Source organism: Azospirillum sp. VT-I1 (assembly GCF_055698305.1).
The window spans coordinates 2,593,643-2,706,634 of the sequence record NZ_CP168800.1 but is presented as its reverse complement, the minus strand read 5'-3'; the positions used below and the strand labels follow the sequence as shown (position 1 = coordinate 2,706,634).

The following is a 112,992-nucleotide window of genomic DNA, read 5'->3' as shown; positions in this document are numbered from 1 at the left end:
TCACCCATGCCCGTGACCGCGCCAGCCCCGGCCTGCTGGTGGGCGGGCCTATCGTCAGCCGGGTGAGGCCCGGCACCCGCGTCATCCCGCTGAGCCGGCGCTGGGCTGACGAGAACGGACGCTTCCGCGGGGTGCTGGTGGCGCTGGTCGACCCGACGCGGCTGGCGGCGACGCTGGAATCCCAGCGCATCGACCGCAAGGGCAGCGTGATCCTGGCGCTGGAGGACGGCACGGTCCTGCTGGAACGGCCGCAGGACCGCATCGGCGTGACCCGGCTGGCCGACTGGCCGGCGGTGCAGCGCGCCCTGGCGGCCCGGGACGAGGCGACCATCCGCGACGGCGCGCCGATGCTGGCCGCCACGGCGGGGACCGGCACCTCCGGCGGTGCGGTCGACAGCCTGGTCAGCGTGCGGCGGGTTCAGGGCTATCCGTTCGTCATCGTGGCAACCATGCCGGTGCGCGCGGTCCTGGCCGACTGGCAGCGCGACACCGCGGCCTGGACCGCCATCGGCACGGTGATGACCATCGCCATCGCCCTGCTGACCGCCTTCGTCGTCCGCCAGCATGCCCGCCGGGAGGAGGATCAGGCCCGGCTCGCCCGCGCCTCCCGCCGGATCCGCGGCATCCTCGATTCCATGCTGGACGCGGTGGTGACCTTCGACACCGCCGGGCGCATCGTCACCTTCAACCGTGCCGCCGAGGTGATGTTCGGCGTGCCGGAGCGCGAGATGATCGGCCAGCCGATCGAGGCGCTGATCCCCGATGCCCGCGGCGGCGCCAACGACCGCGACCTGACCGCGCTGCGCCGCGACGGCCGCGCCTTTCCGGTCGGCTTCACCGTCAGCGACCTGCGTCTGGGCGCCGCCCCCTGCGCCCCGGCGCCCCACCCGGCCGCCGCCGGCATCCAGCGCCCGGCCTCAGGTTCGGCTCTTGGTTCGGGGGAGCCGCGGATCTTCGTCGGCGTCATCCGCGACATGACCCGCCGCAAGCAGCAGGAGGCGGAGATGATCGCCTCCAAGACCCAGGCCGAGCTGGCGAACCGGGCCAAGAGCGAGTTCCTGGCCAACATGAGCCACGAGCTGCGCACCCCGCTGAACGCCATCATCGGCTTCGCCGAGGTGCTGGACAGCGAGTTCTTCGGCACCGTCAACGAACGGCAGAAATCCTGCATCGCCGACATCCACGACAGCGGCAAACACCTGCTGGACATCGTCAATGCCGTACTGGACATGTCGAAGCTGGAATCGGGCCAGTTCGACCTGTGCGAAGAGCCGGTCGAGGTGGACGAGGCGGTGGCGCACTGCCTGATGATGGTGCGCGACCGCGCGGCGTCCGGCGGCGTGACCCTGAACAACCTCGTGACGGGGGCGGTCGCCACGGTCTGGGTCGATCAGCGCGCCTTCAAGCAGGTGGTCCTGAACCTGCTGTCCAACGCCGTGAAGTTCACGCCCCCCGGCGGCAGCGTGACCATCACCGCCGGACTGGACCAGGAGGGGAATGGCGATGGCGGGTTCCGGCTGTCGGTGGCCGATACCGGCATCGGCATCCCGCCCGATTTCATGGCCGACCTGTTCCAGCCCTTCCGTCAGGCCGACAACGCGGCCAACCGCCGCTACGAGGGGACCGGGCTGGGCCTGTCGATCTCGAAGAACTTCATCGACCTGCATGGCGGCACGCTGACCTGCGACAGCACGCCCGGCGCCGGCACCACCATGACGATCCGGCTGCCGGCCACCCGCGTCGCGGACCATCCGTCCAAGCTGAGCGGCCACACCGTCGGAGCGGCCTGACCGCCGGGGCGACCGGCGGCGGTAGAGACCCGAAGGGCGTCAGCGCAGGCGGGTGGCGGCGAAGCGGCGGGGCGGGTCGACGAAATCGTCCTGGGCGGCGATCAGCTGCAATTCGCGGGTGCCCAGGCGCTTGGTCGTCTCGAAGATGGCGAAGATGGCTGCCGCCGCCTTCTCCAGCGCGTCGGCGGGATCGAAGGCCGTCAGATAATGGGCGAGGAACAGCGCCGCCACCGCGTCGCCCGACCCGTTGGGCAGCGGATCGAAGGTCAGGCGCGGCGTCGCCACCAGCCAGGCGCCGTCGGTACCGTCCACCAGCATCTCGATGCTGTCGGGATCGGCGTCGCTGCGGGTCAGGCTGGTGACCAGGACCAGCCGCGGCCCGCGGGCGCGTAGCGCCGCGGTGGCGGCCAGCGCATCGTCCAGCGAAGCCACCTTGCGGTCGGTGAGGTACTCCAGCTCGAACTGGTTGGGCGTCATCAGGTCGGCGGCGGGGACCGCATGGTCGCGGATGAACTCCGGCAGGCCGGGTCGCACGAAGAAGCCGCGGCCGACGTCGCCCATCACCGGGTCGCAGCAATAGACCGCCTTGGGATTGGCCGCCTTCACCCGCGCCGCGGTCTCCACGATCACCTGCCCCAGCTCCACCGCGCCCATATAGCCGGACAGCACCGCATCCTGCGCCGGCAGCACGCCGCGGGCGGCGATGCCGTCGACGATGTCGGCGATATGCTCCGCCGTAAAGACCTGCCCGGTCCAGGCGCCGTAGCCGGTGTGGTTGGAGAACTGGACGGTGTTCACCGCCGTGGCGTCGATCCCCAGCCGCTGCAGCGGAAACACCGCGGCCCGGTTGCCGACATAGCCATAGGCGACGTGCGATTGGATGGTGAGGACGCTTTTCATGCGGGCAAGCGTAAGCGACGGTCCGCCGGTCGTAAAGGTCTGTTCGGCTTGCATACTTGGATACTCTTTCTTCGGGGATGCGTATGGCGGAACAATTGCTCTTCAAAGAAGTTCTATTGGCCGAAAATTGCTTGAATCAAGCGGGTGCAATGTCGTTTTATCGTCATTCCGGATTGTAACAAGAACAGAATCGCGCTATACGCGTACTAGACAATCAAGACACCCTAGGCATCACGATGATGAGATCCCGCTTTCTTAATGCTATAGTTCTGATCGGACTCTTCGCTTCACCAGCGCTGGCGCAGATGCCGGCCATCACGAACGCCGCTATGTCAACCGATGTTGATCCGACGAAAGCGAGCGCAGCACTCATCCAGACCGAACTGAATGATGTTACAAATGAAATTCAGAGACAGAATAGTGCTCTCGATAAATGGAGGATGTTTTCAGAAGATCTTAAAGAAAGACTGAAGAGGATAGATGCAGAGAAAGAAAGCGTTAACAAGCGGCTAAACGAGATATCATCAAAAAGGCCCTCTCAAAACCCAAAAGAACTTAGCGAAGAAGAGAAATCTTATTTTTCTTCGGAGGTTTCTGGAATTATCAATAGCACCTTATCAAGCTCACTCCGCTATTTTGGGATATTCGACCAAATTCCTCAGGCAACGATTGTCGATTTTGCAATAAACAAGGAAAAGGACAGAATTGAAGAAAACATTATAAATATTAGGAAATCGGTTAAAGCAAATAAGAACTACGATGAATGCGCAGCAAATGATTTTCTCATACGGCCCTATGCAATCAGCTCAAGGGGAACAAAAATTGAACAAGATTCTGATATTAATCTGGATAGTAGATACAGCTCCTGCTTAATATCTCTCGAATCCATCATCAAGGAAGGGTTAGTTGACAGCTTTTATAAGAAGAAGATTGAGATCGTGTCAGCCGCCATCTCTGCCGTTGATACAAAAATCAAAGAAATGGAGTCATCCCTAAAGTCTCTTTCCGCAAAACGCATCTCACTTATTAATGCTCTGCAAAAGAGTACTGCGCTAAGCGATCAACTTCTCACATGGGCAGCACCAGGACTCGGACTTATTGTCATAATTCTTCTGATTGCCCCCAGATGCTACAGCGCCGATGTTCAGAAGACTGTATTTAACACTGATGTTATCATTCAGCTCTTAACGGTCTTCCTGCTGACAACAGTCATTCTTATCCTGGGAATTGCTGGAAAGATCCCTGAAAACGCCTTAGGAACACTCTTGGGCGGCATCTCGGGATATGTCCTCGGCAGAACCACAAACCGTACAGGCAATACCGGTCCCTAAGTTCTTGGCGGAGATGCCGTATACAGACCAAAGAGAGTCTCCGCTAGAATAAGGGACTCTTACACATTGGAATCGAACCATGACCGTCCGCCCCCGCCGCAGCGTGCTCTACATGCCGGGCTCGAACGCCCGCGCCCTGGAGAAGGGCCGCAGCCTGCCCGCCGACGGGCTGATCCTCGACCTGGAGGATGCGGTCGCCCCCGACGCCAAGGCCGCGGCGCGCGACACCATCGCCCAGGCGCTTGCCGCCGGCGGCTATGGCGGGCGGGAGTTGATCGTCCGCGTCAACGGGCTGAACACCCCCTGGGGCTATGACGACCTGCGCATGGCGGCGGCCAGCGGCGCCGATGCCGTGCTGCTGCCGAAGGTGGAGAGCGCCGACGCGGTGCGGCAGGCGGAAGCGGTGCTGCGCGCCGCCGGAGCGCCGGCCAGCCAGACCATCTGGTGCATGATGGAGACGCCGCTCGGCATCCTGAACGTGAAGGAGATCGCGGGCGCCTCCCCCACCGTCGGCGCGCTGGTGCTCGGCACGTCGGACCTCGCCAAGGACCTGCATGCCGCCCACACGGCGCAGCGGCTGCCGATGATCACCAGCCTGGGACTCTGCCTGCTGGCGGCGCACGCCTATGGGCTGGCGGTGCTGGACGGGGTTCATCTGGACCTGAACGACGACGAGGGCTTCGCCGCCTCCTGCCGGCAGGGGCGCGAACTGGGCTTCGATGGCAAGACGCTGATACATCCCAAGACGATCGACGCCTGCAACGCCGCCTTCGCCCCCGATGCCGACGAGATCGCCCAGGCCCACCGCATCATCGCCGCCCATGCGGAGGCCGCAGCCGCCGGCAAGGGGGTGGTGCTGGTCGACGGCAAGCTGGTGGAGAACCTGCATGTCGAAAACGCCCGGCGGCTGGTGGCGTTGGCGGAGGCGATCGGGAGGATGGCGTGAGTGGAGCTGACTGATTTTGCCCCCTTCCCATCCCTACCGCGCAAGGGGGAGGGTTAGGGAGGGGGCGCCCAGCGCAACCACTCCCCAAATCGCTGGCCATACCGACAGTACCGGTTGCAGAAATTGTCTGCTATTTGGAACCAACTCCCCAGCTGTGCGGTTGTCGAATCAGCAAGGCACAGTCGGAGGTTGGTTATGGCCTCGAAAGAGAGCAATCGTACGTCGGGCCGCGGCTTCGCGTCGATGGACCCTGATCGGCAACGCCAAATTGCCAGCAAGGGTGGCGAAAGCGTGCCGGCCGACAAGCGCAGCTTTTCGAAGAACCCGGAACTCGCCGCGGAAGCCGGGCGCAAGGGTGGGCGCAGCGTGCCCGCCTCCTCGCGCAGCTTCTCCAAGAACCCCTCGCTGGCGGCGGAAGCCGGCCGCAAGGGCGGACAGGCGAGCCATGGCGGACGGTCGGCCGACCGCCCTGCCGGGGGCGATTGAAACGCTGCGATCCGTGCAGACGAAAAAGCCCCCGTCCTTGCGGACGGGGGCTTTTTCTTGAACGCAGTCCGGAAGACCGATCAGGAGGCGAGCTTGTCCAGCTCGCGCAGGATCGAGTCGCCCATGACGGTGGTGGAGCAGCGCGCCATGCCCGGGGCCATGATGTCGGCCGTGCGCATGCCGCCGCCCAGCACGTTCTGGATGGCCCGCTCGATCAGCTTGGCGTCCTCGTCCAGGTTGAACGAGTAGCGCAGGCACATCGCGAAGGACAGCAGGGTCGCGCAGGGGTTGGCCAGATCGCGGCCGGCGATGTCCGGGGCGGAACCGTGCACCGGCTCGTACAGGGCCTTGCGGTTGCCGGCGGCATCCGGGGCGCCCAGCGAAGCCGAGGGCAGCATGCCGAGCGAGCCGGTCATCATCGCCGCCTCGTCCGACAGGATGTCGCCGAACAGGTTGTCGGTGACGATCACGTCGAACTGCTTCGGGTTCTTCAGCAGCTGCATGGCGCCATTGTCGGCGTACATGTGGCTCAGCTCGACGTCCTGGAACTCTTCCCCGTGCAGCTTGGTCACTTCCTGGCGCCACAGCAGGCCGGATTCCATGACGTTCGCCTTTTCCATCGAGCAGAGCTTGTTGCCGCGCTTGCGGGCCAGCTCGAACGCGACGCGGGCGACGCGGCGGATCTCCGACGTGGTGTAGACCTGGGTGTTGACGCCGCGGCGCTCGCCGTTGCCGATGTCGGTGATGCCGCGCGGCTCACCGAAATAGACGCCGCCGGTCAGCTCGCGGACGATCAGGATGTCCAGGCCGCGGATGACGTCGGCCTTCAGGGTCGAGGCGTCGACCAGCGCGTCGAACACGACGGCCGGGCGCAGGTTGGCGAACAGGCCCAGTTCCTTGCGCAGGGTCAGCAGGCCGGCTTCCGGACGCTTGGTGTAGTCGCTGGGATTGTCCCATTTCGGGCCGCCGACGGCGCCCAGCATCACCGCGTCCACCGCCAGCGCCTCGGCCAGCGTGGCGTCGGACAGCGGAACGCCGTGGGCGTCGATGGCGGCACCGCCGACCAGCCCTTCGGACACGTCGAAGGTGATCTTGCGCTTGCGGTCCATCCAGTCGATGACCCGGCGGACCTGGCGCATCACCTCCGGACCGATGCCGTCGCCGGGGAGGAACAGAAGCTTCTTATTGGCGGCCATGGCAGGCGCACTCCCAAATGTCAGACGTCAAGAAGACAGAAATGGTTGATCGGGGGAGGACGGGGGCGGTCAGCCCCACATCCACGGCTGGCCGGCGCGCTGCTTGCCCTCGTACCCGTCGATATGGGCCGACTGCTGCAGCGTCAGGCCGATGTCGTCCAGGCCGTTCAGCAGGCAGTGCTTGCGGAAGGGGTCCAGCTCGAAGGAGATGGTGCCGCCGTCCGGGCCGGTGATGGTCTGCTTCTCAAGGTCGACCGTGATGACGGCGTTCGACCCGCGCGACGCGTCGTCGAGCAGCAGGTCCACCTGCTCCTTCGGCAACTTGATCGGCAGGATGCCGTTCTTGAAACAGTTGTTGTAGAAGATGTCGGCGAAGCTGGGGGCGATGATGCAGCGGATGCCGAAATCGGCCAGCGCCCACGGCGCATGCTCGCGCGAGGAGCCGCAGCCGAAATTGTCGCCCGCCACCAGGATGCTGGCCTTGCGGTAGGCCGGCTTGTTCAGGACGAAGTCCGGGATCTCCTGCCCGTCCGGGGTGTAACGCATCTCGTCGAACAGATGCTTGCCCAGCCCCGTCCGCTTGATGGTCTTCAGGAACTGCTTCGGGATGATCATGTCGGTATCGACGTTGATCATCGGCAGCGGCGCCGCAACGCCGGTGAGAACCGTGAACTTTTCCATCGCCAGAAATCCTGTCGCGCAAGAAGGCGCAAGCGTGCGCATGCAGAGCGTGGTGAATAGCAGACCGAACAAGCCATTGCCAGAGGAAGCTTGCCCTTTTCCCGGCACGCAATGAGCGAACAGGCATGCGCGAATGCACCGCCGCGCATCTTTGTTGCGTGCAAGGCCGCGGATCGTCCCGGTCAGGCCCGTCCGCGGGTGCCGAAACGCAGCGCCGGAACCGGCGTCCCCCTTGCGGACGGCGTGGCAGCCCCCTACCACAGTAGCGCTCAACAGCCAGGCCGCCCCGATCCGATGCCGACCCTCCACGACGACCGCCGCGCCCGCCTGACCGGCCGCGCCTTCCTGTTGCTGGCCCCGGTCGCCTGCGGGCTGCTGACGCTGGCCTTCGGCATGGATGCCAACTGGGACCTGCGGAACTACCACTGGTACAACGCCTATGCGCTGCTGACCGGGCGGATCGGGCGCGACCTGCTGCCGGCGCAGATGCCGACCTTCTACAGCCCCTTCCTGGACGTGCCCTTCTACTGGCTGGCGACGCACCTACCGGCGCGGGCGGCCGGCTTCCTGTGGGGGACGCTGCAGGGCGTCAACCTGTCGCTGCTGTTTCTGCTGGCATCGTCCTGCCTGCGGAACGGTCCGGCCATGCAACGAACCCTGATCGCCATGGTCCTGGCGGTGATGGGCGGGCTGGGCGGCGGAACGCTGGGGCTGATCGGCACCACCTTCCAGGACAATGTGGTCAGCCTGGGCGTGCTGGGCGCTGCGGCGGTCGTCGCCGGCAGCCTGCCCGGCATCCTTGACGGCCGGCCGCTGCCGAGCTTCGCCCGCGTGGCGGCGGCCGGACTGCTGGCCGGGGCCGCGATGGGGCTGAAGAACCCGACGGTCATCTATGCGGTCGGGCTGTGCCTGGGCTTCCTGGCCCTGCCCGCCCGGCCCTGGCGCCGGCTGTGGCTGGCCTTCTTCTTCGGCATCGGCGTGCTGGCCGGGCTGGCGCTGGGTGGCGGCGTGTGGATGGCCCACCTGTGGCACGATTACGGGAACCCCGTCTTCCCGCACATGAACCACGTCTTCAAGTCGCCCTTCGCCGCCATCTCCGACTACGTCAATGTCAGCTTCTTCCCGCCCGGCCCGTGGCAGCGGCTGTTGTTCCCCTTCGTCTTCACCTTTTCCCCCTGACGGTGGGCGAGGTGCCGTTTTTCGACCTGCGGGTGCTGGCGCTGTTCGTCCTGGTGCCGGTGGGAGCCGCCGGCGCGCTGATCGGCCGGTCGATGGGGAAGCGGAACGACTGGCTGACCGAAAGGCCGGCGACGCGATTCCTGCTGACGGCGCTGACCGTCACCTACGCGCTGTGGGTGGCGATGTTCTGCATCTACCGCTATCTGGTGCCGCTGGAGATGCTGGCGCCGCTGGCCTTGGTGATGGCGGTCGGCCTGCTGCCGCTGGCCCGGCGCCTGCGCGTCGGACTGGCGGTGGCCCTGCTTGCGCTGGTGCAGCTGACGGTGCAGCCCGCCGACTGGGGGCGCGTCGCTTGGGCGGACAAGTGGGTTACGGCGGAGGTGCCGCCCATCGAGGATGCTGACGACACCATGGTGCTGATGGCGGGATACTGGGCCATCTCGCACGTCATCCCGTCCTTCCCGCCGCGCGTCACCTTCGTGCGCATCCAGTCCAACTTCCTGCAGCCGGATTCGGTCGGCAACGGCCATCTGGCCATCCTGAAGGACAAGGTGGCCTCGCATCGCGGGCCCTTCCTGATGCTGAGCACGATCCCCGACACGGCCGGAGCGGCGAAGGCCGCGGCCCTGCTCGGCCTGCGGCTGGACCCGCAGCGCTGCCGGCCGATTCCCAACAATCTGGGCGAGACCCTGAACCTCTGCGCCGTGGACAGAAGTGCGGGGAAATCGGAGACAGTGGAATAATCGCCGGGTTTGTGCTGTTTATCGCCCGTAACCGCCCCGTCTGCCCTTTCGAGCCAAAAAGCCAGCGCCATGACCGTATCGACCATCGACCGCGCCGATTCCACCGCCGTCACCGCCGGCCCCATCGCCGCGGGAGCGCCGCGGTCCGATGCGGACGCCGCCCCGGCGCCGACCATCGCGGTGCTGATCCCCTGCTACAACGAGGAGGCGGCGATCGGCAAGGTGGTGCAGGACTTCCGCGCGGCCCTGCCGGAGGCGACGGTCTATGTCTACGACAACAATTCCAAGGACCGGACGGTGGAGGTCGCGCGCGCGGCGGGCGCGGTGGTCCGGCACGAGCCGCTGCAGGGCAAGGGCAACGTCATGCGCCGCATGTTCGCCGACATCGAGGCGGACGTGTATGTGCTGGTCGACGGCGACGACACCTATCACGCCGCCAGCGCCCCGCAGCTGGTCAAGCGCCTGTGGGAAGAGCAGCTGGACATGGTCAACGGCGCTCGGGTGACGGAGATCGTCGCCGCCTACCGTCCCGGCCACCGCTTCGGCAACCTCGTGCTGACCGGCATGGTCGCCAACATCTTCGGCAGCCGCATCGGCGACATGCTGTCGGGATACCGGGTGTTCTCCCGCCGCTTCGTCAAGTCCTTCCCCGCGCTGGCCAGCGGTTTCGAAACCGAAACGGAGCTGACCGTCCATGCGCTGGAGCTGCGCATGCCGATCGCCGAGGTGAAGACCCCCTACAAGGACCGGCCGCCCGGGTCGCACAGCAAGCTGAACACCATCCGCGACGGCATCCGCATCCTGCGCACCATCATCATCCTGGTGAAGGAGGAGCGGCCGCTGCCCTTCTTCTCCGCCCTGTTCGGCCTGCTGGCCCTGCTGTCGGTGATTCTGGGCGTGCCGGTGATCGCCACCTATTTCCAGACCGGTCTGGTGCCCCGCTTCCCCACCGCGGTGCTCGCCACCGGGCTGATGCTGATGGCCTTCCTCAGCCTGACCTGCGGCCTGATCCTGGACACCGTCACCCATGGCCGCCGCGAGGCCAAGCGCATGCATTACCTGTCGCTGCGCGCGCCGGGCAACCACCCGCCGCTGGCCGGCGACCGCGGGGACGGCCGCCGGTGACCGGGCCGGTCGCCGCTCTGCTGGACAGCCGGCTCGGCCGGCTGGGGGTGCAGTTCGCCAAGTTCGGCGTGGTCGGCGTCATCGGGCTGCTGGTGGACACCGCCGTGCTCTATGGCGGGCTGGCGCTGGGGCTGGAGTTCTTCGCCGCCCGCATTCCGTCCTTCTTCGCCGCGGCGACGGCGACCTGGGCGCTGAACCGCGCCTTCACCTTCCGCGGCGCGGCGGACGAGCCGCTGCACCGCCAGTGGGCCAAGTTCATCGCCGCCAACGCCATCGGCGGCGTGGTGAATTACGGCGTGTCGGTGGGGCTGGAGTCGAGCGTGCAGACGGTCGCCGAGCACCCGTTCCTGGCGGTGGCCGCCGGTTCGATCGCCGGCATGTTCTTCAACTTCGCGGCGTCGAAGCATCTGGTGTTCAAGGGAGCGTAAGCGCCGCGAATCTGCCTTGCGCGGCGCCTTATGGACTTATCCCCGCGGCTCGCCATATAACGGCGGCCATGACCCGCGAATTCCTGAAGATGCACGGCCTCGGCAACGACTTCGTCGTGATCGACGCCCGTTCCGAACCCTACCGCCCCCCGGGCGCGGAGGTGCGCGCCATCGCCGACCGCAAGACCGGCGTGGGCTGCGACCAGTTCATCATCCTGGAACGGACCGAGGCGCCGGGCGCCGACGCCTTCATGCGCATCCACAACGCCGACGGCAGCGAGGCCGCGGCCTGCGGCAATGCGTCGCGCTGCGTCGGATGGCTGCTGATGGAGGAGAGCGGGCGCGACCGCGCCAGCTTCCAGACCGCCGCCGGGCTGCTTCACGCCTACCGCGCCGACAACGGCCGCATCACCGTGGACATGGGTCCGCCCCGCCTGGACTGGAGCGCCATCCCGCTGGCCGCCCCCACCGACACGCTGCGGGTCGACTCGGTGGAGCATGGCGGCTTCGCGGCCCCGGTCGCGGTCAACATGGGCAACCCGCACGCCGTCTTCTTCGTCGACGATGCCGAGGCGGTGCCGCTGGCCGAGGTCGGCCCGGTGTTCGAGAACCACCCGACCTTCCCCGAGCGCTCCAACATCGAGTTCGCGCAGGTCCTGTCGCCCACCGCCATCCGCATGCGGGTGTGGGAGCGCGGCGCCGGCATCACCCAGGCCTGCGGCACCGGCGCCTGCGCCACGCTGGTCGCGGCGGCCCGCCGCGGCCTGACCGGGCGCAAGGCCGACATCCTGCTGGACGGCGGCACCCTGACCATCGAATGGACCGAGGACGACCGCGTCCTGATGACCGGCCCGGTGGCGCTGGCCTTCAGCGGCCGGCTGTCGGCTGAACTGGTTTCCGTTGGACGAGGCGATGCCTGAGATTAGCCGGTTCTTCGGCATCATCATCGCGATGTATTACAACGATCACGCGCCGCCGCATTTCCACGTACGGTATGGCAATCAGAAAGCCGTGATTGACATTTCGACGCTTGGGATCATGGAAGGCGAGCTTTCGCCCCGCGCGTTGGGACTTGTGACGGAATGGGCCGCCCTGCATAGGAACGAGTTGAAGAACGATTGGGAACTGGCGCGCAGGCATGCGCCATTGAATCAGATTGCTCCGCTGGAATGAACCGATGCTGAAGGATATTGTCGCCGCCACGCCGCTCGACGGCTACCGCCTGCACCTCCGGTTCGAGGATGGTGCGGAGGGGCATGTCGACGTGTCCGCCCTGGTTCCTTTCACCGGAGTATTTGCCGTGCTGCGCGAACCCGAAACCTTCGCAGCGGTTCGCGTCGATCCGGAGCTTGGGACGGTGGTCTGGCCGAACGGAGCCGATCTCGATCCAGCCGTTCTCTATTCTTCGATCACCGGCGCCCCCTTGCCCGGTATGGGAGGGGCTCAGCATGCCCGATGATGTCGCCCTGAAGACCGACGGCCCCGAGATCGTCACCTTCGGTTGCCGCCTGAACACCTACGAGTCCGAGGTGATGCGCAACCATGTGCGCAGCGCAGGGCTGGACGACGTGGTGATCGTCAACACCTGCGCCGTGACATCGGAAGCCGAACGGCAGGCGCGCCAGACCATCCGCAAGCTGCGCCGCGAGCGACCGGACGCGCGCATCGTCGTCACCGGCTGTGCCGCCCAGATCGACCCGCAGCGCTTCGCGGCGATGCCGGAGGTCGATCAGGTGCTGGGCAACCAGGAAAAGCTGCAGCCGGAAAGCTGGGGCCTGCCGCCGGCCGAGAAGGTGCTGGTCAACGACATCATGTCGGTGAAGGAGACCGCCGGTCACCTGATCGGCGGGTTCGAGGACCGCGCCCGCGCCTTCGTCCAGGTTCAGCAGGGCTGCGACCACCGCTGCACCTTCTGCATCATCCCCTATGGCCGCGGTCCCTCGCGCTCCGTCCCCATCGGCGGCATCGTCGAACAGGTCCAGGCGCTGGTGAAGGCCGGCTACAACGAGGTGGTGCTGTCGGGCGTCGACATCACCAGCTATGGCCCCGACCTGCCCGGTTCGCCGTCGCTGGGACAGATGGTGCGTCGGCTGCTGGCCCTGGTGCCTGAGCTGCCGCGGCTGCGCCTGTCCTCCATCGACTGCATCGAGATGGACGACGACCTCTGGCGCCTGATCGAGAACGAGCCGCGCCTGATGCCGCACCTGCACCTGTCGCTGCAGGCCGGCGACGACATGGTGCTGAAGCGGATGAAGCGCCGCCACGGCCGCGCCGACTCCATCGCGTTTTGCGAGCGGGTGCGCTCGGTCCGGCCCGACGTGGTGTTCGGCGCCGACTTCATCGCCGGTTTCCCGACGGAGACCGAGGAGATGTTCCAGAACACCATGCGGCTGGTGGAGGAGTGCGGCCTGACCTGGCTGCATGTCTTCCCCTACAGCCCACGCCCCGGCACGCCGGCCGCCCGCATGCCGCAGGTCGACGGCGCCGTCCGCAAGGAGCGCGCCGCCCGCCTGCGCGCCGTCGGCGAGGCGGCGGAGGCCCGCACGCTGGCCAGCCTCGTCGGCCGCACCGCGACGGTGCTGGTGGAGAAGGACGACCTGGGCCGCACCGAGCATTTCGCCGCGATCCGCCTGGGCCAGCCCTTCGCGCCCGGCTCGCTGGTGCCCGCCGCCATCACCGGCCTCAAGGACGGCGTGCTGACCGGCACCCCGCTCTGACCCCTCTCATAGTGGACACTCCATGATTTTCCGCTGGTTCGGCCGCAAGAAGCCCGAAGAGACCGCGCCCAAGGACGAGGCGGCGAAGGACCAATCGGTCACCCAGGAGTCCGCCACCCCCGCGCCGGAACCGGAGCCGGAGAAAACGCCGGAGCCGCCCGCCGCTCCGCTGCCTCCCAAGCCGGAGGCCGAGCCGGTGCCGGAGCTGCCGCCCGCGCCACCGAGCGTCGAGCCGCCGCCGGCACCCGTCGCGCCGTCTCCGGTTGCGCCCGCCCCCATTACGCCGGCCCCGGCCGCACCGCCCGCCGCTCCGGTCGAGCCGCCGCCCGCCCCTGCCCCGGTGATCCCTGCCCCGGCTCCGGAGCCGGAACCGGTTCCGGAGCTGCCGCCGGCGCCCGCGCCCGCCCCGACTCCCGTTGTTGCTGCCGAAGAGGCGCCGCCGACCAAGAAGGGCTGGTTCGCCAAGCTGAAGGAAGGGCTGTCGAAGTCCTCGTCCAAGCTGACCGACGGCATCACCAGCATCTTCACCAAGCGCAAGCTGGACGACGATGCCCTGGAGGAGCTGGAGGAGCTGCTGATCACCGCCGACCTGGGCCCGGCCACCGCGGCGAAGGTGACGGCGGAGCTGGCGCGCACCCGCTTCGGCAAGGAGGTCTCGCCGGAGGAGGTCAAGGCGACGCTGGCCGCCGAGGTGTCGAAGATCGTCACCCCAGTCGCCAAGCCGCTGGTCCTGGACCCGGCGCTGAAGCCGCATGTCATCCTGGTCGTCGGCGTCAACGGCACCGGCAAGACCACCACCATCGGCAAGCTCGCCCGCCAGTTCAAGGCGGAGGGCAAGAGCGTGATGCTGGCCGCCGGCGACACCTTCCGCGCCGCCGCGGTCAGCCAGCTGAAGATCTGGGGCGAGCGCACCGGCTGCCCGGTCGTCGCCCGCGACACCGGGGCGGACGCCGCCGGGCTTGCCTATGACGCGCTGGAGCGGGCGAAGGCCGAGGGGGTCGACGTCCTGCTGATCGACACCGCCGGCCGCCTGCAGAACAAGACCGGCCTGATGGAGGAGCTGCGCAAGATCGTCCGCGTCATCAAGAAGCTGGACGAGACGGCCCCGCACACCACCCTGCTGACGCTGGACGCCACCACCGGCCAGAACGCGCACAGCCAGGTGGAGATCTTCCGCGACATGGTCAATGTCAACGGACTGATCCTGACGAAGCTGGACGGCTCCGCCCGCGGCGGCGTGCTGGTCTCGCTGGCCGAGAAGTTCAAGATCCCGGTCCACGCCATCGGCGTCGGCGAGGGCGTCTACGACCTGCGCCCCTTCGATGCGGATGCCTTCGCCAAGTCGCTGATGGGGCTGAGCACCGACTGACGGCTGGGGGCGTTTGGCAACCTCCGAAGGGATAAGTGCTGGGGATCGGCCGAAATTCGGCCTTCCCAGCCGGTCGTTCGTACCCCATCTTTGACGGCATGACTGACAAAGCCCCGCTCCAGCCCGGGTCGGCCGGGCGCTTCACCGATGCCAAAGCCGCACTGGCCTGCGTGCGCGACATTTACGAGCGCAACACCGCCTACCTGCGCGACCGCTTCGCCGCCTATACACAGGGCGAGGAGGAAGGCGGGCGGAACCGGGCCTGTTACCCCTATGTCCGGCTGACCGCCGTGTCGGGGGCCGCGGTCGATACCCGGCTGTCCTACGGCTTCGTCGAGGGGGTCGGCGTCCATTCCACCACGGTGACGCGGCCCGACCTGTTCGAACGCTATCTGCTGGAACAGTTCACGCTTCTGCTGCGCAACCACCATGTCCCGCTGGAGGTCGGCGTCAGCGAGGAGGCGATCCCGATCCATTTCGCCTTTCCCAACGGCATGTATGTGGAAGGCGATTTGCCGCCGGACCGGCTGACCAAGCTGCCGGACCTGTTCGACCTGCCCGATCTGGCGCGGATGGATGACACCATCGTCAACGGCACCTGCGACACCGGGCCGGACGCGGTGAAGCCGCTGGCCCTGTTCACCGCGCCGCGGGTGGATTTCTCGCTGCACCGGCTGCGCCACTACACCGCAACCGCGCCGGAGCATTTCCAGAACTTCGTCCTGTTCACCAACTACCAGTTCTATGTGGACGAGTTCATCCGGCTGTCGCGCGAGATCATGGAGCCGACCGGCGATGCCGATCTGGCGGCCTACCGCAGCCAGTATGACAGCTTCGTCGAGCCGGGCGACATCGTCACCACCAACCAGAATCTTGGCGGGGCCGCCGACGTTCCTTCGGCCAGGCTGCTGCGCATGCCGCAGATGCCGGCCTATCACCTGAAGCGGCCGGACGGCAACGGCATCACGCTGGTCAACATCGGCGTCGGCCCGTCGAACGCCAAAACGATCACCGACCATATCGCGGTGCTGCGCCCGCATGCGTGGCTGATGCTGGGCCATTGCGCCGGGCTGCGCCATACGCAACGGTTGGGCGATTATGTGCTGGCCCACGGCTATGTCCGCGAGGACCATGTGCTGGACGCCGACCTGCCGCTGTGGGTGCCGGTGCCGGCGCTGGCTGAGGTTCAGCGCGCGCTGGAGACGGCAGTGGAGCGGGTGACCGGGCTGTCGGGCTTCGACCTGAAGAGCATCATGCGCACCGGGACGGTGGCGACCATCGACAACCGCAACTGGGAACTGCGCGACCACCGCGAACCGCTGATGCGCTTCAGCCAGAGCCGCGCCATCGCCCTGGACATGGAAAGCGCGACGATCGCCGCCAACGGCTTCCGCTTCCGCGTGCCGTACGGGACGTTGTTGTGCGTGTCGGACAAGCCGATGCACGGGCAGCTGAAACTGCCGGGCATGGCCGACCGCTTCTACCGCGAGCGGGTCGACCAGCATCTGAAGATCGGCGTGCTGGCGATGGAACTGCTGCGCGAGCACGGAATGGAGACGCTGCACTCCCGCAAGCTGCGCAGCTTGGCGGAAGTGGCGTTCCAGTAGGAAGTGTCGGGGGCAGGTGCGTGACACCCGCCCCCGCTTCAGTCTCAGGCGGCCACCAACTCTTCGATCACCTTGGCGGCGCCGGCCAGAGCCTTCTCCTTGGCTTCCGGCCCCATGCTGACGCCCTCGGCGCGGACGAAGCTGACGTCGGTGATGCCGAAGAAGCCGAACACCGAACGCAGATAGGCTTCCTGATGGTCCAGACCGGCCAGCGCCGGGTTGGTCGAATAGACGCCGCCGCGGCCCGAGGCCACGATCACGCGCTTGCCGCCGGCCAGACCCTCGGGGCCCTTCTCGGTGTAGCGGAAGGTGCGGCCGGCCTGGGCGAGGCGGTCGATCCAGGCCTTCAGCTGGGTCGGAACGGAGAAGTTGTACATCGGCGCACCGACGACCACGACATCGGCGGCCAGGAACTCGTCGAGCAGGGCGTTGGTCAGGGCCAGTTCCTCGCGCTGACGCTCGCTCAACCCATCCTGCACGCCGAGCTTGAGGACTGGCAGCAGTTCGGCATCCAGATGAGCCGGCGGATTGGCGGCGACGTCACGGGTGACGACAGTGGCCGCCGGATCGGCCTTCACCAGAGCCTCGACGATGGAGGCGGTCAGCTGGCGGGTGACGGAAAAGGTGCCGAGCGGGCTGGAATCGACATGCAGGATCTTGGTCATGACGGAAGGAGCCTCTTGGTTGTTGCGGCCGTCTTCTCCGGCCGGGTTCTGACGCCCAAGATGCCCCTAAGTTTTCCAGCGGTTAAGCCGGGTTCTGCGCGATAGATCGTCTCTGGTAAAGCAACAATCGGCCGACTCCGACCGGTTCAGCGCGTCACCAGCGCCCCGTTGCGGAAAACCGCCATCTGGCCCGGCTGCATCACCGTCCAGGCTTCGTTTCTGGTCAGCGGCCGGGTGGCGATGACGGTGACCACGTCGTTGGGCGTCGTCTCCTTGGAGAAATCGACGCTCATGTCGGCATCGAGCAGGGTGGCGGCGCCGAACGGCGCCTTGCGGGTCAGCCAGGCGAGGTTGGTGGCGCAATGGCACCACAGATACCGCCCGTCGCTGAGCAGCATGTTGAAGACGCCGAGCGTGCCCAGATCGGCGGCCAGATGGCGGATCAGCTTCATCAGCCCGGCGGTGGTCTTCGGCGGCTCCGGATACTGCATGCGGATCTGGTCGAGCAGCCAGCAGAAGGCATGTTCGCTGTCGGTGGTGCCGACCGGCTCGTAGAAGGTCAGGATGCGGTCCTTGATGCCCTTCAGCTGGCCATTGTGGGCGAAGGTCCACACCCGGCCCCACAGTTCGCGGGTGAAGGGATGGGTGTTCTCCAGCGACACCCGGCCGCGGTTGGCGCGGCGGATGTGGGAGATCACCGTGCAGGACTTGATCGAGTACTGACTGACCAGCCGGGCGATTTCCGATTCGCTGCTGGGTGCCGGATCGTGGAAGGCGCGGCAGCCCTTGCCTTCGTAGAAGGCGATGCCCCAGCCGTCGCGGTGCGGCCCGGTCTGTCCGCCGCGGCGCATCAGGCCGGCGAAGCTGAAACAGATGTCCGTGGGCACGTTGGCGCTCATGCCCAGGAGTTCGCACATGGTGTCCTCGTCTGCCGCTTGTCGTCGCCTCGGGGGCGACAAGCTACGACAGGCGGTGCGCGAGGTCACGCGTTGACATGGCGCACGACCCTATGCACGTCAGGGTTTGGGGCTCATGGCTTCGGGCAGGGCGGCATGTCCGGCCGCAGGCACCCCTCCATCTTCCCCTCGGGCGCCGCATCGCCCAGCCCGATCCAGGCATCCACCCGCTCGGTCTCGAACCCGCAGTCGCGGCGGTCGCCGACCTGCATCAGCGGGCGGCGGATCAGCAGCGGCCCTTCGACCATCGCGGCCAGCGCCGCGGCCTCGTCCATCGCCTCCGGCACCACCTCCCCGCTCTTCACGGCGGGTGCTGCGCGGTTGAACCAGTCCGCCACCGGACGGTCGCCGAAGAAGGGGCGCAGCGTTTCCGGCGTCCAGGGCTCGCCCAGCAGGTCGCGGGCGAACACGCGGTGGCCGGCCCGCTCCAGCAGGGCCTTCTGCCGGGCGTTGCCGCCGCAGCCGGGCTTTTCGAAGAAAATCACGTCGGCCATCGGTCATGTCTCCCGGAACAGCGGCGCGCGGGCCAGCAGCGCGTCGGTTTGCTGACAAATCTCGTCGTAGACCTTGCGGTCCAGCTTGCGCAGCCAGCGCGGCGGGATCGACTCCACGCCATAGGTGGCGCCGGCCAGCATGCCGGCGATGGCGCCGGTGGTGTCGGCGTCGCCACCCTGGTTCACCGTCTCCACCACGCAGGATTCGACCGAATCGGTCTGGAAGTAATAATGGAAGACGGTCTGCACCGTATCGACGACGAAGGCGGTCGACAGGCCGCGGTAGGGTTCGAACTTGAACTGGCGGTGTTTGGCGATCAGGGCGTTCGCCTCTTCCCGCGCGGCGAGGATGCCGCCGCCCAGCACCAGCCGCCGCACCATCCGGCCCAGCGCGATCACCGCGGAATCCGACAGCTGGTTGCAGTGGGTGATGTGGGACTGCTCCACCGACCAGCGTTCGAATGCCGCTTCGTCGCCCAAGGTCGCCAACGCCACCGGCAGGTTGCGCATCGCAGCACCGTTGCCGGCATGGTATTCCGACTCCGGCTCCTCCAGCGTGCCGTGCATGATGAAGCGGCGGATGCCGCGGCGCGTCGTGTCGCCGACATCGACCGGCACCGACTTCAGCCAGACCGCGAACTCCTCCGCGGCGCGGCGGGCTTCCCACTCCGGCCCCGACAGGATGGCGCGGCCGAGATGCAGCGACATCTCCGTGTCGTCGGTGACCTGCCCGGCCGTCAGCTTCAGCCAGCCGCCGCCCTTGATGTGCTTGTGGACGCCATATTGGTGGGCGATCTCGCCCTTTGTCAGGAACTCCACCGTCGCCCCCAGCGCGTCGCCGCAGGCGAGGCCGAGATAGGCGCCGAGCGCCCTGGAACGGATTTCAGGCGTCAGAATCGTCGGATCGGTCATGCCATCGGGCACAGAGGCCGCCCTTTCCTGGTGCGCCCCGCGAAACGGCCGACAGGCCGCCGCCGGGCGTGAGGTTGTCAGAGAAGCGACACACCCACCCGGTAATCCCCGCCGATCACCAGATATTCCCCTTCGCCCTGGAAAGGGTAGCGCGGCAGGATGTCGCGGAAGAAGACGACCTTGGGCAACGGCACCCAGGCGTCGAGGATGTAGTCGCCGAACTGGCCGGCGATGTCGCGGTCGATGGAAAAGGAACACAGGTTGTTCAGCCGCAGCACCGCCGTCCGCTTGTCCGGCCGGGCGAGGATGTGGTGTTCCTCGAAATCGTTGACGCCGCGGTACAGCCGGATGTGCGAGGCCCAGTTGGGCATCGGCGCATCCGGCCAGCCGCGGCGGATGGTCCATTGGCAGAACTCGTAAAGCAGGTCGAGCTGCAGGTGGATGTTGTTGTTGTGGAAGCGGGTCGACTGCTTCTGCTCGCCATAGGCGGCCCAGGCGTCGGAGGCGAAGCGGCGGATCGGCTCGCCATGGAAGGTCGGCAGCAGGCCGAAGCGGCTCTCCACCCATCCCTTCAGCACCGCCCCTTCCGCCCGGTTGCTGTCGAACATCCAGCCCTTCAGCAGGCGCAGGTAGCTGGCGCGGAAGCGCCGCTTGCCGTCCGGCCCCTCCGCCCCGGAAAAATCCGGGTTCACCCCGAACCGCTCGGCCATATGGCGCTGGAAGATGTCCGACGCGGTCAGCGCGTCGGGGCATTCGTCCAGCGCCTCGAACAGCGCCGCATGCTCGCTGCGGGTCGCGCCGATGCGCAGGCGCCGCGGCTCGTCGTTATAGGCCTCGCCGCACAGCGTGGCGGCCGGGATGTTGACGAGGTTGGTGCGGTGGGCGCGCAACGCCAGCGGCGAATCGGGAGGGGAACCGGCGTCCGCCGCCTGACCGTTCCCACCGCGCATCACGACCCCGTCCGCCACGCCGATCCGCTCCACGCCAATTCCATTACTTTCTATATGGATATTGTATAAGTGCGCGCGTGCCAAGCCCGGACCACCACAACCGGCGGGGCGCCATCGCCGCATGTCGCAACATTGTCCGTTTGAAGCCGGACGGTCCGTCCCCATACTCAGTACAGCGACGCTTACGATCCGGCGGCACCCGCATGGCCTTCTGGCCGACCAAGTACGACGACAGCCGGCGCCGGCGCACCCCGCCGGTGCCAGCAAAGACGCTTGTCCGGACTCCCCCACCCTCCCCCAGCCCGCGCCGGCTGTTCCCGCAACGCCCGACGGCCGGCCGCCGCGCGGCATCGACGAGGCGCGGACGGCGCTGCGCCTCGCCCAGCTTCTGCGCGGCACCATCACCCCCCTGCGCGGCGACGCGGTGCTGGACCTGTTGGAGCCCCACCGGCCGCGGCTGGTGCCCAAGCCGGTCAACCCGCTGCCGGGACTGGCCGGCCAGCCGCCGGGGCGGATGCTGGAGGCCCTGCTGCGGCCGATCGGGCAGATCGTCACCGACGTGCTGCTGCCGGGGGTGCGCGACCATCTGATCGACCGGCTGGTGACCGGCCGCACCGCCCATGAGGAAAGCCTGCCCAGCGCCATCGACCTTGCCGAGGCGATGCGGGCGCTGGTCGGCCGCATGCGCGGCGGCGGCAAGGGCCATCTCCAGGCGGTGATCGCCGCCATCGAGGCCGACGCCCGCGCCACCGCCGACACGCTGACCAAGGACCGCCGCCCCATCGACGTCGGCGGCATCGACCGGCTGGCCCGCGCCCTGCTGCGCTTCGAGGTGCGGCGCATGGTGCTGGAGGCGCTGGGCGGCGGCAGTGCGCTGCAGGACGTGGTCTATCAGTCGCGCCGGCTGGCCCGCTATTCCCTGCACCGCGCCACCGAGGCGATCGAAGGCTTCGTCGCCGACCGCGGGCTGAAGGCGCTGCACGCCAGCCTCGCCACGCTGGCCCAGGCCGACGGGCTGATCGTCATCGCGCTGCGCAACCTGGACGACCAGGAGGAGACCAAGGAGGAGTCCGGCCCCTTCGTCGAGCCAGCCGACCGCAAGGCGATGAACGACTGGCTGTCGGCGGCATGGCGGCTTTCCGACACATTGTTCGATCTTGTCGGCAAGGCCGCGGCCGGCGGCGAGCTGGACGACCTGCTGTTCGCGGCCCTGCTGCGCCAGTTGCGCAGCCTGCACCATTTCTGCGCCGACCTGACCCACGCCGGCCGCCCCGCCGCCGTGGACACGCTGAAGCAGCGCCTGGTCGAGCGCTGCGACGCGCTGGCCCGCCAGACCGGCGAAGGGCTGGTCGAGGCGCTGCTGGCCAAGCCAGCCGATCCGGCGCTGGCCCGCCGCCTGATGGCGCGCGGCCGGCTGTTGGCGCAGCTGCTCTACGACATGGACCGCGACGAGGCGGTGGAGGAACTGGCGCTGCGCATCGTCGTGGCGGCGGAGGCGCTCGGCGAGGGGCGATAGGGTTCGGCAGAGGGGTTGCCCCCTCCTAAATCACCACCCCCACAAAAGACCCGACAAAATGTCGGGCTTTGTCGTGTGTGTCGGGACCCCGACAAAGAGACGGCACGCGCCGCCACACCGATTAGTCATTTAATATCAATAACTTAATTATTTTCTTCGCTCTGGCACGGGTCGTGCAATCCATGAAATCCGAAGCGGCCACGAACCGGCCGCGCCGGATCGAAGCACAGTCCCACGACCCAAGCACAGGAGCGACCCACATGGCCAAAGCGCCTCTGCGTCAGATCGCCTTTTACGGCAAGGGCGGTATCGGCAAGTCCACCACCTCTCAGAACACGCTGGCCGCGCTGGTCGAGATGGATCAGAAGATCCTGATCGTCGGCTGCGATCCGAAGGCGGACTCGACCCGCCTGATCCTGCACGCTAAGGCCCAGGACACCGTTCTCCACCTCGCCGCCGAAGCCGGTTCGGTCGAGGACCTGGAACTCGAGGACGTGGTCAAGATCGGCTACAAGGGCATCAAGTGCGTCGAGTCCGGCGGTCCGGAGCCGGGCGTCGGCTGCGCCGGCCGCGGCGTCATCACCTCGATCAACTTCCTGGAAGAGAACGGCGCCTACGACGACGTGGACTATGTGTCCTACGACGTGCTGGGCGACGTGGTCTGCGGCGGCTTCGCCATGCCGATCCGCGAGAACAAGGCCCAGGAAATCTACATCGTCATGTCGGGCGAGATGATGGCGCTCTACGCCGCCAACAACATCGCCAAGGGCATCCTGAAATACGCCCACAGCGGCGGCGTGCGCCTGGGCGGCCTGATCTGCAACGAGCGTCAGACCGACAAGGAGCTTGATCTGGCCGAAGCCCTGGCCAAGCGCCTGGGTTCCAAGCTGATCCACTTCGTGCCGCGCGACAACATCGTGCAGCATGCCGAGCTGCGCCGCATGACCGTCATCGAGTACGCGCCGGAGAGCAAGCAGGCGGAAGAGTACCGCCAGCTCGCCAGCAAGGTGCACAACAACTCCGGCCAGGGCTGCATCCCGACCCCCATCACCATGGAAGAGCTGGAAGAGATGCTGATGGACTTCGGCATCATGAAGACCGAGGAGCAGCAGCTCGCCGAGCTGGCTGCCAAGGAAGCGGCGAAGGCCGGCGCCTGATCCCGGGCGTAGCGACGGTTGCCTACCGGCCCCCCTGCGCCATCCGCGCAGGGGGGACCGCCTGAACACTGGCCCTTTTCCCCAGCCCCGCACGACGTCGACCCAACGACTGCCCACCGGTTCCGGCCGGGCGACGTCGGCGTGGGAGGGAGGGGCTCGGTCACGCGCTGAAGTGGCGCGGCATATTCAAGCAGGAGGCCGGCTATGAGCCTGTCCGAGAACACCACGGTCGACGTCAAGAACCTCGTCAACGAAGTCCTCGAAGCCTATCCCGAAAAGTCCCGCAAGCGCCGCGCCAAGCACCTGAACGTGCTGGAGGCCGAGGCCAAGGACTGCGGCGTCAAGTCGAACGTCAAGTCCATCCCCGGCGTCATGACGATCCGCGGCTGCGCCTATGCCGGCTCCAAGGGCGTGGTGTGGGGTCCGATCAAGGACATGATCCACATCTCCCACGGTCCGGTCGGCTGCGGCTACTACTCCTGGTCCGGCCGCCGCAACTACTACATCGGCGACACCGGCGTGGACAGCTGGGGCACGATGCACTTCACCTCCGACTTCCAGGAGAAGGACATCGTCTTCGGCGGCGACAAGAAGCTGCACAAGGTCATCGAGGAAATCAACGAGCTGTTCCCGCTGGTGAACGGCATCTCGATCCAGTCGGAATGCCCGATCGGCCTGATCGGCGACGACATCGAGGCGGTCGCCCGCGCCAAGTCGGCGGAAATCGGCAAGCCGGTCATCCCCGTGCGCTGCGAAGGCTTCCGCGGCGTGTCCCAGTCGCTGGGCCACCACATCGCCAACGACGCCATCCGCGACTGGGTGTTCGAGAAGACGGAGCCCAAGGCCGACTTCGTTTCCACCCCTTATGACGTCACCATCATCGGCGACTACAACATCGGCGGCGACGCCTGGTCTTCCCGCATCCTGCTGGAGGAGATCGGCCTGCGCGTGATCGCCCAATGGTCGGGCGACGGCACCATGGCCGAGCTGGAGAACACGCCGAAGGCCAAGGTCAACCTGATCCACTGCTACCGCTCGATGAACTACATCGCGCGCCACATGGAAGAGAAGTACAATATTCCTTGGATGGAATACAACTTCTTCGGCCCGAGCCAGATCGCCGAGTCCCTGCGCAAGATCGCCGCTCTCTTCGACGACAAGATCAAGGAGAACGCCGAGAAGGTCATCGCCCGCTACCAGCCGATGGTCGATGCGGTCATCGCCAAGTACAAGCCGCGGCTGGATGGCAAGAAGGTCATGATCTACGTCGGCGGCCTGCGTCCCCGCCACGTCGTCGATGCCTACCATGACCTGGGCATGGAGATCATCGGCACCGGTTACGAGTTCGCCCACAACGACGACTATCAGCGCACGCCCCACTACGTGAAGGAAGGCACGCTGATCTACGACGACGTCACCGCGTTCGAGCTGGAGAAGTTCGTCGAGGCGATGCGTCCCGACCTCGTCGCGTCGGGCATCAAGGAAAAGTACGTGTTCCAGAAGATGGGCCTGCCGTTCCGCCAGATGCACAGCTGGGATTACTCCGGCCCGTACCACGGCTATGACGGCTTCGCGATCTTCGCCCGCGACATGGACCTGGCCATCAACAACCCCGTCTGGGGCGTGATGAAGGCCCCGTTCTGACCATCGGCCTCTGGAACAGGAGAATTTGAGAATGACCGACAAGCTTTCGCAGAGCGCCGACAAGGTCCTCGACCACTACACCCTCTTCCGGCAGCCCGAATACGCGGCGATGTTCGAGAAGAAGAAGACCGAGTTCGAATACGGCCATTCGGACGAGGAAGTCGCCCGCGTGTCCGAATGGACCAAGTCCGAGGAATACAAGGCGAAGAACTTCGCCCGTGAAGCGGTCGTCATCAACCCGACCAAGGCCTGCCAGCCGATCGGCGCGATGTTCGCCGCCCAGGGCTTCGAAGGCACCCTGCCCTTCGTCCATGGCTCCCAGGGCTGCGTCGCCTATTACCGCACCCATCTGACCCGCCACTTCAAGGAGCCGAACAGCGCGGTCTCCTCCTCGATGACGGAAGACGCGGCGGTGTTCGGCGGCCTGAACAACATGATCGACGGCCTGGCGAACGCCTATGCGCTCTACAAGCCGAAGATGATCGCGGTGATGACCACCTGCATGGCCGAAGTCATCGGCGACGACCTGCAGGGCTTCATCGCCAACGCGAAGAACAAGGAAAGCGTCCCGGCCGACTTCCCGGTGCCGTTCGCCCACACCCCGGCCTTCGTCGGCAGCCACATCGTCGGCTACGACAACATGATCAAGGGGATCCTGTCCAACTTCTGGGGCACGTCGGAGAATTTCGACACGCCCAAGACTGAGCAGATCAACCTGATCCCGGGCTTCGACGGCTTCGCCGTCGGCAACAACCGCGAACTGAAGCGCATCGCCGGCGAGTTCGGCCTGAAGCTGCAGATCCTGTCCGACGTGTCCGACAATTTCGACACGCCGATGGATGGCGAGTACCGCATGTATGACGGCGGCACCACCATCGAGGAGACCAAGGAGGCCCTGCACGCCAAGGCCACCATCTCCATGCAGGAGTACAACACCACCCAGACCCTGCAGTTCTGCAAGGAAAAGGGCCAGGACGTCGCCAAGTTCAACTACCCGATGGGCGTCACCGCCACCGACGAGCTGCTGCTGAAGCTGGCGGAACTGTCGGGCAAGCCGGTCCCGGCCAGCCTGAAGCTGGAACGCGGCCGTCTGGTCGACGCCATCGCCGACAGCCACACCCACCTGCACGGCAAGCGCTTCGCCATCTACGGCGACCCGGACTTCTGCCTGGGCATGACCAAGTTCCTGCTGGAGCTGGGTGCGGAGCCGGTGCACATCCTGTCCACCTCCGGCTCCAAGAAGTGGGAGAAGCAGGTCCAGAAGGTGCTGGACGGCTCGCCCTTCGGCGCCTCGGGTGCGGCCTACGGCGGCAAGGACCTGTGGCACCTGCGCTCGCTGATCTTCACCGACAAGGTGGACTACATCATCGGCAACAGCTACGGCAAGTATCTGGAGCGCGACACCAAGGTTCCGCTGATCCGCCTGACCTACCCGATCTTCGACCGTCACCACCATCACCGCTATCCGACCTGGGGCTACCAGGGCGCGCTGAACGTGCTGGTGCGGATCCTCGACCGGATCTTCGAGGACATCGACGCCAACACCAACATCGTCGGCCAGACCGACTACTCGTTCGACCTGATCCGCTGACCGGCGCACTCCAGGCATCGGATCACGCATCGGTTCCAGTCTAACCGTCGGGCCGGGATCTCCATCCCCCCGCCCCGACGGCAACCTCCCAAGCCCGGAGAGCGTCGGCGACGGCGCGCTCCGGGTTTCTTTGTTTGGCATGAAGGCCGGCGGCCACGGGGGACGCAACGACCGCGCAAGTTGCCGGCGCAGATGTTTCTCCGCGTGGCTGGATTGCTTTATTTTTCACTATCCGCAAACTTGCAGCGTCGAGAACGGTGGAAACATTATTGCCGCCAAAATATTTAGACAGAAAAACATCATGCTCGGAGCGTAAGTTGCTGAAGGGCCCTTTTGTCCTGTTTGGTTTCGAGCCAAAACCTCACACCTTAGGACTAGCACTTATTGACTACACCCCATCGTCTGAGCTTCGATGATGCAGGATTGGAAAGCGATCCGGCGCATCACGCGGCACAGGAGGCGGAAATGTTCGGCTTCATTCAGACGATCTATGGAAAAGGCTCCGATACCCATGCGCTGTTGTCCGCCCTCGACCGCTCCCTTGCGACCATCGAGTTTTCCCTGGACGGAAAGATTCTGAACGCCAACCCCAATTTTCTGGCGGTGATGGGCTATTCCCTGCCTGAGATCGTCGGGCGGCATCACAGCATGTTCGTCGATCCGGCCGAACATGCCAGTCCCGCCTACCGGGAGTTCTGGGATCGGCTGAGGCGCGGTGAGTTCCAGCGGGCACAGTATCGGCGGATCGCCAAGAACGGCCGGGAGGTCTGGATCGAGGCGACCTACAATCCCATCCTCGACGCCGCCGGCCGCGCCACCAAGATCATCAAGATCGCCACCGACGTCACCGAACGACAGTCTCTCAACGCCGACATGCGCGGCAAGATCGATGCGATTTCACGCTCGCAGGCCGTGATCGAATTCAACCCGGACGGCACCGTCATCACCGCCAACGAGAATTTTCTCAAGGTGCTGGGCTACAGTCTCGACGAGATCCGCGGGCGTCATCACAGCATGTTCGTCGATCCGCAGGAGCGCGAGACTTCCGCCTATCGCGAGTTCTGGGCCAGGCTGAACAAGGGACAGTTCGAAGCCGCCCAATACCGGCGCATCGGCAAAGGCGGCCGCATCGTCTGGATCCAGGCATCCTACAACCCGGTTTTCGACGACATGGGCCGCCTGCGCAAGATCGTGAAATTCGCAACCGACATCACCGATCAGGTCGATCTGCTGGGCCGTCTGAAATCCCTGATCGATACCAATTTCACCGAAATCGAACGGGCGATGAGCGGCGCCCACAGGCAGGCCGACAACGCCGCCGCCGCATCGACGGAAACGCGGGCGACGGTGCAGACCATCGCCGCAGGGGCGGAGGAACTGGCCGCCTCCGCCCATGAGATCGCCGACAGCATGTCGCGGTCGCAGCAGGCGGCCGAGGTGGCCGTGAATGAGGCCGACAACGCCGACCGCGCGGCGACCCGCCTGTCGGAGGTGGCAAAGGCGATGGGCGGAATCGTCGAACTGATCCGCTCCATCGCCGGACAGATCAACATGCTGGCCTTGAACGCAACCATCGAGGCGGCGCGGGCCGGCGAGGCAGGGCGGGGTTTTGCCGTGGTCGCCAACGAGGTCAAGAATCTCGCCAACCAGTCGGCGAACGCGACCTCCCAGATCTCTCGTGAGATCGACGGAATGCAGTCCGTCTCCCGCGACGTGGTGTCGTCGCTGTCGGCGATCCGCAAGGCCATGACCAATCTGCGTGAATTCGTCGTCATGTCCGCCGGCGCGGTGGAGGAACAGACGACGGTCACCGCCAGCATCTCGGTCAACATGCAGGGAGCATCGACCTCGGTCGCCGTGGTGGACCAGAACATCAACGCAATCTCCACCGCCTTCGCACAGGTTGGATCGGCCATCGCCGAAACGAAGGAGGCGGCGCAGGTGCTCGCCCGCTGACCAGAGCGGATCGGCGGAAAGGGATCGGACAGGACGGACCAGACTCACGCGGAATGCCGACCCGAACTTTCATTTGACCGGGCCGGACATCGCAAAAAGTTCACCCTTTGAATGCTAGGGATATCCCCAGATTGGCGGCGCTCAGCCCGCCAATGTATTTGGATATGTCGACGCCATCGCCCGGCAATCGCCGATCCTTGGGGGTTCCATGACCGATACCATCCTGCCGGCAGGCTCTTCCCGGCCATCCAGGAAGTTCATCCACCGAATCCTGATCGCCGCCACGCTTCTCATCACGCTGTCGGTCGGCGCACTCGGCCTTCTGGTCTATCGGCTGTCGTCGCAGGCCCTGCAGGCGGAGATCGACGCCAGGATCGAAACGGCCGGCACCGCCGCCGTGGACGGCATCCAGAAATGGCTGACGGGACGAATGATGCTTGTCCGTCTGGTGGCCGAGGACATCACGTCCGCCGGACCGGACGGGATCTTGCCGATCATCGCGCGCAAGACCCTGCGCGACACCTTCTCGGAGGTTTATTTCGGCGCGGAGGCGGATGGCCGCTTCACCACCTTCAACCCGTCTGAACTGCCGCCCGGCTACGACCCACGCAAGCGCCCCTGGTACAAATCCGCGGTCGCGACGCGCGACCTCACCCTGTCGGAGCCCTATCAGGACGCCACCACGAAGAAGCTGGTGATCAGCGCGGTGATGCCCGTCACCGGCGGCGGGACGCTGCGCGGCGTCGCCGGGGCCGATCTGCCGCTGGACGTGCTGCAGGAGTTCCTGCGCTCCTTCGCGATGGACGGCAAAGGCTTCGTCTTCCTGGCCGACGGCGACGGCAAGATCCTGGTCCACCCGGACGAGGCGATGGTCATGAAGCCCTTCGGCCGCAAGCCGGTCGAGGGAAGCGAAATCGAGACCGACGACGGCCGGCTGGTGCGGTTCTACAGCATCAAAGGGCTGCCCGGCCTGACCTGGTATGTCGCGGTGTCGATGGAGCGCGCCAAGGTGCAGGCTCCGATGGAGCTTCTGGCCAAGCTGCTGGCCTCGACCGTGCTGGGCGCCATCGTCTTCGTGGTGCCGCTGCTGGGGCTGCTGATCGCCCGCATCGTCGCCCGCCCGATCACGCAGATGACCGACGCGATGTCGCGCCTGAGCACCGGCGACCTGTCGGCCGCCATCCCGGCGCTCGACCGCAAGGACGAGATCGGGGCGATGGCGCAGTCGCTGGAGGTGTTCAAGGAGAATCTCGCCCGCAACCGCGCCATGGAAGAGGAGATGCGCCAGACCCGCGAGCAGGCGGAACGGGACAAGCGCAACGCCATGGGCCGGATGGCCGACAATTTCGAGAACACGGTCAAGGCCATCGTCGGACAGGTCATCGGCTCCGCCAGCCGGATGAAGGGCAGCTCGCAGGAGCTGTCGAGCATGGCCGAGGACAGCCGCAGGCGCGCCGCAGCCGTCGCCGCCGCATCGGAGGAGGCCTCGACCAACGTGCAGACCGTGGCCGCCTCCGCGGAAGAGATGACCGCCTCCATCGGCGAGATCTCGCGTCAGGTGACTCAGTCGAGCGAGGTGGCCCGCCAGGCGGTGGAACGGGCGGACGAGGCGTCGCAGAATGTCCAGCTCATGGCCGATCAGGCCCGCAGCATCGGCACGGTGGTCCAGTTGATCCAGGAGATCGCCAGCCAGACCAATCTGCTGGCACTGAACGCGACCATCGAAGCGGCCCGCGCCGGCGAGGCCGGCAAGGGGTTCGCGGTCGTTGCCAGCGAGGTGAAGGGCCTCGCCACCCAGACCGCCAAGGCGACGGAGGAAATCTCCAGCCAGATCGCGGCGATGCAGGCGGCAACCGACGACACCGTGGACGCCATCCAGAAGATCACCAGCATCATTGCCCAGGTGAACGAGGTGTCGACCACCATCGCCGCCGCGGTGGAGGAGCAGAACGCCGCGACCCGCGAGATCGCCCGCAGCGTCCAGCAGGCCGCCTCCGGCACGCAGGAGATCTCCCGCAACATCGGCGGCGTCCAGCAGATCGCCGACGGAACCGGCAACGCCGCCCAGCAGGTGCTCGACGCCGCCGGCACCCTGTTCGGCGACGCCGAGAAGCTGTCGGCGGAAGTCGACCGCTTCATCCACGAGGTGCGCGCCGGCTGAGCCGGACTGGCCGCTTACCCCCGTCAGCCGTCCCGAAGGGCGAAGCCGACCACCCGCTCCAACGCGCGATCGGCCGCCGCCTGCCAATTCTCCCCGCCCAGTTCGACCGAAGCCGGCGGCAATCCGACCGACGGGGCGGCGGCTCCGTCACGGACCGGACGGGCGCGCAGCAGCAGGCGGGGGTGTGCGGTGCCGCTCCAGTCCCGGCGCCCCTCCAGGACCAGCAGCAGGATCGGGCCATTGACCATCGGCGGCTTTTCTCCGGTCGGTTCGGCGTCGGGCGTTGCCGTGCGCAGGCCAAGGCGCACCACCGACCGGCCCCGGCCAGACACCGTCCGGATGACGAGATCGGCTGCGGCATCGCACAGAATTGCCGCTTCCGGCGGGGCCGGACGCTGATCGGGGTCGAGATATCGGCAGGCCACGCCGATCTCGCGCCCCGGCTCCTGCGCCAGCCGGATCACCGCGCCATCCTGTGCCGCCGCGACCGGAACGGCCGCCAGCGCCATCAGCGTCCCGGCCATCATGCCCTGCCGGCGGCGGCGCCATCCGATCCGTTCCATCGTCACATCCCTTTTTCGCGAGCGTCCTGATACGGGCGGTCCCGCCCTCCCCCTGCGCGGGATGTGCGACACCCGACAAGCCCGCGCCACACACCCCCGATTGTCAGCTATCGGACAGGACCGAAAAACCCGACAATCCCTTTCCATCAAAGACTTACCCTCTGGCATGCCCCCTGCAATCCATTCTGGCCGAGCCATTTCCGGTGCCAGGATGGGAGAAGCGGGCATGCTCCAGGACAAGATCCAGGACGTCTTCAACGAACCGGGCTGCGCGACCAACCAGGCCAAGTCGGCCAAGGAGAAGAAGAAGGGCTGCACCAAGTCGCTGAAGCCGGGGGCCGCGGCGGGCGGCTGCGCCTATGACGGCGCGATGATCGTGCTGCAGCCGATCGCCGACGCCGCCCATCTGGTCCATGGCCCGATCGCCTGCCTGGGCAACAGCTGGGACAATCGCGGCTCGCAATCCTCCGGCCCGCAGCTCTACCGCACCGGCTTCACCACCGACCTGTCGGAACTGGACGTCATCGGCGGCGGCGAGAAGAAGCTTTATCGCGCCATCAAGGAGATCGTTCAGCAATACGACCCGCCGGCCGTCTTCGTCTATCAGACCTGCGTGCCCGCCATGACCGGCGACGACATCGCCGCCGTCTGCAAATTCGCCACGCAGAAGCTGGGCAAGCCGGTGATCCCGGTGGAGGCGCCGGGCTTCGTCGGATCGAAGAATCTCGGCAACAAGCTGGCCGGCGAGGCCCTGCTGGAGCATGTCATCGGCACGGTGGAGCCGGACTACACCACCCCCACCGACGTCTGCATCATCGGTGAGTACAACCTTGCCGGCGAGCTGTGGCTGGTCAAGCCGCTGCTGGACGAGATCGGCATCCGCCTGCTGTCCTGCATCTCCGGCGACGGCCGCTACAACGAGGTCGCCCAGGCCCACCGCGCCCGCGTCACCATGATGGTGTGCAGCCAGGCGCTGGTGAATGTCGGCCGCAAGATGCAGGAACGCTACGGCATCCCCTATTTCGAGGGCTCCTTCTACGGCGTGTCGGACATGTCGGACACGCTGCGCACCATGGCGCGCATGCTGGTGGAGCGCGGCGCCGACAAGGGCCTGATCGACCGCGCGGAGGGCGTCATCGCGCGGGAGGAAAGCCGGGTCTGGCGCCGGCTGGAACCCTACAAGCCGCGCTTCGAGGGCAAGCGCGTCCTCCTCTTCACCGGCGGGGTCAAGAGCTGGTCGATGGTCAGCGCGCTGGAAGGCGCCGGCCTGACCATCCTCGGCACCTCCACCAAGAAGTCGACCAAGGAGGACAAGGAACGCATCAAGAAGATGAAGGGCGAGGAGTTCCACCAGTGGGACGACCTGAAGCCGCGCGACATCTACAAGATGCTGGCCGACAACCAGGCCGACATCATGATGTCCGGCGGCCGGTCGCAGTTCATCTCCTTGAAGGCCAAGGTTCCCTGGCTCGACATCAACCAGGAGCGCCACCACGCCTATGCCGGCTATGACGGCATCGTCAATCTCTGCGAGGAGATCGACAAGACGCTGTCCAACCCGATCTGGGGCCAAGTCCGCCAGCCGGCGCCGTGGGAATCCGGCCCGTCCTCCACCCTTCCGGCTTCCTCGATGGCTGCGGAGTAAGGCCGATGTCGCACATCCAGCGCTTCCCCTCCGCCGCCAAGGCCGCCTCCACCAACCCGCTGAAGATGAGCCAGCCGCTGGGCGCGGCGCTGGCCTATCTCGGCGTCGACCGCTGCCTGCCGCTGTTCCACGGGTCGCAGGGCTGCACCGCCTTCGGGCTAGTCCTGCTGGTCCGCCATTTCCGCGAGGCGATCCCGCTGCAGACCACGGCGATGGATCAGGTCTCCACCATCCTCGGCGGCTACGACAATCTTGAACTGGCGATCCGCACCATCGTCGAGCGCAACAAGCCCGCCATGATCGGCGTCGCCACCACCGGCGTCACCGAGACCAAGGGCGAGGACATGGGCGGGCAGTACACGCTGTTTCGCCAGCGCAACCCCGACATGGCCGACACCGCGCTGGTCTTCGCCAACACCCCCGACTTCGCCGGCGGCTTCGAGGACGGCTTCGCCGCCGCCGTCACCGCCATCGTCGACCGGCTGGTCGAGCCCTCGCCGGTGCGCATCCCGACCCAGGTCAACGTGCTGGCCGGCAGCCACCTGTCACCCGGCGATGTCGAGGAGTTGCGCGACGTCATCGAGGGTTTCGGCCTGTCGCCGATCTTCCTGCCCGACCTGTCGCTGTCGATGGTGGGCCGCCAGCCGACCGACTTCACCGCCACCTCGCTGGGCGGCGTGACGGTGGAGCAGATCCGCGCCATGGGCGCCTCGGCCGCCACCATCGTGGTCGGCGAGCATATGCGGGTGGCCGGCAACGCGCTGGAGCTGAAGACCGACGTTCCCAGCCATTTCTTCAGCCGCCTGACCGGGCTGGAGGCGTCGGACAAGCTGGTCCGGCTGCTGATGGAGCTGTCGGGCAAGCCGGCGCCGGCCCGGCTGCGGCGCCAGCGCGAAGCCCTGGTCGACGCCATGCTGGACGGGCATTTCTTCTTCAGCCGCAAGCGCATCGCCGTCGCGCTGGAACCCGACCTGCTCTACGCCGTCACCGGCTTCCTCGCCGACATGGGGGCGGAGGTGGTGGCCGCAGTGTCGCCGACGCAAAGCCCGGTGCTGGAACGGCTGAAGGCCGCCACCATCATGGTCGGCGACCATTCCGACGTGGAGACGCTGGCCCGCGACGCCGACCTGATCGTCTCCAACTCGCACGGGCGGCAGGGAGCGGCGCGGATCAGCGTGCCGCTGCACCGCATGGGCCTGCCGATGTTCGACCGGCTGGGCGCGGGCCTGCGCGTCCAGGTCGGCTATCGCGGCACGCGCGAGCTGCTGTGCGGGATCGGCAACCTGTTCCTCGCCCGCGAGATGGACCACGAGAACCACGAATCGGGCGAATCGCACGGCTGCGGAGGCGGATCATGCGGATGCAACGCCGTCTGAGCGTGGTGCAGGACCCACGCCCGACCAAAGGAGGATCGATGAAGGTCGCTTTCTGCACCCAGGACATGCAGCACGTCGATGCGCATTTCGGCTGGGCCAAGAACATCGCTGTCTATCGGGTCGACCGCCAGGGCCATGCCTTTCTGGAGACCTTCCAGTTCGGCGGCTCGATGTTCGAGGACGGCAACGAGGACAAGTTGGTGCCCAAGCTGGATGCGCTGTCCGACGTCGCCATCGTCTACCTGTCGGCCATCGGCGCATCGGCCGCCGCCCGCGTGGTGGCGAAGAAGATCCATCCGGTGAAGGTCGAGGCCAGCGAAACCATCCCCGCCCTGCTCGACAAGCTGGTCCAGACGCTGAACGGCAATCCGCCGCCCTGGCTGCGCAAGGCGATGGGCGAGACGCCCGAATTCCATTTCGACGAGGAGGAGGCTTGAACATGGCCGAATTGGCTGAACTGTCGGTCGCCGACCAGTTCGTGAAGACGCTGGTCCTGCTGTTCCGTGCCGAGGACAGCTATGGCGCCTGGGAAGGCAAGCCGGACGAGGCTCTGCTCGCCCCCTTCATCCTGGACAAGGAGGCGCGGGCCGCCATCCCGATCATCGGCGATCCCGATCCGGACACGCTGTGGCGGCTGGAGCTGTTCTACAAGGCGGTCGGGCTAATGGTGGAAAAGCAGACCGGCATGATGGCCTCGCCGATGATGAAGATGAGCCATGAGGGCTTCGGCCGCATGATCCTGACCACCGGCCGGCTGGTGGTGGTGTCGAAGACGCTGCGCGACGTCCACCGCTTCGGCTTCCCCAGCATCGAGAAGATGGCCGCCGACGGCGCGAAGCTGGTCGAGGACGCGGTGGCGCTGATCCGGGAATACCCCGAGGTCGCAAACCTCTGAAGCCTTGGGATGGAGACCATGAGCGACATCGACGCCCTGAAGGACGAGATCAAGAAGCTGAACGCCCGCGCCACCCAGAAGAAGATGGATTTGCACGACCTGTCGGAAGAGCTTCCGCAGAACTGGCAGAGCATCCTGACGGTGGCGCAGGAAACCTATGACGCCTTCAAGACCCTGACGGAGAAGCGGGCGGCGCTGAAGGCGCTGGAGAAGGCGTAATCCCTGTCAATTTCCAAGAAGCTTAGGCGCAGCCTTTCCCGAGAGGAGCATTCCCATGGCTGAGTTCCTGACCGGCACCACCCGGGGTGGTCAGAGCTGGACCCCGAAATTCGTCGAGTCCATCGACCAGAAGCAGTGCATCGGCTGCGGCCGCTGCTTCAAGGTCTGCGGGCGCGGCGTTTTGAACATGATCGGCCTGACCGAGGACGGCGACATCGTCGACGCCTTCGACGACGAGGCCGAGAAGAAGGTGATGACGGTCGAGACCGCGGCCAACTGCATCGGCTGCGAAAGCTGCTCGAAGGTGTGTTCGAAGAGCTGCATAACGCATGTGCCGGTGGCGGCGTGAGGGGTAGGAGTTAGACCCCCACCTAGCCTCCCCGCTGGGCGGGGAGGGACTGCCGCCACTCCCCCGAACACGCGCTTACCCCCTCCCCCGCCCAGCGGGGGAGGGTTGGGGTGGGGGTCTAACCTCCCCACCCACTCCCCTCAGTACGCATACTCCTTGAACACCGGATCGACGCTGCCGCCCCAGGGGCCGTTGAACTTCTCCAGAAGCTCGTCGGCGGGGCTGCGGCCGGTCTCGGCGATGACCTGCAGGGTGTCGAGGAAGTGGGTCTCGTCGTCGCCCCAATTGTCGTTGCGGGCGCGCCGCGCCAGACCGTCGCGGGCGATCGCCACCACCTCCAGCGCCACCTCGCGCACGCTGCGGTCGCGGAAGCCGGTGCGCAGGCCCGACCGCGGCACCTCGGCGCGCAGATGCGCGCGTTCCTCCGCCGTCCAGTCCTTCACCAGATCCCAGGCCGCATCCAGCGCCACCTGGTCGTAGAGCAGCCCGACCCACAGCGCCGGCAGGGCGCACAGGCTGCGCCACGGGCCGCCGTCGGCGCCGCGCATCTCCAGATACTTCTTCAGCCGCACTTCCGGGAAGGCGGTGGTGGTGTGGTCGGCCCAGTCGGTGATCAGCGGCACCTCGCCCGGCAGGGCCGGCAGCTTGCCGTCCATGAAGTCGCGGAAGGACTGGCCGGCCGCGTCGATGTAAACGCCGTCGCGGTAGACGAAGTACATCGGCGTTTCGAGCAGATAATCGACATAGCGTTCGAAGCCGAAGCCGTCCTCGAACACGAAGGGTATGTCGCCGGTGCGATCCGGATCGGTGTCGGTCCAGATGTGGCTGCGGAAGCTCTGGAAGCCGTTCGGCTTGCCTTCGGTGAAGGGCGACATGGCGAACAGCGCGGTCGCGATCGGCTGCAGGGCCAGCGACACGCGGAACTTCTTCACCATGTCGGCTTCGGACGCGAAGTCCAGGTTCACCTGCACGGTGCAGGTCCGCGTCATCATGTCGAGGCCGAGCGAGCCGACCTTCGGCATGTAGTCGCGCATGATCTTGTAGCGGCCCTTCGGCATCCAGGGGATGTCGGCGCGCGTCCATTTCGGCTGGAAGCCCAGCCCCATCATGGCGATGCCGAGTTCCGCCCCGACCTCCTTCACCTGGCGCAGGTGGCGGTGCACCTCGGCGCAGGTCTGGTGCAGGGTCTCCAGCGGCGCGCCCGACAGCTCGACCTGCCCGCCCGGCTCCAGCGTGATGTTGGCCTTGTCCTGGACCAGCGCGATGATGTTGCCCTTCTCCTCCACCGGCTGCCAGCCGAAGCGGGTCAGGCGCGTCAGCAGCTCGCGGATGCCGTCCGGCCCGTCATAGGGCAGCGGCCGCAGGTCGGAGGTGCGGTAGGCGAATTTCTCGTGCTCAGTCCCGATGCGCCAGTCCGGCGCCGGCTTGCAGCCGGACTCGAGATAGGCCGCCAGTTGGCGGCGGTCGGTGATGGGTTCGCCGCGCGTGGTCGGGGGTGCGGACATGAAGTCTCTCGCGGGAAGTGGACGGAGGAACGGCCGGATAGCGGCCGGTTAAGGGGTCGGCGCGCGGAAAGGCGGACGTCGGTCGCTTCCCCGGCAGTCCAGTCCCCGGCCAAGGACTGCCAGCAGGCCAGCGCCGCCACCACCGCCGTATCGGCCCGCAGGATGCGCGGACCCAATCCCACCGGAACAACAAAGGGGAGTTTGACGAGTTCGTCAAGTTCCGACTGGTCGAAGCCGCCTTCCGGCCCGACCAGCAAGGCCGCAGGACCGGGCGGCGCATCGCGCAGCACGTCGGCAATGGGACGGGCGGAGCCGGCCTCCGCGCACAGATAGAGCCGGCGGTCGGCCGGCCAGCCGGCCAACGCGCGGTCCAGCGGCAGTGCTTCGCCCATTTCCGGCACGCTGAGCCGCTCGCACTGCTCGGCCGCCTCCACCGCGTTGGCGCGCAGGCGGTCGATGTTGACGCGGTTGGGATCGGTGCGGCGGGTGAAGACCGGCCACAGGCGGGACACTCCCATCTCGGTCGCCTTTTCGGCGACAAAGTCGATGCGGCCCTTCTTCAGCGGGGCGAAGAGCAGCCACAGGTCCGGAGTCGAGTCCTGCTCCCGCCGTTGGGACGCGACGGTCAGCGAGCACCAGCCCTTGCCGAAGCCGTCAATGGTCGCCAGCCATTCGCCGTCGCGGCCGTTGAACACCGCGACCGGGTCGCCGCGGTCCAGCCGCAGGACATGGCGCAGGAAATGGGCGCGCTCATGGTCCAGCCCGACCGACTGGCCTTCGGCCAGCGGGCTGTCCACATACAGGCGGGTCTTGATCGGGTCGGCCATGGCTGTCGTCTCCGCGGGGCGGCGCCGACTATAGCCGGCCGCGGGCGTGCAAGTCAGCACATCAGAGACAACGGAAACGCGCAGGGGCAATGCGCGGAAAACGGAGGGCGGGCCGGAGTCCAGCGGAACAGGCCGCCGCGATCAGGCCGGAGCGATCAGGGACTCGATCTGGCGGCGCAGGTCGTTGGGCTGGACGGGCTTGTGCAGGATGCGCACCTGTTCGGCCTTGGCGGCGGCCATCAGCTCGGAGCCGGTGTCGCCGGTCAGGATGATGGCGGGAACGGCGGCACCGCAGGCCTCACGCACCGCACGCACGGCGGTGATGCCGGACCAGCCGTCGCGCAGGCGGTAGTCGGACAGGATCACATCCGGAGCCGGATTGCCCGGCAGCTTCGCCAGGACGGTTTCCACATCCTCGGCAGCCAGCACCCGGTAGCCCCAGGTGTCCAGCATGATCTCCATCCCGGCCAGAATGATCGACTCGTCGTCGATGACCACGGCGAAACGGTCCGGTGTTGCGTTCATGTCCATTTAAGATAGCAGGCCGCTGAGGTTGCAACGAAGAAACAGTATTGGCACGATTTTGGCGCGCGCAAGTCCCCGGCCCGCTATTTTTCATAGCGCCGGTCCGGGCCTTTCGCCGCACCCACCACGCACCCGGCCGAGGCAGCGCACTTGCCGCTGGGACGGCAGCCCGATACCTTCGCGCTGATTGCCTGTTCAGACATCTCCATAGCACAGCGGGAATGCCGCCGTCATGCCCACCGCCTCCACCGGCCCCACTCTTCCCGAGTCCGGCTTCACCGACATCCGCCAGGACGGGTGGCTCGCCCGCCGGCTGCCGGCGGGCTTGCGCCCCTATGTCACGCTGGCGCGGCTGGACCGTCCGATCGGAACTTGGCTGCTGCTGTTCCCCTGCTGGTGGAGCGTGGCGCTGGCGATGCCGCAGCCCTTCCGCGACTGGCCGACGCTGCTCTGGCTGATGGCGCTGTTCGGGATCGGCGCGGTGCTGATGCGCGGCGCCGGCTGCACCGTCAACGACATCCTGGACCGCAAGTTCGACGCGATGGTGGAACGCACCCGCTCCCGCCCGATCCCGTCGGGGCAGGTGTCGGTGAAGCAGGCGCTGGTCTTCCTGGTGCTGCAGCTGCTGGTGTCGCTGCTGATCCTGCTGCAATTGGGGATGACGGCCATCGGGCTGGGCGTGCTGTCGCTGGCGCTGGTCTTCACCTATCCGCTGATGAAGCGCATCACCTGGTGGCCGCAGGCCTTCCTGGGGCTGACATTCAACTGGGGCGCCCTCATGGGGTGGGCCGCGGTGCAGAACGACGTCGGCTGGCCGGCGCTGGCGCTCTATGTGACGGGCATCGCCTGGACGCTGGGCTACGACACCATCTACGCCCACCAGGACAAGGAGGACGACGCCCGCATCGGCGTGAAGTCCACCGCGCTGCGCCTGGGCGACCAGAGCAAGATCTGGATCTACGGCTTCTACACCCTGACCTATGTTGGCATCGGCATCGCCGGCCGTCTCGCCGGTCTGGGCGGCCTGTTCCTGCCGGTGCTGTCGCTGGCGGCGCTGCAACTGGCCTGGCAGGTCGCGACATGGCGGCCGGACGACCAGGGCGACTGCCTGGACAAGTTCAAGTCCAACCGCTGGTTCGGCTGGCTGGTTCTGGCGGCGATCCTGGCGGGGAAGGTTTAGGAGCGCGATGGTGGGGAGGGGGTTGGCTGTCGGTGCCCCCACCCCAACCCTCCCCGCTTCGCGGGAGAGGGTGCCTATCGCGAAACGGCGGCAGTCCCCTCCACCGCCAGAGGCGGGGGAGGGTTAGGGAGGGGGCAATCGGAGCCGGCAATCCCACACCCGCACAAACAAAAAGAGCGGAGCCAAGCCCCGCCCTTCCTGAAACCCTGAAACCCGCCCCGCTCAGCGCTCGCTGGTGTCGGCCAGCTGGGCGACGGAGTTGCCGGCACCGGGCTTGCGGCCGGGGGCGACGGTGCGGCGGCTGCCGGGAGCCGTGACTTCCGCAACGGTCACCGGGGCCGGAGTGGCCTGCGCGGAACCCGGCTTGCGGACCGGCAGCACGGCGACGTCCATGCGCTGCGGCTTGGGGTGGGAAGCGACGGCGGTCGCCGGCAGGCTCTGCGGCTTGCGACCGGGGACCGAGACGCTGTGGCCCTTCTGCGGGTGCAGCGAGGCTTCCATCATGCGCGGGCCGTTGGCCTTGCTGCGGCCGCGCGGCGTGCTGCTGAAGCCCTGGTCCATGCCGCGGTCGCCGGCATCCAGCATCCGGCCGCCACGCGGGGCCTCTTCGCCTTCCGGCATGATGAAGCCGTAGGCGGCATAGACGCGCAGGCCCATCTGGTCGGTCGGCTCGTGCCAGACGCGGACGGCGGACCAGTCGTTGTTGCGGGAGACATCGACCACCCGCATGCCGCGGCGCAGACCGTCGCCGTCGATCCAGCTGTGGTCGACCTCGATGGTGCGGCGGTCGATCACCGCGCTGACCAGAGAGACGTGGCCGCGGCGCATATGGCCGGTGCGCTTGAAGACGAGGACGGAGCCGACGGCGGGGCGATGATCGCGGTCATACTGGCCGGCGGCATGGTCCCACCAGGTCCAGGCGTCGCCGCGGATCGTGAAATCGGAGATGGAGCGGACGGTGCGGACACAATCGCCGTCTTGTGCGGCGGCCGTCGACACGGTAAGGGGGCTCAGCGCGATCAAAGCCGCAAACGAAAGGCCGATGGCGGTTCCCCTCTGCCGCATGACTCCCCAATCCCTCTGTTTTCCCCTGACGAGAACGGGTAACACGGGTTCGCAGCTGTGTCTACACCGTTTGAAATGTGTAACATTCAAAAGCCATCGACCGACATACCCTCAACAGCGGAGTCCCTTGGGAAGCCTCGTATGAACAACGCATCTCCGCAAGATTTCGTCCGCGACAACACGACGCTGACGACCACGCCGCTGTTGCCGGAAATCCAGCTTCATCTTGCCACCGAGGTCACGCCCCTCTGGCAGGCGACCGAGGAGACCTTGGCCGCCACGAATTTGCCACCGCCATACTGGGCTTTCGCTTGGCCGGGTGGACAGGCTGTGGCGCGGCTGTTGCTCGACCGGCCGGAGTTGGTGGCCGGCAGGTCGGTGCTCGATTTTGCCGCAGGCACCGGGCTGGTCGGCATCGCCGCGATGAAGGCGGGGGCGGCGCGGGTCCAGTGCTGCGACATCGACCGCTTCTCGCTGGCCGCCATCGCGCTGAACGCCGAGGCCAACGGGGTGGAGGTCAAGGCGGTCAGCGCCGATCTGGTCGACCGGCCCCTGCCGGGCATCGACGTCGTGCTGGCCGGCGACGTCTGTTACGAGAAGCCGATGGCCGAGCGGGTGACGGCATGGCTGCGCGAGATCGCGGCGACCGGCACGCTGGTGCTGCTGGGCGATCCCGGCCGCGCCTATTTCCCCGCCGGCGGTGTCGAGAGGCTGGCCAACTACACCATCCCGACCTCGCTGGAGCTGGAGGACCGGGAGGCGCGCGAGACGACGATCTGGAAGCTGCTGCCTAACGGGTAAGGCGCGACACGGCCAGCCGCAGGTCGGCCAGGAAGGTCGGCTGTTCCACCAGCTGGCCGCGCAGCAGATAGCTGGGGTGGAAGGTCGGCACTACCTCCACCCCTTCCAGCAGGCGGCAGGGCAGCACCTTGCCGCGCAGCTGCAGGATGCCGTTTTCCCCGGTCAGCGCCCAGGTCGGCGTGCGGCCCAGCGCCACGATCACCGACGGGCGGTAGTCGGCCAGCGTGGCGCGCAGATGCTCGATCTCGCCGGCGAACTCGGCGAGCAGCCGGTCCGACGTGCCGAAGGCGCCCCAGCTTTCGTCGATCTCCCGCCCCTCCTTGCGGGCGCGGGCGCGCGAGGCGAAGAAATGCCCCACCTTGTTGCCCGGCGGCTGATAGCGGAAGACGTTGGCGACCAGGCACTCCGCCCGCTCGATTCCCACGGCGGCCAGCGATTCGTCCAGCAGCTTGCCGCTGCGCCCGACGAAGGGCGTGCCCTGCCGCGCCTCCTCCGCCCCCGGCGCCTCGCCGACGATGGCGAGCCGCGGCCCGTCGACCGGCTTGGTCGGGTACTGGTAATCGGCGAAGGGCATGTCGGTGCGCAGGTCGGTCATCGGATCGTTTCCAGAAATCTTGCCAAATGGGCGCAGTCGGGGCGCCGGGCTTGCCGAAGCGCAGGCCCGAACCCAAGCTTGTAGACGGTAAGGGTCCAGCCCAGACCGCCCACCCTACAAACAAGCCCAACCCACAAACAAGGGAGAGACCGGGATGACACCGCAAGCACCGGCGACGCAGGAACTGGCCGGCAAGACCTGCGAACCCTGCCGCGGCGGGATACCGCCGATGGACCGCGCGATGGCCGCCTCCTATCTGGTGCAGGTGCCGGGCTGGGTCCTGAAGGAGGATCCCGACCGCATCGAGCGCGACTTCAAGTTCCCCGACTTCGCCCAGGCCCAGGCCTTCGCCAATCAGGTCGGCAACCTGTGCGAGGCCGAGGGCCACCATGCCGAAATCCGCTTCGGCTGGGGTCATTGCTCCGTCGCCTTCTGGACCCACAAGATCAGGGGCCTGCACGAGAACGACTTCATCATGGCCGCCAAGGTCAACGGCATCGCCGACGCGCCCTATGTGCCGGCCTCGGTGGGGACACCGCCGCCGCCCTACGTGCAGGGGGCGTGAGGGGGGCTCCGGGCGCCCCCTCCCTCCCACGGCTTCGCCGCGGGTCCCTCCCTTCCCCGTTCTCGGCCGGCCGAAGGCCGGTCCGATTGCGGTAGAGGGTGGATTCGCGAAACGACGGCAGTCCCCTCTCCCGCGGAACGCGGGGAGGGTTAGGGAGGGGGCAATGTGCTACCCCTACCCCCACAACTCCGCCGCCGGCGGCTGGACCACCGCGCCGTCATAGTGCAGCCCCGGCTCGCGGTCGCGGGCCAGCAGCAGCGGGCCGTCCAGGTCGACATAGCGCGCACCCTGCCCCACCAGGATCGCCGGCGCCATGGCGAGCGACGTCGCGACCATGCAGCCGACCATCACCTCGAACCCCATGGCATGGGCGGCGCGGGTCATCGCCAGCGCCTCGGTCAGGCCGCCGGTCTTGTCCAGCTTGACGTTCACCACCCGATAGAGCCCGCGCAGCCGGTCCAGCGACTCCAGCCCGTGGCAGGATTCGTCGGCACCCAGCGGCACCGGGCAATCGACGCCGCGCAGGGACTCGTCCCGGCCGGCGGGCAGCGGCTGCTCGATCATCTCGACGCCCAGCCCGGCCAGCACCGGGGCGAAGCGGTGCAGTTGGTCGAGCGTCCAGCCTTCGTTGGCGTCCACCACCAGCCGGGCGGCGGGGGCGGCGGCACGGACGGCGCGGACGCGGTCGAGGTCGCCTTCCCCGTCAGCTTCATCTTCAGCAGCGGATGGCGCGGCGCCCGCTCGCGCGCCGCGGCGGCCATCGCCTCCGGCTCGTCGACGCTCAGCGTGTAGCAGGTGACCAGCGGCCCCGGCGGCTCGGCCAGCCCAGCCAGTCTCCAGGCGGGCACGCCGCTGCGCTTGGCCTCCAGGTCCCAGAGCGCGCAGTCCAGCGCGTTGCGGGCCGCACCGGGCGGCATCAGCCGGGACAGCGTTTCGCGGTCGAGCCCGCCCGCCACCGCGCCGGCCATCGCCTCCAGCGCGGCGGCGACTCCGTCCACACTCTCGCCGTAGCGGGCGTAGGGCACGCATTCGCCGCGGCCGCGGTGCGGGCCGTCGGTCACCTCCGCCACCACCACCGCGGCCTCTGTCTTGGCACCGCGCGAGATGCGGAAGGACCCGCGGATCGGGAAGCTCTCCCGGCGGACGGTCAGCTGTTGGGCGGACATGATCGCGAACCCCGAAACGGAACAGGGCCGGGAGTGTATCCCGGCCCCGTCCGCAAAGGCGACAGGCTTGAGACGGTAGGCTCACCGTTCCTGGAGGATGACCCCGTACCAGCCCAGCCCCTTGTAGGTCTCGTAACCGGGGGTCAGGGCATAGCCGACGATGCGGTTCTTGTCGTCGATGTAATGGCCCATGGAGCCGGCGTTGCGGCGCAGCGGCACCGTCTCCGTCAGCAGGCCACGGCCGTCGGAGGACGCGATCACCCGGTGGCGGGCGTCGAGCAGCAGGCAGCGCGACCTCTCCCGCTCCCCGGCCTCCAGCCGCACGCCCTCGACCACCGCGGCGGCCTGGGGTTCCCAGTCGAAGAAGATGCCGAGCACACCGATGGCCTCACCGTCCGACTCGCCGTCGCGACGGATGGCAGTGGCATAGGTGGCGACGACGCGGTCGTCCAGGCTGCGGTTGCGGGCGACGTCGCCGACGGTGAACTCGCCGCCGTTGCGGGTGGCCAGCGCCTGACGGAACCAGGGTTCGTCCGACACGTTGGCGCCGCGGGCGCCGGGATAGCGGTCGGGCCGGCCGTTGGCGATGACGGTGCCGTTGCGATCGGCGATCCAGAGGTCGAGATAGACGGTGTAGGATTCCAGGATCACGCCCAGCCGGCGCGAGGCGTGGCGGCGCGCCTCCTCGCTGGGGTCGGCGGCGCAATCGACCACCGCGCTGTCGGTCGCCCACCAGCGCACGTCGCAGGAGCGTTCGTACAGGTTGCGGTCGATGATCTCGATCATGTTCAGCGACAGGTCGGCCAGCCGCTTGCCGTGCATCTCCTGCACCATGGCGCTGCCGGTGGTGGTCAGGTGATCGACGCGGGCGACGATCTCCGACCGCAGCTCCTTGGTGATGCTGTTGACCTGGGTCGAGATCTCGGAGACCTCGTTGGCGACGACGGCGAAGCCGCGTCCGGCGTCCCCGGCCCGCGCCGCCTCGATCAGGGCGTTCATCGCCAGCATCTTGGTGCGCCGGGTGATGTCCTCGATCAAGGACACCTTCTTCGAGGCAACATCCAGCACGCCCCGCGACAGCTCGAACAGATCGGTGCCCGCCATGCTCATCGTCTTGTCCCCCGTCATGACCGTCCCTGAGTCCCCTTCATCAAAAGCCATGCCAACGGTTGCCGGCCCATCGCCGGCCACCCATCCTCCCCGATTTCCGCGGCACTTGGCCGCGGACGACGCGCAAGCCCCGGAGTGCTGGGGAATGCCGCTCGGTTAAGATGCTGAAACAAAAGGCAGGCTGGCGTGAGGTTGCTCAAGGGACCGCGGCACCGGCAGCCGTCCGTCAGCCATATTGCCGACTGGTAACACGATTTCTCGCTAAATTCGTAACAAAAAGTCCATCGCAGCCGGAAAGACGCCAGATCAATTCCATAGCGCGGGATCCCATGCACATGCTGTGCACATTCCCCGGGCAGTTGATGCGGCACGCGCCGATGCGCCGGGGAAATGATGTCAGGCGACGCGGTGCATCTCGTCCAGGAAATGCTGGACCTCGCGGGTCAGCCGGTCGGCCTCCGCCGCCATGCGTTCGGACGCGGCGAACACCTCGTGCGCGGTGCCGCTGGTGCGGCCGGCGGCGTCGGTGACCTCGCGGATGTCGTCGGACACCGCACGCGTGCCGGCGGCGGCCTGCTCCATGTTGACGACGATCTCGCGCACGGCGGAGCCCTGCTGCTCGATCCCGGCGCTGATGCCGGCGGCGATCTGGTTGATCGAGGTGATGGTGCGGCCGATGCCGACGATGGCCCCGACGGCCTCGTCGGTGGAGGACTGGATGCCGGCAATCTGGGCGGCGATGTCGCCAGTGGCCTTGGCGGTCTGGTCGGCCAGCCGCTTCACCTCCTGGGCGACGACGGCGAATCCCTTGCCCGCCTCGCCGGCACGGGCGGCCTCGATGGTGGCGTTGAGCGCCAGGAGGTTGGTCTGGCTGGCGATGTCGTTGATCAGGGTGATGACGTCGCCGACCGTGCGCGCCGCCCCCGACAAAGTGGCGACCAGCGCGTTCGACCGTTCCGCCTCGCCGGCCGCGGTCTCGGCGACGCGGGCGACCTCGCCGATCTGGCGGGCGATCTCGGCGATGGAGGCGGACAGCTCCTCCGTCGCCGCGGCGACGCTGCCGACATTGCTGCCGGTCTGCGCCGCGGAGGCCGCGACCGACGACGCCTTGCCGGTGGCCTGGGTCGCGTCCGTCTCCATGGTGCGGGCGGAAACCTCCAGCTTGTGGGCGGTATGGGCCACCTCGCTGCACACGCTCTGGATCTGGCCTTCGAAGCGCTGGGTGACGCCGGCGAAGCCCGCGACCTTCTGGGAAATGCTCTCCGTCGCCGCATTGATGGTGCGGCTGGCGTGCAGGAAGCCGCCCTGCATGCCGCGCAGCACGATCCGACGGAAATACTTGTGTTCCGACACCGCATGCATGGAAGCGGTCGCCTCGCGCACGAAGGCGTCGGTGCGGTCGATGGCGTCGTTGGTCGCGTGCATCAGCTCGCCCAGCGCCCCGCCCTCGCGGATGCCGGTCACCCGCGCCTCGAAATCGCCGGCGGCGACCGCAAGGTTCACCTCGGTCAGTTGCCGCACCACCGCGCCGGCACGGCGCAGGAACAGGCCGGCCCCGCCCAGCGCGGCGAGCCCGGCCAGCGCCAGACCGGCACGCAGCACGGTTCCGCCGGCATTCAGCAGTTCGACCGCCAGCAAGGCTGATAGCGCTGCGATTCCCAGCGCGACCAGCCAGCCGGCCCGGGTCAGGGACGACGCGTTAGAGGGAGAAGACGAATTCGTCATACCCGATTCCCTTCTCGGCCAGCAGGGCGAGGACGGCGGCGAATCCGGCCTCCATCCCCTGCTTGCGGTCGGCATGGCTGTTCTCGATGTCCAGGAGCTGGCGATAGAGCGGGATGACCTTCTCCAGCGCCGCGCGCTCCGGCACCCGGCGGGAGGAATGGTAGCCGATCACCCGCCCATCGGCGTCGAAACTGGGCGTGACATGGGCGAAGACCCAATAATGGTCACCGTTGCGGGCGCGGTTGACCACATAGGCGAAGATCTCCCGCCCCGCCTCCAGCGTGTCCCACAGCAGCTTGAAGACGCAGCGCGGCATGTCGGGATGGCGCACGATGGAATGGGGGGCGCCCATCAGCTCCGATTCGCTGTAGCCGGCGACCCGCTGGAACACCCGGTTCGCGTAGGTGATCCGCCCCTTCAGGTCCGTCTTGGAAACGATGACTTCATCCGGGTCGAAGAAGCGTTCCACCCCCGTCAGGGGAACGTCGCGTCGTGCCATGTGCCTTCCGGTCTCCCGCATCCCCGACCCGCCAGGATCGCGCCGGTCGCAGCGCAATCCCGGATGCGGCTAAAACCGGCGGCAGGAACGGAATATGTCCGGATCGGCATGCCGCGCGATGCCCCGCACCGCGGGCGCCGCAACGAATTGCACTGTAATGTGACGGAAGCTTGCAGGAAAGACCCTACCTATTGCGGTGCTGAAATATTTGGGTACGGACGGTCCGGCGGGTCAGCCGCCCTATTCCGGCGGATAGGGGATGATCAGCAGCCGGTCGGCCGGCGGGTTGTCCACCGTCACAACGGTGCCGTCGGGCCAGCGCACCTCCACCTGCTCCACCGCGTGGAGCGGGCCCAGGCCGAAATGGGCCACCGGCTCGCCCTGGCAGAGATAGCCGGAGCCGGCGCACACCGCCCGGCGCTGGCGCCGCCCGCCGGCGGTCAGGCTGACGACCGCGCCGCGGGCCGGCGCGCCGAAGGGGGTCAGCGGCTGAACCCGCAGCCAGCCATTGCCGGTCGCCGCCGGGCGGTAGACCGACAGCGGCTGCGCGCCGCCTTCCCCCATGACCGCCGCCATGACCGCCGCCATGCGCGCTGCCATGCGCCAGCACCAGTTCCAGTCGGCCGTCGCCGTCGATGTCGGCGGCGACGGCGCCGGTGCCGAGCCCCTTCGGTTCGATGGCGTCGCCAAGCTCCAGCTCCTGCCATTGGTCGTTGCGCCAGCCGAACAGCCGGTTGGGCTCGCCATGGGCGTGGAAGAACAGCTCCTCATAGCCGTCATTGTCGAAATCGGCGGCGACGACGGTGAAGATGCGGCCGGGCATCGAGAAGTCGGCACCGGCGGTCTCGACGAACCCGCCGCCCATGCGCTGCTGGAAATAGCGTTGCGCACCGTCCCAGGTGCCGACCACCAGATCGAACAGCCCGTCGCCGTCGGCATCCAGCGCCACCACCGCGCGGCCGGAGGGGCGCGAATCGGCAATGCCGCGCTCCTCCGCGATCTCCTCGAAATTGCCGTCGCCGAGGTTGCGGAACAGCTCGTTGGGACCGCCGTCGTTGACCGTCACCACATCCATGTGGTCCGACACGATGGACAGGATCGTGACGCCGCGCGCCGCGCCGATCGAATCGAGCCCGGCCTCCTCCGCCCCGTCCTCCAGCCGTCCGCGGCGGGTCAGCTCGTACAGGCGCAGGGGCCCGCCGTCTGTCGCCACCAGGAAGCCGTAGCGGCCATGGCCCCAGCGGTCGATGGCCGCGACCGCGCCGGCCGCGGTGTGGTTGGCGGCGCCGGCATTCTCCGCCTGGGCGAACAGGTCCAGCCAATGCCTGCCGAAACAGGCGAACAGCCGGTCGGCCATGTCCTTGGTGCCGGTGGCGCGGTCGCAGTTGACCACATACAGCTCCTCCCGCCCGTCGCCGTCGACGTCGGCGGCGGCCAGCCCCAGGGCGGGACCGGTGGGATCGGCGAGCAGCGGGTCGGCGACATCGACCAGCCGGCCGTCGACCCATTTCAGGACGAGATTGGCGGTGCGGTAGCCGGCCACGACCAGCTCGAAGGCCCCATCGCCGTCGATGTCCGTGACCGCAATCCCGTTTGATGGCCGCGGCGGGTTCTCGGCGATCAGCGACGAGCAATCGAGGAACATCGGCACCCTCTTGTCCCGTGGTCGGTCACCGCCGGCAGCTCCGCTTCCTGGACCCGTCATAGGCAGGCCTTTGGAGCCATTGGCCTTTCGTGCGGCGTATCCCTGTTGATACCCCGTCCCCGCCCGGCCGTAAACCCGGACGGATGATCAGGTGCGGCCTATGTCCGATGCCGAGGCCGGCGGCGGACCATGTGGATGGGGCCGAAAATGCGAAATCCCCCGGCGCGGCCGCACCGGAGGGATTCGGGCAACTCGGGAGGCCGCGGCAGCCGCCGCGCGCCCGCTCAGATGCGCTTCTTCGCGCCGGCATTGCCGCTGATCGGGCGTTTGGCCGCCGCATCGTCGTTGCCGGCCGGCTTGTCGCCGGCCTTGGCCGCCGCAGCGGCCTTGGCCTGCTCGCGGGCCGGCAGTTCGATGTTGACCTCCAGCGTCGAGCAGTCGCCGCCGCGGTCGAGCTTCACCTCGACCTTGTTCTCGTCGATGTTGACGTATTTGGCGATGACCGCCAGCAGCTCCTGCTGGAGCATCGGCAGATAGTCGGGGCCGCTGCGCCCGGCGCGCTCGTGCGCCATGACGATCTGCAGACGCTCCTTGGCCTGGACGGCCGACGCGCGCGGTGCCGCGCGGAAGAAGTTGAAGATGCTCATGCGCTCCTCCGCAGGAGCCGGCTGAACAGGCCCTTCTTCTGGGGGGTGACGAAGCGGTGCTCGATGTCCTCGCCCAGGAAGCGGCCGACCGCGTCCGAATAGGCCAGACCGGCGTTGGAAACCTCGTCGAGGATCACCGGCATGCCGACGTTGGAGGCGCGCAGCACCGCCTGGCTTTCCGGAATGACGCCGAGCAGCGGGATCGCCAGGATCTCCAGCACGTCGTCGACCTTCAGCATCTCGCCCTTCTCGACGCGCTCCGGGTCGTAGCGGGTCAGCAGAAGCTGCTGGGTGACCGGCTCCAGCCCCTGCTCAGCCCGGCGGGACCGCGAGTTCAGCACGCCCAGGATGCGGTCGCTGTCGCGCACCGACGAGACTTCGGGGTTGGTGACGATGATGGCGTGGTCGGCGAAATAGAGCGACATCAGGGCGCCGCGCTCGATGCCGGCCGGGCTGTCGCACAGGATGTAGTCGAATTCCTTCGACAGCTCGTTCAGGACCTTCTCCACCCCCTCGCGGGTCAGCGCGTCCTTGTCGCGCGTCTGCGAGGTCGGGAGGATGTAGAGATTCTCGATCCGCTTGTCCTTGATCAGCGCCTGGTTGAGCTTCGCCTCGCCGTTGATGACGTTGATGAAGTCGAAGACCACCCGGCGCTCGCAGCCCATCACCAGATCGAGGTTGCGCAGACCGACGTCGAAGTCGATGACGACCGTCTTGAAGCCGCGAAGCGCCAGTCCGGTCGCGAAGGCCGCGGACGAGGTCGTCTTGCCGACACCGCCCTTGCCGGAGGTCATGACGATGATCTTGCTCAACGGAGCCTCTCCCATAATCCCAAAGTTGCCGTCACCGATACCATAGACGATCCGAAGATTTCACCCTCCGGAACGGAACCTGTCCTGCCGCGCCTCAGCCCGTCTTCAGAAGGTCCATGCTGAGGACGCCGTCGCGCAGGAAAACCTGCACGGCTTTCTTGTAAAAGTCACTGCCGATGTCTTCGCTGACACGATAATTGCCTGCGACCGATAGCACCTCCGCCTCCAGGCTGTGGCAGAAGATGCGGGCGTTGGCGTCGCCGGAGAAACCGGCCAGCGCCCGGCCGCGCAGCGCGCCATACACATGGATGTTGCCGTCGGCCAGCAGCTCCGCCCCGGGCGAGACGGAGCTGGTGACGATCAGGTCGGTCTTCTCGGCATAGACCCGCATGCCGGAGCGCACCGGCTCCGTCACCACCACGGTCGGGCGGTGGACGACCTCGATCAGCACCTGGGGTGCGGCGACCGGCGCCTGCTGGTCGTGCTGCCGGGGATCGGGAGCCTTCACCACCTCTTCCAGCTTGGCGGCGCGGCCCGACGGCATCGGCGTCAGGCCGACATTCATCGCCGCCTCGCGCACCGGCTGCGGGCCGCCCTGGAAGCCGACCGGCAGCAGGTTCAGCGCCTGCACCTGCGCCACGAAGGCGCCGAGGTCGAAGACGATGCCCTCCGGCAGGTCGTCGAAATCCAGCACGACCGGGGCGTTGTGGAAGAAATTGGGCGCCTGGCGCACCTTGACGTTCAGCTGGGTGAAGAAATTCGGCGATGTCGGAGCAAAGACCTTCAGCACCATCATGGTGAAGGAGTTGCCACGCAACTGGAACGGCACATCCCGTTCGGCGACCTGACTGGCGCTGCTCACCGTAGCCTTCCCGTTCGTTCCTGCCGTCCCGTGCCGTAAGTCCGGTCCGCCATGCGTCTGGTTCCGCCCTGCGTCCGGTCCGGAGCCGCCCGCCATCACGCGCGGCACCGGCATCGAGCCAGCCAATCCGCGCCTTCTAGCCGTCCGCAGCGGTCGGATTCAAGAGTTTCCCCGCCCCCACGGGTGACAATCGCATGCCGCACCCGGCCGCCCGGCCATCGCCCGGCACCGGCCAAATCCCCACCCGCCCTGCCGGCGCCGGGCGCGACGATGATCGGGACAGCGATCTGGGGTCGCGACCGTCCACCTGCGCGGACAGGCCAGGGTTGCAGCATATCGTTCGATTTCCCCCGTGGCCGCACAGTGTAATGAAAGCGTCCGGCAGCGGCAAAGCCTTTCGCCCGCATCGGCCGGAAGGCCATCCGGCGGCCGATGCGGCTCGGCGGAAAGGGTTACCAACCCCGCCCCTTCCGGCTTTCCTGCGGCACCCACACCACATCTAGTATGAATATTTCGCGTCGGCCGCAATTTTGCCTGACGTGGTGCGTTGAGACCGGTACAGTCAGGTTGCGTGGCTTCCAACGACGACGAGGTTCTCTTGCACCTTGTTTCGCTTACAGAGCACCTCCCCCGTCGGCCCGCACCGGCATGTCCGGATCCGGCACGATGCCCGGCCGCAGCGCCCGGCGAAGCACTCATCAACGCGCATCCATGCGTCCGGTCGAGCCTCCCCCTGCGGGAGGTTTTTTTGTGCCCGAAGCCATCGTGACCCGGTCCGGCGCCACCCCCACCATTCGAGGAGATGCGACATGGCCAAGCGTTCCAGCAAAGGCATCGCCGCGGCGGGCGACTCCACCGTCCACCCGCTTTTCCCCGGCATGAGCAGCCCCAGCGTCTCCGGCTGGGATCCGCTGGGTGGGGGCGACGACCGCCGCGACCAGAGCTATCTCCGCAAGGTGAAGCCGCAGAACCCCAACCAGAAGCTGCTGATGGACGCCATCAAGACGCACAATCTGGTGGTGGCGCTCGGGCCGGCCGGCACCGGCAAGACCTACATCGCCATCTCCTCCGCCGTGGAGGCGCTGGAAGCGGGAAGCGTCGACCGCATCGTCCTGTCCCGCCCGGCGATCGAGGCGGGCGAGAGCATCGGCTACCTGCCCGGCGACATGCACGAGAAGATGGCGCCCTTCCTGCGCCCGCTCTACGACGCGCTGACCGATCGGCTGGGATCCAAGCGGCTGCGGATGATGATGGCAGACGGCACCATCGAGATCGCACCGGTGGGCTTCATGCGCGGCCGCACCCTGAACAACGCCTTCGTGGTGATCGACGAGGCGCAGAACTGCACCTATGCCCAGATCAAGATGCTGCTGACCCGGCTGGGCTGGCATTCCACCATGGTGCTGACTGGCGATCCCGACCAGACCGACCTGCTGGACAATTTGTCCGGGCTGGCCGACATCGCCCGCCGGCTGGAGGCGGTGGAGGGCATCGCCGTCGCCCGCTTGACGGAAAAGGACATCGTCCGCCATCCGCTGGTCGCCAGCATGCTGACGGTGCTCTGACCGCGGCGTTTCGCCGCAACGTTGCACGGGAGGCGTCGAAATGGCGTCTCCCGCCCCTTTCTACCGCAGAAATCGCCCTTCCACACCCCATTATGGTTGCATTTATGACATTCAGTTGAACGAAGCGTAGGACATACGAACATATCGGCTTGACGGCGGCTTCCGCCCCGGCAAATGTCCCCGAAATTTTAGGGGCATCGCCGAGGGAGGCCGCAACCGTGACCGTTGCCGTGTTCGAACGCATCAGCATCCGGGGCAAGATCGCAGCGATCCTGGCGGCGTCCGGTGCCGGGCTGGTCCTGATTGCCGTGGTCAGCCTGATGGGGCTGCGCGACGAGATGATGGCCGACCGCCGCGACAAGACCCGCAACGTGGTTGAGATCGCCCACAGCCTGATTGCGCATTTCGAGGCGCGGGAACGGGCCGGCGCCCTCTCCCGCATCGAGGCGCAGGCCGGCGCGAAGGCCGCGCTGAAGGCGTTGCGCCATGACGGCGACGAGTATTTCTTCGTCACCGACCTCGGCCCGCGCATGGTCATGCACCCGATCAAGCCGGAGTTGGACGGCACGGACGTGTCGCGCAACGCCGATCCCAACGGCAAGCTGCTGTTCCAGGAGTTCGTGCGCGTGGTGAAGGCCGACGGTGGCGGCTTCGTCGACTATCTCTGGCCGCGTCCCGGATCGGCGGAGCCGGTGGCGAAGCTGTCCTACGTCAAGGGATTCGCCCCCTGGGGCTGGCTGGTCGGGTCGGGCATCTACATCGACGACGTCGACGACGCCTTCAGCCGCGCCGCATGGCGGCTGGCCGGCACCGGGCTGCTGATCGCGCTGGCCGCCGGACTGCTGGCCCTGCTGGTCAGCCGGGCCATCGTCCGGCCGCTGGGCGGCCTGGGCCAGGTGATGGAGGAGCTGGCCGGCGGCAACAGCGCGGTGGCGGTGCCCGGCCTCGGCCGCGGCGACGAGATCGGCGCCATGGCCCGCACCGTTGAGATCTTCCGCGTCCAGCAGATCGATCTCGCCCGCCATTGGGAGCGGCAGAGGATCGAGCATCGCGTCGGCGAGCAGCGCGCCCAGGCGCTGAAGCGGCTGACCGACCGCTTCGACGCCACCATCGCGGAAACCATCCGCACCGTCGGCGCCGCCGTCGGCACGCTGGAGACCACCGCCCGCACCCTGTCCGCCACCGCCGACCGCAACCGGCGCGAGGCGACCTCCGTCGCCGGCGCCTCGCAGCAGGCCTCCAGCAGCGTGCAGACCGTCGCCTCCGCGGCGGAGCAGCTGACCGGGTCCATCGCCGCCATCGGGCAGCAGGTGGTGACCTCGTCGGCCATCTCCACCCAGGCGGTGGAGGCTTCGCAGAAGGCGGGCGAGCGGATCGACGGGCTGGGACACGCCGCCCAGAAGATCGGCGAGGTGGCCGACCTGATCGCCGGGATCGCCGGCCAGACCAACCTGCTGGCCCTGAACGCCACCATCGAGGCGGCGCGGGCCGGCGAGATGGGCAAGGGATTCGCCGTGGTGGCCGGCGAGGTGAAGACGCTCGCCAACCAGACCGCCAACGCCACCGAGGAGATCGCCCGCCACATCGCCGACGTGCAGGAGGCGACGCGCGCCGCCGTCGCCGCCATCCGCGAGATCGGCACCATCGTCGCCCGCAGCGACGAGATCGGCACCTCCATCGCCGCCGCCGTCCAGCAGCAGGGTGCCGCCACCGGCGAGATCGCCCGCAGCGCCGGCGAGGCAGCGGAAGGCACCCGGCAGGTCTCCACCAGCATCGATGCGGTGTCCGACGCCGCCCAGGAAACCGAACGGTCGGCCGAGGCCCTGCTGGACGCCGCCGGCGGACTGTCGCGGCAGGCCGATGGGCTGCGCGGCATGGTCGACGCCTTCCTGGTCAATGTGGAGGCGATCAACGCGGCGCCGCTGGCCGCCCTGCACGGAGCGCCGCCGGACGGGTCGGAGACCTTCATGCCCTGGACCGACGGCCTGACGGTCGGCGAGGAGGCGATCGACACCGACCACATGATCCTGATCGCCCTGATGAACGAGGCCGCCGCGCTGGCGCGGCGGGCGAAGGACTCCCCGGCGGCGACCGGCGCCCGCTTGGCGAGGCGGTCGGCCGGCTGCTGGCCTATACAGCTCTGCATTTCGAGCAGGAGGAGCGGCTGATGGACCAGTGCGGTTATCCCGACGCCAGGGCCCACAAGGCCCAGCACGAGGCGCTGCGCACCCGCGCCGGCGACCTGCGCCGCCGGCTGGATGCCGGCGACTCCGTGGCCGACGAGCTGCTCGCCCTGGTCCGCGAATGGCTGTTCGAGCATATCCAGCGCGCCGACAAACGCATCGGCGAGCATCTGGCCGCCACCCGCGGCACGGCCGGGGGCGTGGCCGGGGGAGCTGCCGGCGGAGAAGGGGCCAGGAAAGCCGCGTGAGGGGCATATGGCCTAAGGAGTGGCGCCGCCCTGCCTCTTGACCTGGGCCGCAAGCGGCCCCATTCCTGACGGACCATGAAGGCACGACTCATCCGCATCGCCGCCGCGTCCGTCCTGGCCATCGCCGTGTCCGCCGGCATCGCCTGGTGGCAGGTGCGCAACGCCGCAACCACCGTGGAAAGCGGGACGAAGTCCGCCGTGCCCATCGGCGGCCCCTTCACGCTGACCGACAACCGCGGCCGCACCGTCACCGACGCCGATTTCCGCGGCAAATACATGCTGATCTATTTCGGCTACACCTATTGCCCGGACGTCTGCCCGACCGAACTGGGGGTGATGACCCAGGCGATGGACCAGCTGGGGCCGAAGGCGGAGCAGGTGCAGCCGGTCTTCATCACGGTCGATCCCGACCGCGACACTGTGGCGCACATGAACGACTATGTCGGGCTGTTCCACCCCCGGCTGGTCGGGCTGACCGGCACGGCGGAGCAGGTGCGCGAGGCCGCGCGCGCCTACCGCGTCTATTACGCCAAGGCGCCGCAGAAGGATGGAAAGCCCGAGGATTACCTGATGGACCATTCCAGCTTCATCTACCTGATGGGGCCGGACGGGAAGTTCGTCGGCGTGTATCCCGGCGGCACCGCGGCCGACAAGATCGCGCAGGATCTGTCCGGCCGCATCGCCGGCTGAACGGCGCATAGGGGGTGAAAAGCCCCCGAAAAGCCCGGAAAAGCGGTCATACCACCGGGTTTTTTCGCATGCTGGAGCGGGACAACGCGCCGCACCGCGGCAAAATCCGCGACATTTCCTGTCTTTCTCAATCATTTCAATAGCTTACACCGCAGGTTTTGCGACTTGACAGGGTAGCGCCCCACCCGTATGGTCTCGCCGCTTTCGCATGGCTGCGAGCCAACGAGTGGCCAGGGGTGATTGAGAGGCGGAATGAACAACAAAACGCCCCCCGATCCCCTGGACGATCTCGAAGCCCGGTTGCGGAAGGCGCGTGAGGGAGAACGCGGCTGGTCTGGCGGACCCGGTAGCAAATACCACCGTCCGCCGCAGGGTGCCCTCGCCACCGCCTGGCGCATCGGGACGGAGCTTGTTGCTGCCATGATCGTCGGCGTCGGCGGCGGGCTTCTGCTCGATCGCTGGCTCGGCACCGCGCCCTGGGGACTGATCGTCATGTTCTTCCTGGGGGCCGCGGCGGGAGTCCTGAACGTCTACCGGGCCGTCACCGGCTTCGGCATCGCCGCCGGCTACCGCCGGCCCACTGGGGACGACAACGAGCGCCAAGACGGCGACGCACACTGAGCGAGGACGACCTTGGATCCGCTGCACCAGTTCCAAATCAACCCGTTGTTCCAGATCGTGCTCGGCGGCTACGACGTGTCCTTCACGAACTCGGCCTTCTTCATGGTCGTGGCCGTGGCGGCGATCTACGCCCTGCTGGTCATGGGCATGGCGAACAAGTCGATGGTTCCCGGCCGCCTGCAGTCGCTGGCCGAGATGTTCTACGAGTTCGTCGCGAACCTGGTGCGCGACAACGCCGGCCACGACGCCAAGCCCTACTTCCCGTTCGTGTTCTCGATCTTCATGTTCGTGCTGATCGGCAACATGATCGGCATGATCCCCTACACCTTCACCTTCACCAGCCACATCATCGTGACCTTCGCGCTGGCGGCGACGGTGTTCGTGTTCGTGACCATCCTGGCCCTGCTGAAGCACGGCCTGCACTTCTTCTCCTTCTTCATGCCGCACGGCGCTCCGATCGCGCTCGCCCCGATCCTCATCCCGATCGAGGTGATCTCCTACGTGATGCGCCCCGTCAGCCTCTCGATCCGACTGTTCGCCAACATGATGGCCGGTCACACGATGCTGAAGGTCTTTGCCGGCTTCACGGTCATGATGATCAGCGGTCTCGGCGCGCTGGGCTTCGTCACCGGCCTCGTCCCGCTGGCGATCAACGTCGCCCTGACCGGCTTCGAGTTCCTGGTGGCTTTCCTGCAAGCCTACGTCTTCTCGATCCTGACCTGCCTGTACATCCGCGACGCCCTGGAACTGCACTAAGCGGCTCCCGGCGGTAGTCCGGACCTCCTGTTCACCTCAAGTTCCAACAAGTTCACCCTTACCTAGAGGAAGAGAGTACAATGGATCCTCAAGCCGCCAAGTTCATCGGTGCCGGTCTGGCTGTCATCGCCCTCGCCGGTGTCGGCCTGGGTATCGGCAACATCTTCTCGACCCTGATCGGCTCGATCGCCCGCAACCCGGCCGTCCAGCCGAAGGTCTTCCCGATCGGCATTCTGGGCTTCGCGCTGACGGAAGCCGTCGCGCTGTTCGCGCTGCTGATCGCCTTCCTGATCCTGTTCGCCTAAGGCCAGAGCGGCTTTTAAAAACAGCTCTGACGCGGCGCCGGGCTTCTTAAGCGAAGTTTCGGCGCCGCTCCTTTGCCTAGGGGGACCGATCATGCCGAACCTGTTGGCCAAAGGCCGGCTGGCCCGCTGGTCGGGAGTGGCGGGCGCCTCGCTCGTCACCCTCACCACGATGGCCGGCACCGTCCTGGCGGCCGCGGCGGAGCACGCTCCGGACGCGGCGCACGGCGGCGAGCACGCTTCCGGCGGCCTGCCGCAGCTCAATCCCGCCAATTTCCCGACCCAGATCTTCTGGCTGGCTCTGACCTTCGGCGTTCTCTACTACCTCATGTCCAAGAAGGCGCTCCCGCGCGTGGCCGAGGTTCTGGAAGCGCGGCAGGAGCGCATCTCGCGCGATCTCGCCAAGGCCGCCCAGCTGAAGGAAGAGGCCGAGGCCATCCTGGCCCAGGTCGAGAAGTCCCTCGCCGGCGCCCGTGCCGAGGCCCAGGGCGTCATCGCCCAGGCCAGCGCCGACATCGAGGCGAACAACCAGGCCCGTCAGGCCCAGCTGAACGCCGACATCACCGAGCGTCTGCGCAGCGCCGAGGCGTCCATCGCCGCGGCGAAGGACCAGGCCCTGGCCAACATCCGTGCCGAATCGACCGGGATCGTCCGCGACATCGCCGGCCGTCTGGCCGGTGTCGACGTCGATCAGGCCCAGGCGGACGCCGCTGTCGCGGCCGTGCTTGAGGAGCGCCGGGGATGAACTCACCTGAATTTTGGGTCTTCGTCGCCTTCGTCATCTTCGTGGCCCTGGTCTGGAAGAAGGCGTCGGCCGCCATCGGCACCGCCCTCGACGGCCGCGCCGAGCGCATCCGCTCCGAACTGGACGAGGCCGAGCGTCTGCACAAGGACGCCCAGGCTCTGCTGAACGGCTACCAGCGCCGTCTGGCCGACGCCCAGAAGGAAGCGGAGGCCGTCCTGGCCCACGCCCGCGAGGAAGCCGCCCGCCTGCGGGCCCAGGCCGGTACCGACCTGGAAGCGTCGCTGAAGCGCCGCGAGGCCCAGGCCATGGACCGCATCGCTCAGGCGGAAGCCGCGGCGCTGGCCGAGGTCCGCAACCTGACGGTCGACGTCGCCATCGGCGCCAGCAAGCGCGTCCTGTCCGGCGGCCTGCCGCCGGTCCAGGCCGACAAGCTGATCGAGCAGTCGATCGGCGAGCTTCCGAAGCACCTGCACTGATCGGTCCCCACCGGTTGGAGTCACAGGGTTCCGCCGCAGCACGGGTTTCCCGATCATTGTTGCGGCATGAACAACGGACTTTCGAAAAACCCCGGCCTAGGCGCCGGGGTTTTTCTTTGCTCGAATGGAACCGTTCCCGCCCTCCCCCACCGCCCGGCCGGAGTTCCGTTCGTTCATGTCGTCCAATGCCCAGCCCTCCGCCGCCCCATTCCCCTCGGTCTTCGTCTCCCACGGCGCCCCGACGCTGATCCTGGAGACCAGCGCCGGCCGCGATTTCCTGGCCGGGCTCGGCCGCAGGCTCGGCCGGCCGAGCGCCATCCTCGCGGTTTCCGCCCACTGGACGACCCGCGGCCCCACGGTCAGCGGCGCCACCGCGCCGGAGACCATCCACGACTTCTACGGCTTCCCCGACGCGCTCTACCGCATGCGCTACCCCTCCCCGGCGCGCCGGCGCTGGCGGAACGGGTCGCGGAACTGACCGGCGCCGCAGTCGATCCGGCGCAGGGCCTGGACCATGGCGCCTGGGTGCCGCTGATGCTGATGTATCCGGACGCCGACATCCCGGTGGCGCAGCTGTCGGTGATGCCCCACCGCAGCGCCGCCGACCACATCGCGCTGGGGCGGCAGCTGGAGTCGCTGCGGCGGGACGGCGTGCTGATCCTCGCCAGCGGCGGCGCCGTCCACAATCTGCGGGAGTTCCGTTTCGGCGGGACCGGCACCGCGGCCTGGGCCACCGGCTTCGCCGGCTGGCTGGACCGGACGCTGGAGGCCGGCGAAACCCAGACTCTCGGCGACTGGCTCACCGCCAGCCCGGACGCCCGCCGCGCCCATCCCAGCGACGAGCATTTCCTGCCTCTGCCGGTGGCCTTCGGCGCCGCCGGTCCGCAGCCGAGGACCGAGCGGCTGCATGCCGGCTTCGAACATGGCAGCCTGGGCATGCATGCCTACGCCTTCACCTCCGGGGATGCCGCCTGACCTTTGGCGGTACTCCGTCGCACACTTGTCTGTTTGCCTGCGGAGATCACCAAGCTACAATCCGCGCCGCGCGGGGACCGGCCAACGGTTGTGGTCGTCCATGCGATTCGTCAGGCACAGCGCAAGCGGGAGTCGGTGTGAAGCGGAACGGCATTCTGTCCCGGAGCGGCCGCCGGACCCGATTCCGCGACATGACCGTGTCGGCCCGGGTCGGCACGGGCTTCGGCATTGCGCTCGGGCTGGTGGTCCTGCTGGCGCTCGTCGGGCTCGGCTGGTTCTACGCGGTGTCGCGCGACATCGGCGCCTTCTCCGGCCGCGCCGACCTGTCCCAGGCGGCGGCGGATGCCGACGTCAGCCTGCGCGACCTGGAGGTCGCCGTGCGCGACCATCTGACCTACGGCGACGACCAAAGCCTGCTCGACGCCTCCTGGCGGCACGACACGCTGCGGGAGCGGCTCGACACCCTGTCGAAGGGCGCGGTGGAGACCGCGGACCGTCAGGGCGTCGACAAGGCCAAATCCGCGCTGGAGGATTACTGGGCGGCGGTGCAGAAGGTCATCGCCCTGCGCAGCGACCGCAACGGCCAGATCACCGGCGTGCTGGAGCCGATGGTCGCCCAGACCCGCCAGAAGCTGGACCATCTCAAGAGCGCCGGCGGTGTCGATTCGACCGCTCTGGCGAGCGACGCGGCCATCGCCGTTCTGCTGATGCAGGACCATCTGACCCGCTACATCGACCGCCGCGATCCCCAGGATGCCGAAGCGATGCGCGCCCAGCTGGCCGTCGCCCGCGACCGGCTGGCGGAGATGAACCGCTATTTGTGGGTTCCCGGCACCAAGCAGGCGATCGACGAGGTGGCGGCGCTGCTGTCCAAGGCCGGTGGCGTGCTGACCGCCATCGAAGCGGCCGTGGCGGAGGAGGACACCCTGCGGGCCGAGGCGATGGCGGCCAACGCCGCCGGCATCGCCGCCAACCTGGGCGAAATCCGCCGCCGGGCGGAGGCAGGGACCCAGGCGCTGCGCGGCACGCTGAGCAACGGACTGTCGGGCTACACCACCGTCGCCCTGTGGATCGGCGGCGCGGTGCTGTTGGCCGGCCTGCTGGCGCTCTGGCTGGTCCAGCGCAGCGTCGCGGCGCCGATGAAGACGATGGCGACGGCGGTGACGGCGCTGGCCGCCGGCCGCACCGACGTGACGCTGCCGGCGCTGACCGGCCAGGATGAAATCGCGGCCATGGCCCGCGCGGTGGAGGTCCTGCGCACCACCGCCGAGGATACCGAACGCGAGCGCCGCGAGGCGGAGGTGGAGCACACCCGCCTGCTGCGCGAGAAGGCGCAGGCCGAGGCTGCCAGCCGTGCCAAGAGCGATTTCCTGGTCAATATGGGGCATGAACTGCACGGCCCGCTAACCGAGATCGTCAACGCCAGCCAGTCGCTGATGACCGACCTGCACCGGCTGGGCGTGGACGAGCTGGCGACCGACGTCGAGCATATCCAGTGGACGGGCGAGCAGCTGACCACCCTGGTCGACGCCCTGCTGGATTATGCGAAGATCGAGGCCGGGGCGATGGACGTCTGCCTGCAGGACTTCGACATCAACCGGCTGCTGACCGAGGCGCGCGAGCGGTCGATGCCCGCCGCCGACCTCTACGGCAACGCGCTGGAGCTGACCGCCCCCGCCGGGCTCGGCCAGATGCATTCCGACTTCACCAAGGTGCGGCAGACCCTGCTGAGCCTGCTCGACAACGCCTGCAAGTTCACGCAGGAGGGCACCGTCACCCTGTCGGCGGAGCGGGTCGAGCGCAACGGCACCCGCTGGTACCGCTTCACCGTGGCCGACACCGGCCGCGGTTTCCCCAGCGCGCAGACCGGCCGGCTGTTCCAGCCCTTCGTCCAGGGGGCCGGCAACGGCGCCGTTGCGACGCGTGGGCAGGGCAAGCCGCGGGGCGCCGGGCTGGGCCTGACGCTGGTCGGCCATTACACCGCCATGCTGGGCGGCGACATCGAGGTGGCGAGCGAGCCCGGTCAGGGCACCCGCATCACCATCGCCCTCCCTGCCGTCTATGAAGCGCCGGCGGAAGAGCGCGCGCTGCAGGTGGAGGCGGTCGGCAATGCCAAGCCGCTGCTGCGGGTCGCCTCGCTGAAGCCGGCCGGCCATCTCGCCGGCAGCAACTCGATGACGCAGATCGGGCCGTAACCGGGACGCCGGACGATCAGAGGCGCGGGCGCGCGGTGTCTTCCGGCGCATCGTTGTCGTCGACCGGCTGGCCGTACTTCATCCGCCGCATTTTCTCCGCCACCCGCGCGATCTCTTCGGGCGGCAGGATCACCGGTTCGCCGAACTGCTGGGCGTAGAGATACTGGCGGGCCAGCGTCTCGACCTCCACGGCGAGGGACAGGGCGCTCGCCACGCTCGTCCCCAGCACGATCATGCCGTGGTTGGCGAGCAGGCAGGCGAGCCGACCTTCCAGCGCCGTCAGGGCGTGGTCCGACAGGTCCTGTGTGCCGAAGGTCACGTAGGGGGCGCAGCGGATCGAATCGCCGCCGGCCAGCGCCACCATGTAATGGAAGGACGGAATGCCGCGGCCATGCACCGCCAGCGCGGTGGCAAAGGTCGGATGGGCATGCAGGACGACCGTCACGTCCGGCCGCGCCCGCAGGATGTCGCGATGGATCCGCCATTCCGACGACGGGCGGCGATTGCCCAGATAGGTGCCGTCGAAGCCCATTTCGACGATGTCGTCCGGGATCATGGCGTCATAGGGCATGCTGGTCGGCGTGACCAGGAAACCGCCCTGAACCCGGTGCGACAGGTTTCCCGACATGCCCTGGTTGATGCCCAGCCGGTTCATGGCAAGGCAGCCGTCGATCACGGCCTGGCGTTCGGCGAGGTGGGTGGTCATGGCGGGCGCATCCGGGGTGGTGGGAGCGCCTAAGGGGCCATGGGGTGTGGTGAGGGTCAAGGGGGGATGCTTGTGGCTTCGGCCTTGTCGGCGTGACGCCCCCAAACCCTTGCCCCCTCCCCAACCCTCCCCGCTTCGCGGGAGAGGGAGTTAAGCGCAAGAGCGGCGGAGTTCCCTCTCCCACGATCGGACCGGCCTATGGCCGGCCGAGGGTGGGGGAGGGTTAGGGAGGGGACAAAACGGCTATTGAAGCCCTACTCCGCCGGCGTCCCGTGGTGGTGCCCGTGGCTCACCTTCTCGCCGGTGACTTCCTCGACCCACAGCGAATGGTGCTCGCGCGCCCATTGCAGTTCGACCTGACCATCGCCCATGGCGGCGAAGGCGCCTTCCATGCCGACGGAGCCGATGTAGATGTGCGCCAGGATGATGGCGATCATGATGATCGCGATGGCGGCATGGAGCAGCTGGTACAGCTGCAGCTCCTCCAGCGTGGCGAAGCTGAAGGGGAAGATCAGCTGCACGCCGGTGAAGCCGAGCGCAGCACCGCCGACCACGGTGGACCAGAAGATGATCTTCTGACCGCCGTTGAACTTGTGCGCCGGCGGGTGGACGCCCTTGGAGAACAGGCCGCCCGCCTTCAGGAACCAGGTCAGGTCATGGCGGGACGGGATGTTGTGCCGGGCCCACATGACGAAGATCAGCGCCACGCCGACGATGAAGGCGAAGCCCAGGAAGTTGTGCGCCAACTTGCCGTAATGGGTGAAGGCGGCAAACGGCTCCGGCCCGATCAGCGGCAGCAGCGTATAGCGGCCGTACAGCACGTTCAGTCCGGAGATGGCGAGCACGACGAAGCTGCCGGCGGTCAGCCAGTGCACTCCGCGCTCGAAGGCGTTGAAGCGCTGGATGGTGCGGCCGGTTTTCCGGCCGTCGATGCGGATGCGGCCTCGGACCAGGAAGAACAGCACCAGCAGCGCCATGATGCCGGCAAGCACCCAGGTGCCGTACTGGCTGAGCGGCCCGTTGCGAACCGCGCGCCAGGCCTCGCCTTCCGACTGGATCAGGACGCCGGCCTGCTTGTTGGGGATGGAGACGGTGCCCTGCTCGCCCAGGCGGATGCCGTGCCAGCCTTCGGCAATGCTCTTCCCGGGGACCTGGGTCGGCACCGGCGGCGCCTCGCGTTCGAATTGCTGGCTGTTGGCCTGCTGATCGACCGGGCCGCCGACGCGGACGCTGGACTGGGCGGCGGCGGGCAATGCCGCGCCGCAGGCGAGGCCGATCCCGAACAGCAAGGCGGCGACAGCCGACTTCATGCGATGACCTTCCATCGGACGCTCCCTATCGCACACCCTGATAGGCGGCGCGCTGTTGCAGCGCGCGCACCTCGTCGGCGGTGCGCGGCGTGTCGGCCGCGCCCCGGTAGACGCCCTTGTCCAGATGGATCGGGCGCGGCGTCGCGTCCTCCTGGCACCCGGCCAGCAGAAGCGCGGCGCCGAACGCCAGCAGGACAGTGCGCGTCCCCACCATCGTCACCGTCACAGCCCCTGCTTCTGCACGGGAGCCCCACCGGCCGCACCGCCGGTGCCCTGGAACAGCGAACCGCCGGGCTGGCCGCGCTCCTGACCCGACTTGGTCTGGTAGGCGGTGCCCCAGCCCCAGGCGCCGGAGCCGAAGCCGCGGGCGGTCACGCGCTCGCGGTAGATGTCCGACACCTTGTCGGCGTCACCGGCCAGCAGCGCCTTGGTCGAGCACATCTCGGCGCAGAGCGGCAGCTTGCCTTCGGCCAGACGGTTGCGGCCGTACTTCTTGAACTCGGCCTCCGAATTGTCGGCCTCCGGACCGCCCGAGCAGAAGGTGCACTTGTCCATCTTGCCGCGGGTGCCGAAGTTGCCGGCCTGCGGGTACTGCGGCGCGCCGAACGGGCAGGCGTAGAAGCAATAGCCGCAGCCGATGCAGAGGTCCTTGTTGTGCAGGACCACGCCCTCGGCGGTCTGGTAGAAGCAGTCGACCGGGCAGACCGCCATGCAGGGCGCGTCGGAGCAGTGCATGCAGGCGACCGAGATCGTCCGCTCGCCCGGCTTGCCGTCGTTGATGGTCACGACGCGGCGGCGGTTGATGCCCCAGGGCACCTCGTTCTCGTTCTTGCAGGCGGTGACGCAGGCGTTGCACTCGATGCAGCGCTCGGCGTCGCACAGGAATTTCATCCGGGCCATGGTTCAAACTCCCGCGCGTCAGGCCGCCTGGATGCGGCAAAGGGTGGTCTTGGTTTCCTGCATCTGGGTCACCGAATCGTAGCCGTAGGTGGTCGCCGTGTTGGCGGCCTCGCCCAGCACGATCGGGTCGGCCCCGGCCGGGTACTTGGAGCGCAGATCCTGCCCCTGATACACGCCGCCGAAATGGAAGGGCATGAAGGCGACGCCGCGGCCGACCCGTTCGGTCACCATGGCCTTGACCTTCACCTTGCCCTTTTCCGGGCCTTCCACCCACACCATCTGGCCGTTCTTGATGCCGGCGTTGTTGGCGTCGAACGGGTTGATCTCGACGAACATGTCCTGCTGCAGCTCGGCCAGCCAGGGGTTGGAGCGCGTCTCGTCGCCGCCGCCCTCATACTCGACCAGACGGCCGGAGGTGAGGATGATCGGGTATTCCTTCGACACGTCGCGGTCCTGGATGGACTTGTACAGCGTCGGCACGCGCCAGGACTTGGTGTCCGCATAGGTCGGATAGCTGGCGACCAGATCGCGGCGCGGGGTGTAGAGCGGCTCGCGGTGGATCGGAACCGGGTCCGGGAAGTTCCAGGCGATGCAGCGGGCCTTGGCGTTGCCCGGCGGGTTCAGGCCGTGCTTGATCGCCACGCGCTGGATGCCGCCGGACAGGTCGGTGGTCCAGGACACGGCGCCGATCTTCTCGCCGCCGATCTTCTGGATGACCGCCAGTTCCTGTTCCGTCAGGTCCTTGTCGAAGCCCAGCTTCTGGAGCATCGCCATGGTGACTTCCGGATACCCGTCCTTGATCTCCGACCCTTCCGGATAGGAACCCTCGGCCAGCAGCGTCACGCCGTTGCGCTCGACGCCGAAGCGGGCGCGGAAGGCGCCGCCGCCCTCGGCCACCGGCAGCGAGGTGTCGTACAGGTTGGCGGTGCCCGGATGCTTCATCTCCGGCGTGCCCCAGCAGGGCCAGGGCAGACCGAAGTAATCGCCGTCGCACGGGCCGCCGACGGCGCGCAGCGTCGTCTTGTCGAAGGTGGCCTGATGCTGCATGTGCAGCTTCAGACGCTCCGGCGATTGGCCGGTGTAGCCGACGGACCACATGCCGCGGTTCCACTCGCGGGTGATGTCCTCGATCACCGGGACGGTGCCCTCGACCTTGATGTTCTTGAACAGCGGCCCGGCGAAGCCGAACTTCTTCGCGAACAGATACATGATCTCATGGTCCACCTTCGATTCGAAGAGCGGCTCCATGATCTTGTCGGACCACTGGACGGACCGGTTCGACGCGGTACGCGACCCGACCGTCTCGAACTGGGTGGCGGCCGGCAGCAGGTAGAAGTTGTCCTTGCGGTCGGGCAGAACGGCGGTCATCGTCGGGAACGGATCGACGACGACCAGCAGTTCCAGCTTCTCCATCGCCTTCTTCATGTCGGGCAGACGGACTTGGCTGTTCGGCGCGTGACCCCAGAAGACCATGCCCTTGACCGGGTTCGGCTGGTCCAGGTTCTCCTTGGCTTCCAGGACGCCGTCGAACCAACGGGACACCGGGATGCCGGTGGCCTCCATCAGCTTCTTGTCCTTGAAGCGGGCCAGCACCTCGTCGTACGGCACGTCCCAGACGCGCGCCCAGTGGCGCCACGCGCCCTCGGCCAGACCGTAGTAGCCGGGCAGGCTGTCGGAGGTGACGCCGAAGTCGGTCGCACCCTGCACGTTGTCGTGGCCGCGGAAGATGTTGGTGCCGCCGCCGGCCACGCCGACATTGCCCAGCGCCAGCTGCAGCACGCAATAGGCGCGGGTGTTGTTGTTGCCGATGTGGTGCTGGGTGCCGCCCATGCACCAGACCAGCGTGCCCGGACGGTTGGAGGCCAGCGTGCGGGCGACGCGCTTCAGCTGCGAGCCCGGAACGCCGGTGACGCGCTCCACCTCTTCCGGCATCCACTTGGCCACTTCGGCGCGGATGTCGTCGAAGCCATAGACGCGCTTGGCGATATAGTCCTTGTCCTCCCAGCCGTTCTGCAGGACGTGCCAGAGGATGCCCCAGACCAGCGCCACGTCGGTGCCCGGACGGAAGCGGATGTATTCGTCGGCCTTGGCTGCGGTGCGGGTGAAGCGCGGATCGGCGACGATCAGCGGCGCGTTGTTCTGCTCCTTCGCCTTCAGCACATGCATCATGGCGACGGGGTGCGCCTCGGCGGCGTTGGAGCCGATGAAGAACAGCGCGCGCGACTTCTGGATGTCGTTGTAGCTGTTCGTCATGGCGCCGTAGCCCCAGACGTTCGCCACGCCGGCCACGGTGGTGGAGTGGCAGATGCGCGCCTGGTGGTCGACGTTGTTGGTGCCCCAGAAGGCCGCGAACTTGCGGAACAGATAGGCCTGCTCGTTGCTGTGCTTGGCGGAGCCGAGCCAGAACACCGAATCCGGGCCGGACTGCTCGCGGATCGCCAGCAGCTTGGAGCCGACCTCCTCGATGGCCTGGTCCCAGCTGATCCGGGTCCACTTGCCGTCGACCATCTTCATCGGATAGCGCAGGCGGCGGTCGCCGTGGGCGTGCTCGCGCACCGAAGCACCCTTGGCGCAGTGCGCACCCAGGTTGATCGGGCTGTCGAAGCCGGGTTCCTGCCCGATCCAGACGCCGTTCTGCACCTCGGCCACCACGGTGCAGCCGACGGAGCAGTGGGTGCAGATCGACTTGACCTGCTTGACGGGCGCGCCGGCGACGGCCGCCGCGGTGGCGGCGTCGGCCTTCTTCACCATGCCGAACGGCATCGCGGAGGCGAGCGCGGCGCCGCCGGCGGCAATGCCGGAGGTGCGCAGGAAGGCGCGGCGGTCGACGGTGACGCCGGTGGCGGACGCCAGCGTCTGGGTCAGCGTGCGGGCAAGGTGACGGCCGCCCGAGGTGGCCGAGCTTTTCTTGATGAGCATCGGGGCGTTCCTCTTAGAAGCGGCTCAGTTCGTAGACCCGACGGACATGGTCGGTTTCACGGTAGCCGGTGGAGGCGGTCTCCGCCGGGGCGGCCTCCGCGGTCCCGCCGGTGGCGGTCACCCCGGCGGCGACGGCGCCCAGCGCACCCACGCCCAGGCCGGCGACGCGAAACAGGTCGCGCCGGGCGAGCGATTTGTCCGTATTCTGCTTGGCAGCTTCTTCTTTGGCTTTGACCGCGTTCCGCGTCATGGCTTCGCTCCTCACCTTTACGCCGCAAGGTCGAAGGCGCGCGCCTCGACCGCCAGAAAACTTCGTCCGACCGCACCGACCGCCCGGTAGAAGCGGGCCGACGGCGAGGTCTCCAAATCCGCAAAGAACCGCCCGGCCCAGGAGCCGACATGGCGGTCGAAGAATGCCCGCTGCGCCTCGAGATCGACCGTCCCGCCGTCCTCCGGCGCGAATTCGCCGCCGATCAGGCCGGCCATCATCTCGCACAGCGCTGCGATGTGATCCTCCGGCTCCGTCACGCCGTCGGCGCGGGCGATGCCCAGCCGCGCCATGTCGACGCGCAGCTCCGCCAGCGGCTTCTCGTTCAGGAATCCGGTCAGATAGTAGGAGCCGTAGGGAGTGCGCTCGCTGCCGCCGACGCCGATGAAGAGGGTGGTAAACTCTTCCTCCACCGCCGCGGGGTCGCTGCCGCGCGCCGCCTCGGCCAGCTGGTTCAGCGCCGCGCCGAACTCGCCGCCCTCCCCCGCCACGCCGGCAAGCGCGGCCAGGAAGCCGGCGTCGGGCGCGCGCGACAGCAGGCGCGCCAGCAGGGCATAGACCTGCGCACGCAGCAGTTCCTCCTCCGCGACCGCGGGGGGAACGGTATGATCGACGGCCCTGGACACGCGCCGCAAACTCCTCCCGGACACACAGACGGGGATGCCGGCGTCCGCGGCCTGACCGCGCGCCGTCCCATGGCCCCGTCCTAAACCCCTTTTGATGCACCTGCGAAAAGCCGTTGCCTTACAGTGGCTTAGCATTGCGCAGGCCGATAATAGAAGGACTGAACCTATCCATTTGTCAACTAAGGACGCGCCCGGAAGGGGAGACAAATGAATCTTTGTCGCTGCGCTATGCTCGCGCTAACAGAACGCCCCTGGATTTTGAGAGCGTCCAATCCGGCGCGACGATCCGTCGCAATTTGAGAGGAGAATTGTGGGGGGCGTAAGGATCCTCCCTCTCCCGCCCCGGGAGAGGGAAGGGGCCCGCCGCACAGCGGTGGGAAGGGTGAGGGGTGGCGCAAGGATCAGATAAGTTCGGGACTCTTGGATTGCCCCTCACCCTCCCCACTTCGTGGGTCCCCTCCCTCTCCCGGGACGGGAGAGGGCTCTGCAGGCTCCGCCCCCTCCGCCACCTCGTCCAGCATGTTCAGGAAGCCCTCGCCGACGCGGTAGAGGGTCTTTACCGGGACGTTGCCGGTGAACAGGCTGGCGTAGTCGTCGGCATAGTCCTTCAGCCCGTCGTCGTTGGCATAGATCGGGTCGGAGGTCCACAGCTTGCGCAGGGCCTGACGGTGCAGATCCTCCGGCACCTCAGCGCGCAGGAAGGGCGTGAAGTCGGACTCTCCGGTCAGTTCCTCGACAGGCGGCAGATCCTTCAGCGGGTCGTCGGCTTCACCGTCTGCGTTCGGCGGAGCGTCCGGCTGGGCAGGATCGGCCGGCAGTTCGTCGGCGACCGCAACGGGAAGAGCTGCCACCTCCTCGACCGGCGGCGCGACATCGACGGCCTCCGGCTCCGGCTTGACCGCCGTGCGCTTCAGGCGCGACCAGCGCGACAGGAAGGCTTCGCCGCTCATCGCCGCCGGTCCTCCTTCTCGAAATGGCGCTTGCGTTCGCGCTTGTGGAAGGGGACGTCGACATGGTGCTGCTCGACGAAATCGCGGACCAGCGCGATCACCTCCGCCGGCATCGGCACGGTCTCCACCACGTCGCTGCCGACCTGATAGCCCTCCCCTTCATGGGCCGACGCGGTAACGATTGCGGGCACCAACTCCTCGCCGTCCGGCCCGGGGCGCATCACCACCCACAGGCGCGGCGGGTCCTGCGACAGGTTCAGGCGGTAGCCTTCGGTGTCGGTGCGGAACAGCTCCAGCGTCAGGGTGGCGACGTGGCTGTGGGTCCAGCCCTCCCCCTCCATCAGGAGGCGGCCGGGCGGATCGACCGGACCGGCGCCGGGGATGACCGACACCGGGCGCCAACTCCACTCGGCCCAGGCGGTGACGCCGCGGCGGCGCTCCACCACGATGCCCAGCGGCATGGTCTCAATGCGCTCAAGCGATTGGGTGCCAAGCGGTTCCGTCATCATACATGTCCCGACGCCAGCAGGCGTTCCGCCTCGGCCAGATCCTCCGGCCGGTTGGTGTTGAAGAAGGGATCCACAGAATTGGCCGGATCGACCTCGAAATCGGCGACGGCCAGCCGGTAGCGGGCGGTCCAGGCATCGACCTTGCGGACGCCCTCCTCCACCATGGCCCGGCGCAGGTCGCCGGCCAGCCGGATCGGCCAGAGTCCGAAGACGGGATGCTCCTGCCCGGCCGAGCGGGCGCAGGCGAGGTCGGCGCCCTCCCGCTCCAGCGCCGCAGCCATGCGGGTGACGAGGTCGCGCGGGATGAAGGGCGCGTCGGTGGCGAAGCTGGCGACCCAGGCGATCCCGGGCGCGGTGCCGCGCATCCACTCCATCCCCGTCAGCACGCCGGCGAGCGGACCGGCATAGCCCTCCACCACATCCGCCGCGACCGGCAGGTGCAGATGAGCGAAGCGGGCCGGGTCGCCGTTGGCGTTGAGGACCAGCGGGCCGACCTGCGGCCGGACGGTGGCGACGATCCGCTCCAGGATGGTCTGGCCGCCCAGCGGGCGCAGGCACTTGTCGCCGCCGCCCATCCGCCGCGACAGCCCGCCGGCCAGCAGGACGCCGCCAATGTCCCGGTGGCCGATATCCCTGTGCCCTAAGTCAATCGTCATCGCGGCTTCCCTTGCGTCCATGCCGGCGGTCCTCGTCCGCGGTCGCGGCCGTATCGGCGTCGAAGACCAGCCGGTCGGTGCCGGCCAGCGCGATGAAGCGCTTGCCCTTGGCCCGGCCGACCAGCGTCAGGTTGGCCTGCCGCGCCAGCTGCACGCCCCAGGCGGTGAAGCCGGAGCGCGAGACCAGGATCGGAATGCCCATCTGCACCGTCTTGATCACCATCTCCGAGGTCAGACGCCCGGTGGTGTAGAAAATCTTGTCACCGGCCGGAATGCCGTTCAGATGCATGTAGCCGGCGACCTTGTCCACCGCATTGTGGCGGCCGACATCCTCCATATAGACCAGCGGCCGGTCCTCCTGGCACAGCACGCAGCCGTGGATGGCCCCGGCCTCCAGATACAGGCTGGGCTGCAGGTTGATCTGCTTCGACAGCGCGTAGATCCACGAGGTGCGGAGCCGGACGTCGGCGGGAAGGCTGACGGACTCGAAGGTCTCCATCACGTCGCCGAAGGCGGTGCCCTGGGCGCAGCCGGAAGTCAGCGTCTTCTTCTTCAGCTTCGCTTCGTAATCGGTCGCGCGCTCCGTACGGACGACGACCGTGTCGGTTTCCTCGTCCACGTCGATGCCGGTGATGCGGTCGTCGCGCCGCAGCATGTTCTGGTTCAGCAGATAGCCGACGGCCAGACAGTCCGGATAGTCGCCGATCGTCATCATCGTGACGATCTCCTGCCCGTTCAGGTACAGGGTCAGCGGCCGTTCCACCGTGACGGCGGTTTCGATCTCGCGTCCGTCCTGGTCCAGGCCGCGGACGCGCTCCGTCAGCTTGGGGTTCGCCGGGTCCGGCGCTATGGTGAAGGTCTTAAGACTCATGATAGGGCTCATGGGCGCGAGTGTGGGCGAGCGCCGTGCTTCGGACAAGCCCCCGGCCCATGCAATTCCATTTTTGATCTGGACCCGATGCAGGATTTTTCCCAGGCCATGGCGCTGGCCGTCACCATGATCGCCACGCTGGACGCCGGGCTGATGCAGATCGTCGGGCTGTCGCTGCGGGTCAGCCTGACCGCCGTCGCCGCCGCCACGCTGATCGGCCTGCCGCTGGGGGCCGCCGTCGCGGCGCTGAGCTTTCCCGGACGGCGGGTCGTCGCGGTCCTGCTGAACACGCTGATGGGGCTGCCCCCGGTGGTGGTCGGGCTGGTGGTCTATCTGATGCTGTCGCGGTCCGGCCCCTTCGGGGTGCTGGGGCTGCTGTTCACGCCGGCCGCGATGATCGTCGCCCAGACGGTGATGATCGTGCCGATCGTCGCCTCCCTCTCCCGCCAGACGGTGGAGGACCTTCTGGTCGAGTATGACGACCTGCTGCGCGTCACCGGCGCCGGGCCGTTCCGGCGGCTGGCCACCCTGCTGGCGGAGGCGCGCTGGAGCCTCGTCACCACCGTGCTCGCCGGGTTCGGACGGGCTTCCGCCGAGGTCGGGGCGGTGATGATCGTCGGCGGCAACATCGAGCATGTCACCCGCGTCATGACCACCGCCATCGCGCTGGAGACCAGCAAGGGCGACCTGCCGATGGCGCTGGCGCTCGGCCTCGTCCTGATGACGCTGTCGCTGGCGATCAACCTCGCCGCATCCCTGCTGAAGGAGACGGGCGAGCGCGCCTGACCCAGCGGGGCCGGTTTTTCCGGCATGCGGCAAAATCGACGGAAACCCGGCATGGCTTTGCAAGGATCCGCGGCATACGCTATGCCTTGCAGGCAACAACGCCTTTTGGGAGGAGTAACGCGATGCTGCGCCGTTCGTTCGTGCTGGGGGCTGCCGCCGCCGCGGCCCTGACCGGCCTGATCCAGGCAGCCGTCCCGCCGGCGGCATTGGCCGCCGACCGTTACATCACGGTGGCCTCCACCACCTCGACCGAGGATTCCGGCCTGTTCGGCTCCATCCTGCCGAAATTCACCGCCAGGACGGGGATCGAGGTGCGGGTCGTCGCCAAGGGTACGGGCCAAGCCATCGACCTCGCCAGGCGCGGCGACGCCGACGTGCTGTTGGTCCACCACAAGCCGTCGGAGGACAAGTTCGTTGCCGAAGGCTATTCCACCGAACGCAAGCCGGTGATGTACAACGATTTCGTCATCGTCGGCCCGGCCGCCGACCCGGCGGGCATCAAGGGCGGCAAGGACGTCGCCGCAGCCCTGTCGAAGATCGCCGCGGCCAAGGCCCCCTTCGTGTCGCGCGGCGACGACAGCGGCACCCACAAGGCCGAACTCGCGCTGTGGAAGACGGCCAGCCTCGACCTGGCCAAGGCGGAGCCCAAGGAGAGCTGGTACCGCTCCATCGGCCAGGGCATGGGACCGACGCTGAACACCGCCGCTGCGATGAACGGCTACACCCTGACCGACCGCGGCACCTGGCTGAACTTCAAGAACCGCGGCCCGCTGACGGTGCTGGTGGAGGGCGACAAGCGCCTGTTCAACCAGTATGGCGCGATGCTGGTCAACCCGGCCAGGTTCGCCCACGTCAAGGCGGCCGACGGGCAGGCCTTCGTCGACTGGCTGGTCTCGGCGGAGGGCCAGAAGGCCATCGCCGACTACACCATCAAAGACGAGCAGCTGTTCTTCCCCAACGCCAACGAGCCGGGGGCGTAAGACGCGGGCATAACGCCGGCGGTCACATCCACAGACCGCCGGCGGGCGTCAGCAGAACGGGTTCCATGCGGCGCCAGGGGATGACCCGGACGATCTCGATCGCCGAGGCTTTCCGGTAGATCACCGCGTACCAACGCAAAGCCGTCCAGAAAAAGACGTCGTAGCCGGTCAGATCGGGCCGGCGATGTCCCAGGCCGGGGCTGGCGGCGATTTTCTCAAAGGAGTCGTAGAGTGAGTCGAGCAGCCGGTCGGCCGCGTCGGCGCCTTCGGCATCCTCGATGAAGGCATGGATCGCATCGAGATCGTCGAGCGCCAGCGGCGCCAGGGTGTAAAGGCCGCTCACCGCTCGTCCGGGCCACCTTTTGCTTGCCGGCGGGCGGCAATCCGCTCCTTCGACAGGCGCCGGGCCTCATCCGCCGGTATCCCTTCCCCGCGGTCCAACTGGCCAATGGCTTCGCCGATGTCGCGGTTCAGCCGCTCCAGCGCACGCCCCTGGGCATCGTCGATGCGAAAGTACAGGCGCAGCGCCTCGCGCATCACCTCGCTGGCCGAACCGTACAGCCCGCTGGCCACGCGCTCTTCGATCCGCCGTTCAAGTTCGGGGGTAAGGGATACGTTCATCGTCCGCCTCCGGATAGCCAACCATAGCAAAGTTCGTTATCGCGGCAATCGGTGACAACCCGATCCCGATAAGATTCCCGTTCCCATCGCGCCGCATTCCCCCATATGAGTGTCCTCAGGCCAGGGGCGTCAGCCCCAAGCGACAGGAGTTTCTGGGACAATGAAGATCGGCGATCGGACGGTTCTCGTCTGCGACTGTGCGCACAGCATCGCGCTGGACGGGGCGGCGCTGGGCAAGGCATGCGGCGACGGCAGCGCCGTCACCGTGCATACCCAGCTGTGCCGGGCGCAACTCGACCGCTTCGAGAAGGCGGTCGCCAACGGCCAGCCGCTGCTGGTCGCCTGCACGCAGGAAGCGCCGCTGTTCAGCGAGATCGCGGCGGAGGTGGCGCCGGACACCGCGCTGGCCTTCACCAACATCCGCGAGCGCGCCGGCTGGTCGGACGAGGGCGCGCAGGCGCTGCCGAAGATCGCCGCGCTGCTGGCCGAGGCCGCCTTGCCGATCCCGCCGACCGGCGCCCTGACTCTGACCTCGCAGGGCACCTGTCTGGTCTACGGCACCGACGAACGCGCCATCGAGGCCGGGCGCCGGCTGGCGAAGCACCTGGACGTGACCGTCCTGCTGACCAATCCCAAGGACATCGCGCCGCCGCAGGTGATGGACGTCGCGATCTTCCGCGGGCGCATCCGCAGCGGGCGCGGCTGGGTCGGCGCCTTCGAGATCGTGGTGGACGACTATGCCCCGGCATTGCCCTCCTCGCGCGGGACGCTGGGGTTCGAGCCGGTGCGGCAGGGGGCGTCGGCCCGCTGCGACCTGATCCTCGACCTGACCGGCGGCACGCCGCTGTTCCCCGACCACAAGCGCCGCGACGGCTATATCCGCCCCGATCCCGACAGCCCGGTGGAGGTGGCCAACGCCCTGCTGGAGATCGCCGATCTGGTCGGCGAGTTCGAGAAGCCGCGCTTCGTCGACTTCAAGGCCGATCTCTGCGCCCATTCGCGCAGCCGCAAGACCGGCTGCACCCGCTGCCTGGACGTCTGCCCGACCGGCGCCGTCACGCCCAACGGCGACCATGTGTCCATCGACCCGCATGTCTGCGCCGGCTGCGGGTCCTGCGCCGCGGTCTGCCCGACCGGGGCCGCCACCTATGCCCTGCCGCCGGCCGCCACCGTTTATGAGCGGCTGCGCACGCTGCTGGGCACCTACCGCAAGGCCGGCGGCACCGCCCCGGCACTGCTGATCCATGACCCGCGCCATGGCGACGAGCTGGTCGGCATGATGTCCCGGCACGGCCGCGGCCTGCCGGCCCGCGTGCTGCCCTTCGCCCTGCACGAGGTGACGCAGGTCGGCTTCGACCTGTTCGCGCTGGCGCTCGCCTATGGCTGCACCCATGTCCGCGTCCTGACCGGTCCGGAGAACGAGGGGGAGACCGCCGGGCTGGCCTCGCAGGTCGGGCTGGCGGAGGCCGCCTTCAGCGGGCTCGGCTACGGGTCGGGCCGGGTGGCGGTGATCGACGCCGCCGATCCCGACGCGGTTGCGGACGAGCTGTGGGCCCTGCCGGCGGACCCGGTCGAGGCCGGCATGTTCCTGCCGATGGGGCCGAAGCGCACCGTGACCATGCTGGCGCTGCGCCACCTGCACAAGGTCGCCCCCGCCCCGGTGGAGGTGCTGCCGCTGCCGCCGGGCGCCCCCTTCGGCCGGGTGTCGGTGGATGTGGCGGGCTGCACGCTCTGCCTGTCCTGCGTCGGCGCCTGCCCCACGGGCGCGCTGCTGGACAATTCCGACAAGCCGATGCTGTCCTTCGCCCAGGACGCCTGCGTGCAGTGCGGCCTGTGCAAGACCACCTGCCCGGAGAAGGTCATCTCCCTGGTGCCGGAGATCGATTTCCGCGATCAGGCGCGCGGCGCCTCGGTCATCAAGGAGGAGGAGCCCTTCTGCTGCGTGTCCTGCGGCAAGCCCTTCGCCACGAAGTCGTCGATCGAGAAGATCATGACGGCGCTGGCGGGCAAGCACTCGATGTTCGCGACGCCGGAGGCCGCCAACCGCATCCGCATGTGCGAGGACTGCCGCGTCCGCGACCAGTTCGAGCGCGGCAACGACCCCTTCGCCATGGGCCGCCCGCCGATGCCCCGCACCACCGACGACGACCTGCGCGAACGCGAGGAAGCGCAAAGGGAAGCACAACTGGCGGCAGTGCGACAAAAGCTGATGTGACGCCGCAAACTCTTGATCGCCGTCAAAGTCGGCATACCGTGATGTGGAATACGCTCCCGCGATCGTTGCGCATCGTATGTGTAGCGAACATATACTGTGGCGGCCCGCCAGCGGCCGCCCGTGGAGTCCACCGATGATCGACCCAGTGTCCGAAGCCCGTACGCCAGCCGCCACCGCCCCGCTGATCGACCCGTTCGGCCGGAAGGTGGAGTATCTGCGCGTGTCGGTGACCGACCGCTGCGACCTTCGCTGTGTCTATTGCATGGCGGAGGACATGAGCTTCCTGCCCAAGGCGGAGGTGCTGACGCTGGAGGAGCTGGACCGGCTGTGCAGCGCCTTCGTGAAGCTGGGCACGCGCAAGCTGCGGCTGACCGGCGGCGAGCCGCTGGTGCGGCGCGACGTGATGCGGCTGATCCGCTCGCTCGGCCGCCACATCGAGTCGGGCGACCTGGACGAGCTGACGCTGACCACCAACGGCACCATGCTGTTCAAGCATGCGGCCGGGCTGTACGAGGCCGGCGTGCGGCGGATCAACGTGTCGCTCGACACGCTGGACCCGCACAAGTTCCAGGCCATCACCCGCTGGGGCAAGCTGGACAAGATCCTTGGCGGCATCCAGGCGGCCAAGGACGCCGGGCTGAAGATCAAGATCAACACGGTGGCGCTGAAGGGTGTCAACGACGACGAGGTCCACCGGCTGGTGGCCTGGTGCGGCGAGCAGGGTTTCGACCTGACCTTCATCGAGGTGATGCCGATGGGCGACATCGGCGAGGGCGCCCGCATGGACCAGTATTGGCCGCTGACCATGCTGAAGGCCGAGTTGCAGAAGCGCTGGACCCTGACCGAGAGCGACCACCGCACCGGCGGCCCCGCCCGCTATGTGCGGGTGGAGGAGACCGGCCAGCGCGTCGGCTTCATCACGCCGCTGACCCATAACTTCTGCGAAAGCTGCAACCGCGTGCGGCTGACCTGTACCGGCACGCTCTACATGTGCCTGGGCCAGGAGGATGCCGCCGACCTGCGCACGCCGCTGCGCGTCAGCGACGAGGACGGCCCGCTGATCGACGCGGTGCGCGAAGCCATCACCCGCAAGCCCAAGGGCCACGACTTCATCATCGACCGCCGCCACCAGGGTCCGGCCGTCGGACGGCATATGAGCGTGACGGGGGGTGAGGTTCTTTAGGCGCATGCCCCCTCCCCATCCCTCCCCGCTCTCGGCCGGCCGAAGGCCGGTCCGATCGCGGGAGAGGGGGTAGGAGCTTTGCGGGAGCACGGCGGCAGTCCCCTCTCCCGCGAAGCGGGGAAGGTTAGGGAGGGGGCAAAACTTCACCACGCGGCCCCAAAAAATCACCAAACCAAGAGCGAGCACCGCCATGCCCCTGCCTTTCCTGACCGGACTGCGCGTCATCGACCTCGGCCAGTATCTGCCGGGACCGCATGCGGCACAGCTTCTCGGCGACCTGGGCGCCACGGTGGTGAAGGTGGAGCCGCCGGACGGCGATCCGCTGCGCCGGCTCGGCCCCACGGACAGCGACGGCACCACCGCCGCCTACAAGCTGCTGAACGCCGGCAAGACCGTCATCCGCCTCGACCTGAAGTCGGCGGATGGCCGTGCGGCGCTGGAAGCGCTGCTGGCGAAGGCCGACGCGCTGATCGAGAGCTACCGGCCGGGCGTGATGGACAAGCTGGGGCTGGGGCGCGAGCGGCTACGGCAGCTCAATCCGCGGCTGGTCCATGCCAGCCTGTCGGGCTGGGGCTATGACGGCCCCTATGCCACGCGGGCGGGGCACGACCTGAACTACATGGCGGTTGGCGGCGGGCTCGATGCCTCCGGGCTGCCGGACCGGCCGGTCATCAGCTATCTGCCGGTCGCCGATTTCGCCTCGGCCCAGCAGACGGCGCTGGCGGTGGCCGGCGCGCTGCTCGGGCGGGAGCGGTCGGGACAGGGCTGCTTCCTCGACCTGTCGATCATGGAATCGGTGCTGGGCTGGCAGGGGCTGAACCTGACCGCGGCGGCGCGCGGGACCATGCCGAAGCGCGGCGAGGCCCTGCTGTCGGGCGGCGCCGCCTGCTACCGCATCTACCGCACGGCGGACGGCCGCTTCGCCACCCTGTCGGCGCTGGAGGCCAAGTTCTGGCGCGGCTTCTGCGAGGCGGTCGGCCGTCCCGACTGGATCGCCCGGCAGGAGGATCCCCTGCCCCAGACCGCCCTGACCGCGGAGCTGGAGGCACTGTTCGCGACGCGGACCCTGGCGGACTGGAAAGCCCTGCTCGACCCGGTCGACTGCTGTTTCGAAGCTCTGCCCGAACTGGCGGAGGTCCACGCCCATCCTCACGTCGCCGCCCGCGGACAGGTCCGCGTCACCGACGGGTCGGAGCCGCTGGTGGAGACGCTGATGGGCCTGCGCGTCGACGGCGCCCCGCCGCCGGAACGCGCAACCTTGCGGGAAAGCGACGCCGCGGCGGTGCTCGCCGGCTGGGGGTAAGGCTCAGCCCTCCCGCCGGTAGGGCGACAGCTCGTCGCCCAGCGCCTCGATCTCCGCTTCGACGGCGGGGCGCTCCTGCGCCAGATAGCGGTCCACGGCGCGGCGGAAGCCGGGGTCAGCGATCCAGTGGGCGCTGTAGGTCGGCACCGGCATGTAGCCGCGCTGGATTTTGTGCTCACCCTGCGCCCCCGCCTCGACCCGCGCCAGACCGCGTTCGATGGCGAAATCCAACGCGCGGTAATAGCACGCCTCGAAATGCAGGAAGCGGTAGCTCCCGTCGGAGCCCCAGTTGCGGCCGTACAGCGCATCGTCGCCCAGCAGGTTCAGCGCCCCCGCCACCCATTCCCCGCCGTCCTCGCACATCACCAGAACCACCCGGTCGGCCATCGTCTCGCCCAGCAGCTGGAAGAAGCGCCGGTTGAGATAGCCGCCGCCCCATTTGCGGTCGGCGGTGTCCAGGTAGAAGCGGTGGAAGGCGTCCCAATGCTCCGGCTTCAGATCGCCGCCGGTCAGGGTGTGCAGGCGGACGCTGCTGTCGGCGACCTCGCGCCGCTCCTTGCGGATCGCCTTGCGCTTGCGGGAGTTCAGCGCCTCCAGGAACTCGTCGAAGCTGCCGTAGCCCCGGTTGTGCCAATGGTACTGCACCCCCGTCCGCTGCAGCCAGCCGGCCTTGCCCAGCCGGTCCCAGTCGCCACGCTCCGGAAAGGTGACATGGGCGGAGGAGACGCCATAGCGTTGCGCCACCTGCTCCAGCGCCGAGACCAGCGCGTCGGCGACGGCACCGGCCTGCGGTCCGGGCGGCACCAGCAGGCGCGGCCCCGGCACCGGGGTGAAGGGAACCGCCACCTGCAGCTTGGGGTAATAGCTGCCGCCCGCCCGCTCATAGGCGTTGGCCCAGGCGTGGTCGAAGACATATTCGCCGTAGGAATGGCTTTTCAGATAGGCGGGCACCGCGCCCACCATCCGGCCGGAACCGTCATAGGCGGCGAGGTGGCTGGGCTGCCAGCCGGACTTGCCGGCCGCCGCCCCCGATTCCTCCAGCGCCAGGAGGAAGGCGTGGGACAGGAACGGGTTGCCGGGACCGGCGCAGGCGTCCCAGCCCTGCTGGTCCGCCTCGCCGATCCCGGCCAGTACCTTGACGGTGATCGCGTCGTTGCCGTCGGGCATGCATGCGTCTCCCTGAACGATGGCAAGGAGGTAAGCCTCATGTCGCTTTGCGGCAAGGCGCCGTCGGCGCCGGGCGGCAAGGCGCGGTCACCGTCTCGCGGGTCAGGCCACTTCCAGGATGGCGTCGACCTCGACCGCGACGTTGCCGGGCAGCGACGGGGCGCCGACCGCGGCGCGGGCATGCTGGCCGGCCTCGCCGAACACGTCGCGCATCAGCTCCGACGCGCCGTTGATGACCAGCGGATGGTCGTGGAAGTCCGGGCCGGAATTGACGAAGCCGCCCAGCCGCAGCACGCGGGTGACGCGGTCCAGGTCGCCGCCCAGCGCGGCCTTGGCCTGGGCAAGGATGTTCAGCGCGCACAGGCGTGCGGCTTCCTTGCCCTGGTCCACCGTGAAGTCCTGGCCGACCTTGCCGACGAACTTGCGCTCGCCGTTCCAGACCGTGACCTGGCCCGAGATGTAAAGGGTGTTGCCCGAACGGGTGTAGGGCACATAGGCCGCCACCGGGGCCGCGGCCTGCGGCAGTTCGATGCCCAGTTCCGCCAGGCGCGCGTCGATCCGACCGGTCATGATGCTTCTCCCTTCCCTGCTTTGGCCCCTGTCGGGCCATGCGTTCGATGTTTGGGACGTGGTTTGGAGCCCGACCATAGCCGCGCCGGCAGGGCGGTGGGAAGATTCTTACCGCCGGGCGTATCGGCAGAACCGTCCGTCACCGGCAAAAGATTCCGGGAAACTTTTTCGGACTTCCCGCCGCCCGGCCCCGGCCCAACCCTGCCCTTTTTGCCGACCTATTTTTATTCCATAGGGAAATCAGTGACTTATGGCACACCAGCGCAGTTGGCACGGCGCTTGAAATAGTGGTGTCAGGAAAACGCACGTTGCCTCGCCGGTCAAATGACCAAGAGCGGGGACAGCCTCAGAAGGAGACTAGGACCATGGCCGGTAATGTGACCCTGACCGCCTCGATGCGCACGAACCTGCTGCAGCTGCAGAACACGCAGGCCGGTATCGACAAGAAGCAGAACATCCTGTCGACGGGCAACAAGATCAACTCGGCTCTGGATGGTCCGACCGCCTTCTTCGCCGCCAAGGGCCTGAACCAGCGCGCCGGCGACCTGTCCTCGCTGAAGGACGCGATGGGCCAGTCGATCAGCACGATCCAGGCCGCCGACAAGGGCCTGACCTCGATCGACGCGCTGGTCGACCAGGCCAAGGGCCTGACCACCGCGGCCTACGCCGCGCTGGGCACCGACGCCGCCTCCATCGCCACCCGCAAGTCGCTGTCCGCCCAGTTCAACACGCTGAAGGACCAGATCGACAAGCTGGCCGCCGACAGCGGCTATCAGGGCAAGAACCTGATCAACGGCAACGGCATGAGCATGGACAGCACCAGCGAGTCCCGTGCCGCCGTCAACACCATCACCGGCGTCGACAACGCCCGCGTCACCAACGTCATCGCCGCCGACACCTATTCGATCCGCATCAAGGGCGACGGCTCGATCGAGGGCAAGACCGCCGACATCTCCAAGGCCGAGAACAAGCACGGCCTCGTCGGCCTGAAGCTGTCGGGCACGATGTCCAGCACGCTGGGCAGCTTCTCCGACGTCCAGGTCGAAGTCCGCGGCGCCAACGGCCGCACCCGCGACTTCATCGTGTCGGACGGCAACGAAAGCCGCACGATCTCCTACTTCGACAACACGCAGACGATGTCGACCAACCTGGCGACCGCCGCCACGGCCGGCAACCCGCAGGTCTCGGGGGTGAACGTCAGCGGCACCATCGAAGAAGGCGACATCTTCAGCATCACGGTCGAAGGCCAGACCTTCAGCTACACCGCGACCTCCGGCGACGTCGCCATCGGCCAGAGCGGCTCGACGCAGGTGGCGTCCCAGCTGGTGGCGTCGATCAGCACCGCCATCGCCAGCGGGCGCCTGCAGGGCAAGGACGTTGCCACCGCCTCGCTCGGCGCCAGCGGCACGATCGTTCTGACCGGTGAAACCACGGCCGGCGTGGTCCGCGACTTCACCGTGACCGCCAGCACGACCAACGCGCTGACCAAGAAGATCTCGGAAAGCTTCGCGTCGGGCACGGTGGTGTCCTTCACCGTCGACCGCAAGCTGCTGGAAGCGGCGAACAACCAGGGCAACGGCATCTCGACCATCGAGAAGAAGGTCGACCTGCAGATCCAGGTCACCAACTCCAACGGTGCCCAGGTCACCCGCGACGGCATGAGCGACCGCGGCGACGGCAAGCTGAGCGGCGGCGAGCAGTCCTTCACCTTCGACACCGGCACGGTGCGCCTGGGCATCGAAGCCACGACGATCCAGCAGGCGGCCACGGCGAATTGCTCGGCCAATATCGTCACCAAGCAGATCTCCGACGCCACCACGTCGAACGACATCACGGTCCAGCTGAACGAACGCAACACCAACTCGATCACGGTCAGCGCGGTCAACCTGTCGACCAGCGGCCAGGGTCTGCGGCTGGACGGTGCGCAGAACGACTGGATGGACCGCGCCGACATCGACAAGGCGGTGGCTGGCCTGGATCACGCCAAGTCGACGATCCGCTCCGCCTCGCAGCAGCTGTCGACCAACCTGAACATCATCACGACCCGCGAGAGCTTCACCAAGGAGTTCAGCGACGTGCTGACGGAGGGCGCCAGCAAGCTGACGCTGGCCGACCAGAACGAGGAAGGCGCCAGCCTGCTGATGCTGCAGACCCGGCAGCAGCTCGGCACCATCGCCCTCTCGCTGGCCAACCAGTCGCAGCAGTCGATCCTGCGTCTGTTCTAAGGCGAACAGGGATCGGACACACGAAGAGGGCGCCCCCGCCGGGGCGCCCTCTTCGATTCGGCATCGGGGATGCGGCCGGAAGGCGCGGTCAGCGCCGGCGCAGCGCCTCCTCGACCAGGGCGCGGGCGTCGGCGGCCAGCGCGGCGCGGCTTTCGTCCCGCGTGTACATCATGTGGCCGCCGGGATGCACCGTCACCGCCACCCGGTCGCGCTCGCCCGGCGGCAGCTCCAGCCTGGACGCCACCCAGCGCGACGCCATGTAGGGGGTGATCAGGTCGGTGCGGCCGTGGACGATCAGCACGCGCAGCGCCGGCTGCAGGGTCAGCGCCGTCTGCAGCGCGTCGACGGCGCTCGGCACCGACATCCGCGGCCATTCCCAGTTCCGGTTCACCCGGTTGCTCAGCAGCCGGTAGGGCGTGTCGGTCCGCACCCCCAGCGCGTCATGGGCATAGGCGGCGAAGGCCGTGGTGTAGGTCGGCACCGTGCCCTTCAGGAACGGATCGAACGGAACGCGCGCGGCCCCCGGATCGGGGTCGGCCGCGGTGAAGGTGCCGTCATAGATGCTGAGGATGCGCTCACGGTCGCGCAGAAGCTCGCGCGTGAAGACGCCCATCGGAACCCGTCCGCGCTGGCGCCGCACGGTCTCCACCGGCAGGCCGGTGATGCGCGCCACCTCGGCGAACATGTCCTGGGCGGCGTCGAGCCGGCCATGGTCGAGCCCGGCCATCCCGGTCAGGTAGGGACCGAGCGCGAAACGCTCCGCCGCTTCGGCCGCCTGCTCCGGCGTGCCCGGCCTGCGCCCGAGCGCGGCGGCGGACGCGGCCATGGACGGCAGCTTCCATGCCGGGCCGAGGATCCCGTCCTCGTCGATGGCGGCGAAATCGACGACGGGCGAGACCAGGATCAGCCCGTTCACCGCAAGCCCGACCTGATCGATCAGCTCGTCGGCCATCTTGGCGATGCGGAATCCGCCATAGCTCTCCCCGGCCAGGAAGGTGGGGACGACCAGCGCCCCTGACGGGTCAGCCACAGCCGGACGATCTCGGCCATCGCCCGCGCATCGCCGTCCACCGACCAGAATCGCTTTTCCGTTTCGTCGGGTTTCACCGCCCGGCTGAAGCCGGTCCCGACCGGATCGACGAAGACCAGATCGGTGAAGGCCAGCCAGCTGTCGGGATTGTCGACCAGCGCGGCGGGCGGCGGCGGCAGGGCGCCGTCGGGGCCGAAGGCGACCACCCTGGGGCCCGCCGCTCCCAGATGCATGTAGGCCGACGCGGCCCCCGGCCCGCCGTTGAAGACGAAGGTGACGGGGCGCGGCCCGTCCGCCGGAGTTTTCGGCTCGGCGGTGTAGGACACAGTGAAGATGCGGGCGGCCAGCTCCTCCCGGACGCCGTCGCGCAGCGGCAGGAACTCCGCCGTCGCGGCGTAGGCCAGCGCCCCGCCGGGGAGCGGCAGGCTGTGCCGGGTCACGCTGCGCTGCGGGTCGAAGCCCTGGAGATCGTCCGCCCCGCGGCCATCCGGCTTGCGCTCCTCCTGCTTACGCTCTTCGGCCCCCGCGCCGGGCTTGGCGGCGCCCGCGGTCTCCTGCCCGTCCTGCTTGGCATCCTGGGCGGGAGCGGAAGCGGGGGCGAGCGGCGCCAGAAGGGCCGGCAGCAGCGCCAGCGCCAGGACGCCGGACGGCGGGCGGAGCCGCCGCGGCGGCCGGGCGGGCGGAGACGGGGGCGGCATCGACGGATCCAAAACGGGCACTCCCGATCTGTTGCTGGCCCGCCGCATATTGCGGCCCCGGCGCCGATCCGCAACCCGCACCCCTCCGGCCCCATCCCGCCATGTTTTGCGGGCGGGCTTGCCAAGCGTGCGTCGCGGCACATCTCGCCTCTACCGAAAGTGTAATCTCTTTCGAGGTAGTATAAGATCCCTGCCCATCTGGCCCTATTCGACGGGATGCGCCGACATGTTCCTTTCGCGGCACGCCACCATCCGCACGCGCCTGTTCCTCGGGTTCGGCGTCGTGCTTCTTCTGCTGATCAGCCTGACCGTCATCGGCGTCCGGGAGGTACGGAAGATCGACGCCGACCTCACCCGGATCAACGAGGTGAACAGCGTCAAGCAGCGCTACGCCATCAATTTCCGCGGCAGCGTGCATGACCGCGCCATCGCCCTGCGCGACGTGGTGCTGGCCACCGATCAGGCGACGCTGTCCGCCGCGCTTGCCGAGATCGACCGGCTGGCCGCCTTCTACGACCAGTCCGCCAAGCCTCTCGACGCCATGTTCGCGAGCATGGCCGACATCGATCCGGAGGAGCGGACCCTGCTCGCCGGCATCAAGGAGATCGAGGCGAAGACCCTGCCGGCGCTCAAGGCGGTCGTCGCCGCCCGCAAGGCCAACGACATGGCCGGCGCGCAGAAGGCGCTGATGCAGGACGCCCGCCCGGCCTTCAATGAATGGCTGAAGCGCATCAACGCCTTCATCGACCTGCAGGAGCACAAGAACCAGCAGATCGCCGCCCGCACGCGCGAGGTCGCCAGCGGCTTCCAGACGCTGATGCTGTCGCTGTGCGGCGCCGCCCTGCTGCTGGCCGCCGCCTTCGGGCTGTGGACCGTGGCCGCCCTGCGCCCGCTGCGCCGGCTGACCGACGCGATGCTGACGCTGGCGAGGGGCGACCTCACCGTCACCGTGCCGGCCTCCGAATCCAAGGACGAGATCGGGCAGATCACGGGTGCCGTCGAGGTGTTCAAGTCCAACGCGGTGGAGGCCGACGCCTTCCGCCGCCGTCAGGCCGAGGCCGAGCACGCCGCCGAGGACCGCAAGCGGGCCGAGATGGCGGCGCTGGCCGACCGGTTCGAGAACGAGGTGAAGGGCGTGGTCGACAGCGTCTCCACCTCCTCGACCGAGGTGCGGTCGCTGGCGCAGTCGCTGGCCACCACCGCCGACCACACCGAGACCCAGGCGACCACCGTCGCCGCCGCGTCGGAGCAGGCGTCGGTCAACGTCCAGACCGTCGCCGCCGCCGCGGAGGAGCTGGCCGCCTCCATCGCCGAGATCGGCCGCCAGATCGGCGAGAGCAGCCGCAAGGCGCGGCACGCGGCCGATCAGGCGGACGGCACCAACCGCATCGTCGACGGCCTGTCCGCCAAGGCGAACCAGATCGGCGACGTGGTGAACCTCATCAGCTCCATCGCCGGGCAGACCAACCTGCTGGCGCTGAACGCGACCATCGAGGCCGCCCGCGCCGGCGAAGCCGGCAAGGGCTTCGCCGTGGTGGCGAGCGAGGTGAAGAGCCTCGCCAACCAGACCGCCAAGGCGACCGGCGACATCTCGCAGCAGATCGCGGAGATCCAGACGGCGACCGCCGACGCGGTGCAGGCGATCCAGAGCATCGCCGCCACCATCGGCGAGGTGAACGACATCGTCGGCACCATCGCCCAGGCGGTCGACGGCCAGAACGCCGCCACCATGGAAATCGCCCGCAACGTCCAGCAGGCGGCGGCCGGCACCAACGAGGTCTCCTCGTCCATCGGTGGCGTCCTGCAGGCGGCGTCGGAGACCGGGAGCGGGGCCTCGCGCCTGCTCGCCTCCTCCGGTGAGCTGTCGAAGCAGGCCGATCTGCTGCGCAGTCAGGTCGACCGCTTCCTGGGCAGCGTCCGCGGGGGCGTCTGATACCGGCGGGAAAACCGCGTTCATGAAGCTTGAGCGCGGCAATAGGTAGCATCGCCGACGCTTGCAGCCGGCGGCCGGGAAATCTACCAGAGTCCGGCCGCCGCAATTCCCGCGCGCGCCATCCGACGGATGCACCTCCGACCAGAACGGGCCCCGCCCATGACCGACGACGCCATGATCGACGACGCCATGACCGACAGCGGGAGCGGCGGCACCGTCGATTACGGCCGTCTCGTGTGGAGCGACGATCTGGTCCTGGGCATCGCCTCGATCGACGAGCAGCATCGCGAGTGGATCGCCCTCGTCCAGGCCTTCGAGCGGGCGGTCACCGAGGGCCATCCGGCCGAGGAGATGCGCAGCGCCCTTGCCGCCGCCGTCACCTACACCGAGTCGCATTTCGCCGACGAACAGACGGTGATGGAGGAGGCGGGCTATCCCTTCCTGGACGACCATCTGGCCCAGCACCGGCTCGCCTGGGACCGTGTCCACGCCTTCGCCTCCGGCGAGGTGGCGGACGAGGAGGTCCGCAACAGCCTGGCGGAGTTCCTGCCGCAATGGCTGATGCTGCACATCAACACCGCCGACCGCCAGTTCGCCCGCTGGCTGAAGGGCAGCGCCGCCCCCGGCACCCCGTCGGACCCGGCGGGCCGTGTGTTCGGCGACATCCCGGTCTGAATCCGGCCCGGCAGGTCCGGACCTCCCCCGCCGTTGCGATTCCGCGATCACGCCGCTACACAGGGGGGCACCGCGCGAGCCATCCCGTTTTCCGGAGCCTTCCGTCATGTCGACCCTGCCCGATCAGGCCACCATCGCCGCCACCGCGGCCAAGATCCTGCTGGAGATCAAGGCGCTGCATTTCAACGCCGAGACGCCTTTCATCTTCACCTCCGGCTGGGCCAGCCCGGTCTACACCGATTGCCGCCGCATCGTGTCCTTCCCGCGCGCCCGCAAGGCACTGATGGACTTCGCGGTCGCCACGATCGAGCGCGAGATCGGCTATGAGGCCATCGACGCGGTGGCGGGCGGCGAGACGGCCGGCATTCCCTTCGCCGCCTGGATCGCCGACCGGCTGGAACTGCCGATGCAGTATGTGCGCAAGAAGCCCAAGGGCTTCGGCCGCAACGCCCAGATCGAGGGCCTGCTGACCGAGGGGCAGCGCGTCCTGCTGGTCGAGGATCTGGCGACCGACGGCAAGAGCAAGGAGAATTTCGTCACCGCTCTGCGCAACGGCGGCGCCCAGGTGACCGACACCTTCGTGATCTTCCACTACGGCATCTTCCCGCAGTCGAAGGTCAACATGGACGCCATCGGCGTGCGGCTGCACGCGCTGTGCACCTGGTGGGACGTGCTGAAGGTCGCCCGCGACAACCGCTATTTCGACGAGAACACCCTGTCCGAGGTCGAGAAGTTCCTGAACGACCCGGTCAGCTGGTCGTCGGCCCACGGCGGCAAGTCGAGCATGTGACACAGGCGAGGGGCGGCGCCTGCCGCTCCCCCACTGCTTCTACGAGGCCCGGTGCGCGGTCGCCGCTGCCTGATCGGGCCTTGGAGCATGGTTGAACCGGACGCGGACGATTTCCCAGCGCCCTTGCGCCTCCGCAACGGCGCCATCGCAGGGGCGGCGGTCCAGCACGTCGAAGGACAGCGTGGACAGCCCGTCGCCGGCCGGGATCTTGCCGGTGGACCAAAGCTCCTGAAAGACGCGGCGGTTGACCAGGGAGATGGGGGACGGCGTCGCTTCCGGCGTGAAGCCGTCATTGTCGTGGTCCAGCGGCTGGAAGCGCCCCTTGCGCCTGCCGGTGGGAATCCGGCGCGCCCGGATCCGCAGCGAAAAATCGAAATCCTCGTAGCCCCAGCCCCAGAAGGCGTTCGAATAGCCGTCGACCTGCCGCATGACCGTGTTCGGCATCAGCAGCGCGCCGCCCATCGTGCTTTCCAGGTTGGTCGTCACCGTGCGGTCCGACCGTCCCGGCGCAACCGGCCGCTGCTCCGCCCCATACCACAGGATGGGGGTGGGACAGTCGGCCCAGGAATAGTCGGCATCGACCGGCAGGTAATCGACGTCATGCAGGCAGCTGTAGTCGCTCCACCCCTCGCCCAGCAGGAAGCCGGCGTTCTTCAGGGCGCCCCGGTTGAAGGGAAGTCCGGCCTCCTGCTCCACGATGGTGACGCGATAGTCGATCCGCGGGACGAGCCGGTCGAAATAGGCGCTCACCCACGGCACGAACTGCCGCAGATGGCTTTCGCGATCCCGGTAGGGGACGACGATGTGGAGCCGCTTGCCTGCGCCGTCGCCGGTCGTCATGGGACCTCCCCTTCTCCCTGAATGGCGAATGTCGCATCGCCGGTGTCGTCGGCCGCGATCGTTATCGGTCGCGGCGCTCCGCCGGCCCGGTGGTTCTCCCACATCGCCCGGTAGGCCGCCTCAAGATGCCGGGTGAAGCGCGGCGTGTCGAACAGCGGGCAGTCCATCCGGTTGCGCGCCAGCCGCTGCCGCAGGTCGCGGAGCCGGTCGGAAGAGCGGGCGAGGTCCACCGCCGCCGCCTCGTACGCCTCCTGATCGTCGACGATCAGGTCCGGCAGTCCGGCCGCCCGCAGCAGGCTGGCCGCCACCCGGCCGGCGAAGGTCGTCCCGCGCCGCGTCAGCACCGGCAGCCCGGCCCACAGCGCGTCGCTGCCGGTGGTGTGGGCGTTGTAGGGAAGCGTGTCGAGGAACAGGTCGGCCAGCCGGTGCCGCGCCAGATGCTCGGCATGCGGCAGGGGTTTGGCGAAGACCAGCCGCCGGGGATCGACGCCACGGGCCTCGCCTTCGCGGCGCAGGTTGGCCGCCACCCGCGAATTCCCGGCATAGAGCCACAGCACGCTGCCCGGCACTGCCGCCAGGATGCGCGCCCAGCCGTCGAACAGGGCGGGCGTCAGCTTGTAGGCGCTGTTGAAGCAGCAGAACACGAAGCCGTCGTCGGGCAGCCCGCAGGCGGCGCGGGTCGGCGTCGCCTCGGCGATGGCGCGCCTTCGGTCGTTGGGCTGGTAGCAATCCGGCAGCCGCACCACCCGCTCGGTGAAGAACGCCTCCTCGCCCGGCGCGATCACCGTGGGATCGGCGACGATGTAGTCGACATAATCCGCCCCCAGCGTCCCCGGATAGCCGAGCCAATTGACCTGCAGCGGAGCCGGACGGGCGGCCAGGATCGAGGTGCGCGAGAAGGTGGTGAAACCGGTCAGGTCGACCAGGATGTCGATCCCGTCCGCCGCGATGGCCTGTGCCGCATCGGCGTCGGTGTGGCGGGCGAGGTCAACGAAGCGTTCGATCCCGCGTTCGAACCGACGGCGAAGTGCGCTGCCGTCGTCGATGCCGGTCGAATAGGCGGTGACGGCGAAGCGCGAGCGATCATGCGTTTCCAGGGCATCGACCATCAGGTGGCCCATCGCATGCTCTCGGAAATCCGCCGACAGGTAGCCGATGCGCAGGCGCCGGTCGCCGGTCGCCGGAGCGGGCAGGTTCGCCGGGACGGGACGGACGATGGGGACGACACCGCGTGCTTTCGTCGCCGCCCAGCGGGCCGCGGCGGCCTGCTGGTCGCCCAGGGTCGAGGTGCAGGACAGGACGTCGAAGGGCGACACGCCCTCCGCCCCCTCCCGCAGCCGCCGGAGAAGCTGCGCCTCCAGCCCGTCCAGGTCGCGCCAGTCGCACAGAAGCCTCTGCTGGTGGACAAGCTGGCCGAGCGCCGCGGCATGGCCGGGAACCAGCCGCAGCACCCGGCGGCAGGCGTCCACCGACAGCGCGCTCCAGCCGCAAATCGCGGCGGCCATCGCCAGATCGGCATGGGCGTCCGCGTCGCCGGGGTCGAGGGCGACGGCGTTGCGCAGGGCGGCGACGGCGGCATCGGGACGCACCGCCTCCGCCAGCACGCCACCCAGCCGCCGCCATGCCTCGCCGTTCGCCGGCCGGCGGGCCAGCAGAGCCCCCAGGACCGCCAGCGCGCCGTCGGCGTCGCGCAGGCTCGACAGGACCAGGGCCAGATTGATCTCCGCCACCGGGAAGTCGGGCCGCAGGTCCAGCGCCGCGCGGTACTGGGCCACGGCGTCCCGCGGACGGCCGAGTTCCCGCAAGGCGTTGGCGAGGTTGTTGCGCGCCGCCGGATCGGACGGCTCCAGCCGCACCGCGGCCGAGGCGGCACGCCACGCCTCCTCCCGGCGCTGCGCCGCATGGGTGGCATTGCCGAGCGCCAGCCAGTTCCGTGCGCCGGCCGGGTCGAGCGCCACCGCCAGACGGCCGGCGGCGAGCGCCTCCGCCGGGCGGCCGGCGGCATCGAGCAGGCCGGCCAGATTGTGCCAGTTGTCCGCATCCCCGGGCGCGAAGCCGACCGCCTTGCGGAAGGCGGCCTCCGCCTCCGCGCCGCGGCCCATGCGATGGAGCGCCACGCCCAGCTTGGACCACGCCCCGGCGTCGGCGGGGTCGAGCCGCGCCGCCTCCCGGTGGGCGTCGGCGGCCTCCGCGAGGCGGCCGAGATCCTGCAGAGCGACGCCGAGATTGTTGTGGACCTCCCCCAGGTGGGAATGGGTGGCCAGCACCTTGCGGTAATGGGGCTCGGCATCCTGCGGGCGTCCCTGCCGGTGCAGGGCCAGTGCCAGCCCGTAATGGGCATCGACCGAGGCGGGGGCGACCTTCAGGGCCGCCGCATAGACGGTCGCCGCGGCATCCCAGCGGGACAAGGCGGCCATGGCGGCGCCGAAATCGAGATAGACCTCCAGGTTCCTGGCGATGGCCAGCGACTTCTGGAACAGGATCACCGCCTCGCGCGGGTTGCCCAGCCGCAGTTCAACCACGCCCAGCCGGTGCAGGGCGGCAGGGTTCTGCGGCTCCGCCTGCAGGGTGTCGAGGTAGCGGGCCCTCGCCTCCTCCAGGTTGCCGGCGTTTTCCGCCGCCACGGCGCGGGCGAAGCTGGTCATGCGTGCCGATCGATGCTGACGGTTGCGGGTTCCGGGACCGGGCTTCTGTCTGCCACAACCGGCCCTAGTCGCGCCAGCGCGTGTGTTCCATGATGCGGGGGATCCCGGCCGGACGGCGCCCGTCGCCCCATTGCGAGATGTCGGGGATGGCGGTCACGCCCTCACGGCGGCCAAGCAGGCTGAGGATGCTCTGATCGTGGCGATGGTCACGGAACTCCGGGTAGTTCGGAAGTCCGCATTCGTTGGGGGCGTCGGTGATGAGCCGGGCGTCCTGGGCGTACCGAAGCCATTCCGCGACGAAAGCCATGCTTTCCGGCCCGCGCTCGCACACGACGAAGCTGGCGAGGATCTGTGCCGCGTCGGTGAAGGCCGGCTGGTCCAGCCCCAGGAAGTGGAAGCAGTCGCGCTTGGTCCAGACCTTGTTGCTATGATGGTCCTCCAGCGTGAACAGCAGGACCGGCAGGTCGCGCCGCTGGCGGCAGATCTCGATCACCGGATCGGCGCTGTGGACGAAATGGGCGCCGCTGTCGCTGTAGAACAGGATGTCGCCGTCCTTCAGATGCTCGCGCAGCAGCAGGTCGATGAAATAGGGCTTCCACAGCCAATAGCCGGCGCCGCGCGGCTGGTCCAGGATATGCCGGTTGCGGGCGGCGAAGGCGGCATCGATGTGCCGGCGCCCCATCATCGCCACGCCGTCGAAGCCGCCGATCCCCAGGCCGGTCTTGCCGTTGTATTTCTGCGCCGTCGTGAAGGCCCCGTCGGCATAGTTCAGCAGCACCCGCTTCATCGCTCGTTCTCTCCCCGCTGCAAGGCGGCACTTTTACCGGTGCCGCTCACAGGCGGCTTTCGATCCATTCTGCCAGCCGGAAGGCGTCGAAGTAGAAATCCTCGGTGCCCAGGAAGGGCGCCGTGCCGCGGTAGCGGCGGTAGGTGTCGTAATCGTCGTCCACCGCCAGGATGGCCTCGATCGCCTCCTCGTCGGAGGAATAGCGCGACACGTCGATGAAGCTGCCGGCGGCGACATCCCGCAATACGCCGGGATCGCCCCAATAGAGCGGCACGGCGCCGGCCTGGAAAACGTCGAGGATCTTTTCCGTCAGATAGCCGGGATGGCTCGCATTCTCGAAGGCGAAGGCGAAGCGGTAGCGGGAGAAGACGCGGATCTTCGGCAGCCAGCCCATCTTCACCACGCTGCCGGTGTTGTTCAGCAGCCAGCCCACCGAATCCACATGCCGCCGCGCACCGAGCATCCGGAAGAAGTCGTTGCGGCGGGCGCAGTTGGGATTCTTGTAGAGGAAGGCGCAGAATTTCCGATCGGCCGCCTCCTCCCGCGTCGGCGGCGCCGGCGGCAGGACGGAATGGCAGAAATGCCGCGTCGCCCCCTCGCGCCTGTGGTCCCAGGCATGCACGACGTAGAGCGGCAGGCGGTAATGGCGGGGGTCGTCGATGCGGTCGAACGACACCGACATGTCGACGCCGTCCAGCGGCGGACGCACATTCTCCCCGGTGAAGAACAGCGACCGGGCGGTCCGCGCCTCCCGATGGCGGGTGCCGAACACCGACACGAGGGCGAGGTCGCAGTCGTTCTCGACGACAGAAACGTCGAAGCGGCTGGACAGGATGTCCACGAAGAAGTTCGCGTAAGGATCGAACTCCGGCCAGAAGTCGAAGAAGGCGACCTTCAGGTGCGGCCGGCCGCCCCGTCCACCATGATCCGGCCCGTGCAGAAGGAAACGGTCGAGACGTGCCGGGTCCCTGTTCGCCGACGCAAGGAATTCAGCCAGGAAAGCGCTTGTCCGTGGATCGATCATGCCCGGCGATGCCCTTGCGCGTGCTGCGTGCCGGACCCGTCCGCCGGGACCGTCCCCGCCCTGGACACCCCGGCGCCCACACCCTAGATTTGCGTCCGTCGCGTGACCAGCGGTATTTTCGGACCCTGCCGTGCCGGGGCGCGGCGTGAGCCGTCCTTGACCGCACCGCACACGCCGCTAATATCCCGCGCCATGGACGTCTCACTGCGGATCCCGATGATGTGCGCTCCGGCGCATCGCGCGCGAATTACCGGCCCGGCTCTCTGAGGAGGGCCGGGATAGAGACCTGCTGTGTTCCGGGTGGCGCCACGGCCAGTCCTGCCGGCCGCCGCCCGACGGTGATGCTTTCCCCCAGGGATCCGATATGACCCGCGATTACAAATCGACCGTCTTCCTTCCGCGCACCGACTTCCCCATGCGCGGCGGCCTGCCGACCAAGGAGCCCGAGCTGCTGAAGCGCTGGGCCGAGATGGACCTGTTCGGCAAGCTGCGCGCCGGCGCCAAGGGCCGGAAGAAGTTCGTGCTGCACGACGGCCCGCCCTATGCCAACGGCAACATCCACATCGGCCACGCCGTCAACAAGATCCTGAAGGACGTGATCGTCCGCTTCCGCCAGATGCAGGGCTTCGACGCCGACTATGTCCCCGGCTGGGACTGCCACGGCCTGCCCATCGAATGGAAGATCGAGGAGAAGTACCGCAAGGCCGGCAAGAACAAGGATGACGTGCCGATCATCCAGTTCCGCGCCGAATGCCGCCAGTTCGCCGAGGAGTGGGTCGGCATCCAGGCCGCCGAGTTCCGCCGGCTGGGCGTGGAGGGCGACTGGAAGCAGCCCTACGCCACCATGACCTTCCCGGCCGAGGCGCAGATCGTCCGCGAGATCCACAAGTTCGCGGTGAACGGCGGCCTCTACAAGGGCTTCAAGCCGGTGATGTGGTCGGTGGTGGAGAAGACCGCGCTGGCCGACGCCGAGGTGGAATACCACGACCACACCTCCACCACCGTCTTCGCCCGCTTCCCCGTCTGGGGATCGTCGGCGCCGGAGGTGGACGAGGCCAGCATCGTCATCTGGACGACCACCCCCTGGACCCTGCCGGGCAACCGCGCCATCGCCTATGGCGACGAGATCGAATACGCGACCTTCAAAGTCACGGCGGTCGCCGAGGGCAGCAAGGCGGTGGTCGGCGAGCGCCTCGTCCTCGCCACGGCGCTGGCCGAAAGCGTGCTGAAGGAGACCGGCGTCACCGAGTGGAAGCAGCTGCACCGCTTCCCCGGCTCGCGCCTTGCCGGCACCTATTGCCGCCATCCGCTGAACGGCAAGGGCTACGACTTCAAGGTGCCGCTGCTGGCCGGCGATTTCGTGACCACCGACGCCGGTTCGGGCTTCGTCCACATCGCCCCCGGCCATGGCGAGGACGACTTCCGCCTGGGCCAGGCCAACAGCATCGAGGTGCCGCAGACGGTGGGCGAGGACGGGCGCTACTACGCCCATGTCCCGCTGTTCGCCGGTCTGGCCGTCTACACCGACCAGGGCAAGCCGGGTCCGGCCAACAAGGCGGTGCTGGAGGCGTTCGAGGAAGCCGGGTCGCTGCTGGCCAGCAGCCGCATCAAGCACAGCTATCCGCACAGCTGGCGCTCCAAGGCGCCGCTGATCTTCCGCACCACGCCGCAGTGGTTCATCTCCATGGAGACGAACGACCTGCGCAAGGTGGCGCTGCAGGCGATCTCCGACACCCGCTGGGTCCCGCCGCAGGGCGAGAACCGCATCCGCTCGATGATCGAGAGCCGTCCGGACTGGTGCATCAGCCGCCAGCGCGCCTGGGGCGTGCCGATCGCGCTGTTCGTGCGCAAGTCCACCGGCGAGATCCTGCGCGACGAGGCGGTGTTCGCCCGCATCGCCGACATCTTCCAGCAGGAGGGCGCCGACGCCTGGTTCGCCCGCGACCCGCAGGACTTCCTCGGCAACGCCTACTCCGCCGACGAGTTCGAGCAGGTCCGGGACATCGTCGACGTCTGGTTCGAGTCCGGCTCCTCCCACGCCTTCGTGCTGGAGCAGCGGCTGGAGGAGCTGGCATGGCCGGCCGACCTCTATCTCGAGGGCTCCGACCAGCATCGCGGCTGGTTCCACTCCTCGCTGCTGGAAAGCTGCGGCACGCGCGGCCGGGCGCCCTACAACGCGGTGCTGACCCACGGCTTCGTCCTGGACGAGCAGGGCCGCAAGATGTCCAAGTCGCTGGGCAACGTGGTGGCCCCGCAGGAGGTCTGCGACCAGTATGGCGCCGACATCCTGCGCCTGTGGATCATCAACTCCGACTATTCGGAGGATCTCCGCATCGGCAAGGAGATCATCAAGACCCAGGCCGACCTGTACCGCCGCCTGCGCAACACGCTGCGCTACCTGCTGGGCGCGCTCGCCGACTACACCCCGGCCGAGCGGATCGACGCCGCCGAGATGCCGGAGCTGGAGCGCTGGGTCCTGCACCGCCTGTCGGAGCTGGACGCGCTGGTCCGCGAGAAGGTCGAGGCCTACGACTTCCACGCCCTGTTCGTCGCCCTGCACAACTTCTGTGCCGTGGAGCTGTCGGCCTTCTACTTCGACGTCCGCAAGGACAGCCTCTATTGCGACGCGGTCGATTCGGTGCGCCGCCGGTCGGTGCGGACGGTGATGGAGCATCTGTTCTCCACCCTGACCGCCTGGCTCGCCCCGATCCTCTGCTTCACCGCGGAAGAGGCGTGGCTGGCCCGTCCGGACGGGCTCGGCTGGACCGAGGAAAGCGTGCATCTGCGCGGCTTCCCGGCGGTGCCGGCGGAGTGGCGCGACGACGCTCTCGCCGCCAAGTGGGAGGCGGTGCGCAACGTCCGCCGCGTCGTCACCGGCGCGCTGGAGCTTGAGCGCGCCAACAAGACCATCGGGTCCTCGCTGCAGGCCGACCCGACCGTCCATGTCGATGCCGCCACCAAGGCCCTGCTGGCCGACGTGGATTTCCAGGACGTCTGCATCACCTCCGCCATCGAGGTGACGGACGCCGCGGCGCCGGACGGGGCCTTCACCCTGCCCGACGTTCCGGGCGTCGCCGTCGTCCCGGCCCTGGCCGAAGGCGAGAAGTGCGAGCGCTGCTGGAAGATCCTGGAAGAGGTCGGCACCGTCCACGACCACCCGACGCTCTGCGTCCGCTGCGCCGACGCGGTGGCATGAGGCCAGCCGCCAAAACCGCGGTCCTATCCCCTCTCCCCCCGGGGAGAGGGTTAGGGTGAGGGGGATCCGCCTGCCGGACGCTCCTCGCCGCGCATCCCCCTCACCCCGACCCTCTCCCCGGGGGGAGAGGGAGGATGTGTGGGCACATGAACGCCTTCGTCGCCAACCAATCCCGGTCCTACTGGCTGTTCGGGCTGATCGTCGCCGCGGTGGTGGTCGTGCTCGACCAGGGCAGCAAATGGTGGATCCTCGAACATGTCATGCAGCCGGTGCCGCATGTCATCGAGGTGACGTCCTTCTTCAACCTCGTGCTGGTGTGGAACTACGGCGTCAGCTTCGGCACCTTCGCCAGCGGCGGGGCGCTGATGCCCTACATCCTGAGCGCCATCGCCGCGGTGATCGCCGTCTGCCTCGTCATCTGGATGCGGCAGGCCGAACGCCGGCTGGTGGCGCTGGCGCTGGGCTTCATCATCGGCGGCGCCATCGGCAACGTCGCCGACCGGCTGATCCACGGCGCGGTGGTCGACTTCCTCGATTTCCATTACGCCGGCTGGCATTTCTGGGCCTTCAACGTGGCCGACAGCGGAATCAGCGTCGGCGTGGTCCTGCTGTTGATCGACGGGCTGTTCGCGGACCGCGAAAAGTCGTAAGAGTTCCGTCGCCGGTGGCGTTATAACCGCCGGCGAGCGCTGACCATGCGGCCTCGACCTCCGGGCCGGGTCGCTACGACGTGACAGACGACGGGATCCTCCGAACGTGACCAGCAACTCCTCCGCCCTCTCCTTCTCCCGGACCCGGCTTCCCCTGCTTGGGCTGGCACTTGCGGCGTTGACGCTCGCCGGCTGCTCGGATGTGCGCCGGTCCATCGGTCTCGACCGCCAGAGCCCCGACGAGTTCGCCGTCGTTTCCCGCGCTCCGCTGACCCTGCCGCCCAGCATGCAGGACCTGCCCAGGCCCCGCCCCGGCGCCGCCCGCCCGCAGGACAGCACGCCGACCCAGATGGCGGCCGGCGCCGTGTTCGGCGGCTCCTCGCGCGGCGGCAAGGCGGCGGCCGGCTCCACCGCGGGCGAGAAGTCGCTGGTCGCCCAGGCCGCGGCGCGCGACGGCATCGACCCCAACATCCGCACCAAGGTCGACCAGGAAACCACCCAGCTCATCATCGCCGACAAGAGCTGGATCGATTCCCTGCTGTTCTGGCAGAAGCAGGAGCAGCCCTACTCGCTGGTCGATCCGGCCAAGGAGCAGCAGCGCCTGCGCGAGGCCCAGGCCCAGGGCAAGTCGGTGGACGGCGCCGCAACGCCGGTCATCGAACGCAAGCGCAAGGCGCCGCTGGAAGGCCTGTTCTAAGCAGGACCGTCTGCGCCGGGCCCATCCCGACCGGATGGTTCAAGCCTTGTCCCGGGCGCCACATCACACCAGTTTCGGGGGCGTCCTTCCCAGCGGAGGGCGCCCCTTTCGATTCGGACCTCCTGATCCGGGAGCCCCCATGCCCGCCTACTTCCCAGCCCGCCGCCTCGCCGCGGCCGGTTTCCTGGCCCTGACGATGACCGCCCTGGCCCCCCTGATGCCGGCGCCGGTCGCTGCACCGCCCGCCTTCGCGGCGGAGAAGGGGGTGTTCTTCCCCGAAAGCTTCACCCTGTCGAACGGCATGCAGGTCGTGATCGTCCCCAACCACCGCGTGCCGGTCGTGACCCACATGGTCTGGTACAAGGTGGGGGCGGCCGACGAGGACCGCGGCCAGTCCGGCATCGCCCACTTCCTCGAACACCTGATGTTCAAGGGGACGGAGGAGATCGCGCCCGGCGAGTTCAGCCGCATCGTCGCCAAGAACGGCGGGCGCGACAACGCCTTCACCAGCTACGACTACACCGCCTATTTCCAGAACGTCGCCCGCGACCGGCTGGAGATGGTGATGCGGATGGAGGCCGACCGCATGGCCAACCTGAAGCTGACCGACGCGGTGGTCTATCCCGAACGCGACGTCATCATCGAGGAGCGGCGCCAGCGCGTCGAGAACGAGCCGGCCGACCGCATCGGCGAGCAGATCAACGCCACCATGTTCGTCCACCACCCCTACGGCACCCCGGTGATCGGCTGGCCGCAGGAGATGTCGGCGCTGACGCGGGAGATGGCGGAGAGCTTCTACAAGACCTGGTACACCCCCAACAATGCCATCCTGGTGGTGTCCGGCGACGTCACCGCGGCGGAGCTGAAGCCGCTGGCCGAGCGCTATTACGGCGCCATCCCCGCCCGCCCGGTGCCCGAGCGCAAGCGGGTGAGCGAACCGCCGATGAGCGCCGCGCGGCAGGTGGTTCTGCGCGATGCGGAGGTGCGGCAGCCGTCGGTGCGCCGGAGCTGGATCGCGCCCTCCTACCGGCTCGATCCGAACGGTCATGCCTATGCGCTGCAGGTGCTGGCCGAGATCATGAGCGGCGGCACCACGTCGCGCCTCTACCGCAGCCTCGTGGTGGACCAGAAGGTGGCGACCTCCGCCTGGCTCGGCTATGGGCCGACGGCCTGGGACATGGCGACGCTCGGCGTCGGCGCCAGTCCGGCGGCGGGCGTGCCGATGGACAAGCTGGAATCGGCGCTGTGGGCCGAGATCGACAAGCTGCTGAAGTCCGGCGTGACGGAGGAGGAGGTCGCAACCGCCCGCAAGCGCATGCTGGCCGCCGCCGCCTATGCCCGCGACAGCCTGACCGGCCCGGCCCAGACGCTGGGTGCCGCGCTGGCGACCGGCCAGAGCCTGGACGATGTGGAAAGCTGGCCGGTGCGCATCGACGCCGTCACCGCCGATCAGGTCAACGCCGCCGCGCGCGCGGTGCTGAGCCAGACCAACCACGTCACCGGCCTGCTGCTGCCCCCGACCGGAAAGGACAGTTGAGGATGAGCCTGTTTCACGATGTTCCATCTGCCCGCGGACTTCCCCCTCTCCCCCCGGGGAGAGGGTCGGGGTGAGGGGGATGCACGGCGTGGCTTTTCCCGACTGGCGAAGCGCATGCGCAACACTTTCTCCTCGCCGCGGTTCCCCCTCACCCTAACCCTCTCCCCGGGGGGAGAGGGGATATGCGCCTGACTGCTGCGGTATTCTTTGTTACGGTGCTGGCTCTCCTCTCCCCCGCCCACGCCATGGACATCAAGCGCGTGGTCAGCCCCGGCGGGATCGAGGCGTGGCTGGTCGAAGACCACAAGGTCCCGGTTCTGGCGATCGAATGGGCCTTCGAAGGGGCCGGCGGCACCGACCCCAAGGGCAAGGAAGGGCTGGCGAATCTTGCCTCCACCATGCTCGACGAAGGGGCCGGTCCCTACGATTCGCAGGCTTTCCAGGCGCGGCTGCAGGACAAGGCCATCGCGCTGGGCTTCGATGCCGGGCGCGACGGGTTCAGCGGCTCGCTGCGCACCCTGACCGAACACCGCGACGAGGCGCTGGATCTGGCCCGGCTCGCCCTGACCGAGCCGCATTTCGCGCCGGAAGCGCTGGACCGCATGCGGGCCTCGATCATGGCCAGCCTGAGGCGGGACCTTGCCGACCCCAACTATGTCGCGCGCCGCCAGTTCTACGCGACCGCCTTCCCCGGCCATCCCTATGGCGGCGAGGTGCGCGGCACTCTGGAAACGCTGCCGACCGTCACGCCTGACGACCTGCGCGCCTTCGTGAAGGGCCAGTTCGGCCGCGACCGGCTGGTGGTGGCGGCCGCCGGCGACATCTCGCCGGAGGATCTCGGCAAGGCGCTGGACCGGGTGTTCGGTACGCTGCCGGCCAAGACCGAGGCGCCGACCATCGCCGACGTGACGATGACCGGGCTGGGCGAGACCATCCTGCTGCCGCGCCCGACGGCGCAGACCGTCATGCTGATGGGCCAGCCGGGGGTGAAGCGCGACGATCCCGACTGGTACGCCGCCACGGTCATGAATTATGTGCTGGGCGGCGGCGGCTTCGGCTCCCGCCTGATGGAGGAGGTGCGGGAGAAGCGCGGGCTTAGCTATGGCGTCTACAGCTACCTGATCCCGATGGACCATGCCGCCGTGGTGATGGCCGGCGGCTCCACCGTCAACGCCAAGGCCGGACAGGCGCTGGACATCATCCGCCAGGAATGGGCGCGCATGGCGAAGGACGGGCTGACCGACCAGGAGATGGCCGACGCCAAGACCTACCTGACCGGCTCCTTCCCGCTGCAGCTGGGCTCGACCCAGGCCATCGCGCGGATCCTGCTGCAGGTGAAGCGCGACAACCTGGGCATCGATTACCTGAACCAGCGCGACCGCTACATCAACGGCGTGACCCAGGCCGACATCAAGCGCGTCGCCCAGCGCCTGCTCGACCCGGCGAAGCTGCTGACCGTGCTGGTGGGCAAGCCGGAAGGCGTGACGCCGACGCGGACGGTCGAGGGGGAGTTGAGGCGTCGCCGATCTGTCGGCGTTAGACCCCCACCTAACCTCCCCCGCTGGGCGGGGAGGGACTGCCGCCACTCTCCTGTCTAAGCACTTGTCCCCTCCCCGCCCAGCGGGGAGGGTTAGGATGGGGGTCTAACTCCCCAAGTCTCTACGCCAAATCCGGCTGACTCCCGGAAAACGCGGATCGCTCGGATCGACAGGGTTCCCCGGTACCTTGCCCGGAATGATTCCGACCTGATCCGGCCGCGCGGCATTGTCGCGGTCGCGTTGCTCTTCGCGCTCCTCGATTGGCGGGGTAACGGGCTTATCCGACATGGCGTCCTCCTGTTGCGGATCCTCTGATCCACAACACCCCGCGCCCCATCCCGGTTGCACGCCCTGGCCGCCCCGCATAGGCCGTTAAGCCGCGCCGACTGCCGCGTTTTGGCCCGTGGCCGTTGCCGGTTGTCGGTGCTAGGCTCCCCACGCCCCGCAGATGGGCCGCGTCAAAGGACCGCTGACGTCAAGGAGTCCAAAGCATCATGACCGCGCTGACCCGTTCCCCCGCCTGGGCCGCTCTCGCCCAACACCGCCAGGACATGGCCGGCACGCACATGCGCGACCTGTTCGCCGCCGATCCCGGCCGGTTCAAAGCCTTCTCGCTGGAGGCCGCGGGGCTGTTCCTCGATTATTCGAAGAACCGCATCACGCGGGACACGGTCGACCTGCTGCTCGAGCTCGCCCGCCAGCAGGATGTCGAGGGTGCCCGCGCCCGCATGTTCGGCGGCGAGCCGATCAACCTGACCGAAAAGCGCGCCGTGCTGCACACCGCGCTGCGCAACCGCTCCGACCGCCCGGTGACGGTGGACGGCCGCGACGTGATACCGGGCGTGCGCGCGGTTCTGGAGCGGATGGACGCCTTCGCCGCCTCCGTGCGCGACGGCGAATGGCGCGGCTATACCGGCCAGCCGATCACCGACGTGGTGAACATCGGCATCGGCGGTTCCGACCTCGGCCCCGTCATGGCGACGGAGGCGCTGAAGCCCTTCGCCCATGCCCATGTCGCCCTGCATTTCGTCTCCAACGTCGACGGCACCCATCTGGCCGAACAGCTGAAGTGCCTGGACCCGGAGACGACGCTGTTCGTCATCGCCTCCAAGACCTTCACGACGCAGGAGACGCTGACCAACGCCCATTCCGCCCGCCGCTGGTTCCTGGAGACCGCGAAAGACGAGGCGCATGTCGCCAAGCATTTCGTCGCCGTCTCCACCAACGAGGCGGAGGTGCGCAAGTTCGGCATCGACCCGGCCAACATGTTCGGCTTCTGGGACTGGGTCGGCGGCCGCTATTCGCTGTGGTCGGCCATCGGCCTGCCGATCATGATCGCCATCGGGCCGGAGCGCTTCGCCGAGCTGCTGGCCGGCGCCCACGCGATGGACGAGCATTTCCGCACCGCCCCGCTGGAGCGCAACATGCCGGTGCTGATGGGGCTGCTCGGCGTCTGGTACCGCAATTTCTGGGATGCCTCGTCTTACGCGGTGCTGCCCTACGACCAGTATCTGCACCGCTTCCCCGCCTATCTCCAGCAGCTGGACATGGAGAGCAACGGCAAGTCGGTGACCCGAGGCGGCGAGCCGTTGGACTACCAGACCGGCCCGGTTCTGTTCGGCGAACCCGGCACCAACGGCCAGCACGCCTTCTACCAGCTGATCCACCAGGGCACGTCGCTGATCCCCTGCGACTTCGTGGCGGCGGCGACCACCCACAACCCGATCGGGGCGGAGGCCGGCGCCCATCACCGCATCCTGCTGTCCAACGTCTTCGCCCAGGCCGAAGCCCTGATGCGCGGCAAGACCGCCGACGAGGTGCGGGCGGAGATGACCAAGGCCGGCAAATCTCCCGAGGAAGTCGAAGCGCTGGTCCCCCACCGCGTCTTCCCCGGCAACCGCCCGTCCAACACCATCCTGATCGAAAGCCTGACCCCGGCGACGCTGGGCGCCCTGATCGCGCTGTACGAGCACAAGGTCTTCGTCCAGGGCATCGTCTGGGACATCAACAGCTTCGACCAGTGGGGCGTGGAGCTGGGCAAGCAGCTGGCCAACACCATCCTGCCGGAGCTGGAGACCGGCCCGGCCGAGGGCGCGCATGACAGCTCCACCACCGGACTGATGGCGTGGTGGCGGGCGCACCGGTAAGGAACGGTTCAGCTTACGCCAAGTAATTGTATGTATACGAACGCTGTCGGGCGGAAAGATTCCCTCCGATGGCGTTCGGAACATTGCGCCTGCGTTTTGGTTGAAGTGGGAAACGGTCTTTGCACCACTCCACTTCAGCGGAGCAGCCCAATGTCTACCCGTTTACGCCTCGCCATCCTGATCTACGGCATGATCCAGGGTGTGGTCTTCGGCATCGGCACCGTCCTGGTTCTGGCGGTCCCCAGCTTTTCCGAGCAGGCGATGACGCTGATGCCGACCGTGGTGATCCTCAGCATCATCCTCGCCGCGCCCATCGCCTGGTTCGTGGCGCCGCGGCTGCGCTTGCGCTTCTGGCAGCGGCGGGAGGAACGGCAGCAGGCGCCGCGCCGCGTCACCCTGTCCTGACCGCTCGGTCCGTGCCGTCTTCCGCGACCATGGCGAACAGCCAGTCGCGGAAGGCGCGCATGGTCGGCGTCTCCGGCCGCGACTTCAGCGATGTCAGCCAGTAGGCGCCCTTGCACACGGTGACGGCGAAGGGCTGCTCGATCAGGCCGAGCGCCAGCGGCCGGCGGAACATCGATACCGGGGCCAGCGCCACCCCGGCCCCCTGGATCGCAACCTCCACCATCAGGGAGGAGGAATCGAAGACCGGCCCCTTGACCGGCGGCATGGCCGACGGCTCCACCCCGGCGGCGGTGAACCAGCCCGGCCATTCGTCGGCCCGGTAGGAGCGCAGCAGGGTCTCGCGGCCGACATCGGCCGGTTCGCGCAGGCGGCGGGCGATCTCCGGCGCGCAGAGCACCGACAGCGGCGCGTCGAACAGGCGGACGGCGTCGGTGCCGTGCCACGCGCCATCGCCGAAGCGGATGGCGTAGTCCAGCCCCTCCGCCGCGATGTCGACGCGGTTGTTGTTGGTGGACAGGCGCAGGTCGACGAAGGGATGCGCCTCGCGGAAGCGCGTCAGCCGCGGCAGCAGCCAGCCGACGGCGAAGGTGCCGACGGCGCCGACCGTCAGCACCTCGCGGAACCGCCCGCCCTCGAACTGGTCGAGCAGCCCGCCGATGCGGTCGAACGCCTCCTCCAGCGTCGGCAGCAGCGCCCGCCCCTCGTCGGTCAGGGCGAGGCCGCGCGGCAGGCGGTGGAACAGGCTGGCGCCCAGCCGCTCCTCCAGCAGCTTGACCTGATGGCTGACGGCGGCCTGGGTGACGCACAGCTCGATGGCGGCGCGGGTGAAGCTGAGATGCCGCGCCGACGCCTCGAAGGCACGCAGGGCGTTCAGCGGCAGATAGGGGCGGACCACGGGTTCCCCCGGACGGATGCTGGGTGTCGGAGGGTGCTAGCACCGAACGGGGGTGGGCTCCAGGGGGATGTGGGGGTGTTGGCTAACGATGCCCCCTCCCTAACCCTCCCCGCCTTCGGCGGGAGAGGGAACTGCCGCTGCTCTCCTGCAAAGCTCCTACCCCCTCTCCCACCGAAGGTGGGGAGGGATGGGGAGGGGGCACCCGAAGCCGACACCTCCCCCACAAACACTCACCGCCCCGTCAGCACCTTGCGCGTGTGCAGCGCGATCATCCGTTCCTCGTCGGTCGGGATGACATAGACCGGCAGGCGGCTTCCCGGAGTGGAGATCTTCGCCGCGTTGGCCTCGTTGGCCGGCGCGTCGATCTCCACGCCCATCCAGGCCAGCTTGTCGCCGACCCGCGCCCGCACCGGGGCGGAGCGCTCGCCGATGCCGGCGGTGAACACCACGGCGTCCACCCCGCCCATCGAGGCGGCCAGCGCGCCGGTTTCCTTGGCGATGCGGAAGCAGAACAGCTCCACCGCCTCCTGCGCATGCGGGTCGCTGCTGTCCAGAAGCGCACGCATGTCGTTGGAGATGCCGGACACGCCGAGCAGGCCGGACTTGTTGTACAGCATCTTCTCGATGGCGCCGGCGTCCATGCCCTTGCGCATGAGGTAGATCAGCACGCCGGGGTCGATGGTGCCGCAGCGGGTGCCCATCGGCAGGCCATCCAGGGCGGTGAAGCCCATGGTGCTGTCGACGCTGCGCCCGCCATGGATGGCGCACATGCTGGCGCCGCTGCCGAGATGGGCGACCACCACCCGCGAATCGCCCAGCTCCGGCGCGATTTCCGGCAGGCGGCGGGCGATGTATTCGTAGGACAGGCCGTGGAAGCCGTAGCGGCGCACGCCCTCCTCCGTCAGCTCCCGCGGGATGGCGAAGGTCTGTGCCTGCCAGGGCTGGTTGCGGTGGAAGGCGGTGTCGAAGCAGGCGACCTGCGGCAGCTCCGGATGCGCCTCGGCCAGCGCGCGGATGGCGGCGAGGTTGTGCGGCTGGTGCAGCGGGGCGAGCGGAACCAGACCGTCCAACTCGTCCAGCAGCGCCGGGGTCAGCAGCACCGGGGCAGCGTGGCGGACACCGCCATGCACCACCCGGTGACCGGCGGCGATCAGCGTCGCCCCCTCCAGCCGTTCCTCGATCCAGCTCAGCAGGTAGGACAGCAGGGCCGTGCGGTCGCTGGCCTCCCCCGCCCCCCAGCTCTTTTCGGCGAGCGGGCGGCGCTGGGCGTCCTTGGCCTCGAACACCGGCTGGGTGCCGATGCCCGAGATCTGGCCGTTGATGGTGACCACCGGATCCCCGCCGCCATGATCGCGGAACACCGAGAATTTCAGGCTGGAGGAGCCGGCATTGATGACGAGGATCGCGTTGGACATGTGCCCTGCCCTCCTCACTCGGCCGCGGCGGTGGCACCGCGGCGGCGGGCGGCAGCCGACAGGACGGCCACGGCGCAGGACGCCAGACGGGTGCGCACATTGTCGGCGCGGCTAGTCAGGATGATCGGCACCCGGGCACCCAGAACGATGCCGGCGGCGTCGGCATGGGCCAGGAAGGACAGCTGCTTGGCCAGCATGTTGCCGGCCTCAAGGTCGGGGACCAGCAGGATGTCGGCCTGCCCGGCCACCTCGGACTTGATGCCCTTGGTGATGGCGGCCTCGCGGCTGATGGCGTTGTCGAAGGCCAGCGGGCCGTCGAGGATGCCGCCGGTGATCTGGCCGCGGTCGGCCATCTTGCAGAGTGCCGCCGCTTCCAGCGTCGAGGCGATCTTGGTGTTGATGGTCTCGACCGCCGACAGGATGGCGACGCGCGGAACCTCGGTGCCCAGCACCTTGGCGAGGTCGATCGCGTTCTGGACGATGCTGACCTTGTCCTCCAGCGTCGGGTAGATGTTGATCGCCGCATCGGTGATCAGCAGCGGCCGCGGGTAGGTCGGGACGTTCATCACGAAGACGTGGCTCAGGCGGCGGCCGGTGCGCAGGCCGGTCTCCTTCCTCACCACCTCGCCCATCAGTTCGTCGGTGTGCAGGCTGCCCTTCATCACCGCCTCGCACTCGCCGGTGCGGGCCAGCCGCACGCCGGTCTCGGCGGAGGCATGGCTGTGGGCGACGTCGACGATGCGGTAGCGGGAGATGTCCAGGCCGTACGTGTCGGCGACCGAGCGGATCTTGGCTTCAGGACCGACCAGCACCGGGTCGATCAGGTTCGCTTCGGCCGCCTCGACGGCGCCGCGCAGCGAGCTTTCGTCGCAGGGATGGACGACGGCGGTCGGCACCGGCGGCAGCGACTCGCACTTCTTCAGCATCAGCTCGTGGCCGTCATGGCGAATCACCTGCACCTGCGGCAGCTCCGCCGCGGCACGGCGGAACTTCTCCGTCGGGGCGATCACCTCGGCGACGCCGGTGGCGACCGTCTTGCCGTCCTGGTTGGCGGCAAGGCAGTCGAAAACGACCGTCTTGCGCTCCGCGTCCTTGGACCGGGCGGTGACCGTGACGGTGACGATGTCGCCCAGCAGGACCGGACGCTCGAACCGCAGATCCTGGCCGACATAAACGGTGCCGGGGCCGGGCAGCAGCGTGCCGAGAACCGCGGAGATCAGCGAGCCGGACCACATGCCGTGCCCGACCACCTTGTGGTCGGCGGTGTAGTTCTCGTCCACATGGGACGGGTTGAGGTCGCCGGACACCGTCGCGAACAGCTCGATGTCGGACATGGTCAGCCGGCGCGACAGGCTGGCCTGCTGGCCGATGCGGATTTCCTCGAACGTGACGTTTTCGATCATGGGGCTGCCGTTCTTGCCTGTCGGAACGATGCCGCTGCGACCCGCCGGAATGGCGGAGAGGGCGGCGGTGGCGGTGTCCATCTCAAAGCTCCTCAAAAGGATCGCGGGCCCGACCAACGGGCCGCCGGATGGACGGAAGCCCGTCCGCAGGCGAACCCGTATGCCGGAGACCGGGACGGATGCCCCTTGGAATGGGGCACCCGTCGCCGCGGCAGGCCGTATCCTCCCGATCCCGGTTCCCGTGCCGCGGCGCCCGCTGGGGCAGGCCGACGGCGGCGGGCCGAGACCCGTCTTGTTGGGTCCCGCCGAAGCGGAACCTTCGCTCTCCAAGGATTTTCCAAGGAGTGTGCTTGTGCGAAAGAAATAGCCCCCATGGCCAGGGAGCCCAATGACCTACATCAATAAAGTTACCAAGCTATTGTTGCAGCTGGGTTACTGGGTTCGTTTCGGAGCAGTGAGCAGACGCAGCATAACCGAAACTTGCGCGTCCGCGGACGGGAAAAGCGGACCGGCGGGCAAGACTGCCACCATTGCGCGTTGCGGCATGACGGGAGCACCCGGCAGGGGCCGGGCCACGGGTCCGCTCAGTCGGCGGCGGCGGCGCAGGTGCAATGCTGGGTGACGCGGGGGACGCTGACGGCGAAGACGGTGCCGTGCCCCACCCGCGACCGCACGGTGACGGGATGGTCCAGCATCTGGGCCATGCGGCGGACGATCGACAGACCGAGACCCAGGCCGCGCCCGCTGTCGCGCTGGTCGGTGCCGCAGCGGTAGAAATCCTCGAAGATCGCCGTCATCTCCGCTTCGGCGATGCCTGGGCCGGTGTCCCACACCTCGATCGACAGGCGGTCGCCGCCCTCGCCGTCCTCGCCGCCGCAGCGGCGGCGGCAGCCCAGCAGGATCCGCCCCTCGGTGGTGTAGCGCAGGGCGTTGACCAGCAGGTTGCGCACCATCCGCTCCAGCAGGATGGGGTCGCTGCGCACGCGGGCGGAACTGGGCACCATCCGCAGTTCCAGCCCGCGGTCGGCCGCCTGATCGCCGATCTCGACCGCAAGCCGGGCGAGGATGTCCTGCACGTCGAATTCGACGACCCGCGGCTTGACGTTGCCCACCTCGAGCGCGGAAGTGTCGAGCAGGGTGGACAGCAGCATATTGCCGGCGGTCAGCGCCTCGCCCAGCTTGTTCGCCACCTCCACCTGCTGGGGATCGTCCAGCTTGCTCAGCAGGATATGGTGGAACAGGCTCATCGCCTGGAAGGGCTGGCGCAGGTCGTGGCTGGCGGCGGCCAGGAAGCGGCTCTTGGCCCGGTTGGCGCGCTCAGCCTCGGCATGGGCGTGGGCCAGGGCCTCGCGGGTCTCCACGGACTCCGTCATGTCGACGGCGGCACAGATGATGCCGCAGACCGCCCCGGTCTCGTCGCGCATCGGCTCCACCGACAGGTCCAGCGCACGGCGGACGCCGTTGTAGGTCATCTCCACCTCGCAGCGCGCGCCGGTCCCGCTGTCGATCACCGACCGCTTGATGGGGACGAGCCGGTCGGCGTCCTGCGGGAACAGTTCGGCGTCGGTGCGGCCGATCATGCGCTCCGGCCGGAAATCGGGCTGCGGGCAATAGATCCACAGGTGCCGGAGATCACGGTCCTGGGTGAACAGCGAAACTTTGGAATGGCGCAGGGCCATCCGGAACCGCTCCTCGCTTTCGCGCAACGCGCGGGCCATGGCGGCGCGGGCGCGCGCCTCGGTCCGCAGCAGGCGCTTCGCCCGCGCCTCCCGCAGCACATAGGCGGCGGCGCCGGCGGTCAGCAGAAGCCCGCCGATCAGCATGGTCCAGGCCAGCCGGTCGTCGGCGCTGAACAGCCGAACGGGGCCCGGCACCACATACAGCCGCCAAACCCGCCCGCCATAGGCGATGTCGCGGACGATGGACCGCGGCGCCGCTTCCCCGGTCAGCTCCTCGACCGTCAGCGGCCGGGCAGGAGGATGGGGAAGCTCGCCGGGACGGCTGAGCGCCCCTTCGGAGGCGAGCATCCGCAACGACCCGAAGCTCGGGTCCAGCAGATAGGCGTCGCCGACGGTCAGCCCCACCCGCAGGACCGCATCGCGCAGCAACTGGCCGACGTCGAAGCTGCTCCACAGGAAGCCGGTCAGGACATCGCAGACCGTGCGGGCGGCGAACTGCTCATCCCCGGAATCGACCTCGCGCGAATAGATCGGCAGGTAGATCAGCGCGGCATCCGGGCCGAACTCCGCCAGCAGCGGCTCGCCGTCCGCCGCGACGACCCGGTTGGCGGCGCAGGAACGCACCAGCACCTCGCGCTGGCCGGGCAGGCTGGCCATGTCCAGACCGATCAGGCCGGCCGCTGATTCGGGTTCGGCAAGCACATTCACGAACCTGTCGGCGCCGGGTTCCAGGTCCGGATTCTGGGCGTTCCTGACGGTGAAGGAGGTGTGGCCGGCCAGCCGCATCGCCCGCTCCAGCAGCGGCACGTCGCGTTCGGCCATCCGGCGCGCCCAGACGACGGCGCGGAGATTGGGATAAAGCGGCAGCAGGGGGTCTGCCGCCGAGGAGAAGCTGGCCTCGGTGACCGGTTCCGGCCCGGCGAGCGGACCGCTGAGCGCGCGCAGAAGGACGCTCTGATGCTCGAAACGGGTCTTCAGTTCATCGTGGAGCTGGATGGCCTGCCGGTCGGCCAGGGCATGCTCGGCATCGCCGGTCGCGGCACGGATCAGGAGAAAGGCGCAGAGGGACAGGAACAGTCCAACGAAGACGATGGCCGGAACCGCCGTACCCGCCCGCTCGTCCCCCCGATATCGCCGGCTCATCCGATAGCCCTCCGTCCCGACCACACACGATCATAGCGAGGGAAAGACATAAATGGGTATGTGAAAGATCCACATCAAACGAAAGAGGGATAAGGGTCTGACGATCGGAGGATCAAAAGTCGAATTCCAAAGGGATCGCTGAGGCATCCTGTCGCATTTTGCCGTATTCGCTCGGACTTTGTTTCAGTGGTGTCATTGCGACGCAGCAAATTTCGACACTTCCGACCCTTTACCGTCCGTCCTCTTTGCAGAATCCACAATCCGCCAGCCGTCGATAGTATCAGAGCGGATCATGGCCGAGCAGGCGGATGACCGCCGCACGCAAGGCGAGCGGCGCCACCGGCTTGTGGAGCAGCGGATAGCCGGACAGGCGGGCCTCGCGCAGCCGCTTGGGATCGGTGTCGCCGGTCAGGATCATGCCCGGCACCGGGCGGTCGAACAGCTTGGCGATCTGCCGGATGGCGACGATGCCGTTCGCCGCCCCCTTCAGCCGCAGGTCGGAGATGATGAGGTCGAAGCGGTCCGGGGCCGGGCCGATCCGTTCGACGGCGGCGTCGTAGGATTCCGCCCCGACCACGCTGCAGCCCCATTGGCCCAGCAGCGCCTCCAGCGCCGCCAGCACCATCGGATCGTCCTCGATCACCAGGATGCGGGTCCGGCTGATGTCGGCGGCACCGCTGTCCGGCGACGGCGCGGCAGGCGGCTCCTCCCTGCCGGCGGTCTCGACCGCCTCGACGGAACGCGGGACGATCACCGCGAAGACGGTACCCCGCCCTTCGGCCGAATACAGCTCCAGCCCGAGGCCCAGCCTGCGCGCCAGACCGCGGACCAGAGTCAGGTCGAGCCCCAGCGTGCCGGCGCCCTCCCCGGCCGGACGGGCCAGTTCCGCCCGCAGGGCCTCCAGCCGTTGCGCGGACAGGCCGCGGCCGCTGTCCCACACCTCGATCCGCAGCCGGTCGCCGCGGCTGCGGCAGCCGACCAGCACCCGGCCATGCACCGTGGCGCGCAGGGCGTTGGCGACCAGCCCGTGCAGCAGCCGCTCCAGCAGGGCGGAGTCCGTCCGCACCATCGCCGAACAGGGCATCACGCTGAAGCGCAGCCCGCGGTCGGCGAAGCGCGGCGCCACGTCCAGCGCCAGCCGCATCAGGACCCCGTTGACGGCATGGGTGCGGATGTCCGGCTCGACCAGACCGCTTTCCAGGCGGACGAGGTCGAAATGGCCGTCGACCATGCTGCGCATGGATTCCACCGCCTGCGCCATCGAATGCAGCAGGTCGCGCCCCGACCGCTCCGCCCCGCCGCTGCGCCCCTCCTTCAAGCGGCCGTCCAGCGTGCCGATCAGCAGGGACAGGGCCGCCAGCGGCTGGCGCAGGTCATGGCTGGCCGCCGCGAACAGGCGCCCGGCAGGGTCGCGCATCGGCGGCGCGGCGGGGGCCGGGACCGGAGTGTCCGCAGGCCCGGACGGCGAGGCGGGAGACGGGAGGTCGGCGAAGCGCCACACCGCACCCCCGCCGGCGAGCGGAACGACCATGCGCCCCGGCCCGGCATGCAGTTCCAGCCCGGCGGCCCGCACCCCGACCGCCAGCAACCCGCCCAGACCCGCCAGAGCTTCGGCGGCCGGGGTCCAGTCGGCAAGGCACCCGTCTGCGCCGAACACCAGGATCGGCGGCGCCGGGCCGGCGACATCGTCATGGCTGCCGTTCATGGTCATACCTGCATCCCAACCTTGCGCCCGGACACCGATCCGACTGTGGAGTTACCAGAGTATGGAAGCCATCGCCCGCTGCAAAGCCCGCCATTGGGCAGAGTGCGCGCGAAAATTACATAATTCTTCACAATCATGACTTTTATTGCTTTTTTGGTAAATCCCATAGAATTCGTTCATGGTTGGGGATCGCTGTCACAATTCGACAAATATTCGCGCCTGAACCGGGCTTGGCCTTCAGCGTTTTTTAGGAATGGTCCGCAATGATGGGCCGATGGATTGCGACGTGCCGACTTGTGACGATGGGGAAAGCAGCCGGGCGGCGGCTGGGGAAGTCCTGCCCGACATGGTCTTCCTGTCTGCAACGATGCAGCTTCCGGTCGCAACCGCCCTTCTCAAGCCGCACCGTGATTGCACGGGTGCGCTGACTGACCTGGAATGGCGTTCGGCCAATCCGGCGGCGGAACGCCTGCTGGGCAGCGCTCCGCTGGCCGGGCGCCGGCTGCGCGGCGGTGCGACCGACGCCGCCTGTCCCGGACTGTTCGCCGTGCTGGCCGATGCCCTGCATGAACCGGTGGAGCGCACGGTGACGGCGCGGCGCGACGGCATTCCCGTGCGCTGGCGGGTGGCCGCCGCCCCGGCGCCCGGCGGTCTCAGTGCGGTCCTGACCGATCTGGGTCCCGAAACCCCGTCGGTGGCCGAGGCGCTGGCCGAAAGCCTGACCGCGGCGCTGGAGCACAGTGCCGAGAGCTTCGCCCTGTTCGACCATGACGACCGGCTCGTCCACGCCAACAGCCGGCTGAAGAACGACCTGCCTGCGCTGGCCGACCGGCTGGTGCCCGGCGTGCCCTTCGAGGAGCTGGCTCGAGGCTTCGCCCTGTCCGATCCCCGCATGACCACCGAGGAGGAGCGAACCGCCTGGCTGGAGGCGCGGCTGGAGCGGCATCGCCGGCTGGAACCGCCGGTGGTCGTGCCGCTGCCCGACGGGCGCTGGCTGCTCAGCCGCGAACATGCGGTGCCCGGCGGCGTGCTGGTCCATTACACCGACGTCACCACGCTGAAGCTGAACGAGGAACGGCTGCGCATCCGCGAGGCGGAGGCGCGCGCCGCCCGCAGCGAGGCGGAAGGCGCCAGCCGTGCCAAGAGCGCCTTCCTGGCGCAGATGAGCCACGAGCTGCGGACCCCGCTCAACGCCGTTCTGGGCTTTTCCGAGATGCTGCTGTCGGAGCCGTTCGGGCCGCTGGGCAGCCCGCGCTACCGCAGCTATGCCGGCGACATCCGCGATGCCGGCACCCATCTGCTGGCCCTGATCGACGATATCCTGGAACTGTCGCGCCTGGACGGCAACATGCCGATGGCCGAGGAGGGGGTGGATCTGGACGCCCTGTCGCTCCGGGTCGCCGCGGCGCTGCAGGAGGTCGCGGCCGAGGGCGAGGTGCGGCTGCGCCGCGACGTGCCGGCCGACCTTCCGCTTCTGCAGGGCGATGCCCAGGCGCTGACGCAGATGCTGACCAACCTGCTGTCCAACGCCGTCACCCACACCCGGCCGGGCGGCGAGGTGGT

Annotated in this window: 104 protein-coding genes and 4 pseudogenes (2 of these 108 only partly in view); 59 read left to right on the top strand and 49 right to left on the bottom strand. The window is 68.1% G+C overall.

All coding sequences use genetic code 11. The annotated features are described in order from the left end of the window. On the top strand, positions 1–1,790 hold the 3' portion of the coding sequence (locus AB8P05_RS13050) for a sensor histidine kinase (RefSeq protein WP_472758233.1). Its footprint begins 463 nt before the window's first position; only the last 1,790 of its 2,253 coding nucleotides appear in the window; the start codon falls outside the window, past its left edge; it ends in the stop codon at positions 1,788–1,790. A gap of 39 nt (positions 1,791–1,829) precedes the next feature. Here AB8P05_RS13050 and pdxY read toward each other — a convergent pair whose 3' ends face one another. Continuing rightward, entirely contained in the window at positions 1,830–2,690 is an 861-nt protein-coding gene (pdxY, locus tag AB8P05_RS13045) for a pyridoxal kinase PdxY (RefSeq protein WP_472758232.1), read from the bottom strand. Between the two features lie 236 nt (positions 2,691–2,926). Between pdxY and AB8P05_RS13040 the strand changes: the two genes are divergently transcribed. The 4 genes and pseudogenes from AB8P05_RS13040 (at position 2,927) to AB8P05_RS13025 (ending at position 5,453) form a co-directional block, all read left to right on the top strand. Further along, positions 2,927–4,021, top strand: coding sequence for a hypothetical protein (locus AB8P05_RS13040; protein WP_472758231.1), 1,095 nt, complete (start codon positions 2,927–2,929; stop codon positions 4,019–4,021). A gap of 79 nt (positions 4,022–4,100) precedes the next feature. Further along, complete coding sequence (locus AB8P05_RS13035; protein ID WP_472758230.1) at positions 4,101–4,967, top strand: HpcH/HpaI aldolase/citrate lyase family protein; 867 nt, start codon at positions 4,101–4,103, stop codon at positions 4,965–4,967. 195 nt (positions 4,968–5,162) lie between these two features. Continuing rightward, positions 5,163–5,258, top strand: a pseudogene (locus tag AB8P05_RS13030) (KGG domain-containing protein); the annotation flags it as partial. After that, entirely contained in the window at positions 5,259–5,453 is a 195-nt protein-coding gene (locus AB8P05_RS13025; protein ID WP_247883674.1) for a con-10 family general stress protein, read from the top strand. Between the two features lie 80 nt (positions 5,454–5,533). On the opposite strand, the gene leuB is transcribed toward AB8P05_RS13025, so the two are convergent. Both leuB and leuD read right to left on the bottom strand, forming a co-directional pair. After that, positions 5,534–6,649, bottom strand: coding sequence for a 3-isopropylmalate dehydrogenase (leuB, locus tag AB8P05_RS13020; protein ID WP_455171172.1), 1,116 nt, complete (start codon positions 6,647–6,649; stop codon positions 5,534–5,536). 69 nt (positions 6,650–6,718) lie between these two features. Further along, positions 6,719–7,330, bottom strand: coding sequence for a 3-isopropylmalate dehydratase small subunit (gene leuD, locus AB8P05_RS13015; protein ID WP_455171171.1), 612 nt, complete (start codon positions 7,328–7,330; stop codon positions 6,719–6,721). A gap of 294 nt (positions 7,331–7,624) precedes the next feature. On the opposite strand from leuD, the gene AB8P05_RS13010 reads away from it, so the two are divergent. The 10 genes from AB8P05_RS13010 to AB8P05_RS12965 all read left to right on the top strand — a co-directional run bounded on the left by AB8P05_RS13010 (position 7,625) and on the right by AB8P05_RS12965 (position 16,498). After that, on the top strand, positions 7,625–8,509 hold the full coding sequence (locus tag AB8P05_RS13010; RefSeq protein WP_472758229.1) for a hypothetical protein: 885 nt from the start codon (positions 7,625–7,627) through the stop codon (positions 8,507–8,509). A gap of 11 nt (positions 8,510–8,520) precedes the next feature. Further along, a complete protein-coding gene (locus AB8P05_RS13005) occupies positions 8,521–9,252 on the top strand; it encodes a hypothetical protein (RefSeq protein ID WP_472758228.1) in 732 nt (243 codons plus the stop codon). A 69-nt stretch (positions 9,253–9,321) separates the two neighbouring features. Further along, positions 9,322–10,377 (top strand): glycosyltransferase family 2 protein, encoded by a 1,056-nt coding sequence (locus tag AB8P05_RS13000; RefSeq protein ID WP_472758227.1) that lies wholly within the window; start codon positions 9,322–9,324, stop codon positions 10,375–10,377. Then, on the top strand, positions 10,374–10,805 hold the full coding sequence (locus AB8P05_RS12995) for a GtrA family protein (protein WP_472758226.1): 432 nt from the start codon (positions 10,374–10,376) through the stop codon (positions 10,803–10,805). Before AB8P05_RS13000 ends, AB8P05_RS12995 begins: the two co-directional genes overlap by 4 nt. 68 nt (positions 10,806–10,873) lie before the next feature. Continuing rightward, the gene (dapF, locus tag AB8P05_RS12990; RefSeq protein WP_472758225.1) at positions 10,874–11,725 is read left to right on the top strand and encodes a diaminopimelate epimerase; all 852 of its coding nucleotides are present in this window, start codon (positions 10,874–10,876) and stop codon (positions 11,723–11,725) included. Continuing rightward, the gene (locus tag AB8P05_RS12985) at positions 11,718–11,978 is read left to right on the top strand and encodes a DUF4160 domain-containing protein (protein ID WP_324869597.1); all 261 of its coding nucleotides are present in this window, start codon (positions 11,718–11,720) and stop codon (positions 11,976–11,978) included. Before dapF ends, AB8P05_RS12985 begins: the two co-directional genes overlap by 8 nt. 4 nt (positions 11,979–11,982) lie before the next feature. Continuing rightward, positions 11,983–12,264, top strand: coding sequence for a DUF2442 domain-containing protein (locus tag AB8P05_RS12980; RefSeq protein ID WP_472758224.1), 282 nt, complete (start codon positions 11,983–11,985; stop codon positions 12,262–12,264). Continuing rightward, positions 12,254–13,522 carry a tRNA (N(6)-L-threonylcarbamoyladenosine(37)-C(2))-methylthiotransferase MtaB gene (gene mtaB, locus AB8P05_RS12975; RefSeq protein ID WP_472758223.1) on the top strand — a complete coding sequence of 423 codons (1,269 nt, stop codon included), beginning with the start codon at positions 12,254–12,256 and terminating at the stop codon, positions 13,520–13,522. Before AB8P05_RS12980 ends, mtaB begins: the two co-directional genes overlap by 11 nt. Before the next feature lie 22 nt (positions 13,523–13,544). After that, complete coding sequence (gene ftsY, locus AB8P05_RS12970) at positions 13,545–14,891, top strand: signal recognition particle-docking protein FtsY (RefSeq protein ID WP_472758222.1); 1,347 nt, start codon at positions 13,545–13,547, stop codon at positions 14,889–14,891. 98 nt (positions 14,892–14,989) lie between these two features. Further along, the gene (locus AB8P05_RS12965) at positions 14,990–16,498 is read left to right on the top strand and encodes an AMP nucleosidase (RefSeq protein WP_455171164.1); all 1,509 of its coding nucleotides are present in this window, start codon (positions 14,990–14,992) and stop codon (positions 16,496–16,498) included. A gap of 44 nt (positions 16,499–16,542) precedes the next feature. Here AB8P05_RS12965 and AB8P05_RS12960 read toward each other — a convergent pair whose 3' ends face one another. The 5 genes from AB8P05_RS12960 to AB8P05_RS12940 form a co-directional block, all read right to left on the bottom strand. Continuing rightward, positions 16,543–17,163 carry an FMN-dependent NADH-azoreductase gene (locus AB8P05_RS12960; protein WP_455171163.1) on the bottom strand — a complete coding sequence of 207 codons (621 nt, stop codon included), beginning with the start codon at positions 17,161–17,163 and terminating at the stop codon, positions 16,543–16,545. 146 nt (positions 17,164–17,309) lie between these two features. Beyond that, on the bottom strand, positions 17,310–18,080 hold the full coding sequence (locus tag AB8P05_RS12955; RefSeq protein ID WP_472758221.1) for a class II glutamine amidotransferase: 771 nt from the start codon (positions 18,078–18,080) through the stop codon (positions 17,310–17,312). Between the two features lie 113 nt (positions 18,081–18,193). Further along, positions 18,194–18,613: an ArsC/Spx/MgsR family protein gene (locus AB8P05_RS12950; protein WP_472758220.1), complete on the bottom strand. Its 420-nt coding sequence runs from the start codon at positions 18,611–18,613 to the stop codon at positions 18,194–18,196. A 3-nt stretch (positions 18,614–18,616) separates the two neighbouring features. Continuing rightward, positions 18,617–19,525 carry an ADP-ribosyl-[dinitrogen reductase] hydrolase gene (gene draG / locus AB8P05_RS12945; protein ID WP_472758219.1) on the bottom strand — a complete coding sequence of 303 codons (909 nt, stop codon included), beginning with the start codon at positions 19,523–19,525 and terminating at the stop codon, positions 18,617–18,619. A gap of 77 nt (positions 19,526–19,602) precedes the next feature. Continuing rightward, the gene (locus tag AB8P05_RS12940; protein WP_472758218.1) at positions 19,603–20,493 is read right to left on the bottom strand and encodes an NAD(+)--dinitrogen-reductase ADP-D-ribosyltransferase; all 891 of its coding nucleotides are present in this window, start codon (positions 20,491–20,493) and stop codon (positions 19,603–19,605) included. 103 nt (positions 20,494–20,596) lie between these two features. Between AB8P05_RS12940 and AB8P05_RS12935 the strand changes: the two genes are divergently transcribed. From AB8P05_RS12935 to AB8P05_RS12910, 6 genes are all read left to right on the top strand, one after another. Beyond that, entirely contained in the window at positions 20,597–21,991 is a 1,395-nt protein-coding gene (locus AB8P05_RS12935; RefSeq protein ID WP_472758217.1) for a hypothetical protein, read from the top strand. A gap of 260 nt (positions 21,992–22,251) precedes the next feature. Next, a complete protein-coding gene (gene nifH / locus AB8P05_RS12930; RefSeq protein WP_472758216.1) occupies positions 22,252–23,148 on the top strand; it encodes a nitrogenase iron protein in 897 nt (298 codons plus the stop codon). Between the two features lie 204 nt (positions 23,149–23,352). Beyond that, positions 23,353–24,792 (top strand): nitrogenase molybdenum-iron protein alpha chain, encoded by a 1,440-nt coding sequence (gene nifD, locus AB8P05_RS12925; protein ID WP_111065782.1) that lies wholly within the window; start codon positions 23,353–23,355, stop codon positions 24,790–24,792. Between the two features lie 31 nt (positions 24,793–24,823). Beyond that, positions 24,824–26,383 carry a nitrogenase molybdenum-iron protein subunit beta gene (gene nifK / locus AB8P05_RS12920; RefSeq protein WP_455171158.1) on the top strand — a complete coding sequence of 520 codons (1,560 nt, stop codon included), beginning with the start codon at positions 24,824–24,826 and terminating at the stop codon, positions 26,381–26,383. Positions 26,384–26,848: 465 nt separating this feature from the next. Then, complete coding sequence (locus tag AB8P05_RS12915; protein WP_472758215.1) at positions 26,849–28,339, top strand: methyl-accepting chemotaxis protein; 1,491 nt, start codon at positions 26,849–26,851, stop codon at positions 28,337–28,339. Between the two features lie 208 nt (positions 28,340–28,547). After that, a complete protein-coding gene (locus AB8P05_RS12910) occupies positions 28,548–30,500 on the top strand; it encodes a methyl-accepting chemotaxis protein (RefSeq protein WP_472758214.1) in 1,953 nt (650 codons plus the stop codon). Positions 30,501–30,523: 23 nt separating this feature from the next. Here AB8P05_RS12910 and AB8P05_RS12905 read toward each other — a convergent pair whose 3' ends face one another. Beyond that, on the bottom strand, positions 30,524–31,063 hold the full coding sequence (locus tag AB8P05_RS12905; protein ID WP_472758213.1) for a hypothetical protein: 540 nt from the start codon (positions 31,061–31,063) through the stop codon (positions 30,524–30,526). Between the two features lie 226 nt (positions 31,064–31,289). Here AB8P05_RS12905 and nifE point away from each other — a divergent pair, with 226 nt between their 5' ends. Genes nifE through fdxB form a run of 6 tightly spaced genes read left to right on the top strand, consistent with a single transcriptional unit; the run spans position 31,290 to position 35,547 of the window. Next, the gene (nifE, locus tag AB8P05_RS12900) at positions 31,290–32,708 is read left to right on the top strand and encodes a nitrogenase iron-molybdenum cofactor biosynthesis protein NifE (protein WP_472758212.1); all 1,419 of its coding nucleotides are present in this window, start codon (positions 31,290–31,292) and stop codon (positions 32,706–32,708) included. 5 nt (positions 32,709–32,713) lie between these two features. Beyond that, positions 32,714–34,084 carry a nitrogenase iron-molybdenum cofactor biosynthesis protein NifN gene (gene nifN, locus AB8P05_RS12895; protein ID WP_472758211.1) on the top strand — a complete coding sequence of 457 codons (1,371 nt, stop codon included), beginning with the start codon at positions 32,714–32,716 and terminating at the stop codon, positions 34,082–34,084. Then, positions 34,069–34,521 (top strand): nitrogen fixation protein NifX, encoded by a 453-nt coding sequence (nifX, locus tag AB8P05_RS12890; protein ID WP_472758210.1) that lies wholly within the window; start codon positions 34,069–34,071, stop codon positions 34,519–34,521. Before nifN ends, nifX begins: the two co-directional genes overlap by 16 nt. Before the next feature lie 2 nt (positions 34,522–34,523). Continuing rightward, the gene (locus AB8P05_RS12885; RefSeq protein WP_472758209.1) at positions 34,524–34,979 is read left to right on the top strand and encodes a NifX-associated nitrogen fixation protein; all 456 of its coding nucleotides are present in this window, start codon (positions 34,524–34,526) and stop codon (positions 34,977–34,979) included. An 18-nt stretch (positions 34,980–34,997) separates the two neighbouring features. Further along, complete coding sequence (locus tag AB8P05_RS12880; RefSeq protein WP_014247078.1) at positions 34,998–35,198, top strand: CCE_0567 family metalloprotein; 201 nt, start codon at positions 34,998–35,000, stop codon at positions 35,196–35,198. Positions 35,199–35,253: 55 nt separating this feature from the next. Beyond that, positions 35,254–35,547, top strand: a complete 294-nt coding sequence (fdxB, locus tag AB8P05_RS12875; RefSeq protein ID WP_455171150.1) for a ferredoxin III, nif-specific — start codon at positions 35,254–35,256, stop codon at positions 35,545–35,547. A 140-nt stretch (positions 35,548–35,687) separates the two neighbouring features. Here the strand turns inward: fdxB and AB8P05_RS12870 are convergent, their stop codons facing one another. The 3 genes and pseudogenes from AB8P05_RS12870 to AB8P05_RS12860 all read right to left on the bottom strand — a co-directional run bounded on the left by AB8P05_RS12870 (position 35,688) and on the right by AB8P05_RS12860 (position 38,404). After that, positions 35,688–37,052 carry a glutamate--cysteine ligase gene (locus AB8P05_RS12870; protein ID WP_472758208.1) on the bottom strand — a complete coding sequence of 455 codons (1,365 nt, stop codon included), beginning with the start codon at positions 37,050–37,052 and terminating at the stop codon, positions 35,688–35,690. Positions 37,053–37,207: 155 nt separating this feature from the next. After that, positions 37,208–37,879, bottom strand: a pseudogene (locus AB8P05_RS12865) (16S rRNA (uracil(1498)-N(3))-methyltransferase); the annotation flags it as partial. 141 nt (positions 37,880–38,020) lie between these two features. After that, positions 38,021–38,404: a response regulator gene (locus tag AB8P05_RS12860; RefSeq protein WP_472758207.1), complete on the bottom strand. Its 384-nt coding sequence runs from the start codon at positions 38,402–38,404 to the stop codon at positions 38,021–38,023. 232 nt (positions 38,405–38,636) lie between these two features. Here AB8P05_RS12860 and ubiA point away from each other — a divergent pair, with 232 nt between their 5' ends. After that, entirely contained in the window at positions 38,637–39,584 is a 948-nt protein-coding gene (gene ubiA / locus AB8P05_RS12855; RefSeq protein ID WP_472758206.1) for a 4-hydroxybenzoate octaprenyltransferase, read from the top strand. Positions 39,585–39,806: 222 nt separating this feature from the next. Here the strand turns inward: ubiA and AB8P05_RS12850 are convergent, their stop codons facing one another. Then, positions 39,807–40,583 carry a CHAP domain-containing protein gene (locus tag AB8P05_RS12850; protein WP_472758205.1) on the bottom strand — a complete coding sequence of 259 codons (777 nt, stop codon included), beginning with the start codon at positions 40,581–40,583 and terminating at the stop codon, positions 39,807–39,809. Positions 40,584–40,790: 207 nt separating this feature from the next. Between AB8P05_RS12850 and AB8P05_RS12845 the strand changes: the two genes are divergently transcribed. Beyond that, entirely contained in the window at positions 40,791–41,450 is a 660-nt protein-coding gene (locus tag AB8P05_RS12845; RefSeq protein WP_472758204.1) for a class I SAM-dependent methyltransferase, read from the top strand. On the opposite strand, the gene AB8P05_RS12840 is transcribed toward AB8P05_RS12845, so the two are convergent. Further along, complete coding sequence (locus AB8P05_RS12840; RefSeq protein ID WP_472758203.1) at positions 41,440–42,045, bottom strand: uracil-DNA glycosylase; 606 nt, start codon at positions 42,043–42,045, stop codon at positions 41,440–41,442. The two genes, AB8P05_RS12845 and AB8P05_RS12840, sit on opposite strands and share 11 nt — an antisense overlap. Positions 42,046–42,199: 154 nt before the next feature. Between AB8P05_RS12840 and AB8P05_RS12835 the strand changes: the two genes are divergently transcribed. Then, on the top strand, positions 42,200–42,610 hold the full coding sequence (locus AB8P05_RS12835; RefSeq protein ID WP_455171142.1) for a 4a-hydroxytetrahydrobiopterin dehydratase: 411 nt from the start codon (positions 42,200–42,202) through the stop codon (positions 42,608–42,610). Between the two features lie 174 nt (positions 42,611–42,784). Here the strand turns inward: AB8P05_RS12835 and dgcA are convergent. The 9 genes and pseudogenes from dgcA to minC all read right to left on the bottom strand — a co-directional run bounded on the left by dgcA (position 42,785) and on the right by minC (position 51,076). Further along, positions 42,785–43,776, bottom strand: a pseudogene (gene dgcA, locus AB8P05_RS12830) (N-acetyl-D-Glu racemase DgcA). Between the two features lie 81 nt (positions 43,777–43,857). Beyond that, a complete protein-coding gene (locus AB8P05_RS12825; RefSeq protein WP_455171140.1) occupies positions 43,858–44,904 on the bottom strand; it encodes a PDC sensor domain-containing protein in 1,047 nt (348 codons plus the stop codon). Between the two features lie 378 nt (positions 44,905–45,282). Beyond that, a complete protein-coding gene (locus AB8P05_RS12820; RefSeq protein ID WP_472758202.1) occupies positions 45,283–46,611 on the bottom strand; it encodes a methyl-accepting chemotaxis protein in 1,329 nt (442 codons plus the stop codon). After that, a complete protein-coding gene (locus AB8P05_RS12815; RefSeq protein WP_472758201.1) occupies positions 46,586–47,110 on the bottom strand; it encodes a PAS domain-containing protein in 525 nt (174 codons plus the stop codon). The genes AB8P05_RS12820 and AB8P05_RS12815 overlap by 26 nt, the downstream gene beginning before the upstream one ends. Positions 47,111–47,350: 240 nt before the next feature. Beyond that, on the bottom strand, positions 47,351–47,674 hold the full coding sequence (locus tag AB8P05_RS12810; RefSeq protein WP_472759346.1) for an ASPIC/UnbV domain-containing protein: 324 nt from the start codon (positions 47,672–47,674) through the stop codon (positions 47,351–47,353). A gap of 253 nt (positions 47,675–47,927) precedes the next feature. Beyond that, positions 47,928–48,755 (bottom strand): annotated as a pseudogene (locus AB8P05_RS12805) (FG-GAP repeat domain-containing protein); the annotation flags it as partial. 284 nt (positions 48,756–49,039) lie between these two features. Continuing rightward, positions 49,040–49,402, bottom strand: coding sequence for a cell division topological specificity factor MinE (minE, locus tag AB8P05_RS12800; protein ID WP_472758200.1), 363 nt, complete (start codon positions 49,400–49,402; stop codon positions 49,040–49,042). Beyond that, complete coding sequence (gene minD / locus AB8P05_RS12795) at positions 49,399–50,214, bottom strand: septum site-determining protein MinD (RefSeq protein WP_149223123.1); 816 nt, start codon at positions 50,212–50,214, stop codon at positions 49,399–49,401. Before minD ends, minE begins: the two co-directional genes overlap by 4 nt. Positions 50,215–50,308: 94 nt before the next feature. Then, a complete protein-coding gene (minC, locus tag AB8P05_RS12790) occupies positions 50,309–51,076 on the bottom strand; it encodes a septum site-determining protein MinC (RefSeq protein WP_455171135.1) in 768 nt (255 codons plus the stop codon). An 809-nt stretch (positions 51,077–51,885) separates the two neighbouring features. Between minC and AB8P05_RS12785 the strand changes: the two genes are divergently transcribed. The 12 genes from AB8P05_RS12785 to AB8P05_RS12730 all read left to right on the top strand — a co-directional run bounded on the left by AB8P05_RS12785 (position 51,886) and on the right by AB8P05_RS12730 (position 61,832). Next, positions 51,886–52,641, top strand: coding sequence for a PhoH family protein (locus tag AB8P05_RS12785; protein ID WP_472758199.1), 756 nt, complete (start codon positions 51,886–51,888; stop codon positions 52,639–52,641). Positions 52,642–52,859: 218 nt separating this feature from the next. Then, entirely contained in the window at positions 52,860–54,809 is a 1,950-nt protein-coding gene (locus AB8P05_RS12780; protein ID WP_472758198.1) for a cache domain-containing protein, read from the top strand. Continuing rightward, on the top strand, positions 54,764–55,072 hold the full coding sequence (locus tag AB8P05_RS12775) for a hemerythrin domain-containing protein (protein WP_472759345.1): 309 nt from the start codon (positions 54,764–54,766) through the stop codon (positions 55,070–55,072). The genes AB8P05_RS12780 and AB8P05_RS12775 overlap by 46 nt, the downstream gene beginning before the upstream one ends. Before the next feature lie 75 nt (positions 55,073–55,147). Continuing rightward, positions 55,148–55,762 (top strand): SCO family protein, encoded by a 615-nt coding sequence (locus AB8P05_RS12770; RefSeq protein WP_455171132.1) that lies wholly within the window; start codon positions 55,148–55,150, stop codon positions 55,760–55,762. 252 nt (positions 55,763–56,014) lie between these two features. After that, a complete protein-coding gene (locus AB8P05_RS12765; protein WP_455171131.1) occupies positions 56,015–56,383 on the top strand; it encodes an AtpZ/AtpI family protein in 369 nt (122 codons plus the stop codon). Between the two features lie 12 nt (positions 56,384–56,395). After that, complete coding sequence (locus AB8P05_RS12760; RefSeq protein WP_455171130.1) at positions 56,396–57,139, top strand: F0F1 ATP synthase subunit A; 744 nt, start codon at positions 56,396–56,398, stop codon at positions 57,137–57,139. 80 nt (positions 57,140–57,219) lie between these two features. Then, on the top strand, positions 57,220–57,444 hold the full coding sequence (locus tag AB8P05_RS12755) for an ATP synthase subunit C family protein (RefSeq protein ID WP_012973363.1): 225 nt from the start codon (positions 57,220–57,222) through the stop codon (positions 57,442–57,444). A gap of 91 nt (positions 57,445–57,535) precedes the next feature. Next, on the top strand, positions 57,536–58,186 hold the full coding sequence (locus AB8P05_RS12750) for a F0F1 ATP synthase subunit B family protein (protein ID WP_472758197.1): 651 nt from the start codon (positions 57,536–57,538) through the stop codon (positions 58,184–58,186). Then, positions 58,183–58,662: a F0F1 ATP synthase subunit B family protein gene (locus tag AB8P05_RS12745; RefSeq protein ID WP_472758196.1), complete on the top strand. Its 480-nt coding sequence runs from the start codon at positions 58,183–58,185 to the stop codon at positions 58,660–58,662. The genes AB8P05_RS12750 and AB8P05_RS12745 overlap by 4 nt, the downstream gene beginning before the upstream one ends. Positions 58,663–58,837: 175 nt before the next feature. Further along, positions 58,838–59,140: a DODA-type extradiol aromatic ring-opening family dioxygenase gene (locus AB8P05_RS12740; protein ID WP_472759358.1), complete on the top strand. Its 303-nt coding sequence runs from the start codon at positions 58,838–58,840 to the stop codon at positions 59,138–59,140. Continuing rightward, entirely contained in the window at positions 59,116–59,637 is a 522-nt protein-coding gene (locus AB8P05_RS12735; protein WP_472759344.1) for a DODA-type extradiol aromatic ring-opening family dioxygenase, read from the top strand. Before AB8P05_RS12740 ends, AB8P05_RS12735 begins: the two co-directional genes overlap by 25 nt. A gap of 191 nt (positions 59,638–59,828) precedes the next feature. After that, positions 59,829–61,832 (top strand): ATP-binding protein, encoded by a 2,004-nt coding sequence (locus AB8P05_RS12730; RefSeq protein WP_472758195.1) that lies wholly within the window; start codon positions 59,829–59,831, stop codon positions 61,830–61,832. A 16-nt stretch (positions 61,833–61,848) separates the two neighbouring features. Here AB8P05_RS12730 and AB8P05_RS12725 read toward each other — a convergent pair whose 3' ends face one another. The 11 genes from AB8P05_RS12725 to fdhD form a co-directional block, all read right to left on the bottom strand. Beyond that, on the bottom strand, positions 61,849–62,538 hold the full coding sequence (locus tag AB8P05_RS12725) for a class II aldolase/adducin family protein (protein WP_472758194.1): 690 nt from the start codon (positions 62,536–62,538) through the stop codon (positions 61,849–61,851). A 254-nt stretch (positions 62,539–62,792) separates the two neighbouring features. Continuing rightward, positions 62,793–63,848 (bottom strand): formate dehydrogenase subunit gamma, encoded by a 1,056-nt coding sequence (locus AB8P05_RS12720; protein ID WP_472758193.1) that lies wholly within the window; start codon positions 63,846–63,848, stop codon positions 62,793–62,795. Positions 63,849–63,873: 25 nt separating this feature from the next. Further along, the gene (locus tag AB8P05_RS12715; RefSeq protein ID WP_472758192.1) at positions 63,874–64,059 is read right to left on the bottom strand and encodes a hypothetical protein; all 186 of its coding nucleotides are present in this window, start codon (positions 64,057–64,059) and stop codon (positions 63,874–63,876) included. An 11-nt stretch (positions 64,060–64,070) separates the two neighbouring features. Next, complete coding sequence (fdh3B, locus tag AB8P05_RS12710; protein ID WP_149223109.1) at positions 64,071–64,748, bottom strand: formate dehydrogenase FDH3 subunit beta; 678 nt, start codon at positions 64,746–64,748, stop codon at positions 64,071–64,073. Between the two features lie 18 nt (positions 64,749–64,766). Beyond that, on the bottom strand, positions 64,767–67,667 hold the full coding sequence (locus AB8P05_RS12705) for a formate dehydrogenase subunit alpha (RefSeq protein ID WP_472758191.1): 2,901 nt from the start codon (positions 67,665–67,667) through the stop codon (positions 64,767–64,769). A gap of 13 nt (positions 67,668–67,680) precedes the next feature. Beyond that, complete coding sequence (locus AB8P05_RS12700; protein ID WP_455171121.1) at positions 67,681–67,917, bottom strand: formate dehydrogenase; 237 nt, start codon at positions 67,915–67,917, stop codon at positions 67,681–67,683. 17 nt (positions 67,918–67,934) lie between these two features. Next, entirely contained in the window at positions 67,935–68,561 is a 627-nt protein-coding gene (locus AB8P05_RS12695) for a TorD/DmsD family molecular chaperone (RefSeq protein ID WP_472758190.1), read from the bottom strand. A gap of 401 nt (positions 68,562–68,962) precedes the next feature. Then, positions 68,963–69,511 (bottom strand): DUF3306 domain-containing protein, encoded by a 549-nt coding sequence (locus AB8P05_RS12690; protein ID WP_472758189.1) that lies wholly within the window; start codon positions 69,509–69,511, stop codon positions 68,963–68,965. Beyond that, a complete protein-coding gene (locus tag AB8P05_RS12685) occupies positions 69,508–70,017 on the bottom strand; it encodes a DUF3305 domain-containing protein (protein WP_472758188.1) in 510 nt (169 codons plus the stop codon). Before AB8P05_RS12685 ends, AB8P05_RS12690 begins: the two co-directional genes overlap by 4 nt. Then, positions 70,017–70,676 (bottom strand): molybdenum cofactor guanylyltransferase MobA, encoded by a 660-nt coding sequence (gene mobA, locus AB8P05_RS12680; RefSeq protein ID WP_472758187.1) that lies wholly within the window; start codon positions 70,674–70,676, stop codon positions 70,017–70,019. Before mobA ends, AB8P05_RS12685 begins: the two co-directional genes overlap by 1 nt. Then, the gene (fdhD, locus tag AB8P05_RS12675) at positions 70,666–71,547 is read right to left on the bottom strand and encodes a formate dehydrogenase accessory sulfurtransferase FdhD (RefSeq protein ID WP_455171116.1); all 882 of its coding nucleotides are present in this window, start codon (positions 71,545–71,547) and stop codon (positions 70,666–70,668) included. Before fdhD ends, mobA begins: the two co-directional genes overlap by 11 nt. An 87-nt stretch (positions 71,548–71,634) precedes the next feature. Here fdhD and AB8P05_RS12670 point away from each other — a divergent pair, with 87 nt between their 5' ends. Then, positions 71,635–72,333 carry an ABC transporter permease gene (locus AB8P05_RS12670; protein WP_472758186.1) on the top strand — a complete coding sequence of 233 codons (699 nt, stop codon included), beginning with the start codon at positions 71,635–71,637 and terminating at the stop codon, positions 72,331–72,333. Between the two features lie 122 nt (positions 72,334–72,455). Then, positions 72,456–73,313, top strand: a complete 858-nt coding sequence (locus AB8P05_RS12665; RefSeq protein WP_472758185.1) for an ABC transporter substrate-binding protein — start codon at positions 72,456–72,458, stop codon at positions 73,311–73,313. Between the two features lie 22 nt (positions 73,314–73,335). On the opposite strand, the gene AB8P05_RS12660 is transcribed toward AB8P05_RS12665, so the two are convergent. Both AB8P05_RS12660 and AB8P05_RS12655 read right to left on the bottom strand, forming a co-directional pair. After that, complete coding sequence (locus AB8P05_RS12660; protein ID WP_472758184.1) at positions 73,336–73,656, bottom strand: type II toxin-antitoxin system RelE/ParE family toxin; 321 nt, start codon at positions 73,654–73,656, stop codon at positions 73,336–73,338. Next, positions 73,653–73,934: a type II toxin-antitoxin system ParD family antitoxin gene (locus tag AB8P05_RS12655; protein ID WP_472758183.1), complete on the bottom strand. Its 282-nt coding sequence runs from the start codon at positions 73,932–73,934 to the stop codon at positions 73,653–73,655. Before AB8P05_RS12655 ends, AB8P05_RS12660 begins: the two co-directional genes overlap by 4 nt. A 160-nt stretch (positions 73,935–74,094) precedes the next feature. Between AB8P05_RS12655 and AB8P05_RS12650 the strand changes: the two genes are divergently transcribed. The 3 genes from AB8P05_RS12650 to AB8P05_RS12640 all read left to right on the top strand — a co-directional run bounded on the left by AB8P05_RS12650 (position 74,095) and on the right by AB8P05_RS12640 (position 78,635). Next, positions 74,095–76,149, top strand: coding sequence for a 4Fe-4S dicluster domain-containing protein (locus AB8P05_RS12650; protein ID WP_472758182.1), 2,055 nt, complete (start codon positions 74,095–74,097; stop codon positions 76,147–76,149). Between the two features lie 133 nt (positions 76,150–76,282). Then, positions 76,283–77,332 (top strand): GTP 3',8-cyclase MoaA, encoded by a 1,050-nt coding sequence (gene moaA, locus AB8P05_RS12645; RefSeq protein ID WP_472758181.1) that lies wholly within the window; start codon positions 76,283–76,285, stop codon positions 77,330–77,332. Between the two features lie 190 nt (positions 77,333–77,522). Continuing rightward, a complete protein-coding gene (locus tag AB8P05_RS12640) occupies positions 77,523–78,635 on the top strand; it encodes a CaiB/BaiF CoA transferase family protein (protein ID WP_472758180.1) in 1,113 nt (370 codons plus the stop codon). A gap of 3 nt (positions 78,636–78,638) precedes the next feature. Here AB8P05_RS12640 and AB8P05_RS12635 read toward each other — a convergent pair whose 3' ends face one another. Together AB8P05_RS12635 and AB8P05_RS12630 are read right to left on the bottom strand one after the other, a co-directional pair. Next, positions 78,639–79,802: a GNAT family N-acetyltransferase gene (locus AB8P05_RS12635; RefSeq protein ID WP_472758179.1), complete on the bottom strand. Its 1,164-nt coding sequence runs from the start codon at positions 79,800–79,802 to the stop codon at positions 78,639–78,641. A gap of 102 nt (positions 79,803–79,904) precedes the next feature. Next, the gene (locus AB8P05_RS12630; protein WP_455171109.1) at positions 79,905–80,372 is read right to left on the bottom strand and encodes a RidA family protein; all 468 of its coding nucleotides are present in this window, start codon (positions 80,370–80,372) and stop codon (positions 79,905–79,907) included. Positions 80,373–80,737: 365 nt separating this feature from the next. Between AB8P05_RS12630 and AB8P05_RS12625 the strand changes: the two genes are divergently transcribed. Further along, on the top strand, positions 80,738–82,597 hold the full coding sequence (locus tag AB8P05_RS12625) for a flagellin N-terminal helical domain-containing protein (protein ID WP_472758178.1): 1,860 nt from the start codon (positions 80,738–80,740) through the stop codon (positions 82,595–82,597). 88 nt (positions 82,598–82,685) lie between these two features. Here the strand turns inward: AB8P05_RS12625 and AB8P05_RS12620 are convergent, their stop codons facing one another. After that, complete coding sequence (locus AB8P05_RS12620) at positions 82,686–83,627, bottom strand: hypothetical protein (RefSeq protein WP_472758177.1); 942 nt, start codon at positions 83,625–83,627, stop codon at positions 82,686–82,688. Beyond that, positions 83,534–84,325 (bottom strand): S10 family serine carboxypeptidase-like protein, encoded by a 792-nt coding sequence (locus tag AB8P05_RS12615; protein ID WP_472758176.1) that lies wholly within the window; start codon positions 84,323–84,325, stop codon positions 83,534–83,536. The genes AB8P05_RS12620 and AB8P05_RS12615 overlap by 94 nt, the downstream gene beginning before the upstream one ends. A 226-nt stretch (positions 84,326–84,551) precedes the next feature. Here AB8P05_RS12615 and AB8P05_RS12610 point away from each other — a divergent pair, with 226 nt between their 5' ends. The 3 genes from AB8P05_RS12610 to AB8P05_RS12600 all read left to right on the top strand — a co-directional run bounded on the left by AB8P05_RS12610 (position 84,552) and on the right by AB8P05_RS12600 (position 87,723). Next, complete coding sequence (locus AB8P05_RS12610) at positions 84,552–86,258, top strand: methyl-accepting chemotaxis protein (RefSeq protein WP_472758175.1); 1,707 nt, start codon at positions 84,552–84,554, stop codon at positions 86,256–86,258. Between the two features lie 159 nt (positions 86,259–86,417). Next, positions 86,418–86,933: a bacteriohemerythrin gene (locus AB8P05_RS12605; protein WP_472758174.1), complete on the top strand. Its 516-nt coding sequence runs from the start codon at positions 86,418–86,420 to the stop codon at positions 86,931–86,933. 106 nt (positions 86,934–87,039) lie between these two features. After that, entirely contained in the window at positions 87,040–87,723 is a 684-nt protein-coding gene (locus AB8P05_RS12600; RefSeq protein ID WP_472758173.1) for an orotate phosphoribosyltransferase, read from the top strand. A 39-nt stretch (positions 87,724–87,762) separates the two neighbouring features. On the opposite strand, the gene AB8P05_RS12595 is transcribed toward AB8P05_RS12600, so the two are convergent. The 4 genes from AB8P05_RS12595 to AB8P05_RS12580 all read right to left on the bottom strand — a co-directional run bounded on the left by AB8P05_RS12595 (position 87,763) and on the right by AB8P05_RS12580 (position 93,019). After that, positions 87,763–88,563, bottom strand: a complete 801-nt coding sequence (locus AB8P05_RS12595) for a galactosyltransferase-related protein (RefSeq protein WP_472758172.1) — start codon at positions 88,561–88,563, stop codon at positions 87,763–87,765. Continuing rightward, a complete protein-coding gene (locus AB8P05_RS12590; RefSeq protein WP_472758171.1) occupies positions 88,560–91,208 on the bottom strand; it encodes a tetratricopeptide repeat protein in 2,649 nt (882 codons plus the stop codon). The genes AB8P05_RS12595 and AB8P05_RS12590 overlap by 4 nt, the downstream gene beginning before the upstream one ends. 64 nt (positions 91,209–91,272) lie before the next feature. Further along, on the bottom strand, positions 91,273–91,995 hold the full coding sequence (locus AB8P05_RS12585; protein ID WP_472758170.1) for a hypothetical protein: 723 nt from the start codon (positions 91,993–91,995) through the stop codon (positions 91,273–91,275). A gap of 46 nt (positions 91,996–92,041) precedes the next feature. Then, positions 92,042–93,019 (bottom strand): glycosyltransferase family 10 domain-containing protein, encoded by a 978-nt coding sequence (locus tag AB8P05_RS12580; protein WP_472758169.1) that lies wholly within the window; start codon positions 93,017–93,019, stop codon positions 92,042–92,044. 364 nt (positions 93,020–93,383) lie between these two features. Between AB8P05_RS12580 and ileS the strand changes: the two genes are divergently transcribed. The 7 genes from ileS (at position 93,384) to AB8P05_RS12545 (ending at position 103,189) form a co-directional block, all read left to right on the top strand. Then, positions 93,384–96,215, top strand: a complete 2,832-nt coding sequence (gene ileS, locus AB8P05_RS12575) for an isoleucine--tRNA ligase (protein WP_472758168.1) — start codon at positions 93,384–93,386, stop codon at positions 96,213–96,215. 146 nt (positions 96,216–96,361) lie between these two features. Beyond that, positions 96,362–96,865 carry a signal peptidase II gene (gene lspA, locus AB8P05_RS12570; protein WP_472758167.1) on the top strand — a complete coding sequence of 168 codons (504 nt, stop codon included), beginning with the start codon at positions 96,362–96,364 and terminating at the stop codon, positions 96,863–96,865. A gap of 106 nt (positions 96,866–96,971) precedes the next feature. Then, positions 96,972–97,562: a DUF3035 domain-containing protein gene (locus tag AB8P05_RS12565; RefSeq protein WP_472758166.1), complete on the top strand. Its 591-nt coding sequence runs from the start codon at positions 96,972–96,974 to the stop codon at positions 97,560–97,562. A gap of 139 nt (positions 97,563–97,701) precedes the next feature. Beyond that, the gene (locus AB8P05_RS12560) at positions 97,702–99,099 is read left to right on the top strand and encodes a M16 family metallopeptidase (protein ID WP_472758165.1); all 1,398 of its coding nucleotides are present in this window, start codon (positions 97,702–97,704) and stop codon (positions 99,097–99,099) included. Positions 99,100–99,281: 182 nt separating this feature from the next. After that, positions 99,282–100,697, top strand: coding sequence for a M16 family metallopeptidase (locus tag AB8P05_RS12555; protein ID WP_472758164.1), 1,416 nt, complete (start codon positions 99,282–99,284; stop codon positions 100,695–100,697). Between the two features lie 434 nt (positions 100,698–101,131). Then, complete coding sequence (gene pgi, locus AB8P05_RS12550; RefSeq protein WP_472758163.1) at positions 101,132–102,784, top strand: glucose-6-phosphate isomerase; 1,653 nt, start codon at positions 101,132–101,134, stop codon at positions 102,782–102,784. Between the two features lie 150 nt (positions 102,785–102,934). Further along, positions 102,935–103,189, top strand: coding sequence for a hypothetical protein (locus AB8P05_RS12545; protein WP_472758162.1), 255 nt, complete (start codon positions 102,935–102,937; stop codon positions 103,187–103,189). Here the strand turns inward: AB8P05_RS12545 and AB8P05_RS12540 are convergent. From AB8P05_RS12540 to AB8P05_RS12520, 5 genes are all read right to left on the bottom strand, one after another. Then, the gene (locus AB8P05_RS12540; RefSeq protein ID WP_472758161.1) at positions 103,176–104,084 is read right to left on the bottom strand and encodes a LysR substrate-binding domain-containing protein; all 909 of its coding nucleotides are present in this window, start codon (positions 104,082–104,084) and stop codon (positions 103,176–103,178) included. The genes AB8P05_RS12545 and AB8P05_RS12540 overlap by 14 nt on opposite strands. A 230-nt stretch (positions 104,085–104,314) precedes the next feature. Further along, on the bottom strand, positions 104,315–105,499 hold the full coding sequence (locus tag AB8P05_RS12535; RefSeq protein ID WP_472758160.1) for an acetate/propionate family kinase: 1,185 nt from the start codon (positions 105,497–105,499) through the stop codon (positions 104,315–104,317). Between the two features lie 14 nt (positions 105,500–105,513). After that, positions 105,514–106,902 carry a bifunctional enoyl-CoA hydratase/phosphate acetyltransferase gene (locus AB8P05_RS12530; protein WP_472759343.1) on the bottom strand — a complete coding sequence of 463 codons (1,389 nt, stop codon included), beginning with the start codon at positions 106,900–106,902 and terminating at the stop codon, positions 105,514–105,516. A 584-nt stretch (positions 106,903–107,486) separates the two neighbouring features. Then, the gene (locus AB8P05_RS12525) at positions 107,487–109,724 is read right to left on the bottom strand and encodes a sensor histidine kinase (protein WP_472758159.1); all 2,238 of its coding nucleotides are present in this window, start codon (positions 109,722–109,724) and stop codon (positions 107,487–107,489) included. Between the two features lie 280 nt (positions 109,725–110,004). Next, the gene (locus AB8P05_RS12520) at positions 110,005–111,435 is read right to left on the bottom strand and encodes an ATP-binding response regulator (RefSeq protein WP_472758158.1); all 1,431 of its coding nucleotides are present in this window, start codon (positions 111,433–111,435) and stop codon (positions 110,005–110,007) included. A gap of 340 nt (positions 111,436–111,775) precedes the next feature. On the opposite strand from AB8P05_RS12520, the gene AB8P05_RS12515 reads away from it, so the two are divergent. Next, positions 111,776–112,992, top strand: the 5' portion of a protein-coding gene (locus AB8P05_RS12515; protein ID WP_472758157.1) for a PAS domain-containing sensor histidine kinase. 322 nt of this gene lie beyond the right edge of the window; the window shows 1,217 of its 1,539 coding nt (coding positions 1–1,217); it begins with the start codon at positions 111,776–111,778; its stop codon lies off the right edge, out of view.

Coding starts and splice junctions, on each gene's coding strand:
- pdxY (WP_472758232.1), bottom strand. CDS start 2,690: ATGAAAAGCGTCCTCACCATCCAATCGCACGTCGCCTATGGCTATGTC.
- AB8P05_RS13040 (WP_472758231.1), top strand. CDS start 2,927: ATGATGAGATCCCGCTTTCTTAATGCTATAGTTCTGATCGGACTCTTC.
- AB8P05_RS13035 (WP_472758230.1), top strand. CDS start 4,101: ATGACCGTCCGCCCCCGCCGCAGCGTGCTCTACATGCCGGGCTCGAAC.
- leuB (WP_455171172.1), bottom strand. CDS start 6,649: ATGGCCGCCAATAAGAAGCTTCTGTTCCTCCCCGGCGACGGCATCGGT.
- leuD (WP_455171171.1), bottom strand. CDS start 7,330: ATGGAAAAGTTCACGGTTCTCACCGGCGTTGCGGCGCCGCTGCCGATG.
- AB8P05_RS13010 (WP_472758229.1), top strand. CDS start 7,625: ATGCCGACCCTCCACGACGACCGCCGCGCCCGCCTGACCGGCCGCGCC.
- AB8P05_RS13000 (WP_472758227.1), top strand. CDS start 9,322: ATGACCGTATCGACCATCGACCGCGCCGATTCCACCGCCGTCACCGCC.
- dapF (WP_472758225.1), top strand. CDS start 10,874: ATGACCCGCGAATTCCTGAAGATGCACGGCCTCGGCAACGACTTCGTC.
- AB8P05_RS12985 (WP_324869597.1), top strand. CDS start 11,718: ATGCCTGAGATTAGCCGGTTCTTCGGCATCATCATCGCGATGTATTAC.
- AB8P05_RS12980 (WP_472758224.1), top strand. CDS start 11,983: ATGCTGAAGGATATTGTCGCCGCCACGCCGCTCGACGGCTACCGCCTG.
- mtaB (WP_472758223.1), top strand. CDS start 12,254: ATGCCCGATGATGTCGCCCTGAAGACCGACGGCCCCGAGATCGTCACC.
- ftsY (WP_472758222.1), top strand. CDS start 13,545: ATGATTTTCCGCTGGTTCGGCCGCAAGAAGCCCGAAGAGACCGCGCCC.
- AB8P05_RS12965 (WP_455171164.1), top strand. CDS start 14,990: ATGACTGACAAAGCCCCGCTCCAGCCCGGGTCGGCCGGGCGCTTCACC.
- AB8P05_RS12960 (WP_455171163.1), bottom strand. CDS start 17,163: ATGACCAAGATCCTGCATGTCGATTCCAGCCCGCTCGGCACCTTTTCC.
- AB8P05_RS12955 (WP_472758221.1), bottom strand. CDS start 18,080: ATGTGCGAACTCCTGGGCATGAGCGCCAACGTGCCCACGGACATCTGT.
- AB8P05_RS12950 (WP_472758220.1), bottom strand. CDS start 18,613: ATGGCCGACGTGATTTTCTTCGAAAAGCCCGGCTGCGGCGGCAACGCC.
- draG (WP_472758219.1), bottom strand. CDS start 19,525: ATGACCGATCCGACGATTCTGACGCCTGAAATCCGTTCCAGGGCGCTC.
- AB8P05_RS12935 (WP_472758217.1), top strand. CDS start 20,597: ATGTCGCAACATTGTCCGTTTGAAGCCGGACGGTCCGTCCCCATACTC.
- nifH (WP_472758216.1), top strand. CDS start 22,252: ATGGCCAAAGCGCCTCTGCGTCAGATCGCCTTTTACGGCAAGGGCGGT.
- nifD (WP_111065782.1), top strand. CDS start 23,353: ATGAGCCTGTCCGAGAACACCACGGTCGACGTCAAGAACCTCGTCAAC.
- nifK (WP_455171158.1), top strand. CDS start 24,824: ATGACCGACAAGCTTTCGCAGAGCGCCGACAAGGTCCTCGACCACTAC.
- AB8P05_RS12915 (WP_472758215.1), top strand. CDS start 26,849: ATGTTCGGCTTCATTCAGACGATCTATGGAAAAGGCTCCGATACCCAT.
- AB8P05_RS12910 (WP_472758214.1), top strand. CDS start 28,548: ATGACCGATACCATCCTGCCGGCAGGCTCTTCCCGGCCATCCAGGAAG.
- AB8P05_RS12905 (WP_472758213.1), bottom strand. CDS start 31,063: ATGGAACGGATCGGATGGCGCCGCCGCCGGCAGGGCATGATGGCCGGG.
- nifE (WP_472758212.1), top strand. CDS start 31,290: ATGCTCCAGGACAAGATCCAGGACGTCTTCAACGAACCGGGCTGCGCG.
- nifN (WP_472758211.1), top strand. CDS start 32,714: ATGTCGCACATCCAGCGCTTCCCCTCCGCCGCCAAGGCCGCCTCCACC.
- nifX (WP_472758210.1), top strand. CDS start 34,069: ATGCAACGCCGTCTGAGCGTGGTGCAGGACCCACGCCCGACCAAAGGA.
- AB8P05_RS12885 (WP_472758209.1), top strand. CDS start 34,524: ATGGCCGAATTGGCTGAACTGTCGGTCGCCGACCAGTTCGTGAAGACG.
- AB8P05_RS12880 (WP_014247078.1), top strand. CDS start 34,998: ATGAGCGACATCGACGCCCTGAAGGACGAGATCAAGAAGCTGAACGCC.
- fdxB (WP_455171150.1), top strand. CDS start 35,254: ATGGCTGAGTTCCTGACCGGCACCACCCGGGGTGGTCAGAGCTGGACC.
- AB8P05_RS12870 (WP_472758208.1), bottom strand. CDS start 37,052: ATGTCCGCACCCCCGACCACGCGCGGCGAACCCATCACCGACCGCCGC.
- AB8P05_RS12860 (WP_472758207.1), bottom strand. CDS start 38,404: ATGAACGCAACACCGGACCGTTTCGCCGTGGTCATCGACGACGAGTCG.
- ubiA (WP_472758206.1), top strand. CDS start 38,637: ATGCCCACCGCCTCCACCGGCCCCACTCTTCCCGAGTCCGGCTTCACC.
- AB8P05_RS12845 (WP_472758204.1), top strand. CDS start 40,791: ATGAACAACGCATCTCCGCAAGATTTCGTCCGCGACAACACGACGCTG.
- AB8P05_RS12840 (WP_472758203.1), bottom strand. CDS start 42,045: ATGACCGACCTGCGCACCGACATGCCCTTCGCCGATTACCAGTACCCG.
- AB8P05_RS12835 (WP_455171142.1), top strand. CDS start 42,200: ATGACACCGCAAGCACCGGCGACGCAGGAACTGGCCGGCAAGACCTGC.
- AB8P05_RS12825 (WP_455171140.1), bottom strand. CDS start 44,904: ATGACGGGGGACAAGACGATGAGCATGGCGGGCACCGATCTGTTCGAG.
- AB8P05_RS12820 (WP_472758202.1), bottom strand. CDS start 46,611: ATGACGAATTCGTCTTCTCCCTCTAACGCGTCGTCCCTGACCCGGGCC.
- AB8P05_RS12815 (WP_472758201.1), bottom strand. CDS start 47,110: ATGGCACGACGCGACGTTCCCCTGACGGGGGTGGAACGCTTCTTCGAC.
- AB8P05_RS12810 (WP_472759346.1), bottom strand. CDS start 47,674: ATGGGGGAAGGCGGCGCGCAGCCGCTGTCGGTCTACCGCCCGGCGGCG.
- minE (WP_472758200.1), bottom strand. CDS start 49,402: ATGAGCATCTTCAACTTCTTCCGCGCGGCACCGCGCGCGTCGGCCGTC.
- AB8P05_RS12785 (WP_472758199.1), top strand. CDS start 51,886: ATGGCCAAGCGTTCCAGCAAAGGCATCGCCGCGGCGGGCGACTCCACC.
- AB8P05_RS12770 (WP_455171132.1), top strand. CDS start 55,148: ATGAAGGCACGACTCATCCGCATCGCCGCCGCGTCCGTCCTGGCCATC.
- AB8P05_RS12765 (WP_455171131.1), top strand. CDS start 56,015: ATGAACAACAAAACGCCCCCCGATCCCCTGGACGATCTCGAAGCCCGG.
- AB8P05_RS12755 (WP_012973363.1), top strand. CDS start 57,220: ATGGATCCTCAAGCCGCCAAGTTCATCGGTGCCGGTCTGGCTGTCATC.
- AB8P05_RS12750 (WP_472758197.1), top strand. CDS start 57,536: ATGCCGAACCTGTTGGCCAAAGGCCGGCTGGCCCGCTGGTCGGGAGTG.
- AB8P05_RS12745 (WP_472758196.1), top strand. CDS start 58,183: ATGAACTCACCTGAATTTTGGGTCTTCGTCGCCTTCGTCATCTTCGTG.
- AB8P05_RS12740 (WP_472759358.1), top strand. CDS start 58,838: ATGTCGTCCAATGCCCAGCCCTCCGCCGCCCCATTCCCCTCGGTCTTC.
- AB8P05_RS12730 (WP_472758195.1), top strand. CDS start 59,829: ATGACCGTGTCGGCCCGGGTCGGCACGGGCTTCGGCATTGCGCTCGGG.
- AB8P05_RS12725 (WP_472758194.1), bottom strand. CDS start 62,538: ATGACCACCCACCTCGCCGAACGCCAGGCCGTGATCGACGGCTGCCTT.
- AB8P05_RS12720 (WP_472758193.1), bottom strand. CDS start 63,848: ATGAAGTCGGCTGTCGCCGCCTTGCTGTTCGGGATCGGCCTCGCCTGC.
- fdh3B (WP_149223109.1), bottom strand. CDS start 64,748: ATGGCCCGGATGAAATTCCTGTGCGACGCCGAGCGCTGCATCGAGTGC.
- AB8P05_RS12705 (WP_472758191.1), bottom strand. CDS start 67,667: ATGCTCATCAAGAAAAGCTCGGCCACCTCGGGCGGCCGTCACCTTGCC.
- AB8P05_RS12700 (WP_455171121.1), bottom strand. CDS start 67,917: ATGACGCGGAACGCGGTCAAAGCCAAAGAAGAAGCTGCCAAGCAGAAT.
- AB8P05_RS12690 (WP_472758189.1), bottom strand. CDS start 69,511: ATGAGCGGCGAAGCCTTCCTGTCGCGCTGGTCGCGCCTGAAGCGCACG.
- AB8P05_RS12685 (WP_472758188.1), bottom strand. CDS start 70,017: ATGACGGAACCGCTTGGCACCCAATCGCTTGAGCGCATTGAGACCATG.
- mobA (WP_472758187.1), bottom strand. CDS start 70,676: ATGACGATTGACTTAGGGCACAGGGATATCGGCCACCGGGACATTGGC.
- fdhD (WP_455171116.1), bottom strand. CDS start 71,547: ATGAGTCTTAAGACCTTCACCATAGCGCCGGACCCGGCGAACCCCAAG.
- AB8P05_RS12670 (WP_472758186.1), top strand. CDS start 71,635: ATGCAGGATTTTTCCCAGGCCATGGCGCTGGCCGTCACCATGATCGCC.
- AB8P05_RS12665 (WP_472758185.1), top strand. CDS start 72,456: ATGCTGCGCCGTTCGTTCGTGCTGGGGGCTGCCGCCGCCGCGGCCCTG.
- AB8P05_RS12655 (WP_472758183.1), bottom strand. CDS start 73,934: ATGAACGTATCCCTTACCCCCGAACTTGAACGGCGGATCGAAGAGCGC.
- AB8P05_RS12650 (WP_472758182.1), top strand. CDS start 74,095: ATGAAGATCGGCGATCGGACGGTTCTCGTCTGCGACTGTGCGCACAGC.
- moaA (WP_472758181.1), top strand. CDS start 76,283: ATGATCGACCCAGTGTCCGAAGCCCGTACGCCAGCCGCCACCGCCCCG.
- AB8P05_RS12640 (WP_472758180.1), top strand. CDS start 77,523: ATGCCCCTGCCTTTCCTGACCGGACTGCGCGTCATCGACCTCGGCCAG.
- AB8P05_RS12635 (WP_472758179.1), bottom strand. CDS start 79,802: ATGCCCGACGGCAACGACGCGATCACCGTCAAGGTACTGGCCGGGATC.
- AB8P05_RS12630 (WP_455171109.1), bottom strand. CDS start 80,372: ATGACCGGTCGGATCGACGCGCGCCTGGCGGAACTGGGCATCGAACTG.
- AB8P05_RS12625 (WP_472758178.1), top strand. CDS start 80,738: ATGGCCGGTAATGTGACCCTGACCGCCTCGATGCGCACGAACCTGCTG.
- AB8P05_RS12615 (WP_472758176.1), bottom strand. CDS start 84,325: ATGCCGCCCCCGTCTCCGCCCGCCCGGCCGCCGCGGCGGCTCCGCCCG.
- AB8P05_RS12610 (WP_472758175.1), top strand. CDS start 84,552: ATGTTCCTTTCGCGGCACGCCACCATCCGCACGCGCCTGTTCCTCGGG.
- AB8P05_RS12605 (WP_472758174.1), top strand. CDS start 86,418: ATGACCGACGACGCCATGATCGACGACGCCATGACCGACAGCGGGAGC.
- AB8P05_RS12600 (WP_472758173.1), top strand. CDS start 87,040: ATGTCGACCCTGCCCGATCAGGCCACCATCGCCGCCACCGCGGCCAAG.
- AB8P05_RS12595 (WP_472758172.1), bottom strand. CDS start 88,563: ATGACGACCGGCGACGGCGCAGGCAAGCGGCTCCACATCGTCGTCCCC.
- AB8P05_RS12590 (WP_472758171.1), bottom strand. CDS start 91,208: ATGACCAGCTTCGCCCGCGCCGTGGCGGCGGAAAACGCCGGCAACCTG.
- AB8P05_RS12585 (WP_472758170.1), bottom strand. CDS start 91,995: ATGAAGCGGGTGCTGCTGAACTATGCCGACGGGGCCTTCACGACGGCG.
- AB8P05_RS12580 (WP_472758169.1), bottom strand. CDS start 93,019: ATGATCGATCCACGGACAAGCGCTTTCCTGGCTGAATTCCTTGCGTCG.
- ileS (WP_472758168.1), top strand. CDS start 93,384: ATGACCCGCGATTACAAATCGACCGTCTTCCTTCCGCGCACCGACTTC.
- lspA (WP_472758167.1), top strand. CDS start 96,362: ATGAACGCCTTCGTCGCCAACCAATCCCGGTCCTACTGGCTGTTCGGG.
- AB8P05_RS12560 (WP_472758165.1), top strand. CDS start 97,702: ATGCCCGCCTACTTCCCAGCCCGCCGCCTCGCCGCGGCCGGTTTCCTG.
- AB8P05_RS12555 (WP_472758164.1), top strand. CDS start 99,282: ATGCGCCTGACTGCTGCGGTATTCTTTGTTACGGTGCTGGCTCTCCTC.
- pgi (WP_472758163.1), top strand. CDS start 101,132: ATGACCGCGCTGACCCGTTCCCCCGCCTGGGCCGCTCTCGCCCAACAC.
- AB8P05_RS12545 (WP_472758162.1), top strand. CDS start 102,935: ATGTCTACCCGTTTACGCCTCGCCATCCTGATCTACGGCATGATCCAG.
- AB8P05_RS12535 (WP_472758160.1), bottom strand. CDS start 105,499: ATGTCCAACGCGATCCTCGTCATCAATGCCGGCTCCTCCAGCCTGAAA.
- AB8P05_RS12530 (WP_472759343.1), bottom strand. CDS start 106,902: ATGATCGAAAACGTCACGTTCGAGGAAATCCGCATCGGCCAGCAGGCC.
- AB8P05_RS12525 (WP_472758159.1), bottom strand. CDS start 109,724: ATGAGCCGGCGATATCGGGGGGACGAGCGGGCGGGTACGGCGGTTCCG.
- AB8P05_RS12520 (WP_472758158.1), bottom strand. CDS start 111,435: ATGACCATGAACGGCAGCCATGACGATGTCGCCGGCCCGGCGCCGCCG.